A 115,343-nucleotide genomic window follows, 5' to 3' on the forward strand; every position below is an offset into this window, starting at 1 on the left:
TACCGCCCGCGACCATCGGGGGTCGCCAACTCACTCGTTAGCGGATACCCCAGTTCGCCTTCTACTCCACCGAGTTCGTTGCACCTGTCACGAATTCGGCCCTTCACAGACGCAATAGTCCATAGTGGTGAGCGATATACATCGGCATGCTGGAAGACCTGCTTCGCGCCTTGTCCATCACGGACACCGAACTCATCGGTTGTGGGATACCCCATCCAGCCAGCTTCCCAACCCTGCCGTTTCCAATATTCAGCGGTATAGGTTGAGACAGTGTGCGCACCTGCTTGGGGGTGCCAGTAGATAAAACCATTTTGGAACCGCTGCCGAAAGCCTTGCCCGTCAGGGTTTTGAGCCATAGGCTCTACCGGCCAAAGATATTGACTAACGGGCCCTCCAACCTCTTTGTACTTCTGAAGGATCGCACCACAGACCTCAATGTTGGTTGGTAGAAATCGCTCACAGTGAGTACTGCGCTTCGAGCGGCGACTGGTTTTCTTGGCCTCACTGACAAGCTGCTCCTTCGAATACAGCTGAGCCATCTCCTCCTGCGCCTGTTCAACCTCCTGGCGACTCATCCCACCCGATCCATCAACCTCCGGGAAGAAGTCAGGATCATATTGTTCTGACTCTGCTTTTTCACCAGCAAGAGCTGAGTCCACCACCGGGATTTGTGCGGCCGAAGGCTCCTCAGCCACAGCATGAGCAAAGGACAACTGCCCCGCGACTAGCAACGACGCCGCCACAACGGACAGTCCTGATCGCAGCTGTTTCTCATCTTCGCAATCCGTTCTTCTGGCACCAAGGCACCTTGCTGTCAGGCGCTCATATCACCAAGAATACTTGACTGCCAGGCTCGCGACAGAGTTTTTGGATGATTCTTTCAGCAGTATTGAAGGTTAGAACACTCCGAAGTGTTCGTCTGGCGGGTACTCCATCTTTGTCATGTACCATGCACCATCCTCGCCTTGCTCCATGAGCGCCCGCATGGGGAACGGCGCCATCCCAATGCTGGTGCCGGATTTGGTGACAACGAACTGACGCACGGTGCAGTCCACCTATGCTTGGGTTTTGCTGAGCTGCTCTACTTTGTCGTCACACTCGGAGGTGCCGAGGATGTGCTCACCGCTTCGTGCCCATGCCTGCCAGCGTTCGGAGGGAATCTGCCCTCGCCATCCCTCACCGGGGTTGACGAGGTTTTCTTTTAACTCTCCTTCCATGTAGCGGGAGGCAACGCGCACATTGGCATCGTGGCGTGTCGCATCGATGGATGGCTGGAAGTCCCACAGTGCCGCAGTGGCCTGCTGTGCCGCAGGAATAAGCTCTGTGCTCGGTGCGAGTGGGTCTTCATCGCCGTGAAGGTGGTCACGGTCGTGTTCATGGTCGTGAGTGTGCCCCGCATGGTCAGCATGAGCATCACGATACGACTGCACACGCCACGTCACGCCACCAGCTAGCACCAGTGCGGCCAGCACCGCCACTAGAACCTTCAGAGCTTTCGTGGTCGTTGTCTCCATGCCCTTCTCCTTACTTTTCTTTTCGTTACCAGGTTATTTCACTGCTTGTTGGTACTTTTCCAGGTTGCCGCTGATGATGCGCACGTAGTCCTGTGCCTCCTGGATATTCGGCATTCCTCCCGCCCCGAGCACGTTGCCAGGGCCACTGTTGTATGCCGCGAGAATGACCTCTTGGATACTGTTGAACCCCGTCAGTCGTCCTGCCTCGTACGGCTCACGCAGCTGGTCAGCCAGGGCACACATGAAGTACGCCTGTGCCATGACCGCATCACCGGGATTATTCGGGTCACCCGCCCCTTCAGACCCCGTGGGGTTGCCGTCGTCATCGACGGGATAACCCCACGATGCCCATGTGCCCGGCATGAACTGGGCGTAGCCTAGAGCACCTGCGCCGCTGACAGCGCCCTTCTGGAAGCCCGACTCCTGTTGTGAGCAGCTAGCAGCGGCGCGTCCACGTCAGCACAGACCTGTGCACCGAGCTGGAACCAGCGCACAAACTCCTCTGGCACGCTGCCGGGTTCTAGCTCATGGTCGTGGTGAGTTCCGCCGTGGGTGCCGCAACCATTGCCCCGAACGGTGTACCCAGTGCTGTCTCCGGCATCGTCTTCAACCATGTAGACCGGCTCGTCCCCGTTAGCAAAGGGCGACTCGTGGAAGGTGATGTGCACGTGGTTGAAGTGATTTTCGTTCGGGTTTCCTCGATCAGCCATCTTGTTGGCTTCACCCTCGGCAGGAATATAGGTCTGCTGCCAGATCATGTATTTGATGTTTAGCTCATGGCGGTGTGCGAAGAACCAATCTTTAATTTCGGTTCCGTGCGCCTGACCTCCGTCGGTCTCGAAGTGGTCGATCATGATGTCAATGGCGAAGCCCCCGGGGTGATCGGGATAGTACGGGTCTTCCCGGACTCCACCGATGCCGTAGCCTGCCGCTTTATTGATGTAGTGGTGGAACTTTGCAGCGGCAATGCGCATACCGCGCTTTGTGTCGATGCGAAGACCACCTTCTCCAGCAGGTACGCCAAACTCGCGCGGATGAGGTAGCTCATCTCCAGGCCCAATCGCTGGCACGTTGCCGTCAAATCCTTGGACTCCAGAGGGAGTCTCCACCCAGTTCTCGTCGTCGATTTCCGCGACAGCGCTGCCATCACCGGGGTCGATGCTGACATGCTCACGGTCACTATCATGCTGGGACTGATTGCTGGCCTCCCCGCCCTTAGCTTTTTCAAGCCATGCGGTCGGGTCGATGCCGCCAGTCGAGGAAGTCCAGGTGCCGGGGTGCACCTCGAAGTGGAGGTGCGGGCCAGAAGAAATACCGGAGTTTCCCTCATCTGCGATGTGATCGCCAGCGCGGACTTATTGACCAGGTGCCACATAGACGTGACCAGGGTCGATGTGGCCGTAGACGGTGGAGAACTGATGGCCGTCTTTGCTGTGGTCGATGACCACCCAGCCCCCAAATCCCTGCACACCGGTGTCCTAAGCATATTTCACTACTCCGTCGGCGTACGCGTAGATCGGCGTGCCATGCGGGCCAGCCAAGTCCACACCGTAGTGAAAACCACCATCACGGGGGCCATACCCGGAAGACATCGGCGTTGCCGGGTCAATCGGATATGCCAGACCATCGGCGTTAACCGAGGCAGATGCCGCCGACCCGCGTGAACGCGAGCCTGCAGGCTTTTCGCACTTGTCCTCACCACTACCGAGCACCACGACAAAGATCACCAAAAACAGCACCAGGGCCAGCAGGAAGACCCAGAGTTTCTTCCGTGAACCACTAAAAAACGGCATAGGATTTACTTCTGCCCTTCTGCGAGCTGTGTTTCGAGCATCTGAACCTGTTTGCGCAGTCGTTTGTTCTCCAATGCCAAATCACCCACCCGAGCCGCAGGCCACTGGCCTCGTTCACGCAGTTCAGCAAAAAGGGTTGCCCGACTCATGCCGTGAGAGGCAGCGATTTCACCGCACGCAACCGTCACAGAGCGGTAGTCCTGCCAGGTGTCGACAAACTCGGTGACCGCGCGGTTCTTCACGCGCGGGTCGATGATCTTCCCGCCGCTCATACCGCTGTCTCCTCACCCAGATTGAAGAAGTCATCAAAGTGCATATTCGTGTCGTGTAGGCGGTATTCAATTTCCGTTGGGGTCAGGATCGTGCGACCTGGAATGCCTGGTGAGCCGTCTTTGGAGGGTTTAATCATGAACTGTCCTCGACCCACCGGCACCGCGCGTGAGCCTTTGGTGCGCGCACGCTTGGGGTGCGCGCACCGCGACCAGCCGACCACCATGGCTGCCTCAGCGGGTGAAAACTCCAATTTGTCCGACAGAATCGACAGCTCCGAGGCAGGCAGGCCACCACAAATGACCATGCCTGCACGCTCAATAAAGCCCATGGCGGTCTTCTGGTCCTCAATGCTCGGCAGCGCCTCCAAGTCCTTGAAGGTGTGCGTAATCATGTTCAGCACCGTGGCGTCCGAGCGGTTCAGACGGGTCAATGCGTCAACCTGGGCGACCATGCCGGGTGCTGCTGCCAGCACCTGCCACAACTCGTCCAAGGTGGCTGAAAAGTACTTCTGCGGGGCAAGGCCAGCGTCTGCGAGCATGTGCGCTGCCTCAATCGCACCGAACGCTGCCGACCAGCATGCCATCATCACAGCTGCTTTTCATGGCCTTATCGCCACGGTCGATGGCGGAGACATCAATGCACACTGCGGTGGCATCAACGCGAATCGGTGTGGAGGTCTGTCCTGCGAAAATACGTCCAGTAGGGCCATCCAACAGGGAGTTCAGGCTGAGCATCAGGTCATCGATACGCAAATCCCACTCGTGCTTGTCGCGGGCACGCCCCTTATCCATCAGCTGCTCAGAGCCTGCCTGGAGGTAGTCAATCAGTTCTGCCAACACTGGGGGGTTATCCCAGTCGATGGTCTCGGACTCGTAAATTTCGGGCAGTGCGACCGAGACGAGCATGGATTCCCAGTCGCGGATCGGCTCACCGCGCCCCAGGGAGACCACGTTGACCTGGCGGCCATGAACGTGCTCGCGAGCACGTTCAAGCAAGGCCTCCATCTCCTCGCACTTGTCCGTATCGCCGTCTGCCCGGAGCTGAGTGACTTTGGCTTCCAGCTGTGGGATAACACGCCCCAGTGCGCCCACGTCCAATGGGTTGAGTGTGCCTGCGCCGTGGCCGATGGTAACGACCTGGCCACCAACCTGGTGAACGAAGCCGACATATTCAGCCTTGATGTCTCCAGCGATGATCGGGATGTGGCCTTGAGCGACATCACCCATGAGCATTTTGCGAATCAGAGTGGATTTACCAAGGCCGGGCAGTGACAGTACGAAGCAGAAGGGGTTGGCGATGATGCCTTCGCGAAACCACGACAGGGGATCGCAGGCGATTTCAGCACCGGTGATGACGTGCTCGCCCAAGGGGTGCCAATCACTGGTGCCGGAGCGCCGACCACGTTGGGGTTAAAACCGCCAGAGAGGTTGGTGGTGGTCTGCCATTCTTTGGGGCCTGAGACCACAGCGGCCTCGCCTGACCATTTGCCGGTGTAGCCACGCGGCTTGGGGTTCGAGAAAACATTTTCGTGAGCGGTGGGTTGGACACCATCAGCGATGGAGGCCATGCGCTCGACGCGGGCGATTTCGCGGGTGTTTTCTTTCACCCACTTGCGGTAGTTGCGTCCCTGTTTGGTGTACCAGGCGGGTGCCTCGGCGTTGCCCGCGGTGATGTCTTGGTGCATCTGGTGCATGGCGGCGACATCGACAGTGCTAAAAGCGGTGCTCATACTGTAACTCCTGCTTTGGTGGTTCGGGTAAAGGTCTTTTGGCTCTGCCAGCCGTAGACCGGCAGACACGATGCCTGCAGAAGCCCTAGGTGCTGGCGACCAGTCAGCCGCACCAGCCGCAGGCGTGCGCGGGGGCTGAGGACGGCCAGGATTTGGCTGATGATTCCGTCAACGATGGCCAGGTCGTCGCCGGTGACGACCAGTAGGGAGCTGGTGCACGATGGAGCGACATCAGGGTGGACTTGCCGGTATTGGGCGTGGGTAGGGCGTGCGGTGCGAATGAGGCGCAATGCCTCTGGCATCTCCGATGCGCACAGCACATCCTTGTGAGAGTGGTTGGGGGTTAGTCGGCATCTGCCGAGGTTTGATTGCGGCGTTCCCGCACGGCGGCGAAGATCTCCTCCCCTACGCGGGCTACCTGGGCTGGGACTTGTTCGTCTAGTCCCAGCTTTTTTGCTCTTCGGGAGGTGTCGATGGCATCGCCTGGCCGCCAGCAGGCCAGCTGTTCTTCGTCGACAAGCCGAAGTTTCGGCAGGTAGTCGATGCGCCAGACGGGCAGTTGCTCGTCGAACATGCGCAGCTTGTGGGCGAGGTCTTTGGGCAGTTTGCCCGGCACATCTGCCACGACCACTAGGCCGATAATCTCGGCACTGCCGGTGTCATTGAGAATGGTTTGAGCTGCTGCTTCCAGTCCGGCTTTGGTAGAGCGAGCTACGACCACACAGGCGGTTGAGTCCTCATCTTGGGGCCACATCCGTGATGCGTCTGCAGCAGGTTGCCAGAACTTCTCCAGGGTGCTCACCCCTGCACCGCCGTGTGCTGCAACGAGCCAAAAGGCGGGGGCAAACGTTGCCGGCAGGTCGTCTTTGGACTCACCTGCAAACAATGGCTTTGTTGCGTGCGGTAGCTTGTAGCGGTCACGCACGCGGGTGATTCGTGGTGTGGTCATCGGGTTGGTCTTTCTCCTGGTTGTCAGTTGTTGACAAAGCTTCCGGCCTATAAGACACTTCACGCCCGAACAGCTCGGACGTGAAGGGTGTCCACCTGCTAGGCCTTCAGGAAGGCATTGAGGGTGTTTTGGACGTTTTCGGCGTTGAACACGCCCGGAGGAACCTGGGGCAGGTTGTTCTGAGCAAGCACGGTGTTGAGCATCTGCCCACCGTCGCGGCCAATGACATCTGCTGCTTGAGCAGTCAGCCACTGCTTGGCATAGCCCTCAAAGGTGGTGTTCGATTCGCCTACCCGCGTTGAGCGGTAGCCCTGGGTAGCCTGCTGGCGAGTTGTGGCAGAGGCCAAAGCTGCTTGGACAACATCGGTATTTTCCAACCTGGCAGCCTCGGCCTCCTGCACGAGCCTGCGCTGTGCGGTGTTGAGCGTCTCAGGGTTGAACGCACTCAACACCTCGTTACTCAGGTTCGGTACGAAGACGGCCAAAGCGGCAGCGCCTGCGCCCTGCGGGCCAGCTGCTTGGAAGGCGGCACCGACAGTGGCAATGGCCTGCGGGGTCACTGACTTCGCCACAGCGGTACCCACGACGTTGAGTGCCATGCCGCCAACAGTCTGGGCGGCAGCCATGAGGCGATCCTGGAACTCGCAGTCAGAGACGTTGCGCTCGGTGTTGCTGACAATCCGCCCAATCAGGGTGGAGTCAACGTTTTTTGCTGCCTTGACCGAAAAACCACGTGGACCGTAGTTGATGTCCTGCGCCAGCGTCTCCATCGTGCCCAGCAGCACCGCGGGGCCGAGTGTGTCGGTGATGTGCTGCAGCGATCCCAACGGGTCGTCCAGGAAGTTAACCTTCCTCTCAGTTGCTGCTGCCAGGCGCACCAGCAGTGCATCCTTTTTGGTGGCGCAGCGAGCATCACCCTCAGCACACAAGCTCACTGTCCGACCAGCCAGCTTGCCGTAGGAGCGGTGTGGCCCTGCCGCCTCAGCGGCAACTGCGATACCGCCGCCAGCGGCTCCTGCAGGATTGACCGCAGAGATTTGCTGCATTGCGGCACCAGAGGTGCCAGGCACTGCCTGCGGTCGATCCGCGCGGGAGGCAACAAAACCCTCACCCTCTGCACGTGCGGTGTTAGCGAAGGTGGCCACACCAGAGACCAAGTCTGCCGGGAAGTTGCTTTCACCGTTGCCGATGTTGCGCGCAACTTCCGAGACCACGGCAGCGCCGTCTGCCTCACCAATCAGTGCGACACGAGTGTTAGCGCATTTGGTGTGGATGTCCTCCAAGGTCGCAGAGACGTGGTCGACCCCGCCTTGGATGACTTGCCTCCAGTCAGGAACGGTCTCGGAGTGAACTCCAGGAATGAACGCGCCTGCACGACCGGTGGCAATGTTGACGTAAGTGCGCCCCACCTTTGCAGGCCCGTCAGCCTTTTTCACCGGCGTGGCTGTGGAAGTGGCTTGTGTGGAGGGCTTAGTGCCCCACACGTCCGGCTTCCAGGAGTCTTTCTTTGTCTCAAGTCCGGTTTCGTTCGTGCTGGGCTTTGCACCCCACACGTCCGGCTTCCAGGACTTATTGCCTTGTTCAGCGGCTACCTTGGTTGCGGTATCGACATCACCGAACTTCGCCGCCGGTGCTGCACTAAAACCTGCGGTCGGGTCTTTCACCGCCCCGTCGTTGGCGGCAGTCACCACGGGTGCGACGATGCCGCCAAGAAAGCCGGAGTCAGCATTATCTAGGCCGCTTGCTTCTGCTTGGGAGCGGACAACGACGATCTGCACCTGCGGGCAGGTGTTTGAGGCTGTTTGGTCTTGCGCTATGGCGACAGGTGTCACCACGCTGGCCAGGCACGCAGCAGCCACTGGTAATACCAGCAGCCTGCGTGGAGTGCGTGTCATGGTGTTCAACGCCCTTTCATCTAGGTATTTTGGTTGTCTTTTCGTCTCGGGTTGGTAAAGCAACCGCTAGGAGAAGTCCTTGAGCTTGTACTTGCCATCGATTTCGCTCGCCGTCACCGTCTGCTCGTAAGTCGATGCCTGCCCAGAGGGGTCAGTCACCGTCACAGAAGCATCCACGTGGTCACCATCGACTGGCTGCATCCGCAGACACCACTGGGTGCCATCCACCACGGTTTTGTCCAGCACCTGCTGCCAATCACGGCTAGCAAGCGGTGTGGACACATCGAAGGCCGCTTTCACGGCATCTGCATCGCGGTCGAAGTAGGCCCGCTCAAACGCAGCCAGCGCACCGCGCAGGGTGGTGTCTGTTTCTGTCACCTTGGTCTCCCCAGCACCGGGTACACAGTGGGAGCCAGCCACGGCGACCTTTGCATCGTCGTCGATGGCTTCCACCCCAGGCTGTGGGCCTGCCTTGGGCACAGTGGTCGACGGCACCGCGATGTTGCTTGCCACCAGCAGCTTGCTGGAGGTATCTCCTTCGGTCATTTTCATCACCGCTGCACCGCTCATGGCGGCCAAAGCCAGCGCCGCTGTTACCCCCATGACGGAGGTCAGTTTGCGCGAGTGACGAGGTGCCGAAGGCTCGGATTCCTCGACAACCGCAGCTTCGACCGGCTCAGCAGCAGCCACCGGTTGATCGGCTGCCTTCTTCACTCGGTGCGGCAAGCGCAGTCCACGGCGCGGATTTGCGGCAGCAGGTTGTGCGTGGTCGGCCTGTTCGGTGGCTTCAGGGGCTTCTGCAGGCTCAATCAGCTCGCTAAGACTGTCGTCTGCTGCTCGTTGTTGGGCATCTGCCCAGTCGAACCAGTTAGTTGCCATGTTGTCCGCCTGTTCGTTGTCGAAAAAGTGCTTGGGGCTTAAACCCAGGCTCTAGGCCTGCTTCAGCTCTCCAGCGATGTCCACCCCTCCAACGCGCAGAGCGTGACGACCGTAGGGCTGGACAAACGGATTCATTCCTGCAGCCTCGGCCTTTGCACCGAGGTCTTCTGCAATCTGCCCGTAGCCAGCAGGAACAGTCAGATTGACGACCTCGTGGCCGTTACGCTGCACATTCCAGGTGGTATGAGTGGCCTGGGAAACCCAGGTGTCCGTGGTGGTCGCTCCGCCGCGGGTGTGCGTGGTGACTACCTCCACTCGCCCGTGGTTGTTATCGATGGCATTGGCCGCAGCAACGCCACCGGGGTAGGTGATCGTCACAGTTGCCCGCTTGCCGCCTTCTACAGGAGCTTGCAGCTCAGGGATCTCTGCCTGTGCTACCGGAGCAGCCGGGGCGGTCGGGTTAGCTGCTTCATGCTCGGACTTCATCTCAACGAAGCTGCCGGATTCGGTCGTGCGCGTTTGTGCGGTGTGTGCCTGTCACTGAGGCTGGTTGACCTTTACAGCCGACTCCTGCGGAGCAGCCACAGACTCCTCAACAGCAGCGGTGGTGGTCGTGGTCGCTGTAGGTGCGGGCTGGGTTGCCACAGCGTTGACCAAGCGAGGGGACACAGCGGCAGCATGGACGTTGGACACGGGCTGTCCTTCAGCCGGAGCCGCAGGTGCCGGAGCAGGTTCTGGCGTGGTTGTGGTGGTCTCCTGCACCGACTGCGCACCACCGGTCGTCGTGGTGGCAGCAGTCCCTGCCTCCGGGGCGCTTTCCCACTGCGGGCCGCGCACCACGCGTGTAGGCTTGGCACGCTCTGGGTTCTCCTGCGGCAGAACGACGACCTCAATGTGCTCCACAGAATCGACAGCCGGCGACGTGCGATCCGTGACGGTCACGCTTGCCTCGTCTTCCCACTGGGGACCACGAACAACCCGTTCGGCTGCCCCCGCTTGAGGAGAGACCACTGCAGCAACAGCAACGCTAGACAGCGTCGCTAGTGCAAGTGCGGAGAGATTTTTCATATTCAAGCCCTTTCGACTTCTTTGACTTCTCCCGCAGCTGCTCGGCGGTACGTTGTGCGCGAACACCTGCGGGCTATGTGTGGATTGTTGTCGGTTGCCAGATCCTCGCAAGACCCTGCACACCCAGGTAGAAACCCCAAGGTGTTGCAAGCGTTATGCGGGTGACTAGGATTGGCGGTCGGGTTGGCTTTGTCCGCCGCCTTGCAAGGCCGGGGCACTCACATTTCGTGGGTGTCCCGGTGTTCGTTTTCCGGCGATGCGGAGGCCGAAACAGCTTCCCGCCCCAAATGCCCGAGGCATCGGATCACCCTCGGCAATCTGCAAGCAGCGGGCGGCAATCGGGCACATGGCGCACACCTCACGAGCAAGCTCGTAACGTTCCTCCGCTAGTGCCCTAGACTCGTCAGGCCCCTGCCAGTCCCACAGCTCACTGGGGATTTCCGGGTCAGCGCACAACGCGCCACGCATAGGCGGAATTGGGGCCAGCGGCAGCCGGTTAAGGATCGGCGAGCCAGCCGCGTCCTGGCCAGTACGTGCAGCGGTCATTTGCCACCCCCAGCCTTGCTACCGCCCAACTTGATGCCGAACTCAGCCAGCATCTCGCGCCGACGGCGTGCAGCCTCCTCGCGCTCTTGGTCGGACAACTCGACAGAAGCTTTGACAGGCTGGGGTCAATTGTTGAATTGGGAGAGTTCCGCATCTCGCTTGGCAAGCCGACGCTTGCGCAGCTCGTCCCGGCTTGGAGGTGCCCCATCGACCGGAACATCATCACGCAAACGCGCAATGACCAGGCCAGTCATGTTCCCGACTTTGTCGGGCAGTGCGCGACGGTCGAGGATGGCGCGGATACGACCTGGCTGCCATCCTGCGTTGATTCGCTCAGCGAGATAGCTGGCAATTTGCGGGATTTTTGCTGGAGGTAGCTCCTCGGACATGCGGGACGGCAGGCACGCAAACACTCGATCCCACTCGTCCTCGGTTGCCGCGGTGCGCAAAGCTCCGCGGATGGCAGGCGAAGCCTTGCCGGAGGCGGTGGAGGGAGAATCCTCTGCCGGGGCGACAGCCCCGCCTGAGCCTGGCTCCTGTTCCTGTGCCGATGTCTCAAGTGGCTCACCGTTCGATGAGCTGGCCTCAGGTACAGGTACAGGAATGGTTAGTTCTTTATGACAGGTTCTACGACTGACACCGTTGCCACCCTGGGATTGCACAGTCTGACACCCTGGGATTTCCCAGACTGTCAGATTGACACCCTGGATGAACCTCCAGCTTTTCATCCAACTCGGATTCCAGGGTGACAGTTTGACACCCTGGGCTTGAGCTGGTCTTTTCTCGCTTTGGGCGGGAATCGAAACTACCTGCCAACATGCCCGCGAGGTTCAGGTGATAGACGTTCGAGGCCTGGCGCGTGTCACCGTTGGCTGTGCGGTAGGGGCTCTGCTGCAAAGTCAACAGACCCATGTCTTTCAGGGTTGCGATGTGGCGCAACACGGTGCGCTCCGACTGGCAAGTGCGGTGAGCGATCTCGCCGATAGACGGCCAACAGACCCCTGCCGCATCTGCACGGTCAGCCAGAGCCATGAGAATCATCTTCTGAGCAGGTTGCAGCTCAACATTGTTGAGCACGATGCCCATCTCCACGAAGCCCATCAGCTTCCCCCCGTCCTCAGTGTTGCAAAGTGCGTTCAATGCACCTAAGCTCAGAGCCATCATTGGAGTGCTCTTGTAGCGTTTGCTACCCGTCCCTGTTCCAGCAGGGGCGGGTTTTTTCATGCGCTCAGTCATTTGCTGGTCCCCCTTCACCACGAAGGATCGCCTCGAGAGGGATGCGCCACTGGCCATTGGGGAGCTTCATTGCCCCTGGCAGGACGCCAGCCTTCACCCAGTTCTGGACTGAACGCTTGCTAGTTCTGGCAGAAGTTCCGCAGCTTCCGAAACCGTTAGCCACGTAACTTGTTGCGTGTCACGTAATTCCATGGGTGTGACCATGCCGGCCACTAAAGATTACGTCAAGCGTTACTCGCGCAACCTATTGCGTAAGGTGCGCAACTCGTGCAGGTTACGAAACATGAGCAACATCCAACAGATCACGAAAGCGCCGCAACTCTCTCGGCGCAGCTATAGCGCAAATGAATGTGTGGGCATCAAGGTTCACGAGCTTCTCTTCCTAACTCGCCGCACAAAGCGAGAGCTAGCGGAAGCGCTAGGTGTCACGCCCGCGACCGCCGGGCGCAAAGTTCGAGGGGAGATCACATGGTCTCTGGACGACCTATATGTGGTCGCCGACTTCTTCAAAATCCCCCTGGAAGACCTTCTCCCCCGACGCGTTCAGCTCCCCGACTCTGAAAATGCGAAAACCCCCTCTCCGGAGAGAGGGGGTTTCTGTACGTGGTAGCGGGGGCAGGATTTGAACCTACGACCTCTGGGTTATGAGCCCAGCGAGCTACCGAGCTGCTCCACCCCGCGTCGGGTGCTACGTACTGACACCGTGCCGGGAAACTTTCTTTCGTCTGCTCCCTGGCAACGTTGAGTTACTTTACATAGCTTCCCCGTGAACGTCCAATCGGGGCGGTGAACTGCGAAAATGAGAGATGCGGCGAACCCAGTTAGCCGGATTCGTCGCTTCTCTCAGCCGTCAGGCGTCGGCGGACTCCCCTGCGGGAGCTTCCGCGTCGCCGGCACCGTTCTGCAGCCGTTGGTACTCGGCGACCGCACGGTCGAGCCGGTCGAGGGCTCGGCCGTACTGCTCGTGGGACGCGTTCTTGGCGTCGTTTAGGCCCTTCAGCGCCTCGGAGACGCGGTCCATGGCCTCGTTGAGGTCCGCTGCCGGGACGCCCCCGACGGTCGGCGGTGTGGCTTCCCCGCCGCCACCGGAGTCGCCGCCGGTCGGCGTCTTGTCCACGCTGTCCGGCAGATCCGTCGCTTCCTCGACGTCCGCCGCGGAGCGTGGGTCAATGCCGACCTGGCTCAGCGCCTCGGCGATGGTCGGGGCGTAGCCGACCTGGCCGTTGTAGTTCACGAGCACACGCAGCAGCTTCGGGAAGGCGGAGTCCTGGTCCTTGCGCTGGGTGTAGATCGGTTCGACATAGAGGATCTCTCCCCCGCCGACCGGCAGGGTCAGGAGGTTGCCGTTCTTGATGTCGTTCGTACCCTCCCACAGCGACCGGTCGCGGGCGACCTGGTCGGAGGACATCATCGTGTCCTGCGCCTGGGCCGGGCCGAGTGTCTGGGTCTGGGTGGGCAGGACCCGCACGGTGATCTTGCCGAAGTTGTCCGGGTCGGAGGACACGGACATGTGTGCGGCGAGGAACTGGCGCTCGAGGCCACGGAACGGGGTGATCAGCTGGAAACCGGCGTCCCGTGTCTCGGGGTCGGCGGCGACGACGTAGTACGGGGGCTGGTTGACTCCCGCGACCCCCTTCGAGGCGTTCGGGTCGCTGGGCACGGACCAGAAGTCATCGGAGGTGAAGAACACCCGGGCATCATCGACGTGGTACTTGGCGATGATCTCGCGCTGCGCCTTGAACAGGTCCTCCGGATAGCGGAGATGCTCCCGGAGTGCGTCGGAGATCTCGCTCTTCGGTTTCACCGTACCGGGGAACACCCCTTCCCAGGCCTTGAGTACCGGATCCTCTTCGTCGAACTCGTAGAGTTCGACGGATCCGTCGTACGCATCGACGACGGCCTTCACCGAGTTGCGGATATAGCCAACCTGATCGGTGAGCAGGCGCTGGTTGGTGCCGCTGGCGTTCAGCGAATCGCGGGTGACCTCGGTCAGCGTGGTGCGCTGCGCGTAGGGCAGGCTGGCCAGGGTGGTGTATCCGTCGACGATCCACTTGATCTTTCCGTCGATGACGGTGGGGTACGTCGCGGAGTCGGTGGTCAGCCAGGGCGCGACCTTCTCCACCCGGGAGCGGGGGTCGCGTTCGAAGATGATCTTGGAGTTGCCGTCGATCCGGTCACTCAGGAGCATGTTGATCTCCTGGTAGCGCAGGGCGAAGGCGGTGCGGTTGATGATATTGCCGATGGAGACGCCGCCGGAACCTGAGTAGGTGTAGCTCGATCCATCGGTGTCATACTCGAGGGCCTTGCCGTCGAGGGTTCCGCCAACGATGGCGTAGTCACTGTTGGCGGGGCCGGAGGCGATGACGGGGCCGAAGTAGACGCGGGGCTCATCCACCTCGATACCGAGTTTCTCGGCCTCCTCATTCTCCGCGCGGCGCTGCAGGGTCTGCAGGTCACTCACGGTGTAGACGGGGTAGCCACCACGGGTGGATCCAACGTCACGGGCGACCTCGTCGACCTGGTTGGCGGGCGCGGCCACGAGGCCGTTGCCGTGGGTGTAGACGGTGTGCCGGTTGATCCAGTCCCGCTGGTTGTCACGCAGGGCGTTGGGGTCGATCTCACGCGCGGCGACGACGTAGTCGCGCAGCTCGCCGTCGACGGTGTACCGGTCGATGTTGAGCTTGTCCGGGAAACCGTAGAAGTTCTTGAGCTGCTGCTGCTGGGTGAACGTGTCGGAGAGAATCTGCGGGTCGAGCAGGCGGATGTTCGACAGTGTCGCCACGTCATCGGCGACGGACTCCTCCGACGCGCCTTCCGCACCCCAGTTGGAGATGTAGGTGACCTCGTCGTCCGTCACCCCGTAGGCGTACCGGGTGGCCTCGATGTTGCGGGCGATGTACTTCGACTCCTTCTCCGCGCGGTTCGGGGCAACGGAGAACTGCTCGATGGCCAGCGGCCAGGCGGTCCCGATCACCACGGCCGAAAGCACCATGAGTCCGGTCGCCAGGGCGGGGATGCGGAGATCCCGGAGGACCACCGCGGAGAAGAACGCCGCGGCGACGACGACGGCGATGACCATGAGGAGGATTTTGGCGGGGAGGACGGCGTTGATGTCGGTGTACGAGCCACCGTAGAAGGAACTGCCCTGTCCGCCTCCGTGCTGTGCACTCAGCAGGTCATAGCGGTCGAGCCAGTAGCTGACGACGCGCAGCAGCATCCAGAGCCCGGCGGTGACCGCGAGCTGGATGCGCGCGGGGTTGGACATTGCCCCCTTCTCCGCGAACCCGTTGGCCCCCACCCGGATTCCGCCGAGCAGGTAGTGTCCCACGAGTGCCACGAGGAAGGCGACGATGAGCAGCGACGAGAGGGATCCCACGACGAGGCGGATCAACGGGAGGGTGAAGGCGTAGAAGCCGTAGTCTCGGTCGAACTGGGGATCGGAGACCCCGAAGTCGGATCCGTTGAGGAACAGGGAGACGGTGGTCCAGTTCGCCTGTCCGACGATGCCCGCGAGGATGCCGATGAAGATCGGGACGCCGAGCATGACGCGCTTGAGGGACTGCTCGATCGCGGCGCGGTACGCGCGGATCGGGTTGTCCGGTTCAAAACCGAAGACGTCGTCCATGTCCTCCGGGCGGTACCTGAACGCCAGGTACCCGGCGAGCCACACGATGGCGGCCGCGATCACCCCGAACACCAGGAACAGGACGATCCGGGTTACCAGGACGCGGGTGAACACACCTCGGAAGTCCACCTCGGAGAACCACAGCCAGTCGGTGTAGTAGCCGACGAGGATCGGTCCCACAAAGATGACGAGGGCGATGAGGAATATGATTCCGGTGACCACCTGTGGGGGTCGTTTGAACGGCTTCTGGGGGCTAAGGCCGCTAGACAAGCCAACTCCTTTAATTAACGTGCACGTGACGGATAGAATTCAACAGTACTTTCTTTTTCCGTATCCGAGACAACCGGGAGCATCCATCCCCATGCCAGCAACGCCGGAGTCCCCCCGCACCCAGCAGGCTCTCAACCGGGCCATGATGGAGGCCGTCGAACACGTCCACGCCGGAGGTTGGGACTCCTCCCCCGCCCTTTTCGCCCTCGTCGAGACATCGATGCTTGTCGATACAACGGGCGCCGCGGACCTCATCGAGGACGATTCTCCGTTGACCCTCGTGCAGCAGGATGACCTGCCGCCGCACATCGAGGGTGGCTCCGATGAACTGGGGGATTTCATCTCCCGCCTGGCGTGGCCGGAGCAGGTCTGCGGGGTCATCCTCGCACAGGAGATCCTCTTCCGCGACACAGCCGGAACTGAACTGGACGAGGTGGGTGACGGTGAGGTCAACGGACTCGAGGCGAAGCCCGCCCGGTTGTTCTCGGGTGTGCTGCGCAGCGGCGAGGAGCTGACGCTTCTGCAGCTCCGCCCCACCGAGGAGGAACTCGCCGAAGCCGGCCCCTTCGCGGAGGATGAGATCAGCCTCCGGGGCGGACCCGGTGTCGCTCCCGGCGTCATCGCCGCACTTCACTACACTCTTGAGCAGCCGGCAGTCGACTGACAGCCCCGAAAGACTCCCTCCCCCGCGTCCGACATCCGCCATCGATGAGGAGCTGACTGATTCCCGTGTCCGACCCCCATTCCCAGCGCTCCTCGTGTCTCTTCCGGATCGCGACGGCCCTGACTGCCGCCGTTCTCCTCACCGGGTGTGGCTCAGACGCTGACCCGCAAACCGATCCGGGGTCAGTCCCCACGACCCTGACCGAAGGCACCTCAACCACGATCGAGTTCTCCACCGCGGATGACACCACCGGCCACCCCCGGTCCGCATCTACGACGACGTCCGAAACGACGGGCGCGACGGGCACCACAGGTAAGAGCCCCAGGCTTCCGCGGAGCGTGCAGGACGCCTACGAGCGTTTCGGTACCCTGGCGCCGCGATCACTATTCGAAAAGTTCGAGTCCTGCATGCCCAACGGGGTCGCGGATTCCTCCGCATGCTCGGGCGAGGAGGTCGGCCAGTTCCAGTTCTTCGCCAACGAAGCCAAGGCCGCATCGACCACCCAGTTGTTGACCGAGTTGCGCAGCGCCCGGATCGTGCAGGATGACGGGGACGTCATCGTGGGCTGGTCGAACGTCGGGACCGTGGCGATCATCACCGTCGTCGACAATGCGAACGGGGTCGTCCTGCAGCAGATGATCTCCACCGATGAACAGGACCCACGGGAACGGATCATGGAGCTAGGCCTGGCCCGGCGCGCGGCGACGGGCTCTCCGCGCACGGTCACCGCCAGCACCTCATCGTCCCCGGCATCGCCGACAAGACAGTCCACCGGAACGACGACCAGCCGCGCAACAAACTAGTTGGAGAGGTATTCCTCGCAGGTCACGGCGCTACCGGGACGGGAATCGTAGGCGGACATCTGGTCGATCGCCTCAGTGAGCGTGTCCACCTTCAGCACGGACATCTCCCCGTGGTCCCGACTCACCGCCTCGGCACAGTTCGCGCTCGGGGCGAGGAATACCTCAGCGCCTGCATCGCGTGCGGCGCGGACCTTGTGCGCGATACCTCCAATGGGGCCAACCTCCCCGGTGGCGTCGATGGTTCCGGTTCCAGCCACGAAGCGTCCGCCGTTCAGGGGTCCCTCGCTGAGCTTGTCCACAACCGCGAGACTGAACATCATGCCCGCGCTCGGGCCGCCGATGTCCTCGAGGTTGTAGCTGACGGTGATACCGTCCGCCGGAACCACGTCCATCAGGACACCGAGTAGCGCCACGTCGGGATGGTCAACGTGGCTGCCGAGGGTGACGTCGAAGGCCTGATTCGTGCCTTCCCGGTCCACGTCCAGTCGGATCCGGTCGCCTGGCTTCTTCGCTCGTACGGCCTCCTGGACCTCGATCGGGAGAGTCACTCCGGTGCCGTCGACGGAGCGGATGATGTCCCCCTCACGCAGCACTCCCTCCGAGGCGGAGTCCTCGGCGGTCCCCACGACCCTGACCTCCACCGGTCGCTGGAGGTAGCTCATGGCGGCGATCGTGGCGGCGGATTCCGAGGAGGTGAACAGGGCTTCGTTTCGTTGAGAGACGTCCTTGAGGGTCTCCCCCGGACGGATGAAATGGTCGATGGGTACGAGAGTGTCCTCGGAGAGCCACCTGCGTACCGCCTGCGCGAGGGTCATGCCCGTGCGGACCTCGACAGTCGTCATATTGAGGTTGCCCTCGGTCTCGTCGATGTCCGCACCGCTGATGTCCACGACGTTCTCGCCCCGGTATGTGCCGAGGGTGTCGAAGGTCGGTCCTGGCCCCTCCGCGGCGTAGGGCACCGTCAGATCGATCCCCGTTCCGGGGATGTGGTCGGCCATTGCGAGGAAGGTAAGCGCGACCACGGGAAGCGCTCCGGCCAGCACAGTGCTTGTTCGACGATTCACGCCTACCAACGATACAGTCCCGACGCGCGTATCCCGCTCCCGATCCGACCAGCCTGTGATCGCGGCGACCGTGCCCCGCCCCACAATGTTCGCTGAGAGCGTTGTCCCTGTGATGGCGAAGCTCTCACAGCCGCCGGTAGGTTGGAGCCATGAACAACCATGTTTTTGGCTTCCGACCCGGCAACGATGATGACGATGACCGCAACGACGGTCAGAACAACTTCGGTTTCTTCAGCTTCGGTCCGGGCATGGGCGGAGGCAACATGGGCGGCGGAGGTTTGGGCGACATGCTCAACCAGTTCGGCCAGATGCTGTCCGGCATGGGATCCTCCATGAATTCCCCCGACGGCCAGGGCGCTGTGAATTACGCCCTCGCGGAACGGATCGCCCGCCAGCAGATCGGCCGGGTCCAACCGGTGCCCGCGAATCAGGTCACCGCCGTCACAGATGCTGTGCGTCTCGCTGAGCTCTGGCTCGATGACGCCACTGAACTGCCTATTTCCGCGGGTCGGGTCGAGGCCTGGAACGCGGAAACCTGGTTGGAGCAAACACTTCCGGTGTGGAAAAGAATGGTCACCCCGGTCGCGGAGCGGATGAATGAGGCCCAGCTGGAGTCCCTGCCCGAGGAAGCTCGGCAAATGATCGGACCCATGCTCCAGATGATGAATCAAATGTCGGGGATGAACTTCGGCATGCAGCTCGGCAACGCCCTGGGGGATCTCGCCCGCCAGGCACTGACGGGCTCCGATTTCGGTCTTCCGGTCGCCCCGGCGGGCGTCACCGCGGTCCTCCCGGTCCATCTGCAGGAGATGTCGAAGGGCCTTGACGTTCCGGGCCAGGAGGCACTCGTCTACCTCTGCGTCCGGGAAGCCGCGCGCCAACGCCTGTTCAAGCATGTTCCGTGGCTGGTCGAGCGCCTGGTTTCCTCCGTCGAGGAGTATGCCGCGGGCCTCGTGATCGACACCTCACACATCGAGGAAGCCGCCCGGGAACTCAACCTGGAGAGCGGCGATCCGGCGCAGATCCAGGACGCGATGCAGCGCCTGCAGGGCATGGACCTCTCGCCGAAGATCTCCTCCCGCAACGCGGCAGCCGCGTCCCGGCTGGAGACGATGCTCGCACTCGTCGAGGGCTGGGTCGAACTCGTGGTCACCGAGGCCATTGGCGACCGCATCCCTTCCACGGGTGCGATGAATGAGGCCTGGCGTCGGCGTCGTGCCACCGGCGGTTCTGCGGAGCAGGCATTCTCCAAGGTCGTCGGCATCGAGTTCGCCGCCCCCAAGGTCGCCGAAGCCATGGAGCTGTGGCGCCGCGTGGAAGTCGCCGTGGGCGTCAAGCGCCGCGACGCCGTCTGGGACCACCCGGATTTCCTGCCGGTGGCCTCTGATCTGGAGAACTCTGCGGAGTTCATTGACGGTTTGCTCGACGAGGGTGGTGTTGAGGACTTCGATCCCATCGCGGAGATTGACGCCCTGGAGAAGATGCTCGCCGAAGAGGCGGGCAAGGAGGATTCATCGGACGACACGGATCCCGGCGATGATTCCGGGAACGATTCCCCCGACGCCGGAGATTCAGACGGCGACGGGAACAGGAGGCGGAACTCCTGATCTTCCTTCCGTCAGTGATCTCGTGGCGCCCCACGCTGCGAGATCATTTTTTGCTAACCCCGAAACGCTGGTAGGCCTCGAGATAGCCCTTCGCCCGCTCGGCGTGCGGTGCGCGGTCCGCCCATTCCCGGAAGGATGCGTCATGTCCCGAATGGATGAAGGTATGTGTGAGTTCATGCACGAGCACGGCGTCGAGCACATACCCGGGAACCTCGCGCAGCCGGTCGGTAATGCGGATCTCCCCGGTGTCTGGACTGTAGGAACCCCATCTCCGGGTTTGGTTACCCACCCACCGCACCGAGCTGAAGGCGGCCCGCCCCTCGAGGAGCCGACGGTTGAGTGCCCGCGCGCGGGTCTCGAGCTCCGTATCCCCGGTGTACACCGATGTGGACCGCCGCCGCACTTTCGCGACGATGTCCGCGACTGCCTCCGCTTCCTGTGCCGCGGTGAGACGCGCGGGGATCCGCACGACGATCTTCCCGTCGACGATCCGGCCGGAAACCGTCCTGATCCGGCGGGTGGATCGGATCACCTGGATCTCAAGGTCTGGGAACTGGGCCATGACAGATGAGTCTATCTGTGGTGCAATAGCTGCACCGTCACTGCTGCTGGGGCCTGTGAACATCCGAGACACGAGGTATCTCCATGCCCGAAACAGAACGTCTGGTCCGCCTTACCCCTACAGTCAGCCTGCACATCCGCCGCGACGGGGCTCTCCAGTTCGGCATCGATTCAACCTGGGCCGGCATCATCGACACACTTCCTCCGGACACAACGGAGCGGGTGCGGAGCATACTTGCCGCCGCCCGGACACCGGTCACTGTCGATGCACTCACCGCCGGACTCGTCAACGCCGATGTGGCACCGGCAGCGACAGCCACCCTGATCGACGAGCTCCTCGACTACGGGATCCTCATGCCTGCCAGTTCCGGGACTCCGCGCATCGGGGTACTGGGCGAGGACCGGGTCGCGGACGGCATCCGGGAGCTGATCGCCTCGCACGAAGCCGAGGTGTCGGGTCGGCTTCCCGGTGAACGTCCCGGAGGTTTCCTGCGGACCTTCAGTCCGGGGTCCCCGGTCGTGATCACCGGCGCCCCCGATGAGCTGCACGATTTGTCCGGGCTGATTCTCCAGCGCGGTGGGGACGTCCTCCCCGTCACCGTCATCGACGGTCGGGTGGTCCTGGGGCCAATCCGTCGACAGGGTGAGGGGCCGTGCCCGTTGTGTGCGCGTCTGCACCGTTTCGACGCGGACCCGGATTCCCCCCGGGAGGCCCCACAGTTTGGGGACGGAAGCTGGTTGCCCCCTGATCCGGTCGTGTTCCACACCGCGGTCACGGCAGCGTCGGCACTAGCTCTCCGGTTAGCGGGCGTGACCGCCCCGCCGCCGGGCCCGGGGCGAGACCTTCCGCCCGCGGGAACGGTGATCACCGTCGATCCGCACCGGCTCACCACCACCGGCACCCGGTTCGGGGTCCACCCGCACTGTCCGGACTGCTGGGCAGCCGCCCAGGGGTGAGCCGATCCAGTAGCAGCGTCACTGAGGGGTGCCGGAGGTCAGTCGAGGGTGCCGTTAATGATGGCCAGCACCTGGCCGCCGTACTTGTCCACCTTCACCGGGCCGACGCCGCTGACCCCTAGGAGCTCCCGCTCGTCGGCGGGCATCGCCTCGGCGATGGCCATGAGGGTCGCGTCGGAGAACACGATGTACGCGGGAACCTGATCCTCCCGTGCGGTCTCCGCCCGCCAGGCGCGCAACTGCTCGAAGAGTTCGTCATCGGCGCCGCCGGGGCAGTCGATACAGCGACGCAGGACCTTCTCCTGCGGGCTTTCCAGTGGGGAGCCGCACACCCGGCACCGCTTCGGGCGGTTGCGGGAGGATCCCCGCTCCACCGGCTCCGGGTCGGTGACGATCCCGTCGAGGAACCGGGTCCGTTTCCGCGACTTCCTGCCGCCTTCCTGGCGGGCCAGTGCCCAGGAGCAGAAGAGATGGGTCCGGGCGCGGGTGACGCCGACGTAAAACAGCCGGCGTTCCTCCTCGATCTGGGGGTCCCCGGCCTTGATCGCGTGGCTGATGGGCAAGGTGTTTTCGACGAGGCCAACGAGGAACACGGCGTCCCACTCCAGCCCTTTCGCGGCGTGCAGCGACGCGAGGGTCACCCCCTGCACCGTCGGCGGATGCTTGGCCTCAGCCCGGTTCTTCAGCTGCACGAGCAGCCCCGTCATGTCCAGATCCGGGGTCGCGAGGCCGAGCTCGTGGACGAGTTCGACGAGGGCGTTGAGGGACTGCCACCGCTCCCGGGCCTGGGCGCCCTCCGGTTCCTCCGGGGTGAGGCCGAGGGGCGCGAGGACAGCGCGCGCGACGACGCGGAGCCCGGGGCCGATGGCCTCGGCGGGGAGATCGTCGCGCTGCGCGGCGCGAACGAGTTCGGTGATGGCCTTGCGGATCTCGGTCCGGTTGAAGAAGCCCTCGCCGCCGCGGACCTGGTAGACGATCCCGGCATCGGAAAGTGCCTGCTCGAACACGGCGGACTGGGCGTTGATGCGATAGAGCACGGCGATCTCCGCGGGCGGCATCCCGGTGTCGATGAGCTCCGCGATCTTCTTCGCCACTGCGGCGGCTTCCGCTGGTTCGTCGTCGTGGATGGAGAACTCCGGTTCCGGTCCCGGATCCCGCATACCGGTGAGTTCGAGTCGGGTACCCGCCACCCGGCCCTTCGCCCGGCCGATCACCGCATTCGCCAGCCGGGTGACCTGCGGCGTGGAGCGGTAGTCCCGCTCGAGCCTCGTCAAGGTGGCGTTGGGGTATTTCCGAGTGAAGTTGAGCAGGAAGTCCGGGGTGGCGCCGGTGAACGAGTAGATGGTCTGGTTCGCGTCTCCGACGACGGTGAGGTCGTCGCGGTCCCCGAGCCACGCGTCGAGCACCCGCTGCTGCAGCGGGGTGACGTCCTGGTACTCGTCGACGACGAAGCTGCGGTACTGCTCGTGGAATTCCTCCGCGACGGCGGGGGCGTTCTCCAGGGCGGCGGCGGTGTGCAGGAGGAGATCGTCGAAGTCGAGGAGCATCCCCTCCTCTGAGGTCTTCGCCTGTTCATAGCGGCGGTAGACCTCAGCGACCTTCTCCGCCTCCACGGGCGGGGTGCGGTGTGTTCCGGCGATCGCCTGCGCGTAGGCGTCCGGGGTGATCAGCGAGGCTTTGGCCCACTCGATCTCGCCGAGGATGTCGCGCACGGTCTCCGTGCCGGAGTCCACGCCAACGCTGCGGGTGGCCCGCCCGACGAGCGGAAACTTGTTGTCCAGCAGCCGCCAGGGCAGGTCGCCGGCGACCTGCGGCCAGAAGTAGCGGAGCTGTCTCCGGGCGGCAGCGTGGAAGGTGCGCGCCTGCACACCGCCGATGCCCATGCGGGCGAGCCGGTGCCGCATCTCGCCAGCGGCCCGGGCGGTGAAGGTCACCGCGAGCACCCGGTTCGGGCCGACGAAGCCCTGGTCGATGAGGTGCGCGATGCGGTAGGTGATCGTGCGGGTCTTGCCGGTCCCGGCGCCGGCGAGGATGCAGACCGGGCCGCGGGGCGCGGTCGCGGCCACGCGCTGGTCCGGGTCGAGTTCGTCCAGGTTGATCGCCAAGGGGTGCCTCCGGGGTCAGTGTTCGGTGTTCGTCGTGGCCGCGGTCGCCCGCGCCCGGGCCCACCCAAGGATCAGGCGGTGCGCGATGGAACCGGGTGGGGCGATGGGCACCACCCCGTCGAGGATGTCGGCGGGTCCGGCCCAAATAATCTCGGCGAGTTCCCCGTCGGTGCCCCACCGGGCATCGGCGTCGTCGGTGACGGCGGTGAATCCGATCATCACAGAGTCCGATATCGGCCACGGTTGGCTTCCGGCGTAGCGGATGTCCCGGCAGGTGCGCCCGGTCTCCTCCGCGACCTCGCGGGCGAAGGCGTGTTCCAGGCTCTCCCCCGGCTCCACGTATCCGGCCACCAGCGAGAAGAAGTCTCGTCGGGCGTCGCGGGCGAGGAGCACCCGGTCGGTTCCGGCGAGTTCGATCAGGCCGATGACGGCAGGGTTGATGCGCGGGAAGTAGTCCGCACCGGCGCCGTTGACGGCCCTGCTCCCGGTGTCGTTCCAGGTCAGCACCGATCCGTCGCGGGGGTCGAAGCGTGTTCTCTCGGTGGTGCGCAGGACCGCGACCGCCCGGTTCACGGTCCGGGACCAGGCCCGGCGTTCGAGGTCCCGCGGGGCGACCGCGCGGGTGGCCGAGGTCCGCGACATGATGGTCGCGGCCGCGTCGTCGTCGACGCGCAGGGCATAGTCACGGTCGACGGTTCCCCGGGTGGTACCGACCTCGAGCAGCACCCGCCCGTCAGTGGGTACGCCGAGGGCGGCGAGCTGAGCGGTCGTGAGGTAGACGGCCGTGAGGTCGTCGGCCATCAACGCCATGTCGCGCGTGGTGACGCAGAGGTGGTTCTCGTGGACGACGGGGACCGCCGTCACCCCGGGGGCGGTGATCGTCGTTGTTCCCGGTTCGTGGATCGTCACTGACCGGACACGTCCTCCCGGAACACGCGGCGCACGAACAGCAGCCGGTCCCCCGGTTCCACTGTCTCGGCCTCCGGTGAGTCGATGCGGTACAGCTCACCCGAGCGCACCACACCGAGCACGATGTCCGCGAGATGACGCGGGTTCGCGCCGACCTCATCCTCCCCGACCAGCCGCTCGGCGATGGAGAAGCCCTCATCCGGGGACAGCAGATCCTCCATCATCTCCACAACGGACGGGGTGACGGTGGCCAGACCGAGCATCCGGCCGGCGGTCTCGGAGGAGATCACCACCGAGTCCGCGCCCGATTGCTTCAGCAAGTGCAGGTTCTCGGACTCGCGCACACTGGCGACGATCGTCGCGGCCGGGGCGATCTCCCGCACGCTCAGGGTCACGAGGACGGCAGTGTCGTCCATGTTGGGGGCGACGACGACGGCCCGGGCCCGGGTCACCCCCGCGAGTTTGAGGACGTCGGCCTTCGTCGCGGAACCGTGCACGGTGACCAGGCCCTGACTGGAGGCCATGTCGAGGGAGTGCCGGTCGGTGTCGACGACGACGATCTGGCTGGGCGGGGTGCCGTCGGCCATGAGAGCGGCGACGGCGGAGCGCCCCTTGGTGCCGTAACCGACGACGACGGTGTGGTTGCGCATGCGCTTCCTCCAACGCTGGATCTGCAGTGCCCGGCGGGTTTCCTCGGTGAGCACGGACAGGGTGGTACCGACCAGGAGGATCAGGAAGGCGATCCGGATCGGGGTAATGATGATGATGTTGATCAGGCGGGCGTTCTGGGTCACCGGGGTGATGTCCCCGTAACCGGTCGTGGACAGCGACACCGCCGAATAGTAGACCGCATCAATGAACGTGAGATCCTCGGAGTATCCGTCTTTGTCCGCATAGACCATCATGGCGACGAGCGCGAGCAGGATCAGTGCGTACACCACCCGGCGCGCGATCAGCGTCCACGGGGAGAAGTAGCGTTGCCCGGGGATGCGGATGATGTTGAGCAGCGCATGATCGGGAAGATCGTCGAGTTCGGTGTCGCTGCGGAATCGCTCGCGGAAGCTCTTGCGCATCTCGTCTCCGTGTCCTGTTCGTCTCGCGGTGCCGGTGGACGGTGGTGCGGGAGGTACCCACCCGACGGTGAGGCACCCTACAGCAACAGCGCCAGTTCCCCGGCGTCTGGTAGCTTACCTGGCTCGAGCGTGTGGTCGGGGCCGATGTAGTGGAATGCCGCCCTGATCTCCACCGGGGCGATGCTGCGCCCCAGTCGTTTGGACAGCACCTGGGCCCATGCCAGACGGTAGACCGCCAACTGGACCACGGCTGCGTCGAGGTCGCGACCGGTCGGTGGCTGACCGGTTTTCCAATCAACGACCATCCATCCCCGTGCGGGGTCGTCTCCCTCGTGGAACACCGCGTCCATCCGGCCGCGGACGACGCGCCCGCCGATGATGATCTCGAAAGGCTGCTCCACGTACGCGGGGGTCCGCTGCGCCCAACGGCTCGCGAGGAACGCCTCCTTGAGTCGTGCCAGTTCGGGCCCGCGGATGTCCTCCTCCCCCAGTCCCGGCAGCTCGTCGTCATCCAGTAGTCCCGTGGCCCCGTAGCGGTCCTCGATCCACTGGTGCAGGGCTGTTCCTCGCTTGGCGTAGGTGTTGGGCTTGAAGGGCACCGGCCTGCGGAGCCTGCGGGCGAAGGCGGTGGCATCACGGGCGACGGCCACCAGGTCGGAGGCGGTGAGTTCGCGCCCGATCTCCACGTCGACGACGGGGGTGTCCAGGCGCCGTTGTTCCTCGATCAGGGCCGTGACCTCCTGTTCCCAGAGTTCCTCGATGTCACCGTCGCGGCCCGGCGCGGGCGGCTCGACGGTGGCGGCCCGGACGAGTTCGGCGCCGCGACGTACGGCGTTGACACGCACGCCGAGGTACTCGGGCGGGAACACGGCGTCCGGAGCACCCGCATCCCCGTCCGTCGATCGTTCGGGACCGGTGGAGGTGCCGGGGTCCTGTGCCTCCGGTTCGTGCCAGTGCGCGACGGTGTCGGGCTGATCGCGGCGGATGGCGTCGAGGTGGACGTAGGGGGCGGCGGTCGTTCCGGTGTCGCTCACCCCGGAACCGGTGACGTAGAGCAGTCGCTCGGAGCGGGTCAGGGCGACGTAGAACAGGCGGGTGTTCTCCTCCTCGAGCGCGGTGCGGAACTGTGCGCGGTGCTCCTCCATCGCGGTCTCCAGGTCCTTCCGGTTCTCCACGTCGACGGTGTCTAGGACGGGGCTGCCGACGCTGTCGGCGCCGTCCTCGCGGGCGTCCCCCCGCAGGGTTGCCGGGACCTTCGTGATGTCGGTGAGCCAGGTCTCGACGGTGACCCGGGGCGATGAGGCGTCGGTGTAGGTGCGGTTGTCGGCGTGGAGGACGGCGACGGTGTCCCACTCGAGGCCCTTCGCCTTGTGCACGGTGAGGATCTGAACGCGGTCGGCATTCACGCGCACCTCGCCGGGTTCGAGCCCCTCCTCCTGTTCGCGGGCGAGGGCGAGGTGGTCGAGGAGGCTGCGCAGAGTCGCCCCGGGGATCTGGGCGAAGGAGGCGACGTGCTCGTGGAAGCGGTCGAGGTGCACGGTTCCGGCGGCGCCGTCGGCGTGTGGGTCGGTCCGGGAGAGGACCTCGGTGCGGATACCGGTGATCCGTTCGATGTCGCCGAAGATCTCGGGCAGATCGTGTCCGAGCGAACGGGTACGCAGGTAGCGGAGGTGGGAGGCCAGCCTGCGGAGCCGGGCGAGTCCCTCCGCACTGTAGCGCTCGGGTTCGCCGAGGTCGGCGACGGCGTCGGTGAGCCCGGCGGTGGTGGTGTCGTCCCCGGTGGGCAGGGCTTCGGCGATGATGTCACGGAGCCGGGCGAGTGCCGGGTCGTCGAGGGTGTCCTCCCCCTCCTCCGGAATGTGGTTCCGATCATCGCCACGCCCGCTGTCGGAGCCGCCGGTCGCGCGGCCCGTGAGATTCGCCGCACGGCCCGCGAGAGCGAGGACGTCAGCGGCTCCCAGACCGACGTAGGGGCCGGTGAGGATGCGGAGTGCCGCCCGGTTGTCCCCGGGTCGGACCAGCATCGTCGCGAAGGCCACGAGATCGGCGACCTCGGGGATATCGAGGAGCCCGCCGAGCCCGACGATCTCGACGGGGACACCGCGTTCCCCGAGTGCGGCGGCGATGGCCGCCGAGTGTTTCCGTTTGCGCACGAGGACGGCGCCGGTGAACGTCTCTCCCCCGGCGCGACGGTCCGCGTAGTCGGCGGCGAGCCGGTCCGCGAGCCACCGGATCTCGGAGGCACTGTCGGCGAACCAGCCCAGCCGCAGGGCACCTGCGGGTGATCCGGGGCGGGGCCGGAGCGGCTGGACGGCCCGGTCGGGGTTGTTCGCCGGGCCGAGGACGCTGCGGGACACCGCGTTCGCCGCGGTGAGGATCTCGGGTGGGTTGCGCCAGCTGGTGACCAGCTCCATCTTCGGGGCCGGTTGTGGCGGGGCGGTAGGATCGTGGCGGTCGATGCGGGGGAAGTCGGTGACGAAGCGCGTGAGGTTGGCCGCGGTCGCACCACGCCAGCCGTAGATCGACTGCATGGGGTCGCCGACGGCGGTGACTGTGAGGGAGGGGTCGGTGTCGCCGAAGAGACTGGACAGCAGCACCCGCTGGGCGTGCGAGGTGTCCTGGTACTCGTCGAGCATGACGACGCGGAAGCGGCGGCGTTGACTGTAGCCGACCTCCGGGTGTGTGGCGGCGAGCCGGGCCGCGAGCGACATCTGTTCCCCGAAGGTGATCACGGTGCGGCGGGTGAGTTCAGCGCGCAATTGTTCGACGAGCGGGAGGAGCGAGAGTCGCAGGAGCTGCCGGTCACGGATGTTCGCGGTCTTCTGCGCGAGTTTCTCCTTCTGCCGTGGCCCAGGCGGGAGCTCATCGAAGAGACTGACGAAGGGGTCGGTCTCCTCGATAATGCCGGCGGCGTCGACCATGTGGTTGTCCATGTCCGCAGACAAGGCGAGCAGCGTGTCGACGACGTGGGCACGTCCCGTTTCCATGGGCAGGTCACCGCGGTAGGAACCGACGAGATCCCACGCAATCTGGAAGAGCTCGGTTCGGGTGATCAGGCGGGCGGAGGGCTCCACGGGGAGCAGTAGCCCGTATTCTCCGATGAGCCGACCCGCGTAGGAATCATAGGTGGACACGGTCGGGGTGATGGCCCGGAGGTTGTGTTCCAGGGCCCCGGTGGGGTCGAGATCCCGGAGCCGGGGAATCCCGGCGAGGGTGGCTAACCGCGCGCGGATGCGCTGGGAGAGCTGCTGTGCGGCCTTCCGGGTGAATGTGAGTCCGAGGACCTGGTCGGGGGCGGCGAGACCGGAGGCGACGAGCCACACCACACGCGCGGCCATGGTCTCGGTCTTGCCCGCACCGGCCCCGGCGACGACGAGCAACGGCCCAGGATCGGCACTGATGATGGCGGCCTGCTGCTCCGTTGGGGCGTGCTCCTGCCCGAGCCACCGGGACAGGAGCACCGGGGATAGTTTTTCAGCGGGCATCGGTGAGCACCCGCCCTTCCTCCTGCGCGGGACACATGCGGCGCAGTGAGCACCGTTCGCAGGAATCGTTGATCCGTGCAGCGAGCCGGGGTCCGGTCACCGAGGCGGCGAGCCGGGGCAGGGTGGCGGCGAGATCCGCGAGCTCCTCCGGGGTCTTGGCGGCTTGATCGCGGGTGGTGATCTTCGCGGTCGTGGTACCCGGGTAGACGAGGACGCCACCGCCGACGGATTCGGCGGCGCCGCGGGTGTCGGCGTCGGTGACCCGGACCCGCCCGGGCCCGCCACCGGCGGTGGTGTCGGGGACGACCTTCCCCCTCGACAGGGCAAGCTGATAGGCGGCGAGCTGCGCGTGCTCACCCATCGACTTCTGGGTGGGGGGGTGGGCACCGGTCTTCAGGTCGACGACGACGAGGTCGCCGTCCGCGGTGCGCTCCAACCGGTCCATCCGGCCGGTGATGACCAGGTCTCGACCGTCCCCGGTGGTGCCCACCGTGACGGACACCGGGACCTCCACCCCAACCGCGGTGAACACCGAGCGGGAGATCGTGATCCAGTCGGCGGTGCGCTCGATGAGGCGGTCCCAGGCGGCGAGGTCGATCGGCGTCCTCCAGTCCGGGGTTCCGTTGAATTCGAGGACCCGGGTGTATGCGTCGCGCACCATCCGCGCGGCCTTCTCCCGCTCGGCGCCGTCGCCGACCGCCTCGGCGAAGCCATGGGCGAGGATTCCGGCGATCAGGTGCAGCGGAATCTCCTCGTCGGTGTCCACCCGCCCGAGGACGGCACGCAGCGGACACGCCGCGATCTGCTCAATCTGCGACGGTGACAGGGTCACGGTGTCCCGGCGCGGGCGGACCGGCTGGTCGGTGGACGGTCCGGCGAGCCCCCACCACTGGTCCGGGTCGGCACCGGGTACCCCGGCCTCCGCGAGTCGGGCCAGCTGGCGGGCGGCCTGGCACCGGCGACTGTCGAGTTCACCGGGGTCGCAGACGGCGCGGCGGAGTTCTCCGACCAGGGCGGGGACCGACAGCAGTCGGGTACCGACGGGGATTCCGTCGACCGTGTCGGTGGTGGGCTCCTCTCCCCCGGCATCCCGGGGTCCGCCGCTGATCCGGTGGATCTCCACGCCGAGTTCTTCCAGGAAGCGGGACGGCTCGAGGACCTCGTTTCCCTCCGGGGTGTCGAGGGCCGTGACCAGCAGGGTGTCTGTGGCGCGGGTGCATGCCAGGTGGAACAGGCGCCGTTCCTCGGCGAGCCGTTCCACGGCGCGGGAGATGTGGACGTCTGGGTCGATGCCGTCGTCGAGGAGGTCCACCAATTCCTCCTGGCCGAACAGGGTCCCCGTCTCCGAGGTGGTGGGCCAGGTGCCCTCCTGGACTCCCGCAACGACGACGGTGTGCCACTCCCTGCCGCCTGCGGCGTGCGCGGTAAGCAGGTGGACGGCGTCCGGTTCGACTCCGCGCCGGTCGCGGGCACCGGTCGGGAGCTGCTGGTCGGTGATATGCCGGACGAAGGCGCCGGTGCCCGCGGTGGGGCGCCGTTCGACGAAGTCGCCGGCGGCGTCGAACAGGGCCATCATCGCGTCGAGGTCGCGGTCGGCCTGGGACCCGGCGGTGCCTCCGCGCAGGGATCCGGCGGCAAGCCGGTCCGCCAGCCCGGTGGCGTTCCACAGTTCCCACAGGACGAGCTCCACCGATCCTCCGGTGCGCTGCGCCTCCGTGCCCGCGGTGAGGACGGAGCGGACCCGGTCGAGAATGCCGGTCTCCCGGTCGGTGAGGAAATCGGTGGCACTGACTCCACCATCGGCGGGAGCGTGGGCCGGGTTCTCCGCGACGGAGCCGTGCGGGAGGACCAGCTCGGCGAGGACGTCGATGGCCCGGCGTCGCCCACCACGCCGGAGTTCAGCCTGGCGCAGGCCGCGCAGCAGGCGGCGGAGTGTGACGGGGTCGGCGCCGCCGACGGGGCCGAGCACCAGTTCCTCCACCTCGGAACGCTCCAGCGGGCCGTCTAGGGCCCGGGCGGCCAGCAGGATCGCGGAGACGATCCTCTGCTCGGCCAGGACGGTGTCGGTGGGGTCGAGCTGCACGGGCACCCCGGCGGCGAGCAGCGCCCGCCGGATGACCCCCAGCGCACCGGTTGAGCGGACGATCACCGCCATTCTCGGCCACGGGACCCCGTCCATGAGGTGGGCACGGCGGAGGGTGTCCGCCACGGCACCAGCCTGGACCGCGGCGCTGTCGCAGATCACCGCCCCACGGTGAGCCGGTGTCCGGTGCGGGGTGTCCAGGACGAGTTCGTCGGTGCACGGATACTTCGTGAGGAAGTCGGGGTTGGCGCCGCGGAAGCGGAACACCGCCTGCCCGGGATCACCGGCGATGACGGTCAGCCGGGTCGAGGGGATGAATAGTGTCAGGAGTTCGGCGGTGCGCGGATCAAGGTTCTGTGCGTCATCGATGAGGAGGGTGTGCAGAGCGGTGCGCTGCTGTTCCAGCAGTCCGTCGTCGAGGGCGAGGGACTCGATGGCGACGGTGACGAGTTCGGAGGCGTTGTAGCTGTGCACTCCCCCGAGTGCCGTCGTCTGTTCGTACTCGCGGAGGAAGTCCCCCGCCGCCCGCCACGTGGGGCGCCCGTGTTCCCGCCCGAGGCGCACGAGATCCTCCGGCCCCAGGCCACGCTCGACGGCGCGGAGCAGGAAGTCGCGGAGCTGGCGGGCGAAGCCGACCATGGTCAGGGCGGGCCGGAGTTCCGCGGGCCAGCTGCCGAGCCCGTCCTCGGCGTGGCCGGCGAGGAGTTCCCGGATCACGGCGTCCTGTTCCGCACCGGTGATGAGCCGGGGTGCTTGATCGCCGGCGCGGGTGGCCGCCGCACTGAGCAGCGCGAAGGCGAATGACGGTGCAGAGCGGACGAGGGGCGCGGAACCGGCGAAGTCGGGGATCTCGCTCAATCGGTCGGCGAGCTGCCCGCGTAGCCTGCCTGCCGCCTCCTTCGACGGGGTGACGATGAGCAGTCCGTCTGGGTCGGAGCCCTCACGCAGCCGGGCGAGGGCGGTGTCGACCAGGAGCGAGCTGACGCCGTGTCCGGCGGCGCCGGTGACCCGCCAGACGCCGACCCCGTCAGCAATCAGACGCCGTGCCTCCGGCCCCCATGTCCGTGCCGGAGGCTGCGGCTGCGCTGTGGAACGACGCAGCCTGACGGTCAGGTTCGGGGGCAGCGCGAGGTGGTTGCGCGCATCGCCACCAGTGGTGGAGCGGTCTTCAGGCATGAGTCACAGTGTGTCCGAGCCCCCGGACAGGATGAGTTCCACAACCCGGGCGAGTTTCGCACTGGCGTTCGGATCAGCGTCCTCGAGCAGGGCGTGGAGGTAGAGCCGGTAGAGCAGGGCGCGGCGCATCAACTGACCGATATCGGGCAGGTGGGAATAGCGCGCGATGATGCGATCATCGACGGCCCCCGCGATGAGCGCATCGACGATGACCTGCGCGGCGGTGTACCCGTGCGGGTGCGCGACCCCGACGATGTCGGTCACCACCGGGGGAAGATTCCCGGAGAACAGGGTCGTGGCGAACATGTCCGCATGCCCGACCTGTCGGGCACCGCCCACGGGCTCGAGAGTCCTGGTGACCAGTGCGGCCATGGTCATCCCGGCCCGTTGGGTCTCACTGGCCGTGGCATCGAGTCCGAGTGCCGGGGCGAGGACCGATGCCGGATCGGCGGACCAGGCCGCGCGGTCCGCGACTGCGAACAGGTCGGTCATTCCGTCCGGGGTACCCACCGGTGCGGTGAGATGCTCGGGGACGGGCAGTGGCGCGAGGGCGTCGGCTAGCCGCAGTGCCGCGGCCACCGTCTCATCGGTTCTCGCGAGTGGTTCCCCCTCGAGGAAGGTCGACGCCCGCCAGCCGGACACCACGTAGCGGCCATCGGTAGACCGCACCGGACGAGCCGGTCGGACGCCGTCGGGGCGTAGCTGTTCACGGACTTTGGCGGACCAGCTCGCGGCGACGGGGTCAAGGACCCGGCTGATCACCGTCTGCCCCACCCGCCAACCGTTATCCCAGACGGGGCCAAGCGGCTGCGGGGTCCGGTCGGAGGCGCGGAAGATGCCGCACACGTAGTCCGGCAGCTCAGGAGGAGTGTTGTCCATGTCCGCCACGTTACCGCCCGGCCCCGGGCACACGGGAAGAGGCGTACCGGTCACCGACGGAGCCACCAGGCGTTGATGCCGCCGGACAGGGACACGACGTCCCTGAATCCCGCTTCACCGAGCAGGAGCGCCGCCGCTCGGGAGCGCACACCCGCCGCACAGTAGACGGCCAACGGTGTTTCCCGGGACACGTGTTCGAGGACCCCGAGGTCACCGGTCTTCAGTGTGCTCAGCGGCAGGCGAAGCGGATCGCCGAGGACTCCACCAGCCCATTCGTGGGGTTCCCGCACATCGACGAGCCGGACGCCCTCCCCGGCGAGTTCCGGCCAGTGGGACACGGGGGTCTCGAGGATTCCGTCCGGAGTGAGAGCCGGAGCAGGGGTGCAGACCACACCGTCGTCGGGCGGGGTGGTATGCCGCAGCGCCGCCGAGCCCGGCTGAGGCTCGAAACGGACGGTGCGCATGGTCGCGTCCGCCCCATCCCAGAGCGCGAGCCGACCGACCAGCGGGGTTCCCGTCCCGGTGACGAGCTTGATCACCTCGGTGGCCATGATCGTGCCGATCACTCCGGGCAGCACCCCAAAGACACCGCCCTCGGCGCAGGTGGGCACCGTGCCCGGCGCGGGCGGTTCCGGGTAGAGGTCGCGGAGCGTGTGGCCGTCGTCGAAGACAGACACCTGGCCGGAGAACCGGCTGATCGACCCCCAGACCAACGGGATGGCCCGGTCGGCACACGTGTCGGCCACGAGGTAGCGGGTGGCGAAGTTGTCGGAACCATCGACGACGATGTGCGGAGCCAGCCCGTCGAGGATCTCCCCGATCGTGTCCCGGGTGAGCCTGGTGTCGAAGGTTCGTACGGCGACCAGCGGGTTGAGGTTCGCGATGAACTCGGCGGCTGAGTGCACCTTGGGGGTTCCGACGGCGGTGACGGGATGGATGATCTGGCGTTGCAGGTTACTCAGGTCGACGACGTCATCGTCGACGATCCCGAGAGTTCCGACTCCAGCGGCGGCCAGGTACTGGAGCACCGGAGAACCCAGTCCACCGGCACCAATGCACAGAACCCTGGTGCCGGCGAGTCGCTGCTGGCCGACGAGCCCGATACCAGGGAGGCTCAGGTGGCGGGCGTAGCGGGCCACCGCCCCGGCGGGCAGGTCGACCGGCAGTACGGGGAGCGTGGTATCAGGCATACGGGTATGGCCAGGGGTTGTAGCGACATACCGCACCGTCATCCGGGTAGACCTCGGTCGGGCTGATTCCGGCGAGGACGGAGTTCGCCAGCGATAGAGTCTGCTGCATCATCACCGGGGCGAGCTCACCGTCACCGCCGCAGGGTTCGTGCGCCGCAAAACCGATGCCGTGGCCGACCTCGTGGTTGATGAGGTACTGGCGGTAGGAGCCGAGATCCCCGTCGAAGGGCAGCGCTCCACGGATCCACCGGGATTCATTCAATAGGACGCGATTACCGTCGGAATAGAAGCAGCTCGTCTCCATCTCCAGGGAGTGTCCGCACAGTTCGTGGGTGGTGCCGACGGAAGTCAGTTGGATCCGAAGATCCGGGGTGCGCGGGTCGTTGGCGTCGATGTGCTGGAACGCGAAACGGGGATCGGTACTCCACCCACGGGGATCGAAAAGGGTTGCGTCGACCATCGCCGCGACGGCGTCATCTCCGCCGTAGACGGCCGCGTCCACCCCGTTCTCGATCTCCACGACATAGGTGAAGGTCTTCTCCCCCCTACCAACGGGTGGTCCGGAGTAGCCGACGGCGCGGAACTCGCCGGTTCCTTTCTCCGTGTAGGGGGCACCGGGAGGGAGTTCACCGTTCGGCAGCACTGGCCGCTGGGCGTTGGCGGGGTTCGGACCACCGCCGAGTCCGGGGTCGGCCGGGAGCGCGGCACCGCCGGGCGTGGTCGGGGTGACCGGCGCCGAACTTTCGCTGGTCGCGGAGCCGGTGCGTAAGGTGCCCGGTTCCTGCGCATCGGTGGTGAATATGCTGACCAGGACCCAGACGGTGATCACGATGAGCACCGGGATCGCGTAGGCGCGCCAGCCGTATTCCCGGGCGAAGCGTACAAGCATCGGTTCCACGTCTCTTCAGGTCTCTCCAGTTGCGGTGGGTGGCCGTGACCGGTGGCACCGACCGGCCCGGTGTCAGGCGGTCAGTGCAGGAATCCGACGGGACGTGACGTCGTGGTTCCGACCTCGACGTAGGCGATACGACTGTTCCGGGCGAGGACGACGCGTCCCTTGTCGTCAGTGAGCCGGAGCACACCCCCGTCATCAGCCAGGGCTGCGGTGACCTGCTCGACGACGGTGTCCTGATCCTCGTCGCTGCTAACCACCACTTCGCGGGCGGTGTCGGAAAAACCGATCTTGATGTCCACGTCGTGTCTCCTCGGGTTTCGTTCGGATTCATCGTGCCCGTGGGCCTGCCGGTCTGTCCGGACATGATCTGACGGGAGGGCACGAAAGTGAAGGTTTTCACCGGGGAGCCTACGCGTACCACGGTGCGGGTGCACACGCGGGCCTGCCTTCGATACGACGAAACCGCGGGAGCTCGGCAGGCTGCAGACCCCAGGTAAGGCCCCGGCCAGGTCCGGACTGAGGGGTTGGGGTGCTGTGGGTACCGGGGTGTCTACCGGGGACCGACGTGGATACTATGAAGGGGTGTCTGAACAGAAGCTGAAGCCAACGTTCGCCGAACTCGGCGTCGCCAAGGAGATCACCGATGCGCTGGCGTCCGTCGGCATGGTCCGGACCTTCGCCATCCAGGAGCTGACTCTGCCGCTCGCACTCGCCGGAAAAGACCTGATCGGACAGGCGCGGACCGGAATGGGCAAGACGATGGGTTTCGGTGTCCCCCTCCTCGACAGGGTCTTCGATGACGCGGGTGTGGAGGAACTCGACGGGACCCCGCGGGCACTCGTCGTCACACCCACCCGGGAACTCGCTGTGCAGGTCGGTGAGGATCTCCGGAGTGCCTCCACAAATCTCCCCGTGCGGATCCTGACGATCTATGGTGGCCGCCCCTACGACGAACAGATCGAGGCGCTCGAGGACGGCATCGACGTGGTCGTGGGCACCCCCGGTCGACTGATCGACCTATACAACCGTGGCTGCCTGAAGCTCGACCACGTCGCGGTCCTCGTGCTCGACGAAGCCGACGAGATGCTGGACCTCGGTTTCCTCCCCGACATCGAGAAGCTGCTGAAGGCGCTGACCCACAAGCATCAGACGATGTTGTTCTCGGCGACGATGCCGGGACCGATCATTGCGCTGGCCCGCACTTTCATGGACCGCCCGGTACACATCCGGGCAGAGGAAGTCGGGGCCGCCGCGACCCACGCAAGTACGCGCCAGGTGGTGTTCCAGGCGCACCGGATGGACAAGACAGCAGTGCTCTCCCGGGTGCTCCAGAGCCGGGGCCGGGGACGCACGATCATCTTCGCCCGCACAAAGCGCAGCTGCGCCACCATCGCGGAAGATCTCGCCGCAAGGGGTTTCGCCGTCGGCGCGGTACACGGGGACATGGGTCAGCCGGCCCGGGAGAAGTCCCTCAACGCGTTCCGTGAGGGAACCGTCGAGATCCTCGTCGCCACGGATGTCGCGGCACGCGGGATAGACATCGACGACGTGACCCACGTGATCAACTATCAGACCCCGGATGACGAGATGACCTACGTACACCGGATCGGTCGCACGGGCCGGGCAGGACACACCGGGATCGCGATCACACTCGTCGGATACGACGAGCTGGTGAAGTGGGAACTGATCAACAAGGAGCTCGATCTCGGCCAGCCGGAGCCTCCCGCATGGTTCTCCACCTCCCCGGAGCTGTACGAGGCACTCGACATCCCCGAGGGCGCGGGTGAAAGCGTCGGGCCCGCCCGCAAGGTGTTCGGTGGCCCCTCCGTGACCCGGCCAGCCGGCGCCCGATCGACCGGCCGCAGACCGCCTCGTGACCGCCCATCCGGCGGTGGTGGTTCCCGCCACCACCGGGACAGTGGCTCTCATGGTGGACGGGTTGGCAAACGATGAACAGAACTTCCACGGGGCCCGAAGAGAAGGGCACCGTCGTGCTGCAGCGTAGCCGAAACGACCTCATCGCGGCCGCAGTGATCACCACGGTGGCGCTCCTCAGCGTCGGCACTGTGTGGCTGACCTCGGAGAACCGGGCGGCGGATCTGCAGACCGCCGCGGAACCCCACGTGGCGGCTTCGGCCCCCTCCGCAGCGCCCGAACAGGTGCACGAGGCGTGGCGCGCCCCGGACTCCGCCGTACCCGGGCAACCGCAGGTCCAGTCCGCGGCGGGGCTCGTGTTCACCGCAGAGGGCGGCACTTTGACCGCCACCGCCCCGGCGACCGGTGACACCGTCTGGTCATACCACCGCGACAACCACGAGATCTGCTCCGTGAGTACCGCCTTCGACCGGGTCTACGTCACGTACCGGACGGGTGTTGGGTGCGGAGACGTCGTCGGGCTCGACGCCGCCAGCGGCGAGTACCGGGCGGCGCGATCCGCCGTCGCCTCGGATGAGACCGTGCCGGTCCGCTCGAACGACGCGGTGGGCATCGTCTCCACCGAGCGTGTGGAACTCTGGCGCAACGATCTCGTGCGCACCGTCGAGTACGGTGACGTTGAGGCGAAGCAGGAACCGAACATGCAGCCGAACGAGGACTGCACCATCAGTTCTGCGCTGACCCGCAAGGACCTGCTCTCCGTGGTCGAGTACTGCCCCCCGAGCGAGGGCCAGGCTGCGGGGTACTGGCTGCGGATGCAGGATCGGGTCCCGGATGACTCCCGAAAGCCGGAGATCAAGACCCAGGTGTTCCTCGGTGGGGCGAGGTCCCAGGTTGTCGCGGCTGGACAGGAGGGGGCCGTGGTCTACCGTGACGCGGTGGGTGGTGAGCAGCCACGAATGACGGGCTTCAACCTCGACGGAAACGAGACCGGGGTCGCGGTGGTTCCGGCGGCGCCCCTGGTGGATTCGTCCGGGAATCTGTTTTCACCCGTGGTCGCTGATCTGCCACACCACCTGACGTGGTTCGACGGGGAGAGGCTCTACCTGTTCAAACCCGATTCGCTGGTCCTCGACCACTACTTCCACGATGCACTGGGCACGGGCGTCGCCGTCGGGGACCGCCTGCTCTTCCCCACGGCAGCGGGAATCGCCGTGGCCAACTGGGACACTGAGGAGATCGATCGAGTCATCCCGGTGGACCGGGGTGGCTATACGGGACAGGTGACCCTGTCACTCGTCGGTGATGTGCTCGTGGAGAAGCGTGGGGACGGCGGCGAGGTAGTGGCGCTCGTCAGCTGAAGACGCCGGCCGCCCAGCTGAGCGATCTGCCGTTGAACGTGAGGTAGAGGCCAAGCAGGGCGCACACCGCAACGATGACCGCGGGGACGATCAGGCCCGCAGACGCGATGTACCAGGAGACGGGCAGCAGCAGCATCTGGAGGATGACCACGGGTCCCCGCCCCCAGCGGCGGCCCCGCCGGAGCGCGAAGCCTGCCGCGGCCACCGTTCCGAACACCGCGATGAAGAACGCAGCGGTTCCGTAGCCGACGAAGGCATTCTCACTGCCGTCCGAGGTGACGGTCCCGTAGTCATGTTGACCAGTGATCTCCCGGAAGATGAGGAACACCGCGTACGCGAGCCCGACGAGGGACTCACAGATACCGAGTACCCCAGCTCGCCGGATGTCCGCCGGCGGCTTCTGAGATTCTGTCTGGTCACCGGTTTCCGGGGACACAGACGAGGAACTGGGCACGTCGCGGTAGGAATCAGTCACATCCCAAGCCTACCGCGTGGGTGCGCGCCTTCCATGTGCGCGGGGTTACACTCGACGCCATGCGTGCCTTGATGCTCTCCAACCCCAACTCGACGGCCCTGACGCCCCAGATCACCCGCCAGGTGGTGACCCCACTTCTGAAAGCTACCGAACTGACCTCGGTATTCACCCAGTACGCCGGGCACGCGGAGGACATCTGCACAGGCCTGACGCGCGCAGACGTCGACGTCGTGGTCGTCGTGGGTGGGGACGGTACGGTGAATGAGGTGATCAACGGACTCGTGGGGCGCGATCCGGAGAGCCGGCCCGGGCCCGGCGAATTACCGAAGGTCGCGGTGGTACCGACGGGATCCGCCAACGTGTTCGCCCGCGCCCTGGGACTACCCAATGATCCCGCGGTGGCCGCCAGACAGTTGCGCGACCTCATTCTCTCGGATACCTACCGGCGCCTTCCGCTCGGGCACATCGAGGACCGCTGGTTCTGCGTGAATGCGGGATTCGGTCTGGATGCGAATGCCATCGCTCTCATGGAGGATCTGCGGGACGCAGGCAAGGCGGCGACGCCGTGGAGGTACGCGATGGTGACGGCGACCGCCTGGCAGCGCCTCCGGCGCCGCCCTCCGGCCATCACCTACTCGGCGCACTCAGCTGAGGGGCTCCGCACGGGCAGCGAGGTCCCCTTCCTCATCGTGTCTAATACGAACCCCTGGACGTACGCGGGCCCGATGGCTGTGGTGACCAATCCGGAGCAGAAGCTCGACGCGGGATTGTCTCTCTATGCCCTGCGAGACATCGAGGGACCCGGTGGACTGGTGGCATTGCTGCACGCCACCGGGATCGGGAACAAGATCTGGCGACCACTCCGGGTGGACCTACGGGAGATTCGAGTTGACGATATTAGTAAGCTCACACTCACTTCCCCACGACCATTGAAATGGCAGGTAGACGGTGAATCAGCGGGCAAAACAAAGAAGCTGCGACTGAGTTCCCACGTCGACGTCATCGATGTTGTGTCGCCTGCAGATAACGGCTAGGTGTGATCTTAGCCACTTTTATAGGTCGAACCCTAGCGGGCGCCTATGTGTACGTGTCATTATCTTGCAGTAGCACAGACACCCGGCGTTAAGCCCGGGTTCATTTTGTGGCATGATGCCGGGACCATGACCGGAGTGGACGACCACTCCCGGCCGGCCCGGTGGACCAGCACGGGAACCGCCCCAGGCGGCTCACCGCCCGGCTTCCCGACACCCCGAGACACCAACCGTCGGAAAGGGTTCCGCCATGCCGAATGTCTGACAAAAGACACGTATTTTCTGAAGGAGATTCACCCATGGATTGGCGTCATAAGGCAGTCTGCCGCGACGAAGACCCCGAGCTTTTCTTCCCCGTCGGCAACTCCGGGCCCGCTCTGGCCCAGATCGCGACCGCGAAGGTCGTCTGCAACCGGTGCCCCGTCACCTCCGAGTGCCTCACCTGGGCCCTCGAGTCCGGCCAGGACGCCGGCGTCTGGGGCGGCATGAGCGAGGACGAGCGCCGTGCACTCAAGCGCCGCCGCAATCGTGGACGCACCCGCACCCGCGCAGCCGTCAAGTAACACCCAGTAGCACCCGAAACATCCGGTACCCGCGCCTCACCGGGCGTCCGAGGTACCGGATATTTCGTGTCACCGGCCCCACTGCGTATAATCAACGACATTTGTCACTCCGGACAGGGACCGATCCTTCGGTCCCTGTCCGGTGACGATCATGAACACCACACGGCAGGATCCCCTGACCGTCATGCTACGGTCCCGCCGTGGCATACCCCGATACCTTCCTGGAGGAACACCATGAGCAAGCGTGGACGCAAGCGTAAGGACCGTCGCAAGAACAAGGCCAACCACGGCAAGCGGCCCAATTCCTGATCGGACCCTGACCCGAAAGCCCCCTGCACAGTGTGCAGGGGGCTTTTCCGTCGACAGATGATCGAGCTCTGCGGTAGCGTCCGCAGGAGATGGTTCAACCGCGGTAACGCTCGACCCTAAGCCGGAGGATGATCTTCTGCCGCAACGTCACGGGCGCATGTGCACAGCAGCAACGCCGCATGAGCTCCCGAATCTCCTCCTCGATACCGAGTTGCGTGAAGCACCCCGGACAGGCCTCGATGTGGGCACGCAGAACCGCACGCCGCTCAGGCGTGGCTTCACCGTCAAGAAGTTCGAACAGGGACTCGTAGACGTCTCCGCAGTCAGCCATGTCCGGCATGTGGCCGCCATTCTCATTCTGCTGCGTCATTTGTCCGTTCCCTTCCGTGCCTTCTCCACGTCCGCGTCTCCCGACGCGGCTCCACGCTCACCTACGAGATCAGGATGGTTCAGTCCGATACCCTGCTCGCGGGCCACATCCTTCAACAATCCGCGGAGCTGTTTTCTTCCCCGGTGCAACCGGCTCATCACGGTCCCGATGGGGGTGTCCATGATCCCGGCAATCTCCTTGTACGCCAGCCCCTCCACATCGGCGTAGAACACCACCATGCGGTAATCCTCGGGAAGCTGGTTCAACGCGTCGGTGATCTGCGCATCGGGCAGCTTCTTCAGCGCCTCGACCTCCGCCGACGCCAGGCCCGCCGAGGTGTGCGAGGACGTCTCGACCAGCTGATGGTCGGTGATCTCCTCCGTCGGCAACTGAGAGGGTTGCCGCTGCGCCTTCCGGTAGGAGTTGATGTAGGTGTTGGTCATGATGCGGTACAGCCAGGCCTTGAGGTTTGTCCCCGGGGTGAAGGAACTGAACTTCTGGAAGGCCTTCATGTAGGTCTCCTGGACCAGGTCCTCAGCGTCCGCGGGGTTTCGGGTCATCCGCAGGGCACCGCCGTAGAGCTGGTCGAGCAGGGGCAGTGCCTCCTTCTCGAATCTGGCCGCTTGCTCGGCGGCACCGGTCATCGTCTCCGGCATTGACGTTGCGTCCCTTCCCTCTGCTTGTCGACCCCTCCCACCCGCGGGTACGGGGCGGGTTTCGGCGTCCGGCAGGCGCGTCTCCCAACGACGCGCACATCCCCTCCATTGTAGAAAAACACTGTTCCCCCGCGTACAACTGGCGGTATGTCGAAGCGTAAGTCGAAGTCACCCGGAGCAGGAACCGCCGCCCTCGTCGTGCTGAACGAGGCGGGCGTGAACCACACGGTGCACACCTTCGAGTCCGGTCACGACCATTTCGGGGCGCAGGCCGCGGCCGAGCTGTGCGGCCCCCTCGGGATAGACGAGGGGCAGCTGTTCAAGACCCTGGTGGTGGACCTGACCGCCGGGTCGGGGCCGAAACGGAAGCTCGGGGTGGTGTGCGTCCCGGTGACCGGCCACGTCAATCTCAAGGCCGCCGCGCGGGCGTTCGGCGTGTCGAAGATCTGCATGGCCGAGCCGCGCGACGCCGAACGGTCCTCCGGCTACGTCACCGGCGGGATCTCCCCCATCGGCCAGAAGAATGCCCTGCCCACCGTCATCGATTCCTCCGCGCTGGAGTTCGGCGAGGTCCTGGTCTCCGGTGGGCGCCGGGGCCTGGACGTCCAGCTCACCCCGGGTGATCTCGCGGCGGTGACCGGCGCACGGTTCGCCACGGTCGCGGCACCGGGAGCACACTGACTATCCCGACTCCACCGGGCCCGGGACCCGGGACCCCCGGTCGGAGGGGGATGAAAGGAACCACCATGAATCCCGCTGAACAGCTCGTCTCCGGACCTCGGGGCCGGGACCTGCTGCTGAATCTGGAGGGCGACACGGGCCTGTCAGGCCCTTTGAACCTGTTTCACAGGGCGGCGGCGACTCTCGACGTCGAATCCGGGGCGGGGACCATCTACTTCCCCTCTTCCTTCCCGTCGCCGGGGAATCCGGTTTCCCACGACTGCAGTGCCGGTGGCCGCCTCCCTGACGTCGTTGATGTCGGGGATATCGCCGCCGCATTCCGGGATGTGGAACTCGCGGAGATCACGTGGCCCGTGCTGCGCGACGCACTGGCCTGCTCCGTCGACAACGCCGCCTACTGGCAGGAACCGTACGGTGCCCAGATCCTCGCGGCAGCCCCGGAGATGCGCGGACCACTGCTCCGGATCGCCGGGGAACTCACCGACTCCCCACTGATGGACGTCCTCACGGCCCCGTTCGATCCGGAGCGGCAGTGGACGCTGTCGGTGCGGGGCTCCACCGCTCTGACATCGGGGGTCGGGAAACGCCTCACCGCGGAACGTGACGGACTGATCGCCCGGGAAGCCGCTGCGGCGGCGACATTCGATCCGGAGAAAGAAGTGTCGGGGATCTGGTGGTCTGCTCCGATGGGGGCACCGGCCACCACGGCCCCGCTCCCGGACGGTGCTCCCTCCGCTCTCTGGTTCGAGGAGGACACCTTCGACCTCGGGCCCCGGGAGACGCGCCGGATCGTCGTCCCGGGAGACGCCAGGATCCTCGAGATCACCGGTGCCGACTCGTGGGCGGATCTCTGCAGGCGGTTCCCGGTCGAGGTCACCCGGCAGCGCTACCACGACTGGCACCGCACCACGGGGCGTCGGGGACGGTGGGTGATCCCGGACTGGGCCGCCGTCGCGGAGCACCACGACGCTGTGCACCTGACCCATCTCGGATATCTGGCGGCCGCCGGTAGAGCCATCGACGTGGACGCCGGGACAGCGTCCGTGGTCGCCGGCTGGAACCCCGGCGAGACCTACTGGCTGACCGATGTGGCGGTCGGTGACCCGGTGCGCTGGTCGTGGGACGAGGAGGGGAGGATCTGGGCCCGGGGCTGAGACCGCCCTCAGTCCGGTGCTCCGCCGTACCGGAGGTGCGGAGCGGATCCGAGGGGACCGAAGACGGTGATGATCTCCGCACCCGAGGCCCCGTCGCCACCGAACCAGTGCGGGGTCGTCGTGTCGAACTCGGCGCACTCGCCCCGTTCGAGAACGACGTCATCCTCACCGACGATCAGGCGCAGCCGCCCGGAGAGCACGTACATCCACGCACGGCCCGGGTGGGTGCGTAGCTCAGGTACGGATTCGTCGGGCCGGACGATGATCTTCCAGGTGTGGGCACCCGCCGTCCGTCCGGTCAGCGGGACGACCACCCGGCTCCGGATCACTCTGGGCCGCATCCGGATGCGGTGCTCCCCGGTTCCCGGCACACCGACGAGGGCGTCAAGGTCGACCCGGTAGACGAGGGCCAGGGGCAGGAGCAGGTCGAGGCTCGGGCGGCGCCGCCCGTTCTCCAACCGGGAGAGGGTGCTCGTCGATACTCCCGTTTTCCGGGCGACAGCGTCCAGCGTCAGGCCGCGCTGTTCCCGGGTGCTCCGCAACCGCGGGCCGAGTTCCTCCAGGATGCGTGCGGTTCCGGCTGCGGTCGACGTCATTCACCCAGCACAGCAGGATTTCCCGGTTTCGGCAACACCCGTTGTCCGGTACGGCTCGGGGCAACCAGTGTGGAAGCATGTTCACGGATTCCCACACCGTCCGGTCGCTGCGGCTCATGGCCCTGGCCTGGTGCGCGACCACCGCCCAGATCGGTGTGAGCGCGGTACCCGTGGTCCTGCCCGCCGTCGCCGCGTGGTCCGGTGACGATCCGGGGACCGCGCGGTGGATCGTCACCGCTTTCCTACTGGGAATGACGGCCGTGGGGCCGGTGGTCGGGTATCTGGGTGATCTTCTCGGTCGGGATCGCGTGCTGCTCGGGGCGGCGATCCTGTTCACCGTCACAGCTGCACTGTGTGCTCTGGCCCCCTCGCCCGGCGTTCTCCTCGCCGTGAGAGCGATCCAGGGCACCGCGGGCGCGGCGCTCGCGGCGCTCTCGGTCGCCGCCGTTCGGGATCTGCTCACGGCACGACGATCCGGTTCCGGGCTGGGACTGCTCGGTTCGGCAACTGCTATGGGAACCGCCGCCGGTCCGGTCCTGGGTGGTGTCCTTGTGGATGCGATCGGTTGGCGGGCCGTCTTCTGGATGCTGGCGTGTCTGTCGCTGTCCACCGCCGTGCTGCTCCGCGCGACGAGTGCCGGTACCGGTGAGACGCATCCGGTCCGGCGGCGGCCGGATGTCGTGGGAGCGGCATTGCTCATGGTCGCGGTACTCGCGTACGCCACGGCGTGTAGCGGAGCTGGGGGCTCCCCGGCGCGAACGGTCGGCCTGCTCGCGGTGGCCGTGGGCGCGGTCTCTGTGTTGTCCCGGGTGGAGAAACGGAGCCGGCAGCCTTTCCTACCGGGGTGGTTGCTCGGATCTGTGACTGTACGGCGCGCAGTGATCCTCATGGTTGTCGTGGGTGCGGTGATGATGAGCACCCTGGTCATCGGCCCGTTCTATCTCTCCGCTGCACACGATCTCGCACCACGAGACATCGGTTTGCTCATGGCACTCGGTCCCCTGACGTCTGTGTTCGCGGGCGTGATAACCGGACGGTTTGTCACCGGGGACACAGCCCCGGGGTTGACGGTGATGGGGCTGGCGTGGATGGGGGTCGCCGTGGTGGTTCTCGCGGTCAGCGGACCGTGGCTCGGGGTTCCCGGTTACGTCGCGGGCACGGTTCTCCTCGCTCCGGGCTACCAACTGTTCATGGCGGCGAACAACATGACGTTGTTGGAGTCCGTCCATAAAAACCGCAGGGGCACTGCCGCCGGGATCCTCGGTTTAGCGCGCAACATCGGTCTCATCACGGGCTCAGCGGCCCTCGGTTTCGTTTTCCTCCGGATCACCAGAGCCGCGGATTCCGGGACAGCGCTCGCCCTGACCTACGGGGCGGTGTCTGCGGTGCTGGTGGTCGCAGTACTCGCCTGCGCGGGGACCTGCCACCGGTCTCGATGAGCGGTAGCGTCCGTCAACCGGGGATCCGTCCGATGTCATCGGTCAACTGCGACCCCTCATTGCGCGCATTTCCCATCGCGCGGTCGACCTCCCGCAGCGACAGCATCTCACGTTTTAGTAGTGATGATCGTAGCGAAGACAAGTACCGTTTCCAGTGTCTCCAAGAGCAGCGGCCCAATCGCCGCCTGTTCGACAGGGGGGTGACATAGTAGGACAATTTCTCCAACCACTCTTACCAGCATTAAGCGGTCACACACACCACCTGTGCGTGGATGCACTCTAGAACGAGTTTATCTGTGCGGGCAGAAAAGAGTAGCGGCCCATCGCCCTTATTCCAAGAAGGAAAAACACAGAGTGGGAGTGTGATGTTTTTATAGTTATCTTTTGGACACTTTTTTTCATAAATTAACTCTAGAAATTTAAAAATAGAGCCAATCCACTACCCACACCCCCAACTCTCTGCCCTTACCCCTCATCCACTTAAGGTTGCAGTAGAGCTGAGCAACATCCGAGAGCGCTAGCCCACCGGAGCCGGAGAATGTGACCGTGATTAACCCCCAACCGAGAGAATCCGCACCTGTGCGGCATGTTCGACGGCTATGCCGCGCAGCTGGCTCAAAGGTCAGACTGCGCCCGGCCTTATCCTTGCGTTCCGGCAGGGCAACCAATTTCACGTCCGATAAACTCACGGCACGCCGATTAACGGACACCAGGTGCTCGAGATTGACGGGGTGACGGTGGTGGGGCCGGTGGCAACGCGGCCGCAGGATCCTCATGCAGTCTGATGAAAACATTTGTCAATCACGGTCAGTTAATGAATGAACGGTTGCACACCGCGATCGGAGCCTGGATCGAACCGGCCCACCATCGTAGACAGGAGAACAGAGTCAGATGGTTGACCTCTGGCCGATCATTAACAAGCAGTCGTTCGGGGTTTAGAAAATACAGTCATCCATCACTGGAGAACTCTTTTTTTCATTGTTAGATATTTCTTAATTATTCTAACCCGTTTGCCTAAATACATAGATCTATCCAAACCTCTACGCCCCGAAAATACAAAAGCACTAACATACGAAAAAAACAATAGAGCCGATAGCAGAACAACCGTCCAACACATCACAATCTGAATAACCGTAGCAATCCAAGTAGTTTCAACATTTTCCACATGCCGATAAAACTCAAAAAAGAACATAGAGTTCTCGAAGTTGCACAGCCAAATGAGCCAAATGAATGATATCCACATTTCTAAAGTCGCAGGAACACTCACCTTTTCAAAAATCTCAGAAAAAAGGTGCCCAAACCCCACTAAAGCCCAATTAATTTGCTCCCATGCAAGAACAAATAAGGAACAGAGTAGCGTTTGCGCTAATAATGCTATCCGATATGGAAAAATAATCCTGTCATAAATTACCGATTGTTTTCTTGAAGACCAGACGATCCCTAATGTAAAAATGAGAACAGCTATAAAAAGTTCGGAAGAAACGTCATTACCGCCAAGACCACCTTTCACAACAAAGGTCTGACGAAATGCCTGGTAAAGCTGAGAAACCAGCAGGAGCGCGGAAACCAATATAGCCGGTCCAAGAAAATGTCGACGTCGAGGAGTTATACCGAGTGACCAAACATACTGCGACTCCCCCCCATTCGCCCCATTACTACGGTAGCCACCTTTCTGATAATAAATTCCCCATGAACCATCCCCCTCAATCTCAGGGGAAATAGGCTCCACAGAATTTCCATTATCATCCCGCGCGGTGTGTTCAAAAAGAGCTATTTCCTGTAATCTGAGATCATCCGGGACAACAACTTTAACCGCGTCAAAAGGAACAGTAAAAGCACTCACCTCCAATAGGGGATTCCCCCAGAAAGAAGGCGATCCAGTACTGAGAAAAAACCGTTCCCATAATTTAATTATTGAGAAATCAACCCCTTTAGGAACTCGAACAATTTGCGAATGCATCTCACACAAATGGTCGAACAAAATCACCGGAGCGGCACACTCATCCCCCTTTTGCTCTCGGAGCTGGCCGATCCCTGACACCTCGCTCCCACCGCCAGATGATTCGCGAATTTCGGCTACCACATCTTCCGGTAGCACGATTTCATTCCTCGGAGAAGCGCCACCAACTTCCGGGGACCAGGAGCAGTGAGAAAGTTCTTCCACGTACCCCAGCCCACACCTCCGATTCCACTGATTCCTCTCAACCTGGTCACGGAAGTACTCAACTGAAAAATCACTGTTAAACGACCTGCTCATTATCCGGAGGCGTCTACCATCCGCAGTGCAGGTATCGACAGCGAGATAAGGTTTAGCTTTTGTGCGCCATGAGAGCGGAACATATACATGGTCGTCGGATGAAGAGTCATTTTTATCTGAACCGGAAGTCTCCCCCCACGCTTTGCAGAAAGCGCCGACATCAATGTCAAATGTCTGTTTCAGCACCCACGTAGACATGCCTTCGCTAAGGTCAATGACAGCAATATGACGACGAAGCCATTTCGTTCGTTGCACATAGGTCTCCACGATACGACGGGAAACAGCTCGCCCACTAGGATCATCATAGCCATCCATGTCCCTGATCATAGCAGTGCTGATACAACGGAGACGTCCGAAGCTAACACGCTATGCGGATCTAAAGTACCCGGATCGTTGAGTTCCGTTGAGGAGATCATTTGCTCCCCGCTTCCGGAAGTACGCCCGCACCCGGGCGCTGTCCTCCGGAGTTAGCTTCCCACCTTCATTATTGGAAACTATTTCTATTAATTCCCCAAAAGTGGGCACGCGGACGTTCTCAGATAGCCCTCTATCCACCATTCTCTCCTACTTCTCTCATACCCGCCTTCAGCCTGGGATTGATGCGGCAGGTTCTCTGCATCACCGTAAAACTGCCAGGGGTGGCATGCCTGGATACTCCAGGTTTTCGCGATAGTTAACAATTATGTGATCTCTCGCACATAATTTTCCTTCTGCCTGAAATCTACTCTTTCAGACGCCCCCCACGCTAGAGGACACGTCACAAGAGGTTTCAAACGCCCCCCTGTTTCAGCAGTTCTGGCCCTCGTTGCGCGCATTTCCCACCGCGCGGTCGACCTCCCGAAGTGACAGCATCGACACCATCTCCGGGCGGGCCGGGCGGAGCAGATCCCGGGCCTGCTCCGCAGCACCACCGATCCACATCGCCACCTCCTCGGGGGCGAGAATCCGGGGCATGCGGTCATGCAGCCGGGTCAACTGTTCCCCGACCGGTGTGGTCGTGATGATCGTGGCGGAGACGGTGTCCAGGCCGGTGTCCCAGAGCCCGGCGACCCACATCACCGGATCCCCCTCCGCCGGGTGCACGTAGTACGGCCGCTTCTCCCGCCACTCGTACCAGCCGTTGAGCGGAATCGCGCACCTCCTGTGGTCGAACGCATCCCGGAAAGAGGGTTTGTCCGGCGCGCTCTCGGCGCGAGCGTTGAACAGCACCGGACCGCCGTCGTCTTTTTTCCAGTGCGGCAGCAGCCCCCAGCGCGCGGGTGAGATCTCGACGTCGATCGCCTCCGGAACGCGCCCCGCCGGGCGCAGGATCGGAACGATCTGTGTGGGGGCGATGTTGTACCGCGGCGGGGGTGTTCCCAGGGGTGCGGCGACCGAACGGACCCCGGGCAGCGCGGTCGCCGCACCGGTGAGAGCTTCGGATGTGGTGAACAGGACGAAACGGCCGCACATATTCCCTATCATGGAGGAGTGAATTCACTGAAGCACTCTGATCCACCCCTGTGGTCCGCCCCCGTCGCATCCGCGCCCGTCGATTGCGAGGTCACGGTCCCTGGTTCGAAGTCCATCACGAACCGGGCGCTGGTGCTCGCGGCACTGGCTGACGGCCCCTCCACGATCCGTGGGGCACTCCGTTCCCGGGACACGGAACTGATGATGAACGCGCTGCGTGGCATGGGCATCACCATCACCCCGTCCAACGACGATGGCACCGCGCTGACGGTCGATCCGGGCCAGCTCGGCGGCGGCGAGGTCGACTGCGGTCTGGCAGGAACGGTCATGCGTTTCGTGCCCCCGGTCGCGGCACTGGCGGGAGCCCCGGTGCACTTCGACGGCGACCCACAGGCCCGCAAACGCCCCATGTCCACCATCCTCAATGCCCTGCGTGATCTCGGTGTTGAGGTCACCGGTGACCGGCTCCCGTTCACCGTCGACGCCTCCGACACCCCGCGCGGCGGCACCGTGGACATCGACGCATCGGCATCGAGCCAGTTCGTCTCCGGGCTGCTGCTGGCGGGGGCCCGGTTCAGCGACGGCATCACCGTCCGACACACCGGAGACAGGCTCCCGAGTCAACCCCACATCGAGATGACCGTCGCCATGCTGCGCGAAGCCGGGGTGAGTGTCGACTGCTCGGCTGCCAACCGGTGGACGGTCCGACCGGGCCCCGTCGGTGCCCGGGCCTGGCTCGTCGAACCAGACCTGTCAAACGCCACCCCGTTCCTCGCCGCCGCCGCAGTAACAGGCGGGCGGGTCCGTATCCACGACTGGCCCACCCACACCACCCAGGCCGGCGATGCCATCCGGGGGATTCTCACCGAGATGGGCTGCGCGGTGGAGCTCTCCACTGACCCGAGGACCGGACGCCGGTCGCTCGCCGTCACCGGTCCGGCCGACGGCGTACTACGCGGTGTCTCCCGTGATCTCGGGGACATCGGCGAGCTCACGCCGACGGTCGCGGCGCTGGCCGCCCTGGCCGATTCCCCTTCCGAGCTCACCGGCATCGCGCACCTGCGCGGCCACGAGACGGACCGGTTGAAGGCGTTGTCCGAAGGTCTCAACTCCCTCGGCGGCGACTGCACCGAGCTTCCCGATGGTCTGCACATCCGCCCCACAGGCGGATCCGCGCTGCACGGCGGGGTGTGGGAGTCGCACCACGACCACCGCATGGCCACTGCGGGCGCGATCTTGGGGCTCGCGGTTCCCGGTGTCGAGGTTGTCGACATCGAGACCACCGGCAAGACCCTCCCCGGATTCGAGCGGATGTGGGCGGAGATGCTCGCACCAGACGATGAGGCGTCCGAGCGTGGGTAGAGCACGCCGCGACTGGGACGAATCCGACGTCCGCGTGCGTCCACCCCGCCGGGGGACGCGCCCCAGGACGAAGGAACGCCCCACCCACGACGACGCCGAGTTCGGCATGGTCGTCAGCAAGGACCGCGGCCGGTGGGGAGTCATCCTAGATGGCACAGATCCACACTCCGATCCCCTGGTGTGCATGCGGGCCCGGGAACTCGGCCGGACCGCCATCGTGGTTGGTGACCGCGTCGGGGTCGTCGGGGACACCTCCGGCGAACCCGGGACGCTCGCCCGGATAGTGCGCCTCGAGGACCGCACCAGCGTGCTGCGCCGGACGGCCGACGACACCGACCCATACGAACGCATCGTGGTGGGTAACGCCCGGCAGCTGCTCATCGTCTCCGCCGTCGCCGATCCACCGCCGCGCTCCGGATTCGTCGAACGTGCCCTCGTCGCCGCATTCGTCGGGGGGCTGAAACCCATCCTGTGCCTCACCAAATCGGACCTCGCGGACCCATCCGAGTTCGCCGCCGAGTTCCATGACCTGAACGTCCCCGTCGTGGTCTGCGGCATTGATGATCCCCTGGATCCCATCCAGGAGATCGTCGACCACTCGGTGACCGCACTGATCGGGCATTCGGGGGTCGGTAAATCGACGCTGGTGAACCGCCTCGTACCCGACGCCGACCGGGCGACCGGTGTGGTGTCCGGGGTGGGCAAGGGACGACACACCTCGACCCAGTCGATAGCGCTCCCCCTACCCCACGGTGGCTGGATCGTCGACACACCGGGTATCCGTTCCTTCGGCCTCGCACACGTTGACGCGGATCAGGTCGTGGGCGTCTTCGAGGATCTCGCGGCCGCCGTCGCCGACTGCCCGCGGGGGTGCACGCACGCGGGTCCGCCCGCAGACCCGGAATGCGCGCTCGATACCCTCGAAGGGGCGAGTGCGCGCCGTGCCACCGCGGTCCGCCGCCTTCTTGAGGCACTTCGCAGCAACGACGACTGGGACCGGCAGGGGTAGGACATGGGCTGGTGGGTAGGTAGCGGGCACTCCCGCGAACAGGACAAGCAGGGAAATCCGTTGACCGAGCGCCAGCTCACCGACGCCCACCACGACCGGGATACCCACCACAACGAGCCGACCGGTGGAGCGAACCCCGTGGCCCGGCCTCCAATGACCGTGACGCCGCTGAATCGTCTCGCGGTCCTGGCGATCGTCGCCGGAGCACTCACCGGGTTGCTCGTCGCTTTGGGTAACCGGCTCATCGTGGCCACCGAGCAGTGGGTCTACGGTGCCCATCACCTCATCGTCCTGGATCCGGGCAGCAACGTGTCCCCTGAGCGCCTAGCCGTGACCCTGATCTGCGTCGGAGTCATCACCTCCTGGATCTGGTATCTCCTCGAACGCTTCGGCCGGCCCGCGGTCTCGGTCCCCGGTGCGATGCACGGCACTCCGATGCCCCTGTTTGAAACAGCGCTCTCCGCATTCACCCAGGTCGTCTCGGTTGCCGCCGGTGCTCCCGTCGGCCGGGAGAACGCCCCGCGACTGATGGGCGGCATGGTCGCATCCCGGCTCGCAACAGCGTTGTCCATCGACGCCGGTGCCCGTCGGATCCTCGTGGCGTCAGCCGCCGGTGCGGGCCTGGCGGCGAGCTTCCACCTCCCCCTCGCAGGCGCGCTGTTCGCACTGGAGCTGCTACTGGTCGAGATGTCGACCCGCACGGTGGTGTCCACGATGCTCGCGTCCGCAACCGCTGTAGCGACGACGGGCATCTTCGTCGCCCCGCACCCGATCTACCACTCGGTACCGCTCAACGAACATCCGGACATGCTGCTCGCCGCGATACTCGTCGGCATCGTCTCCGGGATCTCCGGGCACTGGTTCGGCATCCTCGCCCGCAAGGCCGCAGCCTCCCGTCCCAGGGACGCGAACATCCTCTGGGAGATGCCCTTCGTATTCACCCTGTGCGCGATCGCCGCCTATTTCCTGCCCGGTGTGTCGGCGAACGGGCGCTGGGCCGCGGAGACCATGTTCACCACCGGACTGCCCATCGGTGTCCTGCTTCTCCTCGGTATCGCCCGTGGCGCCATGATTCTCGCGTGTTTCCGGGCCGGGACCGTCGGCGGTACCCTCACCCCGGCCTTCGCACTCGGAGCGCTGACTGGTGGTGTCATCGGGATTCTCTGCCAACCGTTCTTCCCCGGTGTGCCCGTCGCGGCGTTCGCTCTCCTCGGGGCGGGGGCGTTCCTGTCGACGACGATGGCGGCACCGATGTTCGGCATGATCGCCGCTGTCGAGTTCACCGACCTCGCCGCCCAGGGCTACCTGGCGATGTTCATCGCCGTCATCACGGCGGCCCTCGCAGTCCGGGTGTGGGGAGTCATCGTCGACAAGGACCAGCGCCAACGCCCCTTCACCTACGCCGCCTGGACCACCGAGGCCGAGATCAAACCCTGACCGGAAAACGCCACGCCCGTCCCTCCGCTGATCGCGGGCGGGACGGGCGTGGCGGGCGCCGCTGGTGGGGTGGTCAGTGGCGGGTCGTCTCCACAGGGGTGTGATAGGGACTGCGACCGGTGAGGCCTCTGATGCCCTCGACCACCGTGGGCCGGAGCTTCTCCAGCATCTTCAGGCCCGTCCGCAACCCTTTGCGGACACCATCGGCAGCGGCGCCGACATGCAGCTTCTCCTCGACCTCGGGATACTTCGTGAATGCCGCATTGGACCGTACCTCCGGCGCATTGTCCGGGTCGGCCGCAAGATACTTGTTCGGTAGCGACAACTTCAACAACGTCCGTTGCACCTTGAGAAGCTGCATCGGGAAGGAATCGGTGTTGTAGGGCAACTCGAATTCGCGCGCGATCTCCTCGACCCGCTTCCCGACCTCCGCAAGCCGATTCGAGGGCATATCCGGGAACAGGTGGTGCTCGATCTGGTAGTTCAGGTTGCCGGAGAGAATCGTCAGCAGCTTTCCACCCTTGAAGTTCGCCGAGCCGAGCATCTGCCGCAAATACCACTCGTTGTGGTCCTCCGTGGCGTACTGCTCCTTCGTAAACGTCTCCGTCTCGTCGGGGAAGTGTCCACAGAAAATCACCAGGTACGCCCACACGCTGCGGATCCAGTTGGCGAAAGCGTTCGCGGTGACGGTGTGCACATAGTTCGGCCCGGAGAGCGCGGGGAACATGACATAGTCCTTGACCACCTGCCGCTTTGACTTGTGCACCGCCTCCCAGAAACGGACCTTCGTCTCGTCCCAACCCTGCTTGCCCGCGAAATAGCGGCCGAGCTCCACATCATAGAACGCGATCGCCCACTGGAACAGCGATGCCAAAACCACGTTGGTCACCGGCTGGAACGCGTGCTGCGGGGTCCACTTGCGGTCGCGGGTGACCCGCAGGATGCCGTATCCCACGTCGTTGTCCATGCCGATGATGTTGGTGTACTTGTGGTGAACATAATTGTGGGAGTGCATCCACTGGGAGGACGGGCAGGTCATGTCCCATTCCCAGGTGGTCGAATGGATCTCCGGATCATTCATCCAGTCCCACTGCCCATGGATGACGTTGTGCCCGATCTCCATGTTCTCCAGGATCTTGGAGACCGCGAGCATTCCGCTACCCGCCCACCAGAGCGGTTTCTTGTGGCTGAACAGCAGCGTCGCCCGCCCAGCGATCTCGAGTGAGCGTTGGAACCGGATGAGTCCCTTGATGTACCGGACGTCGTCCTCGCCCAAGTCCGCCTCGATCTCGGCCTTGATGGCGTCGAGACGACGCCCGATCTCGGCGATGTCCTCGTCGGTCAGGTGGGAATAGGCCCGGATGTTGTCGATGGCCATGTCGGTGTCCTTAGGGTTTTCGTTCGGTGGGTGTTGGGGATGGGGCTATAGGTCAGACATCGACGGAGACGTCCCCCGCGGCGACGCACACGCAGGTGCGGATCCGCTCCCCCGGCCCGTGCACGTCGCCGGTCCGTAGGTCGTGGACATATCCGTCGGTCAGCGGCCGCACACAGGTCTGGCAGATACCCATGCGGCATCCGAAGGTGAGCTGGATACCCGCGCTCTCCGCGGCTTCAAGCAGTGTCGTCGCACCGTCAGCGTGACAGCTCCCCCGGTGCCCGAAGGTGATCTCGCCACCGGTCGCCGCACTGCTGCGGTCAAGGGTGAACCGCTCGGTGCGGAGTTCCTCATCAGTGTCGAGCTCCGACCACCAGGCTTCCAGGGCATCGAGCATCTCGTTCGGTCCACAGGCGTAAGCGGTGCGCTCGGTAACATCCGGAACGATCTCGCCGACCGTCTCCGGTGTCAGGCGCCCCTCCTGGCTCGTGATGCGCACGATCGCGGTGAAACCCGGGTGTTCCCGGCGGAGCTTCTCGATGACATCCGAGAACAGCAGGTCCTCTTCGGTTCTCACCGAATGGATCAGGGTCACGTCGCCGAACTGGTCCCGGTCGGCGAGGGTCCGCAGCATGCTGATCACCGGGGTGATGCCCGTTCCAGCTGTGATGAACAGCAGTTTCCCGGGGATCGGGTCGGTCAGGTGGAAATCCCCCGCCGGCGCCCCGATCCGCACCGTCATTCCGGGGTGTGCACTCCCGACCAGGTGGTTGGAGAGTTTTCCCCGTTCAACCGCGCGGACCGTGATGGACAACAGATCACCTGCGGGACGGGGGCTGCAGGTCAGCGAGTAGGAGCGCCACACGTAGCGTCCGTCGATCTGAACGCCGATCCCAATGTACTGGCCGGCCTCGAAATCGACGGGTACCCCCCATCCGGGACGGATCACCAGGTTGACGGTGCCCTCCGTCGCCCTGGAGACGCTGACTATCTGGCCCCGGAGCTCCCGCACGGACCACAGCGGATTGACCAGCTGCGTGTAATCATCGGGGAGGAGGGGGGTAGTGAAACGTCGCAGTACATGACGCAAGGCACCGAGCCCGTCCCGCGCCCTGGCGGCTTTGGTGACCACAGGTGATTCACTGTCCTTACACTTTTCCGGATGTTGGTACGAGACCGTAGCTTACGGCAACGTAGGTTACGTGTCCAAGCGGGACACGACATCCGGTTTCATACGCGGGGAATCCGCGGCCTGCACCGGAACGCCCGACACCTCCCCTGGCCCTCCAACCGGGCTGTACCCCTGTCCTCCCCGAAAACTCCCCCGCTCAGAGGAGCTGCACCAACGCGTCCAACTCCTGCACCTCGTACCAGGCCATGAAGTTGTCCAGGGCGTCACCGACCGTCAGCTCAGCGTCCTCGTCCCCGAGATCCGCGGCATCCACGACCTCGACGGCGGCAGCGGTCGCGGCCTCGCTGCCTGCGATGTCGACGTGGAAGCACACGATGTCAGCCAGATCGACCCGCGGCGGATCCAGCCGCACCACAGACTCACCCGACTCGGGGGACACCTCGACGGAACCGTCATCGATGTCCGCGGAGATCACCACTCTCCGGTGCGGGAACCGGTCTTGTTCTCCCGTCGCCAGCAGGCGGAGCGAGGCCCGCGCTGCATCCTGGAACGCCAGGTGCGCGATCTCCTCCTCATCCCCCGAGGTATAGAACTCGAGCAGAGCGGGGGTGACCGCGAAACCCCAGCCGCCTCTCGCCGGGACGGAACGCTCCTCGGCGAGTGCGGACAGCATGTCGAAGGTCGCCGGAATATAAACGCGCACCGCTCAGAACTCCCCTTCGATACCGAACAAGCCCGTAATCTCGACGACGGCACGGTCGAACTGCTGGTAATAGACACCGACCAGGCCCGCACGCACGGCCGCGTGCACGTTGATGATGGAGTCATCGACCATGACGCAGTCCTGGCGCTTCAGCTCGATGGCGTCGGCGGCGGCCTGGAAAGCCCCCTCCTCGGGTTTCTCAACGCCGACCTCACCCGAGAGCACCACGGCGTCGACGATGCCGCGGTATTCCAGCTCGCGGATCGGTTCGGCACCGGGGCCTCCGGGGTCATTGGAAAGCACGGCCGTGGCCACGCCGTTCTTCTTGGCAGCCGTCAGCAGGTTCCGCCACCGACGTTGGTCCTCCTCTGTCCCGTCCAGGACACCACAGTAATCGACGATCAGTCCACGCACTTTTGTTCTCTCCGCTCCTCGGACACGTTTTACCGGCGTTCGACCTCCCGGCCGACGCGTGCCGACGGATCGGACGTCATCGGACGCCCGCAACCCCGGCACCACCAAGGTAGTCGGTCACCAGCCCCGCTGTCGCGCCGGGTAGCCCACGACCCGGCCCGACAGGCTCTTCGTCGCCGCACATCGACCCCTCTGTGGCGAACCCGTCGCACGGGTCCGGAACCGGGTGCGGGCACACGGGGTCCATAGAAGCAGGACACCTCGCCAGACTCATCCCCATTCAGGAGCGAACCATGCTGACCACAGTTCCCGGACACGTTCACGTGAAGACCATCCGCCGACAGGAACACCGTTCCGCCGAACCTCCCACACGGGCCCACCCCCGTGGGTCCTACGGCCCGTCGACCACGGCATCTCCGGAAGCCAGACGGGCGAGTCACCGTCTGATCGTCGTCTGTCTCGAGGCCGCATTTGCTGTACGACCCCCCACCCAACTGCGCATGGCCGAGTACTCGGTGCAGGTGCGGCAGCTCGTGCAGATCCGCCACCGGCAGATTCTCCGTGGAAGATCGGGGAAAGCAGGCCGTGTCACCCTGACCTCACTGCACATCCGGAGGGAGGATACCGTCCCCGACGACACGGGGACCGCCGGGAAGATGCTTCTCGAGGTCTGCGGATCCGCCCGTGCGGCGGGGCGACGCTGGGCATTCGCGGCCAGGATCGAGCGAGACACCGAGACCCGCCCCTGGCGGATGACGGCCCTCCGCCTGTTCTGAGCCCCGAGCCTCCGGGCACTGCAAAGCGGGCGCACCCACCGCCGCTGCCGGCTGGTGTGCACACCCGCTTCTGTCTATCACCACAACCCACCGGGGGCCACGGCGTGACTCAGTCGATCAGGGCTCCTGTGGACCGGAGGTCGGCAGGGAGTCCGGGGAGGGACGCCGGGAGCTGGGGTCTTCGAAGTCCCTGCCGTCGAGCTTGCCATCGTGGTTGAGGTCGGTGGACCCCTCCTCCTCGATCTTCGGCAGAACCTGCTTACGCAGGATGAAGAGCTGACGGACAGTCTCTTCCTTGATCCCGTCCTTCATGGCGTTGAACATGTCCCCACCTTCTTTCTGGTACTCGACCAGGGGGTCACGCTGCGCCATCGCGCGGAGACCGATCCCCTCCTTGAGATAGTCCATCTCGTAGAGGTGCTCACGCCACTTGCGGTCGACCACATTCAAGATAACGCTGCGCTCGAGGGACCGCATCTGATCCTCGGAGCCCTGCGTGGTGATCACGTCCTCCATCTCGCTGTACTGGGAGTGCACGTCCTTGAGGACGGCGTCCAGGAGTTGCTCAGCCGTGAGTTCACCGGGCTGACCGTACTCGGCCCCCTCGACGAGGCTCCGCCAGGTCGTCGACGGGCCGTAGAGACTCTCCAGGGCGTTCCAGAGCCGGTCGAGATCCCAGTCCTCGACGTACCCGTTGGCGGTCTCACCGGCGATGTAGGCCGCGACGGTGTCGTCGATCATCGACTGAACCTGGGGACCGACATCCCGACCCTCAAGGATCTGACGGCGCTCACGGTAGATCACCTTGCGCTGCTCGTTCATCACCTCGTCGTACTTGAGGACATTCTTACGCATCTCGAAGTTCTGGTTCTCGACCTGGGTCTGTGCTCCCTTGATCGAGTTCGAGACCATCTTCGCATCGATGGGCATGTCATCCGGCACGTTGAGCCGGTTCATCATGTTTTCCATCGTCGCGCCGACGAAACGGACCATGAGATCATCGCGCATGGAGAGGTAGAAGCGGGTCAGACCCGGATCGCCCTGGCGACCGGACCGACCGCGGAGCTGGTTGTCGATGCGGCGGGATTCGTGCCGTTCGGTGCCGAGAACGTAGAGCCCACCGGCCTCGCGGACCTCCTCGGCGAACTTCTCGGACTTCGCCTTCATCCGGGTGATCTCATCGTCCCACGCCTCCTCGTACGCCTCTGGGTTCTCGACGGGGTCGAGACCCCGTTCACGCAGGTTGATGTCCGCGAGGATGTCGGGGTTGCCACCAAGTACGATATCGGTACCGCGACCGGCCATGTTGGTAGCGACGGTGACGGCGCCGGGCAGGCCTGCACGTGCCACGATCTCCGCCTCCTGCTCGTGATGCTTGGCATTCAGCACATGGTGCCGGATACCGCGCTTCTGCAGCAGACCCGAGAGGTACTCACTGCGCTCGACGGAGGTGGTACCAACGAGGACCGGCTGCCCCTTCTCCACGCGCTCGGCGATGTCATCGACGACGGCCGCGAACTTCGCCTCCTGGGTCTTGTAGACGAGGTCGGTGAGGTCTTCGCGCTGGTTCGGTCGGTTGGTGGGGATCGACACGACGTTGAGCTTGTAGATCTGGTGCAGCTCCGCAGCCTCGGTCTCGGCGGTACCGGTCATTCCGGCGAGCTTGTCGTACAGGCGGAAGTAGTTCTGCAGCGTGATCGTGGCGAGGGTCTGGTTCTCGCTCTTGATCTCCACGCCCTCCTTCGCCTCAATCGCCTGGTGCATACCCTCGTTGTAGCGGCGACCAGGCAGCACGCGGCCGGTGAACTCGTCGACGATCATGACCTCACCGTTGCGCACGATGTAGTCCTTGTCACGAGTGAACAACTCCTGCGCCTTGATGGCGTTGTTCAGATAGCTCACAAGCTGGGAGTGCTCCGGGGCGTACAGGTTGTCGATGCCGAGTTGGTCCTCGACGAACTCGACGCCCTCCTCACGGACGCCGATCGTCTTCTTCCGGTGGTCGACCTCGTAGTGCACGTCGAGGCGCATCTTCGGGACGATCGTGGAGAACGCCGAGTACCACTCGCTGGAACCGTCCGCCGGACCCGAAATGATCAACGGGGTACGTGCCTCGTCGATGAGGATCGAGTCGACCTCGTCGACGATGGCATAGTTGTGCGGTCGTTGCACCAGCGCATCGACACTCTGGGCCATGTTGTCCCGGAGGTAGTCGAAGCCGAGCTCGTTGTTGGTGCCGTAGGTGATGTCGGCATTGTAGGCACGGCGCCGCTCGTCCGGGCGCATGTTAGAGAGGATGACATCGGTCTCCAGGCCGAGGAAACGGTGCACCCGACCCATCCACTCCGAGTCACGTTTCGCCAGGTAGTCGTTCACCGTGACCACGTGGACACCCTTGCCCTCCAGGGCGTTGAGGTAGGCGGGCAGAACACAGGTCAGGGTCTTGCCCTCACCGGTACGCATCTCGGCGACATTGCCGAAGTGCAGGGCCGCGCCACCCATGATCTGGACCGGGTAGTGCTTCTGCCCCAGCACCCGCCACGAGGCCTCCCGGGCAACCGCGAACGCCTCCAGCAAGATGTCGTCGATGTTCTCCTTACCGGCCAGGCGCTCCCGGAACGTGTCCGTCATTGCCTTGAGCTCATCATCACTCATTTCGGCATACTTCGGCTCGAGGGCGATGACCTCGTCGGAGATCTTCTTCAGGCGCTTCACGGCGCGCCCCTCACCGACTCGGAGGATCCGGGACAGTCCAAACACGGGCAATCGTCCTTTGTCTTTTGTGGGTTCAAGCGGATGGATTCCCGATCATTCTACGCGCCCACCGGACATGGGAAGCACCCGCCACCTCACATCCGGTGTGGGTGACGGGTGCTCAGGTCCCGGATTACATAGATCCGGAGCGGTGCCGACAACTCCCGCCTCAGCGAAAGTGCTGCACAGGCGACCGTATCCGATCAGTGGTCGGGCTCCGTCAGTGTGATCAGGCCATAGTCGAAGGCACGGCGCCGGTAGACGACGGACGGGCTACCGTTCTCCTCATTGACGAAGAGGTAGAAGTCGTGGCCGACCAGCTCCATCTCCGACAGGGCGTCATCGACGCTCATCGGGACAGCCGGGTGTTCCTTGGTACGGACGATCTGGCCGGGGACGATGTCCTGGACGCTGTCCGCGTAAGGATCCACGTCGAACTCGCCCTTGCTTTCCTGCTGCGGGGCGTTAACCTCTGCGGTGAGTTCAGCGGCAATCTCCCCGGTCGACAGCGGCGCACGGTGTCCCGAACGGCTGATCTTCCGACGTGCCTTCACCTTGCGCAGCGACCGTTCCATCCTGCTGAGGGCGGTCTCCAGGGCAGCATAGAAGCTGTCTTCCTTCGCCTCGGCACGGGCGATGTGGCCCTTGCCGGTCGCGGTGATCTGGATCTTGTCGCTCTGATCACTGCGTCGCGGATTCGGCTCGTGCTGGAGCTCGACGTGGAAGAAGGTCAACGTCGGGTCCAGTCGCTCAATCTTGGCGAGCTTCGAATTCACGCGTTCCGCGAAGTGCTCCGGAACCTCCACGTTACGGCCCGTGATGCTCACCTGAGTCTCAGGACGCAGGCCGTCTTTGTTGTCAGCAGGCGTGGTCATTGCTCTTACCTCCCGGTATCGGCCACCGCACAGAAGTGGGTGGGATTACCCACGACGTCCACGGTGACGGGGACTACTGCAACCTCAAGTTTACCTTCCGGTCATAACCATCGGGCGAGGCACCCCCGACAGCTAAGCAGCGGCAAGTGCGACCACCCCCGTGACCAGTATTCCGGCAACTGACAGACACTCGACTGTGGCAGCTGCGGTTGCCCCCGTCGTCACTACATCATCGATAACCACCACCCTCTTCGGCCACCCCTCAACCCGCCGGTACATCCGGACCGAACCCACCAGGTTCTTCCGACGGGATACAGCATCAAGGCCCGCCGAATCCCGGACCGAGGCGGCGAGATAGACCAGGGGAACCACATCGAAACCGCTCGCCTGACAAATCGCAGCGACAGTGTCCCCGCCGCGCAACCGGGCCACTCTGCGACGGGTAGGCGCAGGTGAGAGGACTATGCCGGGGGATGCGGGCAGATCACCCCGGGCCGCGAGATACCTGATCGCGGCACCGAGAACCGCCCCGATCTCCGGAATGGCATCCCTTCTGCCACGCTCCTTGATCCCGATCACCGTGGACCGGTGTACCCCGCCCCACGGCCCCAACGCGAACACCGGGACGCGGGGATCCACCCGGGGGTCAACGCGAAACGGGGGATTCCTCCATTCGTGCCTGCAGAGTTCACACAACGTCACCCCTGCAATTCCGCATCCCACGCATCTCCTCGGAAGCAGAAGCTCCAGCATTAGGACCTCCCCTTGAACCGTGGACCTAGTCCGCAACCACGGGCACGGACCGGGTGCCCTGGAACGCCGGCACTTCCCGCCAGAAGGCCGCGGAGTTCGTCGACGCCGGTAGCTGGAGCATCGCGCGGGCATCAGTCGCATACAGAGTGGTGGAGGATGAGGCGACCGCGACGATCGGGGCCGTGAGGTTGCCAGTGGGCAACGACGTCACCGCCGAACCATCCACCTCGACACGCCACACCGGCGTGTCCGGGGAGGACGTACCCACCAGCAGAGAGCCATCCTGCTGCCACGACAACGCCAACGCGGTGTCACCGATCGCCGGCGCGATCTCCACGGGCCGCACGATCTTCCGTTCCCCCGGCGCTGGGCGAGAGATGGTCCCCACCCACACTCGTCCATTTCGGATCATGGCGACCCGTACGCCATCTGGGGAGAGCCGGAGCACGGAGATGAGTTGATCGTCGCCACCATTGTCCGGTTCATCCAGGGAACTCGCGTCAACCTCGACCTGGGAGAGTTCACCCGTCGAGGTTGAACGCGCCACCCGGGCGACGGTGCGTCCATCCAGGACCGTCCACAACGCGGTCGCCTCGTATTCGAAGCTGGGTCGGGTCAGCGTTCCGGCAGTGAGTACCTCGGCGGTCTGCCCACCGACCGGGCCAAGCAGCAACCGGGATCGCCCCCGCCTGGTGCTCGAGGGTGCCTCCTGCCCAGCGGCCCTGCTACCGGCGGAGTTCTCCACCACGGCGACCACTCCCCCGGATGAGGAGATCTCCGCGGATTCGATGTTTCCGGCAGTCCCGAGAGGCCCCGCGACGGGGCGGGCATCCGTGCCGTCGACGAGCATCAGCGATCCGTCATTCAACGCATAGAGCGGGCTGATCGCACCAGCGAAGGCGTTTGGGTTAAACTCCGCCACGTCCTCCACAGTCAACGCCTCGTGGGCGGGATCGACCGGGGTTCCGTCGAGTTCGACGCGGTACGGGCCGCGGGTGCCTGCATGCGCCAGAGTCCACACCACCTGCGCCGCGAACCGATGTCGCTGGTCTATGTCGAGGTCACCGAAACCCGTGAAGTGGTAAACACCCCCTTCCGCACCGGTGAACACCGCATCGGGCGGGATTTCGTCGACCAGGCCCGGGGCTAGATCCGTCTGGGGCCCCTCCATAAGGAGAGAGAGCAACGCCGTGTCCAGGGACGGTTGGCCGTTGTAGACCCACCTCCGGTCCCGGACCAGGAACTTACCGGTCGGTGCGAAGAAGAACAGTTCATACGGACTGAACTTGTTTCGGAGTTCCGTGCGTTCGAGGACGACTCCCGGCGGCAGCGCCGAGATCCGCCACTCCCCGTTGATCCGGTTCAGCTGCATCGTCGCCTCGTACTCACCGTTCTCCGGGGTGTACACACCTCCGGTCGCGAGGGTGCCGACGACGGTTCCGCGGACCTTGTAGGAGATCGAGTCCTCGGTTGCTCCTGGTTCGGCGTTGAGGTCGATCCGGTCGAGCACGAGGGTCGCAGCGGAATCGTCCCAGTTGGAGGCCGTGGAGTCGGTGAGAAACGCCCGCGCAGCCTGGTGTTTCTGTGCCGGGTTGCCTGCCGCCGTGAAGAATCCGCGGAGCAGGAGATCGGGTTCCTGGCCAGGGATGGGGGCGAGTTCATCCTCCGTCGAGTGTGTCCGCTCGAAGGGCCGGATCGCCTGTGGGGCGGAATCCCCGGGAAGACTCGTGCACCCCATCACCAGCGCAGGGACCAGGATCAGTGCCCCGAGGAAACGGAAACGTCGTGCCTCCATCAGCTTCGCTCACCTTCCTCGTCGATGATTGTGGGTGGCGCCGGGACTCCGGGACCCGGTTGTGCAGCCGCGGCCGGAGAAACGGGTTGATCGGGTTCCGGGTCACCCGGATCGATGGCCAATGGCAGTGGGGATTCACCGTTCCACGTCGTCCCCGGGGTAAAGGGGAGCGTCAACCGGAAACAGGAGCCGACGCCGACTTCACCGACGGCCTCCAGGGCACCCCCGTGTAGTACCGCATCCTCGTGGGAGATCGCCAGCCCGAGGCCGGTGCCACCGGAGTGCCGCACTCGTGAGGGGTCGGCCCGCCAGAATCGGTTGAACACCAGCGCCTCCTGGCCCGGTTTCAACCCGACGCCGTGATCGGTCACGGTCACGGCAACAACATCATCTCCGGTCGCCACTCGTACCATCACGGGTCTTCCCTCGGAGTGATCCACCGCGTTCGCCAGGAGGTTCCGAAGAATCCGCTCTATCCGGCGGGCATCTCCCACGACGGTCACCGGGTCAGCGGGTTGATCGAACGTGACGTCGACCCCGAGTTCGTCGGCAAGATGCTTCACCTGCTGCCATGCCGCCGCGACACAGGTGCGCAAATCGATTCTCTCCTCAGACAGATCCGCGACACCCGCGTCGTGCCGGGAGATCTCCAACAGGTCCGCCAGCAGGGACTCAAACCTGTCGAGCTCCCGGACCATCAGTTCCGCTGCCCGGCGTGTGTACGGGTCGAGTTCGTCGGCGCGGTCGGCGATCATGTCGGCGGCCATACGGACCGTGGTCAACGGGGTCCGGAGTTCATGGGAGACGTCAGACGTGAACTGCCGTTGCAGGTTTCCGTACTCCTCCAGCTGGTGAATCTGTTTCGACAGTGATTCCGCCATGGCGTTGAAGCTGATGGCCAGCCGCGCCATCTCATCTTCGCCGTCGATCCGCATACGCTCCCGCAGGTGGCCGGCTGCGAAGCGTTGGGCAATCCGCGAGGCTGAGCGGACCGGGGCGGTGACCTGCTGTGTCAGCAGCCATGCGATGCCGACGAGGAGGACAATGAGGACCACGCCGCCAAAGGACAGAAGTCCACGCATGAGGGCGAGCGTCGCCTCCTCATTCTCCAGGGGAAGGACGAGGTACAGCTGGAGACCGGGGATGTCCGATTCCGTCGGAGTCCCGATGATCAGCGCCTTATAGATCGACCCGTCGGCCCGGTCGATGGTGGAGTACTGGTACGAGATCTGTCCCTGGGACACGAAAGCCCGGAGCCGGTCCGGGATCCGGTACGCCTCCGGGGACGTGGCGAGGATATTTCCGTTGTCAGCGACAACAAGGACGGGTTCGAAGACCGCCACCGAATCGGCAGCTCCCCCGGTCCCCCGGTTGGTCAGGGCCGCCCGGGCGGAATTGATACGCACCTGGGTCGAGTTCGAGGTGTCCGTCGCAGATACCTGCTGCTCGACGATGGCGCGGGCCCGGTCGATCTCAGAAGTAGCGATGGACAACTTCGCATCGACGAGGCGCTGCGCGACGATACTCACCATGGCGAGCCCGAGGATCAGGACCACCGCAGCGGACGCAGCGAGAATCGAGCCGATGACCCGTACCTGGAGAGAGGTGCGCCACGACTCCGTGAGGCGTTGCCGCACGCCCATCAGTTGACTGTTGAAAACTGTCCTGCTCCCTCATGTTCCCGATCCGGTGGCACCGGACCCGGCGCCGTTACTCGCCCGATCCCGTCTTGTATCCGACACCTCGGACGGTCAGGACGATCTGGGGGTTCTCAGGGTCCTTCTCGATCTTCGCCCGCAGCCTCTGCACGTGGACGTTCACGAGCCGCGTGTCCGATGCGTGACGGTAGCCCCAGACCTTCTCGAGAAGTTCCTCTCGGGTGAATACCTGTCGAGGGCGGCGGGCCATCTGGAGGAGAAGATCGAACTCCAGCGGAGTGAGCTGGATCTCCGTATCCCCCCGTTTGACCATGTGCCCCGGAACATCGATGGTCAGATCGCCAACCTCGAGCTTCTCGTTCGGTTCGTCGTCGGTCCGGCGCAGCCGTGCACGGATACGGGCGACCAGTTCCTTCGGCTTGAACGGTTTGTTGACGTAGTCGTCCGCACCGGATTCGAGGCCGAGGACAACGTCCACGGTGTCGGTCTTGGCCGTGAGCATCACGATCGGAACGGTCGACTTCTTACGGATGATCCGGCAGATGTCGATACCGTTCATGCCGGGAAGCATGAGGTCCAGCAGAATCAGATCAGGCTGCTCACGTTCAGCGACCGCCACCGCCTGCGCGCCGTCCATGACGGCGACGGTATCGAAACCCTCGGCCTGAAGAACGATGGTGAGCATCTCGGAGATGGCGGGGTCATCGTCGACCACCAGAATCTTGGCGTTCATCTGTCCTACTTCGCGTGGTTGTCCGGGATTGGCCTGCGGCGGACCCGGTGTCCGGTTATCAGCCACCGATGCGAGGGCCGCACGACTATTCCCCCCGATACTACCCAGGGTTAGGGGTCAGGTCCGGTTACCGGAGTTCCGGCGCGTGATCGTCATCTCGCGCAGCTCCCGGAGACGAGTGTGGACCGACACGGCGGCTTCGGTTGTGCCTCGCGGGTCCACGATCAACCACGAACCGTGCCACGACTGCTCCGCGAGCCGACGATAGACCGATGACGTACGCTCCTGCAGGCCACGATCGGACTCATACCGGTCCCGCACTCGGGACCGGTCCGCCGCCTCCCGGTCCGCCGCTCTCGAGGCGGCGAGATCCACCGGAGTGTCCAGGAGAATCTGCAAGTCAGGCACGGGGAGACCGAGCTCCCCGAACTCGAGATCCGCGACCCAGTCGCACAACGAAAGGTCATCCGCGCGGGCAGCCGAGTAGGCGGCGTTGCTCGCCACGTACCGATCGAGCAGAAGCAGGTCCGGGCTACCCCGAAACCGGTCCAGGGTGTCCAGTGCCCCGTACCGGTCGAGCGCGAACAGGGTGGCCATACCGTGGATGCTGTCGGTAAGGTCCCCCATCTCACCGTGCAGTGCCCGCGCGGCCAACCGGGCTGGCAGGGAAGATTCGTAGCGGGGGAAACACAGCACCTCCGCTCCGGTGCGGTTCCTGAGTTCGGTGACGAGGGTGTTCTTTCCCGCTCCGTCGATGCCTTCGATGGTAACGATCATGGATCCTGTCCTGGGGGTCGGGTCCGGAGGGAAGACCGGGAATCAGGCGACGACGCCGAGCGCCTCGATGTAGGGCTCGGTATCGTAGTCCTCATCGATCTCCTCGAGGATCGACGAGGCGTCGTCGTACAGCGATTCATCTCCGCGCCCGATGAGTTCACGAATGAACGGATATTCCTCGACGACATCCCCCGCAGAATACGGAGCCCCGGCCCAGATTGCGGCGATCGTCGCCGCGCACTGTCCGTTGGACCTGTCGTCGTCGGTCACATGCGGGTCGCCCAGCAGAAGTTTGCAGGCATCCGCGACGGCCTCGACGATCTCGTCGTTGTCGAGGGCAGCCAGCTCATCCAGAAAATCCGTGTTGACCGGATCGTTGAGGATCTTGTTATCCCATGCGCCCATGTGGAACTCTCCTGCTCTCTCGAGGGTAACAACGCCCTTGACCGGGCTTCCCCGGTCCGGGCACCATGCTAGTGTTTCTACTGTCACAGAGCCGCCACCTGCGGTTTCGCCCGGTAACGAACCCGTGGGGAACCGGCTGTGTACTGGCGGTGGAACACGGATAACCGAGAAACACCGAGTACCACAGACCCATCTGTGGCGTTCTGAGGAGGGATGATGAAACGAGAAACGAGAATAGTCCTCGTTTTCATCGTCATCGGGTGCCTCCTCGCCAGCGGAATCGGCGTCGGAGTCTGGCGGTCAACTGCTCCAGTCCCCACCTTAGCCACAACGGCACGAGATTCGGTAACACCGGGACCGGTGAGTTCCGCACCACCCGCTCCGACCATTGATTCCACCGCAACCGCACCAGCGGTGTCCACCACCGTGACGGACCCTCGGGAGGGACCTGTCGAGGCGCGTCCGCCGGCCACTGGCCGGGTCACGGTGGACCAGTCCGATCCTCTGCTCCCCCCGAATGCCCACATTCCGGCCCCCGGAACAGTCAGGCCCACCACTGCATTCCGGCCTTCGATGCAACCGGACCCCACCAATGCCGGTTCCCGTCCGGTGTCGCCGGACATATCGACGCCTTCCGATTCCCCCCGTCCGCGCACGCCAACGAGCACGGTACCCGCAACGCCGACCACCGAGATAGAGCCCTCGTCTTCCCCCACGACGACCGCAGGGACCACAGAACCCTCATCCACCGTGCCTTCCGAACGTCCCGCAGAAACGACAGAGCCCACCACTACACCGGAGTCTGATCCGGATGACGATGTTCCACCGTCAACCATCGAACCACCTGAGCCCCCTCTAGTCCCGACCGAGAACAAACCCGAAGTCCCCGGGGAGGTGGTCCCGTCCGGGGTCGAGAGTCCTGAAGTCGGGGCCAGGCCGTCGGGGGGTACAGCGTCCCAGGCGCGGGTGTCCCCGCTTCCTGCTCCTGCTGGCACACCGGAATCGCCGGTTGCCGGGTAGGTTTCCGCTACGCCTTCGCCACGAACAACTCGGTGCCGTCCGACGTCGAGACGGTGACGGCGCTGTCCGAGGCGGGAATCCAGAGCGCGGAGCCTGGTGTCAACACGAGGGGTTCGTCGTCGATACCGTGACCCGCCACCGCCTCGCCGGCGGTGCACAACACGATGACGGGGCCGTCGTGCTCCACCACGGTGGATGAGCCAGGCCGCAGGTTGTACCGGGTCAGGTCGAATTCCTCGGTCGGGACCGGGTAACGGGTGGCTTCCCCGGTGACCTCGCTTTCAACGAGGGGATCCTGCAGCGCCCGGAAGGTGAGCACTCGTACGAGCTCAGGGACGTCAACGTGTTTGGAGGTGAGGCCACCGCGCAGCACATTATCCGAATTCGCCATGATCTCCACGCCCATACCCGAGACGTACGCGTGCAACTGACCGGCGTCGAGGAAGACGGCCTCTCCCGGATTCAGGTTGATTTTGTTGAGGAGCAGGGCCCCGAGCACCCCGACGTCCCCCGGGTAACGCTCGTCCAGCGCCAGGATGTTCCGGAGCACATCGACAATCCAGGGTTCGGTGTCCTCGCGTTGGATCGCCTCCCTGATGCACCCGGTGACCTTCTCGATCAGGGAGACCCGGGTCGCCGCCGGGATCGTGATCCAGGTGGTAAACAATGCACGAAGGTTCGTCTCCTCGTGCTCGGGATCACTGTCGAGCATGGTGAGGTACCGCGCAAGCTCGGGACACGAGATAGCGTCGAACAGCCGGATCGTCTCCGACAGGGGCCGGAATCCGGCCAACGCCTCGAAGTCCGTGAGCGCGACGATCAGCTCGGGCTTGTGATTGTCGTCGCGGTAGTTGCGGTTGTTCGCGTTGCGGGGGATACCCGCCGCGTCCTCTCGGGCGCATCCTTCGCGGGCCTGTTCGAGGGAGGGGTGCGCCTGAAGCGACAGCGGCTCAGCCGCCGCGAGGATCTTCAGCAGGAACGGGAGACGTCCGTCGTACTGCGCGCAGACCCGGCTCCCCAGTGCGGATTCCGGGTCAGCCGCGATGATATCGACCAACGGGGTGTCCCCGACCGTCGACGAGCCACCGGGATGTGATCCGAACCAGAGTTCCGCTTCGGGCCGGGGAGACGGGGTGTGCAGACCCCGGAGTTCCGCGATAGCTGTCCGGGACCCCCACGGATATGTACGGACCGTACCTGTCAGCAGGTGCATGTTTCTGAAGTCACGTCCTCATTCGGTGGCGCGGTAGATGGAAGCGGCCCAGCCGCGTGTGGTCAGGCGCAGTGCGCCCGCGAGTCGGCCCGGCGCTGGTTCACCCCAGCCCTGGGCGGTCGCCTCGGGCAGCCTGGTGTCCTCGACGGCCCAAATGACGATCCTCAAGGATAGCACCGTGGGTCCCTCATCGAGATAGGGGTCATGGAACACGTCCCCGCTCCGCGGACGGAGCACAGGCAGAGCTATTCCCAGTTCAGGCTGGGGGATCACGGATCCCGGCAGGCCCGCGGAGTTCCAGATGGCGGTGACCACGCCCGCCACCGCCGTACCCACCGGGTCCTCCGCCGAGTGGATGATCCGGCGTCCCTCCACGCTCGCGCGAAGTCTGCGAGCAGGATTCACCAGTTCATCCCGCTCCGGTCTCAACGTCACCAACTCCGCATCGATCTCGTCCGCGACCCGTTTCAACGAATCGACGACGAGATCGCGGTCCTGCTCAAGCAGATCCAGAACTGCATCGACAGTGGCCGTGATGCGTGCGGGGGAGCTCGTCTGGACGGTCGGAGGTTCCGGAACGATCACCACACGGGACGGCGCGTCATCAACGAGCGGTCCGCGGGACGGCGCGATGAGCACGGTCGGACACCCACGCCCCACCGCCGCGGAGAGGGCTCGCGCTCGCTCAGGGTCGTGGGCGTGTCCAGAGGCGACGATCACCACATCCAGCGGTCCGGTATAGGAGGGCAGGACATCCGTCACGATCATGGGCTGTCGCAGCGGTGACCGGAGCGCGACGGCGAGTTGCGCAGCGCGGGCCGAGAGCAGGTCTCCGGCAACGATGATTACGCTCCGCGGACGGGTCGCGGTGAGATCGTCGAGTGCGCCGGTCTCGATGAGTCCGGCGACGCACCTCACCTGGGCCCCTTCATGTGCGACATCGAAGAACCTGACGGCGTCGCGGTCGTACCGCGATCCGTCCGACCAGTCGTACTCGTTCGTTGTGCTGTCCATGACCCGGGATCCTTCCTCCATACGCATCACCACTCCCGGCCCGCGGTGTCGAACCGCGGCTTGGCGTCCCGGGATCCTTCCTCCATACGCATCACCACTCCCGGAGGACCCGCCATCCAGCAGGCCCGGCTGTGTTCAACACGTTACCCACGTGCGCCAGCGCACATCGGAGCGGTCGAACCCCCAGGGTAGCGCGGAAAGCGACTCAGGCGCCGTCCCCGGGCGACCGGGTACGCTACGCTCGGATGATCCCCAGGATCTCCTCAACCAAGGCATCAACCTCCGCGCTGGTGGGTGCCTCGACGTTCAGGCGGAGCAGCGGCTCGGTATTCGACGCACGCAGATTGAACCAGGTGGGTGTGCCCGCGAGATTCACAGTGACTCCGTCGAGATGATCCACTGACTCGGTCCGGTTGGCGAACGCGGCGACGACTGCCTCGGTCCGCTCGACCTGAGCGGCGGCACTCTCGAGGCGCGAATTCAGTTCTCCGGATGCCGCGTAACGGTCGTACCGCTCCATCATCTCGCTCATCGGCGCGTTCTGATGCCCCAGTGCAGCGAGTACGTGCATCGCAGCGAGCAGGCCGGAGTCCGCATTGAAGAACTCGGTGAAGTAGTAGTGCGCGGAGTGCTCTCCACCGAATACCGCGTTCTCTTCGGCCATCGTCGCCTTGATGAAGGAGTGCCCGACCCGGGTACGGACCGCACGGCCGCCGTTCTCCGCGATGATCTCTGGGACCGCCCGCGAGGTGATGAGGTTGTGGATGATGGCCGCACCGGGGTGCTCAGACAGGTAGCGTTCGGCGACTATCGCGCACACGGCGGACGGGGTGACGGGCTGCCCCTTCTCGTCGATGACAAAGCACCGGTCAGCGTCGCCGTCGAGAGCTAGCCCGATGTCGGCCCCCGTATCGCGGACGAACTGCTGGAGATCCCGGAGATTCGCCGGTTCGAGGGGGTTCGCCTCGTGATTGGGGAACGTACCGTCGAGCTCGAAGTAGAGCGGGCGGATGTCGATGGGGAGCCCCTCGAACACCGCCGGTACCGTGAGCCCACCCATGCCGTTACCCGCATCAACCGCGACGGTCAGCGGACGAATGCCGGTGAGGTCGACGAGAGACCGGAGGAACGCACCGTAGTCGGCGAGCACATCACTCTCGGTAATCGAGCCAGGACGCCCCTCGTAGTCCGGAACCCCGGCGACCAGGTCATCCGCAATGGTACCGAGCCCCGAGGCCTGCCCAACGGGGCGGGCACCCGCCCGGCAGAGTTTGATGCCGTTGTACTTAGCGGGATTATGGCTCGCGGTGAACATCGCGCCGGGGCAGTTTCTGGAACCCGAGACATAGTACAGCTCGTCGGTGGAGGTAAGTCCGAGCATGGTGACGTCGAGCCCCTGTTCGGCGGCTCCGCCAGCGAAAGCCGCGGCGAGTTCGGGCGACGAGTCGCGCATGTCGTACCCGACTGCCACCACCGTGGCTCCCTCCGCCCGCATGAGTCGGGCGAAAGCTGCTCCGGTGTCGTGGACGAAGTCGGTGTCGATTCCGTCTCCGACTACTCCCCGGATGTCGTATGCCTTGATAACAGCGTCAACAGAGTCGCGGGTGCGCATGTACTGGTTCTCCTTCAAGGTGGGCATGGAATTCGGGAAACACCGGGGTGGCCGATCGGTTGTTCCCGGACTTCTTGACCGGTCTCGTTTTTGTTTTCGCCCGATCATACCCGCGACCCCACCACGGTCCGGTGCGCAGACAGGCTCGCGTGAGCGGTTTCACGACCGGACTTCGGCTAGAACCCGATCCGAACGACGCCCGCCCGTACCCGGTTGCTTCCGGAGTCAGGGACTAATGGAAAGACGTGTCACCGGTCGATCTGTTCCACAGCTCCAGAGTGCCCCTCGTCGGGATCTGGGACGACATGGAGGTGGGATCGACGGCGTTGTCGGGCGGCCTGAATGCGGGGCATCCGACGAGCGGGATGCCGGGAGTCATCGCCCGGCTGCGTCGGGCCCGGGACTTCCGGAACGAGACCGGAGGTGGGCCTGCCTGCCTCCCGGACGGCCTCCGCCAGCGCAGTGAGATCGTCGTCTTCACCGAATTCTGGATGAATGTGGTTGAACCGCAGCAGCTCCCACCCGAGAGGTGCTGTGATCGAGACTGCGTGATGGTCGCACAGGTCCCAGCTGTGCGGCTCGCTGTTCGGCGCCAGGGGCCCGATCACCGCCGTTGACTCGGCGTAGGCATACGTCAAGGTGGCCACGGCGGGTTTGCCGCAGCCCGGGCGGGAACAGCGTCGGAATTGGCTCACAGAGACGAAGTCTAGACCCTTGGTTGAGGTTTAGGTAGCCCCTCCCCCGGCGCGCCCCTCAGACGAATCAGTGAGCGCCGTTACGATTGACCCATGTCCATACCGTCACCCCGCAACCGGCGGGGCCGAGGTCCCCGCGGTCCGCTCCTTCCGCCTGGGACTCCCCGCCACCGAAGCGTCAGCCAACGCTTCGACGCCGCGGTCGTCGATGCCTACACGCAGTTGCTGGACGCCTACCCCGACCAACTCCGGAACCTGGATGTCGCGGTGGACACTGTTCCCCGCATGCGCCTCCGCCCCGACATGACCGTGTTCCCCGAGGAAATCGCCGCGGACGGTCCCGTCCCGCTCGGCCGCGTGATTCCGGCAGGCGTCAATTCCCGGGGCCTGCCGACCCGCGCCAGAATCGTGATCTTCAGAAAGCCGGTTGAACAACGTTGCGTCGGCGTCGGCGAGCGTACGGAGCTACTCCGTCACATTCTCACCCAACTTGTTGCGGCACATCTCAACATGGACCCGGCCGACATCGACCCTCGTTTCCACGATTGACCGCACGGATAACCGGAAAATGGAGGATGAACCTCCCACAATCGAGAGACAACACCTCCGGGAAACTATCGCCTACCCGAGCTGTTTCTTCAATCTGCGCCGCTCGCGCTCAGAGAGTCCACCCCAGATACCGAAGCGTTCGTCATTCTCCAGCGCATACTCGAGACATTCATCCCGGACACCGCACGCCTGACAGATGCGTTTCGCCTCACGGGTGGAACCGCCCTTATCCGGGAAGAATGCCTCGGGATCTGTCTCAGCACAGAGCGCCTGCTCCTGCCATTCCTGTTCCACAGCGCCAAACAGTGCATCGAGAGGCATATCCACCCCACGGAGTGTCGGGCCGTCGACAGACGCCCCATCATCGCCATGGTCACTCTGCACGCTACGGAGTGGCGCGTCGGACACGTAATCCTCCATGGACGCTCCCTTCTCCTGATTAGCGATGGACAATGTACAGAGCTGGCCGATACCCGGACGCCGGACCTCCGCCCCCAAATCCGGAGCGATGACTGATGGGATAGGGGAACAGTCGACCGGACAGCCAGTTACATAAGTGTGATTACACACGGGCCCCTAGATATCGTCAACCCGCGGAGGGGCTATTTTTCGCCGCGTGCACGTTTGCCCAGGAAGCAAATCACATTAGTCACAGCAGTCACACGGCAGGTATATCGGGGGTAAACCAAGGGTGTCCCACATATAGTGGCTTCACGGTCGTCAGGTCGCAACTGGTCGAACTCACTGCGTGTCGCAACCAGGATCGAGACCCCAAGAGTGTTAGCACTCCCCGGGCCTCCATTCAGCGGAACACCTCGGACAATCAGGCGTCCGACGAGAACCTTATTCCACCGTCCGGGATGGTGACGCCCGGCCACACGCGCATGCCGTTCCGCAACTCGCAACGAGCCCCGATCTGGGCACCCTCCCCGATCACCGCGTCGAAGATCCGGGCATTCGGCCCGATGTGAACACCCGATGCGATGATGGAATTCTGGATGATCGCACCCGGTTCGATGGTCACGCCGTCGAACACGACCGTATCGTCCAAGCGGCACCCGGCGCCGATCTCGGTTCCCCGGCCTACGGACGTGCCACCGAGCAACAGAACCCCGTCCTTGACACCTGCGGACTCATGAACGAGGGACTCCCCCGTCTTTCCCTCGAGCAGCGGTGACGGAGCGATTCCCCGCACCAGGTCACTGGATCCACGGACGAAGTCATGGGGGGTTCCCATGTCCCGCCAGTAGGCGTTGTCGACATGCCCGTACACCCGGCAGCCGTCTTCGAGGAGGCGCGGGAATGTCTCCCGCTCGACGGAGATATTCCGGCCCGCGGGAATCTCCTCGATGAGTTCGCGCCGGAAAACGTAGCACCCCGCGTTAATCTGGTCGGTCGGCGGGTCTTCGGTCTTCTCCAGGAAGTTTTGCACCCGCCCCTCACCGTCGGTGGTAACGCACCCGTAGGCACGCGGGTCAGCGACGCGGACGAGATGCATCGTCAGGTCGGCGTTCTTCTCGGTGTGAGTGTGGAGAATCGCACCGAGGTCGGTTCCCCCGAGCACATCACCGTTGAACACCATTACCGTGTCGTTTCGGAGACGATCATAGACGTTCCGGATTGCACCACCGGTACCCCTGGCCGTCTCCTCCACCACGTACTCAATCTCCAGATCCATATCGGAACCGTCACCGAAGTACTCCTCGAACACCTCCGCCCGGAAGGAGGTACCCATGACCACATGAGTGATTCCCGCGGCACGGATCCGGCCGAGCAGATGGGTAAGAAACGGCACGTTGGCTGTGGGAAGCATGGGCTTCGGCGTGGAAACGGTGAGCGGCCGCAGCCGGGTTCCCTTTCCTCCGACGAGAATGACGGCGTCGGTGGCCTGAGCTAGCTGATGGGTGTCAGTCATCTGTTTTCTTTCTTCCAATCGGTTTTCCGGGTGACAGTACCGCATCTGCAGACTGTTCGGTGGGGACGGTCAGCGGCGTCGTGGAAACAGCCGGGATACCGCCAGGGACACCGCGGCCCGGGTTTTCAGCCCCAGCCAGAGCACGATCCGCAGCGGCGCCATCCACGATGCGGCGTGCCGGTCGGCCTGAAAACGGTAGGCGCTGTCGTGGTGCGCGGGGAGCATGAGCTCGAGGTGCACGTTGGCGGAGTGTCCCTGATCGTGTTCGATCAAGGACGCAGGACAGTAGATGTTGTCCCAGCCCGCGCGGCCGAGCCGGTCACCGAGGTCGACGTCCTCGAGATACATGAAGTAGCGTTCATCGAAACCTCCGATGGCGTCGAAAGCCGCCCACCGGAGAAGAAGACATGATCCGGAAAGCCACCCGGCCGCGTGCTCAGTGTCCATGTCCGTGTCCGCCCGGTACGCAGCGGTCCAGGGGTTCGATGGCCAGATCCCGGAGAACAACGCGTGCCCAACCCCGTTCCTCAGCGTGGGTACCGCCCGTGCTGAGGGATAGGTGCCACCGTCCGTCTGGCGGATCCGGGGCCCGACGGCTCCGGCGAGCCGATGTCTGCGGGCGCACGCGAGCAGCTCATCGATACTGCCGGGACCGAAGGTGACGTCAGGGTTGACGACGATGAAGAAGTCCGGGTCGATCTCACCCCGGTCACGCCGGGTCCGCAACATCCGGGCGGCGACGTTGATCGCGCTACCGTATCCGAGGTTGCCCCCGGTGCGCAGCAGTTCGACGTTCTCCCGCGCCCCGGCGGCCTTCTCTGGAACACCGTCGGTGGAGCCGTTGTCCGCCAAAATGACCTGCACCTCCCGTGCGCTGGCCGCAGGCAGGGAACAGAGGAAACTGTCGAGATGCCGGCCTGGCGAATAAGTCACGGTAACAACGGGTAGAGGGAGGGTCACGGGGTCAGAGTCTAGCGCCTACCGCCCGCGCGACGCCGGAGCGCCACTCCGGCAGTTCACCGTATCCGAGAGCGCGCCACGCTCCCGTGTCGAGGACCGACCACGCCGGTCTGGGCGCCAGCCGCGGAAACTCCGCGCTGGAGCAGGGCTCGACCCGTTCTGGATCTGCACCCGCCTCAGCGAATACCTGTCGGGCCAGACCGAACCAATTCGTGTACCCCGACCCGACGGCGTGCAGGACACCCGTCGGCGCCGACCGATCTGACACTAACCGCCATAGTCCACGGGCGAGATCAACGGCATACGTCGGGTTCCCGATCTGGTCGTCGACGACGCGGACCGGGCCGTTCCCTGCAGCGAGCCGCAGCATCGTGCCCACGAAATCGCGGTGCTCCGGCAGCAGGGCACCGGAATAAACCCAAGCGGTCCGCACCACCGTGGCCCGGATCCCCATGGTTTCCGCGATGGTGGCGACGGCACACTCCCCGGCACGTTTGGTTGTCCCGTAGACGCTGTCGGGTTCCGTCGGCGCATCCACCGGCAACGGCACACCCGCGGCGTCCCCCGTGGCGCCAAACACGTAGTCGGTGCTGAGGTGTATAAACCGGGCTCCGGTTTCCGCACACCGCGCGGCCAGGAGTTCCGGAGCACGGGTGTTTAGCGCGTCCACCTCCGGTCGACGCTCCGGATCCTCAGCGGCGTCGACGTCCGTGAACGCCGCCGTGTTGACCACGACATCCGCGCTCTCGAGCGCCCCGCATGCGGCGACGGACTCCCTGGACGTCACATCGAGCGCCTCTCGATCCAACCAAGTGACCTTGATACCGTCGGGCACCGTGAGCTTCAGGGCGGACGCAACCTGCCCGTTGCTTCCGGTGACTGCGACCTCCATGGCATAGACTCCTTGTCTGACAGAGACGTGTATTCCACGTCATGAGGCGGTCCCGGGTTGTCCGGGGATGTCCCCCGCCACCTTAGAACCCTTTTCGTCGACGCAGTTGGAGCTTGCCCGTGTCCGATCACCACCGCCCGGTACGCGACATCCAGCCACCACCGTCCCCGGTACCGGAGCTCCGGCAGGCCGGGCCGAAGCCCCTGCGGATCCTGCTCGCCCTGATGTCCATCGCGGTGCTCGTGGTCTCCGGCATGGGCTACTTCACCGTCGGCCGACTCGGAGACACCGTAGCCGGCGCGAGCAACCTGGATCTCGGCGGCGGCACCAAGGTCAGGAAGGGTGAACAGCTCGACGGCGCCACCGACATCCTGCTCGTCGGTTCAGACTCCCGCTCGGATGCCCAGGGCAATCCCCTCACCCCGGAGGAGGTCGCCATGCTCCGTGCGGGCGACGAGGCGAACGACAACACCGACACCATCATGGTCATCCGGGTCCCCAACGACGGTTCCTCCGCGACAGCGATCTCCATCCCGCGGGACACTTACATCCACGACGACGGGATGGGGAACACCAAGATCAACGGTGTCTATGGCACATACAAGGCGCAGCGTAAGGAGGAACTCGTCGAGAAGGGGATCACCGACGAGAACAAACTAGAGGAACAGTCCAAGGACTCCGGTCGTAAGGCACTGATCAATGCGGTCGCGGACCTCACCGGCATCACGGTCGACCACTACGCCGAGGTCGGTCTTCTCGGATTCGTCCTCCTCACCGATGCTGTCGGTGGCGTGGAGGTCTGCCTCAATGACGCCGTCTACGATGAATTCTCCGGAGCGGATTTTCCCGCAGGCCGACAGAAGCTCTCCGGCCCCGACGCGCTGTCGTTCGTCCGACAGCGGCACGGATTGCCCCGTGGCGATCTGGACCGCATCGTCCGCCAGCAGTCCTACATGGCCTCACTCGTCAACCACGTCCTGAGCAGCAGGACCCTGTCCAATCCGAGGACACTCACCCAACTGGGTGAGGCGGTGAGCCGCTCCGTCATCATCGACGAGGATTGGGACGTGATGAGTTTCGCCAACCAGCTACAGAACCTCGCCGGGGGCCGGGTCAAGTTCACCACCATCCCGGTGACGTCCATCGATGGAGTCGGCGACTACGGTGAGTCCGTCGTCACGGTCAACGTCGATTCCGTCCACCGCTTCTTCGACACCCTTCTGGGGGATGAGAGCGACCGGGAAGGCGCCTCGTCCTCCGTCGTCCAGGACGGGGACCGGACCCCAGTGCCAGAACTGGATGTCCACGTCCTCAACGCGACGACGATCTCGGGCAAGGCGGGCAGGGTCGCGGGTGCGGTCAAGGAACTCGGTTACCGGATCGGCGAGGTCAGCAACGCGCCCGACGGTCTTTATCCCGAGAGCGTGATCGTCGCCGCGGACCCCACAGATCCAGCGGTCAGACTCCTCTCTGAGCAGTTGGGCGGACTTGAGATCACCAAGTCACCCAGCCTCGTCGACGGTGAGGCGGTTGTGGTAGTTGCCTCGGACTGGTCGGGGCCCGTGGGCTCCGAACCCGTCGACGATTCCGACACTTCGTCCAGTACCGACGGCGACGCGGTCGGACAGCCCGGACCGGACCCCGCCCCCACGGCACCGGTTATTGATGCCGGTGGTGACGGACCGAGGTGCGTCAACTAGGACCACTGGCACCGGTTTCACCTAACCTTGGGGCATGGACCTGCTCCGAGATCTGCTGACCGCCGACCCTGGTGTGCCCCGACTGACCGTCTACAACGAAACCACCGGTGCCCGTCTCGATTTCTCCGCGCAGACCCTCGACAACTGGGCGTCGAAGGTGGGGAACATGCTCTACGAGGAATTTGATCTCCAGCCGGGGTCCCGGATCGCGGTGAATCTACCCGCCGGTTGGCAGGCCGTCGCGGTGGTGCTCGGCGCACTCGCCGCCGGTATCGACTACACGATCGGCGCCGACCCCTCCGCCGAGGTTCTGTTCACCTCGCCTGACCGGGTGGACGCATCGTTCACCGGCGACATCGCGGTGGTCACCGACGACCCCTTCGGGCGGGGCGTCGAGGAATGCGGTGGAACCGTCCCGGACGGTGTGGTCGACTTTGGTCCCGTGGTCAGATTCTACGGTGACCAGTTCCCATATCCGACGAAGACGCTGCACCAACTCGTGGGCGACGACGCCGGATTGCCCCCGGCCGGGGCTCGTACCCTGATCACGGGGTGGACCGATGGTGCGGGCTTCACCTCCGGGGTGCTCGCACCACTGGCTGCCGGAGGCTCGGTGGTGGTGGTGAACGGCCCGGTTGACTCAACCCGACTCGAGGCGATCGCCACCACCGAACGGGTGACCCACCGGTGAGAGGTCCGCTCCGCTGCTAGATTTTCCACATGGCTACCGTTCGCTTCGATAACGTCACCGTCCGCTACCCCGGTGCTGAACGCCCCTCCGTCGATACCTTCGACCTTGAGATCGGGGACGGCGAGTTCCTGGTACTCGTGGGCCCCTCAGGCTGTGGAAAGTCCACAACCCTCCGCGCTCTGGCAGGTCTGGAGGAGGTCGAGAACGGGAGCATCACCATCGACGGTCACGATGTAACCCGGGCTGAACCCGCCGAACGGGACATCGCGATGGTCTTCCAGAACTACGCCCTCTACCCCCACATGAGCGTCGCCGAGAACATGGGCTTCTCCCTCAAACTGGCGAAACTGCCCAAGAAGGAAATCGAGGCTAAAGTCCACGAAGCCGCGGAACTGTTGGGCCTCACCCCGTTCCTCGACCGGAAACCGAAGGACCTCTCGGGTGGTCAGCGGCAGCGCGTCGCGATGGGCCGCGCGATCGTCCGGAATCCCAGTGTGTTCCTGATGGATGAACCCCTGTCGAACCTGGATGCGAAACTCCGCGTACAGACCCGTACCGAACTCGCGGCCCTGCAACGCCGACTGGGAACCACGACGGTGTACGTCACCCACGACCAGGTTGAGGCAATGACCATGGGTGACCGCGTCGCGGTGCTCAAGGACGGCATCCTCCAGCAGGTCGCACCGCCACGGGAACTGTATGAACGTCCGATCAACGCGTTCGTCGCCGGATTCATCGGGTCCCCCTCGATGAATTTGATCGCCGCGGATGATCCCGAGCGTGGCCGGGTGACCCTGGGTATCCGCCCGGAGCACGTCCGTCCCCTCGCTGATGGAGAGGCGCAGATCACCGGGACGGTCATCGACGCAGAGGTCGATCTCGTGGAGGAGCTGGGGTCGGAATCGTACCTGTACTCGCACCGGATCGACGCACCGGATGTGACCGTGGTCGCCCGGTTGCGGGACATCCGGACGCCCGCTCGTGGGGATCGCGTCCGGCTGGCCCTCGACATGGACCGGGCACACTGGTTCGACGTGGAGACCGGCGACCGACTGCGGTGAGCACCCCTGGGAGTATCGGGTGAGCATTGTTCCCGCGTGCAGCGACCAAGGGCCCAGACACGGCCCTTCAGCTGCGGAATCCTGGCGATCACTCCCCCGGGGACGGGGCGTGACTCCCCCCACATCCGACATGTGACGGCACCATCCCGTCCGTTTTGAACGGTATCGAAGGTATAGTCGATCACAACCACCCCGGCATGTGTCACACTTCATCGCCCGTACTCAGGGCTATGCGGGAACACACCAGGGAACTCCGAACGAGAGGTAGTCACCTTATGACGATCAGATTCAACCGCAGGACCGTCACCGCCGTCGCAGCCACCGCTTTTCTCGCGGTCGGCGCGCTGACCGCCTGTTCCTCCGACTCCGACGAGGCCACTGAGAAGGCCGGCGACGCGGTCGCCTCCGGAAGCTCCGCGGCCTCGTCCGCCGCGAAGGAAGCGACCTCCGACAAGGAGGGCCGCGGCCCGATCACCTTCGCGATGGGTAAGAACGACACCGACAAGCTCAAGCCCGTCATCGAGAAGTGGAACGCCGAACACCCGGACGAGAAGGTGACCCTCAAGGAGCTCGCCGGCGAAGCCGACGAGCAGGCCGATACCCTGAAGCAGGCGCTGCAGGCCAAGAGCACCGACTACGACGTCATGGCACTCGACGTCATCTGGACCGCCGAATTCGCCGCGAACCAGTGGCTGGAGCCCCTCGAGGGTGACATGGCCGTGGACACCTCCGGACTCCTGCAGTCCACCGTCGATTCCGCGACCTACGTGAACAAACTGTATGCGGTTCCGCAGAACACCAACGGTCAGCTGCTCTTCCGCAACACGGCTCTCGCGCCGGAGGCCCCGGAGAACTTCGAGGAGCTCGCCGAGGCCTGCAAGAAGGTCTCCGAGCAGGACAAGGACTGCCTGACCCTGCAGCTGAAGAAGTACGAGGGCCTGACCGTGAATACGGTCGGATTCATCGAGGGCTGGGGTGGTCACGTCATCGACGCCGATGAGAAGCCGGTCGTTGATTCCGACGACTCCAAGGCGGGACTGAAGGCTCTCGTCGAGGCATACGACGATGGAGTCATCGCCGGGGACTCCATCTCCGCGACCGAGGAGGAGACCAACTTGGCCTTCACCGAGGGACGCACCGCCTTCGCCATCAACTGGCCCTACATGTACGGGAACGCGGAAAAGGACAATTCCGCGGTCAAGGGTGAGTTCGAGGTGCAACCGCTGGTCGCCAAGGACGGTGTCGGTGTCTCCACGCTTGGTGGCTACAATAACGCCATCTCGGTGTACTCCGAGCACAAGGTCACCGCGCGTGACTTCATCGAATTCATCATCTCCAAGGACAACCAGATGAGTTTCGCCGAGGCCTCCTTCCCGCCGGTGCTCGCGTCGATCTACGACGATGAGGATCTCATCAAAGAATTCCCCTACATGCCAGCGCTGAAGGTGTCCCTCGAGAACGCCGTACCGCGTCCGGTGAGCCCCTTCTACCCGGCGATCTCCAAGGCGATCCAGGACAACTCCTACGCCGCGCTGACCGGCGAGAAGAGCGTCGACGACGCAGCGTCCGACATGCAGGCAGCCATGGAGCAGTCCACCCGCTAGTCGGTGTCGGATGAACGGTAATACCGTTCGCCCGAATTCACCATCATGGTGGGAGCGCCCCGGTGGTCGGCACGTCGTCGACCACCGGGGCGCTCCCGTGCGGGCTGTGCATCGTCCGACGTACTCCGCCCCCGCCCCACCCCCGGGTATCCGAGGAGGATGCCCCACCACCACCGACCGACGGGTAGATGTAGTAGACGGATAACCCCACCGGGCCCGGTATGTACCGCCGGCCCCACCACCACCGGACCGAGGAGTTCCATGTCCAGGTTGAAGCAGACCCGCTCGGCGGCCATGCTCATCGCACCGACGATGATCGTGCTCGCCATCGTCATCGGGTATCCCATCGTCCGGGCCATCTGGTTGTCGTTCCAGGCGGACAAGGGCCTTGATCCCACAACGGGCTTCTTCGTGGAGGGGGGCTTCGCGGGACTCCGGCATTACCTGTACTGGCTCACCCAGAGCTGCCGCGCGGGCGGCGGAGAGTACTCCACCTGTCCCCCCGGTGTGTTGTCCACTGACTTCTGGCCGGCATTGCGGATCACCCTCTTCTTCGCGGTGGTGACCGTGAGCCTGGAAACCATCCTCGGCATGTGGATGGCGACGGTGATGAACCGGGAGTTCTTCGGCCGTGGTCTGCTCCGTGCCGCGGTGCTGATCCCGTGGGCGATCCCGACCGCGGTCACGGCAAAACTGTGGCAGTTCATCTTCGCCGATCAAGGCGTGGTGAACGCCGTCCTCGGACTGGATGTACGGTGGACGACCGATCCGTGGGCTGCGCGGACCGCGGTCATCCTCGCCGATGTGTGGAAGACGACGCCGTTCATGGCATTGCTCATCCTGGCGGGGCTGCAGATGATCCCGAAGGACGTCTACGAGGCCGCACGCGTCGACGGTGCCTCCCGGTGGCAGATCTTCACCAGGATCACGCTCCCCCTGGTGCGCCCGGCACTGATGGTGGCGGTCCTGTTCCGTACCCTCGACGCACTGCGCATGTACGACCTCCCGGTCATTATGATCTCCGGGGCATCCAGTTCCCCGACCGCGACGATCTCGCAGCTCGTGGTGGAGGACATGCGACAGAACCACTTCAATTCCGCATCCGCGTTGTCCACCTTGATCTTCCTGCTCATCTTCGCAGTGGCGTTCGTGATGATCCGGTTCCTCGGCGCGGACATCCGCGGCAGTTCCCGGACGGCGAAGGGAATCGCTCCCGCGCCCGTCGGTGAGGCTCCCGCAGCACACAATCCGCTCGTCCTTACCGCTTCTGGTGTCCGTGCCGGAGACACCTCGACCCCCCGCCCGAACCACACCGAAGGAGATGCAGAATGATGAGGAACATCCGCAACTACATCGGTGTGGTGGCGATCCTCGTCTGGGGCCTCGCGCCCTTCTACTGGATGCTGGTCACCGCGCTCCGCGATTCGGACTGGACCTTCGACACGACCCCCTGGCCCACGCATGTCACCCTCGACAACTTCCGGAACGCCCTGGCGACCGATGCGGGCAATAATTTCCTCGCGGCGATCGGGAACTCCCTGATCATCGGCCTGATCACCACCGCTGCCAGCGTCCTCGTCGGCGTCTTCGCCGCGTACGCGCTGGCCCGACTGGATTTCCGGGGCAAGGGCATCGTCACCGGCATCGTCCTGGCGGCCAGCATGTTCCCGGGCATTGCCCTGGTGACCCCCCTGTTCCAGCTCTTCGGTGATCTGGGGTGGATCGGCACCTACCGGGCGCTGATCATCCCGAACATCTCCTTCGCACTGCCGCTGACCATTTACACGCTGGTGAGCTTCTTCCAGCAGCTCCCGTGGGAGCTCGAGGAAGCCGCCCGTGTAGACGGTGCGTCCCGGGGCCAGGCATTCCGACTCGTCCTACTCCCGCTGGCAGCGCCCGCGCTGTTCACGACCGCAATCCTCGCATTCATCGCGGCCTGGAATGAGTTCATGCTCGCCAAGCAGCTCTCCACGACCGCGACGGAACCGGTGACGGTAGCGATCGCGCGCTTCTCCGGCCCCTCGGCGTTCGAGTACCCGTACACCTCCATCATGGCCGCCGGCGCACTGGTGACGGTGCCGCTCGTCATCATGGTGCTGGTGTTCCAGCGCCGCATCGTCGCCGGATTGACCGCGGGCGGCGTGAAGGCCTGATCGACACGTCACCGAACCCGCACCACAGGGAGGATCATCCTTGGCCACGTCCCACCCCGACCGCGACCCGTCGGAGGCCCGCCGCCGGAAACTGCAGCGCGACACTCTCACGGGGTTCGTGTCCTTCTTCGCGGCGGTCGCGCTACTTCAAGCGGTGATCAACGTGACCCGCCCCGAACCGGAGGTGTGGCCCGCGGTCCTCGCCCTGATCCTCGTGCTGACCGCCGTCTGGTTGTGGCGTTCCGGCAGGAGGCGCTGACCGGTCCCGCGGGAACAGTCGTTCAGGCGCGGATGCGCCGCCAGATGATGCGGAGCGCCGAGTGGAGCAGCGCGAAGACCTCGCGGGTCCACAGGTGGGGGATCCTGACGAGCGGGGTCCTCGCGGCGACCATCCGCACGCGGTACCCGTGGTGCCACGCCCAGAGCTTCACCCGGGGGGTGTGGAACTCATTGGTAACCACGATCCACTCCGGCCAGTCGGCGAGTAGTTCGCGGGTGTTCTCAAGGTTCTCGTTGGTGGAGGTCGCACGATCTTCCATGATGATCCGGTCTGCGTCGACCCCGTTGTAGACGAGCCAGTCGCGCATCGCGATGGCCTCCCCGCATCCGGTCACTACGACTGGTGCACCCGGTTGCTGGCGGACCGCGGGAAGTGCCGCGACGAGGCGCTGCTCGAGGGCACGTCCGGGGCGCCCATCGCGGAGCCTGCAGCCGAGGATGACGACCGGAAGTCGGGAACCGTCGGCGACGGGTGGGGTCACTGTCCCAGCAACCGCTCACGCAGTGCCGCATCCTTGGTGAGCACCGCGTCACGCATCTCGTTCTGGTACGCAACCATCCGCTCGACGAGGGCTGGGTCGCCGACGCCGAGGATACGGGCGGCAAGGAGCCCGGCGTTCTTCGCTCCGCCGATGCTCACGGTGGCCACGGGGACACCGGCGGGCATCTGGACGATCGACAGCAGGGAGTCCATGCCGTCGAGGGTCTCGAGTGCCCGGGGGATCCCGATGACCGGCAGCGGGGTCGCCGCGGCGACCATACCAGGCAGGTGCGCCGCACCACCGGCGCAGGCGATGATGCAGGACAGGCCGCGGGTGTGGGCGGAGCGGGCGTAGTCGAGCATGCGCTCGGGGGTCCGGTGCGCGGACACGACACCGACCTCGAAGGGGATGCCGAACTCCGCGAGCATCTCGGCTGCGGGTTCCACGGTGGGCCAGTCGGAGTCGGATCCCATGATCAGGCCGACGAGTGGGCCGGCGGGTCGTTCGGAGGCGCTGCTTTCGGTGGTGTCCATGACCGTCCTTCCGGTGGGCTGGTGGGGGTGCGGGACGAGGGCGTGGGTCAGTCGGAGATCCAGCCGTCCGCCCAGGTCGCGTGGACGAGGTAGTGGGCCGCGAGACGCGCCCGCCTGCGCAGTTCGGGGACATCATCGTCGTGTCCGGGGCCGGCGACCAGGTTGACGTGTCCGATCTTACGTCCTGGGTGCCAGTCCTTGCCGTACATGTGGATCTTCGCGTCGGGGAAGCGGTTCCACACCTCGATCATCCGGTCGTGCATGCTCTGCCCTGGGTCTTCGTCAGCTCCGAGAACGTTGGCCATGACTGTCGTGCCACCGACGGGATCCGGGGAGCCGAGCGGGAGATCGAGGACGGCACGGATGTGCTGCTCGAACTGGCTGGTTCGGGCCCCGTCCTGGGTCCAGTGTCCGGTGTTGTGCGGGCGCATGGCCAGCTCGTTGACCAGTATCCGGGCCTCACCGTCTCCGTCCGCGTGGGTGAGGAAGAGTTCGACGGCGAGGACACCGGTGACATCCAGTTCGTCGGCGATCTCCACCGCGAGTTTCTCGGCCTGTTCCGCGAGTATCGCGGGGAGATCGGGAGCGGGGGCGACGGCCTCGGTGCAGACACCGGAGGTCTGGACCGACTCGACGACCGGCCACGTGGCGCAGCGTCCGGAGGGGGTCCGGGCGACCATCGCCGACAATTCGCGGTCGAGGCGGACCTTCTTCTCCGCCATGAGCGGGATCCCGCGGCCGAGCAGTTCGGTGACCAGCCGGATCAATTCCTCGCGGGTTCCGGGGAACCAGACGCCCTTGCCGTCGTACCCTCCGCAGCGTGCCTTCAGGCAGACCTGGGTGTCAACATCATCGAAGAAGTCGATGGCGTCGTCGACCGACCCGATCGCGGCGAAGGGGGGAACCGGGGCACCGAGAGCACGCAGCCGTTCCCTCATGACGAGCTTGTCCTGCGCATGGACCAGCGCATCGGGGCCGGGTTGGACGTTGACCCCGGCGGCGATCAGCGAACGCAGGTGCGCAACGGGAACGTGCTCGTGGTCGAAGGTGACGACGTTCGCGCCCTCGGCGGCCATCTGGAGTGCCGCGAGATCGGTGTAATCACCGATGACGACATCGGCGGCGACCTGGGCGGCTGATGCGGCGGGGGATCCGGCGAGAAGTCTGACGGACTGCCCCATCTCGATCGCGGCGGTCTGCATCATCCGAGCGAGTTGGCCGTCACCGACGACGGCTACGACAGGCATGCCCGCGGCATGCGCCTCCGGGTTTCCACCGGCTGGGAGGGGATCACGGGGATGGTTACTCACAACGCATAACTATAGCCGTGCAGCTGTTCGGCTCAGGCCAGAGGATCATTGATCATCCGGGCGATCTTCCGAACCTTCGGCAGGCCGCGGTAGTACACGGGGAGATCGCTGTCCTGCAGATACACGGCGAGCAGTCCACGTTCCTTCTCCGCCCAGGTCACCGCGGACATGGCGAGGGAGCGGGGACGTGCACGGAAGCCGTCGGCCCGGAAGATGATGCGCCGGTCGGTGACGATCATCCGGCGACGACGCTTCCGCAGGAGTGGGATCACGAAGCGCCAGAGGACCAGCACCCCCCAAAGGAACACGAAGCCGTTGCGCCACTCCGGCGGCAGGCGCAGCGGCCCCACCCCGTATCTCCCGGCATCCGCGGCATCGAACCAACCGATGACGATCCACAGCACACCGGTGATCACGATCGTCTCCAGAAACGGGAAGATCATCTCCCGGAGCGGCGCTCGCACATCAACGAGGATATGTTCATCAGGTTCTGGAGACATCCGACCACTCATACGGACCTCAGGTGAGTGACGTCTCCGGCCGCCAGTTCGTGGTGAGTTCCGTCCTCGTCGCAGAACAGCAGTCGCCCGTCGTCGGCGACCCCGGTGACGGTGCCGTAGATGGTCCGCTCCCCCTCCGCAGCAGGCACGACCACTTTGGCGCGGGCACCGATCGAGGAGCAGACGCGGCGGTAGTCGACGAGGAAACCGGGTTCGCCGGCCGCCCACTGCGTCAATCGGTGGTGGAGGGCGAGCAGCACATCCCCTGTCAGGAGGGTGCGGTCGAAGGTGTGCTCCGGATCAGCGAGATCCAGGGAGATGGCGTGCGGGACGGGCAGCTCATCTTCCGTGAGGGACACGTTGATGCCGAGCCCCACCACCACCGCGGGGGCATTCGAGAGATTCGCGGCCTCGGCGAGGATTCCGCAGAGTTTCCGCCCTCCGAGCAGCACGTCATTCGGCCATTTCAGCACCGGTTCCAGGGCACCGGGGCAACCGGAGCCCGCGGTGGCGCGTTCGGCGGCGGCTGTGACGGCGTCGATAACCGCGAGTCCTGCCGCCAGCGGCAAGGTTCCGAGACGCCCGAGGCTCGACCGTGGTGGACGGATAAGGACACTGACGATGACCTGGCTACCCGCGGGAGCCGTCCAAACTCTTCCATGACGCCCTCGACCGGCGGACTGGTCCTCGGTGATGGCGGCGGTCCACTCCGGCGCCCCCAGCCCCGACGCAGCGACTAGGTCTGCATTCGTGGATCCGGTCCGCACGGTGTGATCGATGCGATTGTAGGGGCCACCGTCCACACAGCGGCGACGCAGTGCGTCGGTATCGACCGGTTTACGTGGGCTCCGCGAGATCATGCCTGTCACGATAGCGCGTACGCGGCCAGCCGGGCGACACGCCAGAAACCATCGTGGTCGCCAGAAATAACCTTTCACCAGCACGTTCCCTAACATGTGATGTAGATCACCATGTTTTTACTTTGCAAACTAAAACTGCTGCTTTAGACTCCCAAAACATGACGATTTCCTCACCTTTGATCGACGTTTCCTCGATGACCGGCCCCATGACCACCGCAGACAAGATCGCGGATCTCAAGGCGCGCCGTGCCGAGGCCACATTCCCCATGGGCCTCGCTCCGGTGGAGAAGGTCCACGCGGCCGGACGCCTCACCGCCCGCGAACGACTGGATTTCCTCCTCGACGAAGGTTCCTTCATCGAGACCGATCAGCTCGCCCGCCACCGCACCACCGCCTTCGGCATGGGAGGTCGCCGCCCCGCCACTGACGGAATCGTTACCGGATGGGGCACCATCGACGGCCGTGAGGTCTGTATCTTCTCCCAGGACGGCACCGTCTTCGGCGGCGCCCTCGGTGAGGTCTACGGCGAAAAGATGATCAAGATCATGGAATTGGCCATCGAGACGGGTCGCCCCCTCATCGGCCTCTACGAGGGTGCAGGCGCACGAATCCAGGACGGCGCCGTATCCCTCGATCTCATCGCGCAGACCTTCTACCAGAACATCAACGCCTCCGGTGTCGTGCCGCAAATCTCCGTCATCATGGGGGCCTGCGCCGGTGGCAACGCCTACTCCCCCGCGCTGACTGACTTCGTCGTGATGGTCGACCAGACCTCGAAGATGTTCGTGACCGGACCCGACGTTATCAAGACTGTCACCGGCGAGCTGATCACACAAGAAGAGCTGGGCGGCGCAAGCACCCACATGGAGACTGCAGGTAACAGTCACTACACGGCCGCCACCGACGAAGACGCCCTCGAATGGGTCCAGGAGCTCGTCAGCTACCTCCCGTCAAACAATCGCAGTTTTGCCCCGCTTGAAGAGTTTGATCGAGAAGAAGGATCAATCAGCGACAACCTGAACGCTGACGATCTCAAGCTTGACGGAATCATCCCTGATTCACCGACCACGCCCTATGACGTCCGTGAGGTCATCGAGTGCCTGACCGATGACGGCGACTACTTGGAAATCCAGGAGGATCGCGCCGCGAACGTCGTGATCGCATTCGGTCGCATCGAGGGTCAGTCCGTCGGCTTCGTCGCCAACCAGCCGACCCAGTTCGCCGGCTGCCTCGACATCGACGCCAGCGAGAAGGCTGCCCGCTTCATCCGTACCTGCGACGCCTTCAACATCCCCATCGTCATGCTCGTCGACGTCCCCGGCTTCCTGCCAGGAGCGGGCCAGGAGTACGAGGGAATCCTGCGCCGCGGCGCGAAGCTGCTCTACGCCTACGGCGAGGCCACCGTCCCGAAGATCACGGTGACGATGCGCAAGGCCTACGGCGGAGCGTACTGCGTGATGGGCTCGAAGGGACTCGGCGCGGATCTCAACCTGGCGTGGCCCACCGCTCAGATCGCGGTCATGGGAGCCAAGGGCGCGGTCGGCTTCATCTACCGCAAGCAGTTGAAGGACGCGGCCGATCGTGGTCTCGACGTTGCGGAGTTCGCTGCCTCCTTCGAGCGCGAGTACGAGGATTACATGCTGACCCCGTACCTCGCAGCGGAACGCGGCCTGATCGACGCCGTCATCCTTCCGAGCGAAACCCGCGGACAGATTGCCCGCAACCTGCGCCTCTTCGCAGGCAAGAACGTTCAGCGGCCCGCACGTAAGCACGGAAACATCCCCCTGTAAACACGAAAACCGGGCTCACCGACCGGCTACCGCCCACACCATGGCCCCCTGCCCGGGGGTGGTCAACAGGAAAACCCAGGCGCCTCCCCCGTCCCGCGACGGAACCGGGGAGGTGCCTTCTCTTCCCGATGTTCCAGGGGCAAAAGTGCTGTACAGCTCACACCCACGGATCCTTCGGCAGGTACGCCGGCCCCTGCTAGAGTGTCCCCGTCCACGGGACTTCCCAGCCAGAGACACACCCCAACAGAAGAACGCCGGACGGTTTTTGCTCCTTCAGCCGGTGCCACCCCTATAAACTTGGTAGACATGACGACCGAAAACTCCACACCCGACCTGACCACCACGGCCGGTAAACTGGCCGACCTCCGCGCGCGCCTGACGGAGACCGTCGCCCCCATGGGCGAAGCTTCCGTAGAACGTGTCCACAAGGCGGGCAAGAAGACCGCCCGCGAACGCATTGAGTACCTCCTCGACGATGGCTCCTTCGTTGAGGTGGATGCGCTCGCACGCCACCGGTCAAAGAACTTTGGTCTCGACGCAAAACGCCCCGTCACCGACGGTGTCGTCACCGGGTACGGCACGATCGACGGCCGGAAGGTCTGCGTGTTCTCACAGGACGGCGCCGTGTTCGGCGGAGCACTCGGGGAGGTCTACGGCGAGAAGATCGTCAAGATCATGGATCTCGCCATCAAGACCGGAGTTCCTCTCATCGGCATCAACGAGGGCGCCGGCGCACGTATCCAGGAGGGTGTCGTCTCGCTCGGCCTCTATTCCCAGATCTTCTACCGCAACACCATGGCGTCCGGTGTCATCCCGCAGATCTCCATGATCATGGGCGCCTGCGCCGGCGGCCACGTCTACTCCCCCGCCCTGACGGATTTCATCGTCATGGTGGACAAGACCTCCAAGATGTTCATCACCGGACCCGACGTCATCAAGACCGTCACTGGCGAGGAGGTCACCCAGGAGGAACTGGGCGGTGCTGACACCCACATGTCCATGTCGGGTACTTCGCACTACACGGGATCCGACGACGCTGACGCCCTCGATTGGGTCCGTGAACTCATCACCTACCTGCCGCAGAACAACCGCGCGGAGACACCGCGTCAGGAAGCCGAGATCATGGAAGGCTCCATCGCGGACAACATCACCGACGCTGACCGCGAACTCGACACGATCATCCCGGATTCCCCGAACCAGCCGTACGACATGAAAGACGTCATCACCCGGGTCGTCGACGACGGGGAGTTCCTGGAGGTGCAGGAGGGCTACGCGGAGAATATCCTCATCGGATTCGGCCGCATCGAGGGTCGGAGCGTCGGTTTCGTCGCGAACCAGCCGATGCAGTTCGCCGGCTGCCTGGACATCAAGGCGAGCGAAAAGGCTGCCCGGTTCATCCGTACCTGCGACGCCTTCAACATCCCCATCGTCGAGTTCGTCGACGTCCCCGGCTTCCTGCCCGGCACGAACCAGGAGTATGACGGCATCATCCGTCGCGGCGCGAAGCTGCTCTTCGCCTACGCGGAGGCGACGGTCGGCAAGATCACCGTCATCACCCGCAAGGCCTACGGTGGAGCGTACTGCGTCATGGGATCCAAGGACATGGGCGCGGACATCTGCCTCGCATGGCCGACCGCCCAGATCGCCGTCATGGGCGCATCGGGGGCCGTCGGCTTCATCTTCCGCAAGGAGCTGAAGGCCGCCGCCGCAGAAGGCAAGGACGTTGCCGCCGTGATGAAGGAGTACGAGAAGGAGTACGAGGAGACCCTGTGCACCCCGTACATGGCGGCCGAGCGTGGCTACGTGGACGCCGTCATACCGCCGTCCGAGACCCGCGGACAGCTGATCGAGGGCCTGCGGCTGCTCGACCGCAAAGTCGTCAACGTTCCCGCCAAGAAGCACGGCAACATCCCGCTATAGGGGATACCCCCTTCCCACAGCACCGTCACAGAGACACCAACCGGAGGATCCATGTCCGACACCACCACCGCACCGACGCAGACCGACGCCGTTGAATCCGCTGCACCGGCGAAGCCGGTCCTGCAGATCGTCAACGGCAATCCGGATGACGCCGAGACGGCCGCGCTGACGGTGATTTTCGCAGGCCTCGCGGCCCAGGCCGCCGCCGAGGCGGAACAGACCGAGCGCAACCGGAACATGTGGGGAAACCTGGAGGAGCGGCTGCGCCGCCCGGTCACCCACAACCCGACCGCGTTCCAGAACGTCAGCTTCTACTGATCCCCGCGTAAGACGCAGTCGACCCCCGCCCAGACATCTGTGATGGTCAAAGCGGGGGTCTTCGCGCGTCAGTCACCGGGGACACCGGCACGACCGTAGCCGGCGAGTACGCGAACCACCCCCTCACGAACCAACCGAAGAAACAGGGCTTCAGGATCGACACCGGATCCAACGAAGTGACCGAACAGTTCGAAGCTGATCATTCCGTAGCTCTGTGCCCAGAATCCAATCGTCTCCTCCGTCAGATCGGCTAGCTTCAGGCGGGGTCCTTCCGGACGTAAGGCACGGCTGAGACTATCGATGATGAGTTCACCGACCCCGCTGGCCGGGGCGATGGTGTCCGCAGGTGCGGTGTATCCGGGGACCGGGGAACCGTAGATCAGCGCGTAGCGGTGGGGGTTCGCCACAGCCCACCGGCGTGCCGCAGCCAGCATGGTGACTATCTCTTCGACCGCGCGTTCGGTCGCGGATGCGCCCGCAGGTACCGACACCTCTTCCAGTCCGGACCGAACTTCGGCGGCCTGGTCCCGGTAAGCCCTGATGATGAGCGTGGTGAGTAGGGCGTCGATACCGTCAAAGTAGCGGTAGATCGCGGACGGCGCCATTCCGATGTCCCGGGCGATTGAGCGCAGACCCAGTCCGGTGGCTCCGTCCTGCGCCAGCCGGTGCTCTGCCGTAACGAGAATCGTCTCTTCCATCTCTGCACGATGTTCAGCCCGGTTCCTTCGTGGCGGCGACTGTCTCGAACCCATGCTCAGGAGTATCCCACCCCCACGAATTCGAGGAAAGCGAGAACAGTGTTCTTGTATTTTTCCCACGGCCCCCACTTCACTTCGAGAACACCGTTCACACTCACACGCAAGGGAAGCGACCATGAACAGGTACCTCATACTCGGCGCAGGTCCGATCGGGCGGGCGGCCGCCACCGCGCTGCTGTCTTCGGGAGAACAGGTGACGGTCGGCACGCGGTCCGGGAGCCACGTCCCCGACTGCGCCACCACGGCCCTCGACGCCACCGACCCCGAACGGATGATCCGCGTCGCCGGGAACCACTCCGGCATCATCGTCTGCACGAATCCCCCCTACCACCGTTGGCCGACCGACTGGCCGCCTCTCATCGAGTCGGTCATCGCCGCCGCACGCACCGGCTGCCGCGTGGTGCTCATGGGCAATCTCTACCCCTACGGGGATCCCGGCGGAGTACGCATGCGCCCCGACTCCCCCGAACTCACCACCGAAGCCAAGGGCAGGACACGCGCGGAGATCTCCCGCCGTCTGCTCGCCGCGGGGTCCGAACACGGATTCGTCGCCACGGAGCTCCGGGCAAGCGACTACTTCGGAGCCGACGCACATTCCGGCGCGATCCTCGGGGAGAGCTTCTTCCGGCGACTGCTCACCGGCCGCACCTGTTGGATCCCCGGCGACGCCGATGCCGTCCATAGTTGGTCCTACCTCCCCGATATCGGCACCACGCTGGCCGCCTTGGCCACAACCGAACACGACGTATCGGGCCGAATCTGGACGGGACCGAGCTCCGGTGACGCAAGCATCCGGGAGATAGCGGAGATGTGTCGGAGCACCAGCAGAATCAACAGGGTCCCGGCACCGGCGATTCGGGCGGCGGGTTTCGTGAACCCACTGGCGCGTGAGGTGCACGCGGTACTCCACCAGCACACTTCTCGGTATGTGCTGGATGATTCCGCGCTACGCGGAGAACTGGGGATCGTACCGACTCCGCTCCGCGAGGCTCTGGCTGAGACAACTGCCACGATGGTGTCCACGTAGTGAGGGTCCTGCATAGGAGCAGCCCGATGGTGACGAGATAATGCTCCAGGCACACCGACGGCGGTGTAAGCGATGGCATGGCACACCTAGATCCGCTGACTGGCCGGAGAATGCGTCGCGTTTCGTGAATCGACTGCCCAGCCGCTCAGGACACTCACCTCTTCGCCATCTGAAGGATGAATCGCTCGCGGCACCCGATTCCCGTTGCCCCTCCGGATGAGCGAACAATAGAGTCGGGGCATGAATATCGTTCTCGCCTCCACGTCGCCCTCCCGCCGGTCCATCCTCAATTCGGCGGGGGTAGAGCCAGTCATCCATCCCGCCGACATCGACGAGGACGCACTGATCGCCGGGATGCCGGAAGCCGAACCCGACGAGGTGGTCGCCGCCCTGGCGGAGGCGAAGGCCCGGAAGGTGGCCCCAGATCACCCGGACGACATCGTCATCGGTTGTGACTCGATGTTGCTCCTCGACGGTGAGTTGCAGGGCAAGCCGCGCACCGCGGCCGCCACGGTGGAACGCTGGCGACGGCAACGTGGACGGACCGCTGAGCTCATCACCGGTCATTGTGTGGTCGGCACCAGAGGTGCCTGCAGGGTCACGGTCTCCCGCACGTCGGTCGTGTTCGCGGACGTGTCGGACGCGGACATCGAGGCGTACGCCGCGACGGGTGAACCTTGGCAGTGTGCGGGCGCCTTCACCCTGGAGGCACTGGGCGGGTGGTTCATTGACCGGATCGAAGGAGATCCCTCCAACGTCATCGGTCTGAGTCTCCCAGTCGTCCGACGCGCGATCTACGAGCTCGGCCACGATGTGAGCGGGTTCTGGAACCTGACGGCCAGGCCTGTCGCCCGGTAGCCGCGGCGGGACGGTTCACCCGCCCGGACCCCGGCGGCTAAACTCCGGTTATGAACAACACCAGGACAGCTCTATCCGGTCTTCTCGCCGCCACGGCGCTCCTCGCCGCGGCCTGCGGCTCGTCGAACGACACCGAGGACTCCACGACCACCGGCAGTGCGACGCAACCGGAGACGACGGCCGCTGCGGAATCGTGTGAGTACACGGCCTCCCGCGCAGCGGCGAAGGACGTCGATCTGCCCCCGTCGGAGCCGGAACGCGGCACCGTTTCCATGACGCTGGACACCAGCGCCGGTGAGATTCCGGTGAGCCTCGACGGTGATCGCGCCCCGTGTACGGTCAACGCGATCACCCATCTCGCCCGGGCGGGCTACTACGACGACACCGTCTGCCACAGGATCACCACGTCGGGTATCTACGTGTTGCAGTGCGGGGATCCCACCGGAACGGGAACCGGTGGACCGGGATTCACCTACGCCGACGAGTATCCGGTCGGTTCGGGCGAATCGCCCCTGTACGCGGCAGGGGTTCTGGCGATGGCGAACGCCGGACCGGGGACCAACGGATCCCAGTTCTTCATGAATTACGCCGACTCCCCGCTACCGCCGAGCTACACGATGTTCGGCACAGTCGAGCCGGACGGGATGAAGATCCTGGAGGAGATCGCGGAGAAGGGTGCCGCCGGCGGCTCCGCGGACGGTGCCCCCGCCGAGGAAGTCCGCATCAACCACGTCACGGTGAACTGACGGTCGAGCCGGAACGGGGTGGGTCTCGACATGTTCGGTGCAGCGTACCGCCCGTATTGTTAGGCTCGGACCCATGCAGCAGTTCCTGGCTCTACTCGGCGCACTCGGTACGGTGCTGACGCTCATCGCCCAGCTCCTCACCGGATCACCCTCCGCCGGGAACGGGGAGATACCCGCCCCATTCCCGGGTACCCCGGTCATCGTCGTCACGGACGGCCTCGGGGACATCCACGTCAACGGCATCACCGTGGGGCAGTCCGTTGCCCAGATCCGGGCATTGAACGGTAGCTTCCCTGTGTCCGGCAACCCCGTCTTCCTCGAGACCGGTTCAGCCAGGGTGCGCTACGTCTTTGAGGGCGCAGAGTATTACGCCGCCGACGGCGTGGTCACCCGTATCGGGATGCCGCATACCCCAGAGGGCATCAGAAAAGGATCAAGCCTCGCGGAGGCGACCGCCGCATACGGACGTCCCGTCCACGGTTACAGTTCCTCAAACGGGGGCAGGTACGCCGTCTACGTCGCCGCGGAGCAGCTGAATCTGGCGTGGATCTTCGAGTACCGCGGTCGCACCGTGCAGAAGGTCTATCTGGACGATTCCCTCGAGCAGATGCGGAGGGACGCCGCGGCCGCGCCCCGGGCGATGCTCCGCCATCAGGGATCCAGCTAAACCGGCGATGCTCCGGGTGGTCGGCCCTTCCTGCCCCAACCACGTAGGGTTGGCGACATGAACCAGTTCAAGGACATGCTCGCCCCACCGCCCGTCACCCTCCCCATTGACCCGGCGGCCACCGCGGTCGCCGACGCCCCAGACGATATCTCATTCCTCGCCATCAAGGCACGGGAATATCCCGAGTCCCCGCTCGTCTGGGCCATCCTCGCGGAGCACGCGCTCGCGTCGGCAGCAGCCGACACGGCCTCCGACACCGACGCGATCACCGCCTATGCGCTCTCCCGCACGGGCTACCACAGGGGGCTTGACCGTCTCCGGGGAAACGGCTGGAAGGGTTTCGGCCCCGTCCCCTACTCACACGAACCGAACCGGGGCGTGCTCCGTGCCATCGCGGCACTCGCTCGCGCTGCACGCCTGATCGGGGAGGACAACGAGTATGACCGGTGCCGTGCCCTGCTCTCCGACTGTGATCCGGAGAGTGTCGCGGATCTTCTCGATTCCTGACCTGTGACGAGGAACCGCCCACCCGGTGCGTGTACATCGTGGTGAGCGGTTCGTCCGTTGCCGGGGATCAGGCGCGGTTCTTCTCCTCGACGCGCTTGATAGCCTCTTCAGCGACGAGCTCCTGGATCCCCATGTCCAACTCGGAGGTGAATCCGACGCAGGAGCAGTTGATCTCGCCCAGGACGTAATCATCGCCGCCGTCGGCACCGTCGGCGAGCATGAAGTCGGCGGTCCAGATCAACGGGATGTTGTCACCACCGAGCTTCTCGGCGATGACCGGGCGGGCCGCGGCGAACTGGTCGATGAGCTCCTGCCACGCCTCCGGCTTATCGTAGGTGTACTTCGCACCGGAGAACAGGGTGGCAGAGAAGTTGTCGCCGCCGGCGGCGGGCTTCTTGTGCACGACGAAGACGGGGTGGGGGCCGACCAGGAGGATACGGATCTCCCCCTCGACGATGCGCGGCATGAAGCGCATGTCCACGAGCATGCCGTTGTCTCCGATGATGTACTGGTCGCAGAAGTCCATGAACTCGCCGAGTTCGCGGACCTCGGTGTGGTTGTCCACGGCCTCAGTGCACTTGAGCTTGGTGTCGAGGGGTAGGGACGTTCCGGGTTCGACGGAGGCAGCAAGTTCCTTGTCGACGAGCTGCACACGCCAGATCCCGGATCCGGTGGAGCCACGGTTCTGCTTGAGTACGCGCTCACCGTAGGACAGGGATGAGGGGAACGTCTCGTGGAAGTTCTCGACGTCGTAGTATGCGTAGGTGTCCTCGGGGACGAGATCGGTGTCGGCGAGCTTCACCAGCGCGTCCTTTGCGCCGTAGGACATCATCTCGTCGGGCCGGGACATTCCGACAAGACCGGCCTCATCGGACAGCCGGGTCAACAGGTCGAAGTAACCCCGCTCGCCACCGGGGATGTTACCGGGGTTGACGCGGGAGATGTAGGCGTCGAAGTTGCTCGACACGTAGTCGAAGAGGGCATCGGCCCACTCCGGGCGGTAGAATACGACCTCCGCGTTCCATCCCTTCTCACGGATGGCTCGGACGATGGGCATGGTGTCCTTGCGGTGGCCGTCAATGAACTTGTCGGAGCCGCCTTCGACCTCGAAAACGACAATGCTCTTGTGCACGTAAATTCTCCTTTTTCGGGCGCTTCAGTTGGTGCGGGATAGCGTGTCCGCGGCCGACCGTATTCCAGTACCCCGGAACCCGGTCCGACACTCCACCGGACATCTCAAGGCTATGTCAGATCCGCGGACCGGATCGGAGTTGCGGAAACAACGTAACTAAGCCCACACCAGCTCCACCCGGATGCCGTGAGCTGCACGACATAATATGCTTGGATCACGTGTGCGCCACACGGCGCTCCACATCCGGCGACCTCCGCCGTTTGTCGCATCCGAGAGCCACGAAGAAGAGGAACCGATGTCCGCAGTATCCGGTCAGAACCCGCCAACCGCCATCCCCGGGTCACAGGAGAAGCAGGGCTACGCCCACCCGGACCGCCTCGTCGAAGCCGCGTGGCTGAGTGCCCGTCTGGGCGGCAAAGGGCTCAAGGTCGTCGAATCCGATGAGGATCTGCTCCTCTACGACATCGGACACATTCCTGGTGCGATCCGGATCGACTGGCGGCGGGAACTCAATGATCCAGTCCAGCGAGATTTCATCAGCCCGGAGGTCTTCGCCGAGTTGATGCGGTCAAAGGGCATATCCAGGGACGACACGGTGGTCATCTACGGAGACCGCTCCAACTGGTGGGCGAGTTTCACGCTGTGGGTGTTTGAGCTCTACGGGCACCCCGATGTCCGTCTTCTCAACGGTGGACGTGACGCCTGGATGGCCGAGGAACGGGAGACCTCGTACGTGGTCCCAGAGTATCCCCGGACGGACTACCCGGTGCCTGAACGCAACGAAGCGGAGCTCCGCGCCTTCGTTGATGACGCTTTCGCACAGATCGGAAACGGCCCCCTGGTCGATGTCCGATCCCCTGCCGAGTACGCCGGTGATCCTGCACCTGCCACCTCCGATCCTTGGGAGTTCGTCATGCGCGGCGGTCACATCCCCACCGCGGTGAATGTCGAATGGAACCGATCCGTCCACCCAAACAGCCGCTTTCGGTCCCGAGAGGAGCTGGAGGAGATCTACTCGGGTCTCGATCCGAAAGAACCGACGATCGTGTACTGCCGTGTCGGCGACCGCAGTGCCCACACCTGGTTCGTGCTGAAACACCTGCTCGGTTTCGAGGCAGTGCGCAACTACGACGGATCCTGGATCGAGTGGGGGAACATGGTGCGGATGCCGATTGCCGTGGGGCCGGAGCCGGGGAAAGCCCCGAATGCCACCCCCAGCGCCCCCACCCACAAATGAACAATGTTCAACTCCGCAGTTCACACGACAATCACCACCCCCTCTTACCCCCGTAGCGGCAGAGAAGCTGCCCCAGATACAGTATTCCCGCCCAAACCAGCCCCCACGTTGTGCAAGAATGTGGGGTATTCCGCAGTTCGGCTCTGACGTGTCTGCGACTCGTCAGAGCCGAACTCCACGGTAAAAATGTCAGGCCCGCCCACGTCCGCCCCCGTCGGGGTGCGCTCGTCGGTGGCGCAGCAATCTATCAGGAGTGTTTTCAGTGACCGTCGAGACGAAGAAGATCACCAAGGTTCTGGTGGCCAACCGCGGTGAGATCGCCATCCGCGTTTTCCGGGCCGCCCGGGACGCAGGCATCACCAGCGTCGCCGTCTACGCTGAGCCGGACGCGGACGCGCCGTTCGTGACCATGGCAGACGAGGCCTTCGCCCTCGGTGGACAGAACTCCGCCGAGTCCTACCTCGTCTTCGACAAGATCCTGGACGCCGCCAAGAAGTCCGGTGCGAACGCGATCCACCCGGGCTACGGCTTCCTCTCCGAGAACGGTGAGTTCGCGCAGGCGGTCATCGATGCCGGACTCATCTGGATCGGCCCCTCCCCGCAGTCCATCCGTGACCTCGGCGATAAGGTCACGGCACGCCATATCGCGCTGAAGGCCAACGCCCCAATGGCGCCGGGGACCAAGGAACCGGTCAAGAACGCCGAGGAATGCGTCGCCTTCGCCGAGGAACACGGCCTGCCCATCGCTATCAAGGCTGCCTTCGGCGGCGGCGGTCGCGGAATGAAGGTCGCCTACGAGATGGAGGAGGTCGCCGACCTCTTCGACTCCGCAACCCGAGAGGCCACCGCCGCGTTCGGTCGCGGTGAGTGCTTCGTGGAGCGCTACCTGGACAAAGCCCGCCATGTGGAGTGCCAGGTCCTCGCCGACCAGCACGGTAACGTCATCGTCGCTGGCACCCGTGACTGCTCCCTCCAGCGCCGTTTCCAGAAGGTCATCGAGGAGGCCCCCGCCCCCTTCCTGACCGACGATCAGCGCAGCCGTCTGCACGAATCCGCGAAGGCCATCTGCCGCGAGGCCGGCTACTACGGTGCGGGTACCGTCGAGTACCTCGTCGGCGCCGACGGCCTGATCTCATTCCTTGAGGTCAACACCCGCCTCCAGGTCGAGCACCCAGTCACCGAGGCCACCACCGGCCTGGATCTGGTACGCGAGCAGTTCCGCATCGCCGAAGGCGCTGAGCTGCATCTCAAGGAAGACCCGAAGCCGCGTGGCCACGCCTTCGAGTTCCGTATCAACGGCGAGGATGCCGGCAACAACTTCATGCCTGCTCCCGGCAAGGTCACGAAGTACGTCGAGCCCTCGGGCCCGGGCGTCCGGATGGACTCCGGTATCGTCGAGGGCTCGGTCATCGGCGGCCAGTTCGACTCCATGCTCGCCAAGCTCATCGTCTTCGGTGAGACCCGCACTGAGGCACTCGAGCGCTCGCGTCGTGCACTGGCCGAATACGTCATTGAAGGTCTTCCCACCGCACTCCCCTTCCACCGCCACATGGTCGAGCATCCCGCCTTCGTCGGCGATGACGAGGGCTTCGACATCTACACCAAGTGGATCGAGGAGGAGTGGGAGAACACCATCGAGCCGTTCGTCGATCCCGCCGATGCGGAGGACGAGGACGAGTCGGTTCCCGCCAAGAAGGTCGTCGTCGAGATCAACGGCCGTCGCGTCGAAGTTGCGCTGCCCGGCGACCTCGCCCTCGGCGGAGGTGCGGCCAAGAAGAAGACCAAGAAGCGCCGCGCCGGTGGTGCGAAGAAGGCCGTATCCGGAGACGCGGTCGCAGCCCCCATGCAGGGCACCGTGATCAAGGTGAATGTCGAGGAGGGCCAGGAGGTCAACGAGGGGGACACCGTCGTCGTTCTCGAAGCCATGAAGATGGAGAATCCCGTCAAGGCCCACAAGTCGGGCACCGTGACCGGCCTCGACTGCGAGGCCGGCGCCGGCGTCAACAAGGGCGCGGTCCTGATGGAGATCAAGTAGTACGTTCCACTTCGCCGAAACGCTCCCTCCCGACTTCCGGGGGGGAGCGTTTCCCATTCACACCCTCCCCTCGGCTCTACACTGGAACCATGAAGCCCGACACCTCCCGACATCTCCCTGCCACAGGCCCCGCGCTCCCGGCGCGAGAGACACGAATCGGTGATACCGACCGTACCCGGGCCCTGGATCTGCTCGCCGGTTACCTCGAAACGGGGCATCTCACGATCTCCGATTTCGAGGAACGGTCTGCGGCGGTACCCGGTTGCCGGACGGCTGGTGATCTGGAGGTCATCCTCGCGGATCTCCCCGCGCGCGGAGACGCTCCACGCTCCACCGAGTCCGTCAACACGCGTCCGGTGTCTGGCCGCACGTCTGGACTCCGCACCCGGATAGGTATTTTCCTGGGCATAGGTGTGGTCTGCATGACCACCACCGCCGCGACCGCGAGCGTGTTGCCGTTGGCCGTCTGGGCACTCGCCGCTATCGCGCTGTTCATCCTCAACGTCGGTCCCGACAGCTGGTACGCGCCTTCATTGCGGCAGCTCGAACGCCGCAACCGCCGCCCCGGCCGGAATAACTGAGAATAGGACCTTCCATTCCTCGAGAATCACCTTCTCCCGGATCAGTAGTTCCGTAAACTGGGCTGCATGGAACCGATGGAGATCAACGGCGGCAGGTTCTACGCCCGCCCCCTGCACGACGACGACCGGATCGACGACCGCCCGGCACTCGGCGAGGTATTCGGAAGGCCCGTGGAACCGGATTTCGTCGATAGGGCGCGCGCCGACTGGACGGCTGACAATGCCTACACCTGGGCGATCTGCGAGCAGACCTCGGTGTTCATGCTCGCCCTCGCCACCCTCACCATCCACGGAGACGGTGAGGCGAGCCTGGAAGTGGTGCCCGCCGGCGACCCAGACAGAATGCTGCCCAACGACCCGACCCTCCCCCCGAAATCCGTGGGTGACGGTGTCATCGAGGGCACCGGCACCGTCGAACGCTGGGCCCGGGGCTTCTGCGGACTGACTCTCCGATGAGTTCCGGCCGTGGCGCCATGAGCGAGGTCAGCGAGATGGTCGGCAGGGTCACCGGCCGGAGTCACCGGAAGCGGAACCGCGACCGGAGGGACGCAGCAATCATCGCCGCGCTTGACCACGGCACGACGTCGACACGCTGCATCCTCTTCGACGCCCAGGGCACCACGCTCGCGACGTCACAGCTCGAGCACCGACAGATCTTCCCCCGGGCGGGCTGGGTCGAACACGACGCGACCGAGATCTGGGCGAACACCAGGCGTGTCCTCGCCGACTCGGTCGCCCGCTCGGATGTGAACCCCGGCGACATCGCGACCCTCGGCATCACCAACCAGCGGGAGACCGTCGTCGTCTGGGACGCGGCGACGGGCACACCGGTCCACAACGCAATCGTCTGGCAGGACACCCGCACCAAGCAGATTTGCGCCGGACTCGATCCCGACCTGTTCACCCGTACCGGCCTGCCGGTATCCACCTACTTCTCGGGGCCGAAGATCGCCTGGCTCTTGGACACCGTTCCCGGAGTGCGATCACGCGCGGAATCCGGTGAGCTGCTCGTCGGCACGATGGACACGTGGCTGGTGTGGAACCTGACCCGGGGCGAACGGCACATCACCGACGTCACCAACGCCTCCCGCACCATGCTGATGGATCTGGAGACGCAGACGTGGGACTCGGAGCTGTGCGCAGCACTCGGTATTCCAGAGTCGATGCTGCCGGAGATCGTCCCCTCCTCCGGTGACCTGGGGACGGTGACCCGGACAGGTGACTTCTACGGGGTACCGATCGGCGGGATCCTGGGAGACCAGCAGGCCGCCACCTTCGGCCAGGCGTGCCTGGAACCGGGCGAGGCGAAGAACACCTATGGCACAGGAAACTTCCTCCTGCTCAACACGGGGACGAAGGTCAAACGCTCGGAACACGGGCTGATCTCGACGATCTGCTACAAGATCGGCAATGAGCCCACCGTGTTTGCCCTGGAGGGCTCGATTGCGGTGACCGGTTCCCTGGTGCAGTGGCTGCGGGACAACCTCGGGATCATCCGCACCGCCCCCGAGGTGGAGCGGCTGGCGCGAACGGTCAACGACAACGGTGGCTGCTACATCGTCCCGGCCTTCTCCGGGCTGCTGGCCCCGCACTGGCGGGATGATGCACGTGGTGTGATCGCCGGACTGACCCGCTTCAACAACAAGGGCCACATCGCCCGCGCAGCGCTCGAGGCTGTGGCCTATCAGACCCGGGAGGTCGTGGAGGCCATGAACGCCGACTCCGGGGTTCCTCTGACTGCGCTACGGGTGGACGGCGGCATGGTGTCCAATGAACTGCTCATGCAGTTCCAGGCCGACCAGTTGGGCGTCCCGGTGACGGTGCCCGCGGTGCACGAAACGACCGCCCTGGGCGCGGCATACGCCGCCGGGCTCGCCGCCGGGATCTACTCCTCCACCGACGAAATCCGCACGATGTGGCGGGAGGAACACACCTACCAGCCGACCATGCTGGAAACCGAGCGGGAGAGCCTGTACGCGGGGTGGCACAAGGCGGTGGAACGGACACTGAACTGGGTGGACTAGTCGGCCAGCCGGCGTCCGATCCCCTCCGCGACGTCATCCATCAGTTCCAGGACGGCAGGCGCCCGCCAGGCCCGGCGTCGCTTCCCGATCTGGTATGCCACGACTATTCCCGCCTCCTCCAGAGACGACAGTGCCCGCCGTGCGGTGATCCCGGTGCAGCCGAGGTTGTCCGTCACCGTGGTGACGTCGACCACCGGTTGCGAGGTCAGGAGATCGCAGATCTTCCGGTCGGCGGCGTCCGCCCGTGAGGTGAGTAGCGGTTCCCACTCCATGTCACGCATGGAACGGAGTTCAACGGCGGTGTCCACACCGAGTTCAGCCGCCTGGCGTGCACACGTGGTGAACAACCGGATGACAGGTTCGGGATCGCCTGCACGATAGGCCGTCAGGGCGAAGAAGTAGTCCGCGACCCGCGTGAGCAGTCGCGCGGAGAGCGGTAGCGCCGCGGTCGCCGTCAGATCGGCATTGCGCAGCAGCACATGGACGAGCGCCCGCCCTGTCCTGCCGTTGCCGTCGGCGAACGGGTGAATCGTCTCGAACTGGGCGTGCGCCACCGCGATCTTCGCCAGCACCGGAAGATCCGTCCGCCGCATGAACGCACAGAGGTCGTCGATGAGGTCGGGGACTGCAGCACTATCAGGGGCGACGAATTCCGCGCCTGCGGGGCTGAGATCCGACCCACCGATCCACACGGGTTCACCACGGAACTGGCCCGCGATCTCCGGGTTGGTGCGCTCCATCAGTATGCGGTGCATCTCGAGGATGGTCCCGGGGCTCAATGGATCGACCGTCCCGGACGCCAGCTCCATGGCTCTGATATTGGCGACGATCTCGGGTGCGTTGCCCCGTGAGCCGGGTTGATCGGCGCCGAACATCTCTTCCTCGACCAGTTTCCGCGACGAGACGGTCAAGCGTTCTATCCGTGAGGAGGCGCTGGCTTCGCTACGAAGCAGCAGGGCGGTGAACGGCAACAGTGAGGTGTGCCGGGCGGCATCGAAGCGGACGATCTCCAGGGTCGCCGCCTCTATCTCGGCGAACAGATCCGTCGGAAGGCTAAGTGTCACACCTGAGATCTCCGGGACCACCGATTCCCGGTAGGTGGCGGGGAGCCGTGTGCGCCGACGTGGGGACAACAGATCGGTGTTGCGGGGCTGCCAGGGGCGTTCACGGATGCGGACACAGGGCCATCCCCGTTCAGTCACGTCCACCCCTCCTCCAGTCTCTTCCACTCCAGCGATGAACGAACAGTTATCCGGTCAAGTGTTCACGAGACTACCAACGGTGAACATTTAGGGCATCAACTGTTCACTTTCCTCCCTTCTGGGGACAGATCCGCCGGTTGATGGCCACGATCCGGTGCAGACGGGCGCCTTTGTCCCGACGGTGACCGTCGGGACAAAGGCGCCCGAGTTCCTGGATGCATCTACTCCGCCGGATCGATGACGACGAGCAGATCACCGCCCTCCACCTTGACCGAGGTTCCGAGAACAACGCGACTGATCCGGCCGGCCACGGGGGCGGTAATGGTGGCTTCCATCTTCATCGCCTCAATGATGGCGACTGGGTCTCCCGCGGCGACACTGTCACCGTCCTTCGCATTGACGGTGACGACTCCAGCGAACGGGGCCGCGACATGCCCCGGATTCGAGGTGTCCGCCTTCTCCGCTTCGGGAGTCTCGGACTTCACGGAACGGTTCCGGACCCGGATGGGCCGGATCTGGCCGTTGACCGTGCAGACGACGGTGCACATGCCCTTGGAGTCGGCCTCAGACACGGCGTCGAGGCGCACGGTGATCTCCTGTCCGGTGCGTAGCCGGACGGTGATTTCCTCGCCGTGATTGAGTCCGTAGAAGAACTGGTTGTCACCCAGCACTGTGGTATCGCCGTGCAGGCGCCGGTGCTCGGCGAGTTCCTTCGCAGGCGCCGGAAAAAGCAACCGGTCGAGTGTGGCACGTCGGACCATCGGGTCCTCGTCGATGAGCAACGCGGCATCATCCTCCGAGACGGGGGTCAAGGTGGAGGGCTTCTCCGCGCGCCCTTCGAGAGCGCGGGAACGCAACGGCTCGGGCCACCCGCCGGGCGGGGTACCGAGTTCACCACGCAGGAACGCGATCACCGAATCGGGGATGTCGTACTTCTGCGGGTCTGCGACGAAATCGGCCGGGTCGACACCGGCACCGACGAGATGCAGGGCGAGATCACCGACGACCTTGGAGCTCGGGGTGACCTTCGTCGGGCGACCCAGCATCTCGTTCACCGCGGCGTAGTTGTCCTCGATGAGCTCGAAGCGGTCGGCCAACCCCAGCGCCGTCGCCTGGGCACGGAGGTTCGACAACTGGCCGCCGGGAATCTCATGGTGGTAGACGCGACCGGTCGGCCCCGGGGTTCCGGATTCGAACGGTGCGTAGACGCGGCGGACGGCCTCCCAGTAGGGCTCAAGGTCGCAGACCGCGCGCATGTCCAGGCCGGTGTCGTGCTCGGTATTCTCGAATGCGGCAACGATCGCGGACAGAGACGGCTGGGACGTGGTGCCGGACAGCGGCGCCGAGGCACCGTCGATGGCGTCCGCCCCGGCGTTCACCGCAGCGATGTAGGTGGCCAACTGGCCACCTGCGGTGTCGTGGGTGTGCACGTGCACCGGGAGGTCGAACTCACTGCGCAGCGCAGAGACGAGATTCGTCGCCGCGATCGGACGCAGCAGACCCGCCATATCCTTGATCGCCAGCACGTGCGCCCCGGATTCGACGATCTGTTCCGCGAGCTTCAGGTAGTAGTCCAGCGTGTAGAGCTTTTCACTCGGACTGCTCATGTCACCCGAGTACGCCATGGCGACCTCCGCGACGGCGGTGCCGGTGGACAGGACTGCATCGATCGCGGGACGCATCTGGGAGACGTCGTTGAGCGCGTCGAAGATACGGAAGATGTCAACACCGCTCCGTGCGGCCTCCTCGACGAACGCGTTGCAGACGGTGTCCGGATAGGGCGTGTAGCCGACGGTGTTCCGACCACGCAGCAGCATCTGAATGTTCACGTTGGGCATCGCTCGGCGCAGTTCATCGAGCCGCTCCCACGGATCCTCGTAGAGGAAACGCATTGCGACGTCGTAGGTCGCTCCGCCCCACGCCTCGACGGACAGGAGATCGGGGGTGGAGTGGGCGACATGGCGTGCGGCGTCGACCAATGCACTGGAACGGACCCGCGTCGCGAGCAGCGACTGGTGAGCGTCGCGGAAGGTCGTCTCGGTGACCGCCACGGCGCGCTGAGCGCGCAGCTGCTCCGCGAACGCTTTCGGGCCGAGCTTCAGCAGCCGGTCGCGCGAGCCCTCGGGCAGCGGTGCGTCGGGATCCAGGGTGGGCAGCTTGTCCGACGGCAGCGGCGCCTCGGGACGGGGGCCATGGGGACGGTTAACCGTGGTATCCGCCAGGAAGCTCAGTACCCGGCCTGCCTCGTTGTCCGCGGGCGGGGCAGCGAGCAGCCACGGGTGTTCGTTGATGAAGGAGGTATCGATCCGCTTGTTCTGGAAGTCCGGCTCCCGCAGCAGCGCGCGGAGGAAACCAATGTTTGTCGCGACACCGGCGACGGTAAATTCGGCCAGAGCCCGCTGGGCGCGGGTGACCGCGGCGGTGAAGTCACCGCCACGACAGGTCATCTTGACGAGCATCGAGTCGAAGTGCGCCGTGATCTCTCCCCCGAGCTGTGCCGCGCCGTCGAGACGCACACCCGCACCACCCGGCGACCGGTAGGCGGTGACGATGCCGGTGTCCGGACGGAACCCGTTACCCGGATCCTCCGTGGTGATGCGGCACTGCAGGGCTGCTCCCTTCAGCTCGATCCGATCCTGAGTGAGGCCGAGTTCCTTTAGAGTCGCACCCGCGGCGAGCTGCAACTGGGCCCGCACGAGGTCGACGAGGGTGACCTCCTCGGTGACGGTGTGTTCGACCTGGATGCGGGGATTCATCTCGATGAAGACGTGGCGCCCCTGCTCATCGACCAGGAACTCGACGGTGCCGGCCCCGGTGTAGTTGATCGACCGGCAGAACTTCACCGCATCGGCGCAGATCGCCTCACGCTGTTCCTGGGTGATGTGCTGCGCAGGGGCGATCTCGACGACCTTCTGGTGGCGGCGCTGCACCGAGCAGTCACGTTCGAAGAGGTGCACGACCTCACCAGTGTGGTCCCCGAGGATCTGCACCTCGATATGCTGCGGTTTGATCACCGCTCGTTCCAGGTACACCCGTGAATCACCGAAGGCACTCATCGCCTCACGCGAGGCCTCGGCGGCGAGAGCCGCAAGTTTGTCGGGGGACTCGATGAAGCGCATGCCACGCCCACCGCCACCGGCAACAGCCTTGACGAACAGCGGATACTCCTGGCCCTCCGCCTGTCGGACGATCTCGTCGATGTCGTCGGTGGGCGGAGACTCGTTGAGGGTCGGTAGCCCGGCGCGGCGGGCCGCGGCGACGGCCTGTGACTTGTCTCCGGTGAGGTCAAGAACCTCGGGAGACGGTCCGATGAAGGTAATACCGTTCTCCGCGCATTCGCGCGCCAGCTGGGCGTTCTCGGAGAGGAAACCGTAACCCGGGTAGATCGCGTCCGCCCCGGAGAGTTTCGCCACCCGAATCATCTCGTCGATGTTGAGATAGGCCTTGACCGGAGAATCATCCTTGCCGATCAGATAGGCCTCGGTGGCGTGGCTCCGGTGGAAGGAATTGCGGTCCTCCTGCGGGTAGACCGCGACGGTGGTGGCACCGACCTCGTAGGCGGCGCGGAACGCACGGACGGCGATCTCTCCGCGGTTGGCTACCAGTATCTTCTTCAGCATCTCGTCTGCTTCCTTGGAACTAGAACTGTGGATCACGGTTGAACCGGTTCCCCTCGGGCAACGGGGTCGGTGGACCGGGTCGCGGGTCGCCGGAGGATTGACATCGATAAGAATGACGCGACGCCACCGCCGTAAGCGACAGTGGCGCAGGACACCTTATAATCTACCAAGTGGCGACCATCATCCGCAGGTGTTTGGGGCGCCCCCGCCACACCGGACGACCGAGAACGGGGTGACGGGGACGGGTCTGTGGGGTCAGGCGGCGTGACCGGAGGGAATCTCACGCTGGTCGGGGCCGTGGTAGGCCGACAGGGGACGGATCAGTCGGTTGTCCTCGCTCTGCTCGATGATGTGCGCGATCCAACCCGTGATCCGGGACATCACGAACAGCGGGGTGAAGAACTCGACCTCGAAACCGAGCAGGTAGTACGCGGGGCCGGAGGGGAAGTCGAGGTTGGGCTTCATTCCCTTGGCCTCATCGACGGTGGCCGCCATCCGGTCGTACATCTCGACCCATTTGGCACCGTCGTGGTTCTCGGCGAGTGCCTTGAAAGCGGCCTCCATCGTGGGGACCCGGGAGTCGCCCTTCTTGTAGACACGGTGGCCGAAGCCCATGATGAGCTGCTTCTTCGCCAGGGCGTCGGTGACCCACTGTTCGGCGTTAGCAGGATCCCCAATCTCGAGCATGGTCTCCATGACAGCCTCGTTGGCGCCGCCGTGCAGCGGCCCCTTGAGGGCTCCGATCGCGGCCGTGATGGCGGAGTAGCTGTCCGACATCGTCGAGGTGACCACACGGGAGGTGAACGTGGAGGCGTTGAAGGAGTGCTCGGCGTAGAGAATCATCGACACATCGAAGGCGTGGATGTCCTCCGGGTTCAGCGCCGGGGAGCCTTCCTCACGTCCGAAGGACATGGACAGGAAGTTCTCCGTGAAGCCCAGCTCCGGATCGGGGGCGATGAAGTCCAGCCCCTGACGACGACGCATGTCTAGCGCGACGATGGTCGGCAGCTTGGCCAGCAGATGCATGCCACTGTCCCGGATGTGCTCGGAATCGCGGCTGTAGGCATCCGGGTCCTGGGTGCCAATCCAGCTCACCGCGGTACGGAGCACGTCCATGGGGTGACAGGTGGTCGGAAGACCGCGGACCAGGTCCACCAGGCCCGGCTCGAGTTCACGGAGTGAGCGCTCTCGGTCAGAGAACTCCCTCAGCTGCTCCGGCGTGGGGAGCTCACCGTTCCAGAGGAGGTAGGCCACCTCTTCGAAGCTGCAGTTCGCGGCGAGATCCTGCACGGGGTAGCCGCAGTAGGTGAGCGAGTTGGTTTCGGGGACGACCTTGGACACGGCGGTGGAGTCGACGACGACGCCACCGAGGCCCTTGTGGATGGTCGGCTGGGTGTTTTCGGACATGACGGATACTCCTTAGAGGTGAGCTGGGGGGATGCGGAGGTTGCTGATCGACGTCCGCCTGGGTCGCGGCGTCGCTTCCGGATCGCTGGTGTCAGCGTTGTCCGGGGAAGTTTGTGGTGGGCCGGCCCCGAAATGTCAGGAACGGGACCGGCCCCGTCCACCTAGTCGCCCGGAGGTCGGCGGTAGGTGAACAGCTTCTGGTCGAAGACGTTGTACTCGGCGTAGCGCAGGAGCTCGTAGAGCCGGGAGCGGTGCTGCATCCGGTCGAGCCACCCGGTCTGGGTACCCGTCGCGGCGATGTCGGCGAGAGCATCCTCGACCTGTCCCATCGCGATACGGAGGGTGGTGACCGGGTAGATCACCGCGTTATAGCCGATATCTTCGAGCAGCTCGGCTCCGATCAACTCGGTTTTGCCGAACTCGGTCATATTGGCCAGGAGGGGGATGTCCACGGCGGCCCGGAACTTCTCGAAGTCCGCCGGGGTGCGGAGTGCCTCGGTGAAGATCATGTCCGCACCGGCGTCGGCGTAGGCCTTCGCCCGTGCGATGGCGGCGTCGATCCCCTCGGTTCCGGCGGCGTCGGTCCGGGCGCAGATGACGAAGCTGTCGTCGCGCCGGGCGGAGACCGCGGCACCGAGCCGACGCACCATCACGTCCGTCGGCACGACCTCCTTGCCGTCGAGGTGACCGCAGCGCTTGGGGTTGACCTGGTCCTCCAGGTGACAGCCCGCGAGGCCTGCGTCCTCGAGTTCGCTGACGGTGCGGGCCGCGGACATGGGCTCACCGAAGCCGGTGTCGGCGTCGACGAGGACGGGCAGTTCCGTGGCGCGGGCGATCTGCCGTGCACGTCCGGCGACCTCGGTGAGGGTGGTTAGTCCGATGTCAGGCAAGGCCAGGTCTGCAGCCACGACGGCGCCGGAGACGTAGACCCCCTCGAAACCCGCGTCGGCAATAGCCCGGGCCACCAGCGGGGAGAACGCTCCTGGCATGCGCTGGATACGGCCACTTGTGAGTCCCGCGCGGAAGGTCTCGCGACGTTCGGTGGGAGTGGTTGCGGCGGAGAACAGGTTGGTCATCTAGAACAGCCCCTCCGGGGTTTCGGGTGCACGGGCGAGCACGTCATCGGAGAGCTCGATGTTGAGCTGGTCGAGTTCTCCGGAGCCGAGGTCATCGAGGCGCTGGACGACGTCGAGGAAGCGGTTCTGTTCGGCGTCGGAGACGACGCCCTCGGCGAGGGTCCGGAACTTGGTGATGTACTGCTCGCGGGCGAAGGGGCGGGCGCCCAGCGGGTGGGCGTCGGCGATGGCGAGCTCATCGGTGATGACGGTGCCATCCTTCAAGGTGACCTCGGCGCGGCAACCGAAGGCCTTCTCATTCGGGTCCTCGGCGTGGTAGCGGCGCGTCCACTCCGGATCCTCCACGGTGGAGATCTTCCGCCACAGTTCGATGGTCTCCGGGCGGTGCGCCCGCTCGGGTGCATACGAGCGCTCGTGGTGCCAGTCACCGTCCTCAAGGGCAACGGCGAAGATGTACATGATTGAGTGGTCGAGGGTTTCGCGCGAGGCGTCGGGATCGAACTTCTGCGGGTCGTTGGACCCGGTGCCGATGACGTAGTGGGTGTGGTGGGAGGTGTGGAGTTCGATCTTCTCGACCTGAGCGAGGTCTCCGATCTGCTCCCGCATCCGGCGTGCCAGGTCGATGGGTGCCTGGGACTGGTACTCGGCGGAGTGCTCCTTGGTGAAGGTGTCGAGAATGGCCCGCTTTTCCTCGCCTGCGGCGGGCAGCGGGATAGTGTAGCTGGCCTCGGGTCCGCCGAGCATCCAGGCGATGACACCGTCCTCTCCCTCCCAGATCGGAGCCGGAGCACCCTCGCCGCGCATGGCCCGGTCGATGGATTCGATGGCCATCTTGCCGGCGAACGCCGGGGCAAAGGCCTTCCAGGACGAGATCAGGCCTTTCCGCGACTGGCGGGTCGCGGTCGTCGTGTGGAGTGCCTGCCCGATGGCCTGGTAGATCGTCTCGTCATCCAGGTGGAGGAGCGTTCCGAGACCTGCGGCGACGGAGGGGCCGAGATGGGCGACGTGGTCGATCTTGTGCTCGTGGAGGCACATGCCACGGACGAGGTCGACCTGGATCTCATATCCGGTGGCGATACCGCGGATCAGGTCATGGCCGGTTGCACCACGGTGCTGGGCAACCGCAACGATCGGTGGGATGTTGTCACCGGGGTGGGAGTATTCGGCGGCGAGGAAGGTGTCGTGGAAGTCGAGTTCACGCACGGCGGTGCCGTTGGCGAGGGCCGCCCATTCGGCGGAGTAGTTGCCTGGGGCACCGAAGACTTTGGCCCCACCTTGAGCGGTCGGATGCGCGGTGGCCTGCCGACGGGCGACGCTGACCGGGCGGCGGAGGACGGATGCAGCCGACACTGCGGCGTTGTCGATGATCCGGTTGATGATCATCTCCCGGGTATCGTCCGGGACCTCCACCGGATCGGTCGCCACGTTGGCGATCCGCTGGGCGAGATGTTCACTGCGGGGGAACTCCTCCGCGGAACGGCGGGTGCGGACTTCGATGTTCTCCATGGACTGTCCTATCGGGGTCGGGGCTGGCGCGTGGTCGCGTCACGGGCAATCAGTCTCCGACACACCCCCGTTCGGAGGTATGTAACGGATATCTTGTTGCCCGACTATACAGTGGTTCACAACCCCTCCAAGCTGCGGAAAGAGCATAATTCTGCGGTATCGAAACGGCCTTTCCGCAAAACTTGTGGAAACGTCAGGCCACAGCCGCTTTACCAGGAAGTGACACCCATGGAGAAGATGTACGCGGGGGCACGGATCCGGACGCTGCGCCGGGCGGAAGACCTCACCCAGACTGAGATGGCTAAGCGCATCGGCCTGTCCACCAGCTACCTCAACCAGCTGGAAAACGACGCGCGACCATTGACCATCACCGCACTGATGGCCTTCGTCCGCACATTCAACGTCGACGCCTCCTATTTCGCCCCGGACTCCAACTCGCGCATGGTCGCCGATCTGAAGGACATCCTGACGCTCGCCGGAACGTCCGGGGTCGACGACGCCGAGCTCGTCGAATTCACCGAGCGGCACCCGGAGATCGCCCGCGGGATACTTCGCCTGACCCACCGCCACTCCACGAATGCCACCACCGGAGCAGACACCCCCCACAACACCCCCGAGTCAGATATCCAGGTACACCACCTTCCACTTTCAGAGGGAAGGACATCGGCGTACGAGCACGTCCGCGACTACTTCTACGCGCACCGCAACCACATCCCGGAACTCGATGACCGGGCGGAGCAGTTCGCCGCTACGCTGGGTCGCCCGGGTCTCCGGCTCACCCGCCTGACCGCGCTGCTCGACGGCACCCATGGGGTGACGGTGCGGTTCAACGCACACGACCGCGGTCCACGCCGCATCTTCGACGACAACACCGGAACGGTCCGGCTCCGGGCGGATCTCACGGAGGCCCAGCAGACCTTCGAGCTGGCCCTCCAACTCGCGTTCTTGGTCCACGGGGACCTCCTGACACGCTTGGCGCACTCCCCGGAACTCCCCACCACCGAATCCCGGGAACTGGGCCGTTTCGGTCTCGCCCAGTACTTCGCCGCGGCTGTCGTCATGCCGTACACGGAGTTCCGGGAGGTCGCGCGGACGACCAACCACGACATTGACCGGATCGCCACCCACTTCGGGACCGGCTTCGAGACGACCGCCCACCGGCTGTCCACCCTCCAACGTCCGGGCAGCGAGGGGGTCCCTTTCTTCTTCGTCCGAACCGACCGGGCCGGGAACATCTCGAAGCGACAGTCGGCGACCGGCTTCCACTTCTCCCGCACGGGTGGCTCCTGCCCATTATGGGTCGTTCACCGGGCGTTCGAGAATCCGGGGCACATCGTCCGCCAGATTGCCTCCATGCCCGACGGCCGCACCTACCTGTGGGTGGCACGTACCGTCCGTAGTCAGTCCCGGGAGTACGGCGAAGTGCCGCGTGAATTCGCGATCGGTCTGGGCTGTGATCTGGATCAAGCACACAAGCTGGTCTACTCCCGGGGGCTGGAGCTCACCCCGGACGCGGCGACCCCCATCGGTTCCGGGTGCCGGACCTGCCCGCGGGGACACTGCCGGCAGCGGGCTTTCCCCGCGACGGGACTCACCCTCGACATCGACGAGCGTTACTCCCCCGACGAGCCCTACCGGGCCTTCAGCCCCTCATGCGAGAAACGCTGAGAGGGGGGGCGCCCGGCCCGGCGCCCCCCTCTCATAGGCCCGGTCAGCTCAGGTCGTCGTGGGCGACGAGCTGACGGGCGGCCTCGGTCACCGAACCCGATAGGGTCGGATACACGGAGAACGTGTTCGCCAGGTCATCGACGGTCAGACGGTTGGTCACGGCGACCGCTATCGGCAGGATCAGCTCGGAGGCGGTCGGCGCGACGACCACACCGCCAATGACGAGGCTGGAGTTCCTCCGGCAGAACAGCTTCACGAAACCATGCCGGAGGGAACGCATCTTGGCCCGCGGGTTCGTTGTCAGCGGCAGGACGATGGTCCGGGCGGTGACCTCACCGGACTCGATGTCATTCTGGGTGTGTCCCACAGCAGCAATCTCCGGGCGGGTGAACACGGCGGTGGCGACGGTCTTCAACCGGATCGGACTCACGCCCTCACCGAGCGCGTGGTACATCGCGACCCGGCCCTGCATCGCCGCGACGGACGCCAGCGGGAACAGATCAGAGCAGTCACCGGCGGCGTAGATACCGGCGACGGAGGTCCGGGAGACCCGGTCGACGATGATGTGGCCGGATGGGGCGGTCTCGACGCCGACGGTCTCCAGGCCGAGATTCTCCGTGTTGGGCACGGAACCGACGGTCATCAGGGCGTGGGAACCGAGGATCTCACGTCCGTCGGTTGTCCGGACACAGACCCCGCCGTCGTCGGTGCGGGTCACCGACTCCACACGGGCGTGCTTCTCCAGGGAGACACCACGTTCAGCGAGTACCGTCTCGAGGACGTCAGCAGCGTCGGCGTCGTCGTGCGGAAGGA

General features: G+C 64.7%; 105 protein-coding genes, 1 tRNA gene and 1 pseudogene (2 of these 107 cut by a window edge). 39 read left to right on the top strand and 68 right to left on the bottom strand.

Translation table 11 applies throughout. The features are described 5' to 3' along the window. The 16 genes and pseudogenes from JDV76_RS11645 to JDV76_RS13105 form a co-directional block, all read right to left on the bottom strand. On the bottom strand, window positions 1-743 hold the start of the coding sequence (locus JDV76_RS11645; RefSeq protein ID WP_198737072.1) for a phospholipase A2. It extends 754 nt beyond the left edge of the window; only the first 743 of its 1,497 coding nucleotides appear in the window; the start codon lies at window positions 741-743; its stop codon lies beyond the left edge, outside the window. A gap of 312 nt (window positions 744-1,055) precedes the next feature. Further along, window positions 1,056-1,514: a hypothetical protein gene (locus JDV76_RS11650; protein ID WP_198737073.1), complete on the bottom strand. Its 459-nt coding sequence runs from the start codon at window positions 1,512-1,514 to the stop codon at window positions 1,056-1,058. A gap of 33 nt (window positions 1,515-1,547) precedes the next feature. Continuing rightward, window positions 1,548-1,886 (bottom strand): annotated as a pseudogene (locus JDV76_RS11655) (lysozyme family protein); the annotation flags it as partial. A 5-nt stretch (window positions 1,887-1,891) separates the two neighbouring features. Then, window positions 1,892-2,797 (bottom strand): VldE C-terminal domain-containing protein, encoded by a 906-nt coding sequence (locus JDV76_RS11660; RefSeq protein ID WP_198737074.1) that lies wholly within the window; start codon window positions 2,795-2,797, stop codon window positions 1,892-1,894. Between the two features lie 195 nt (window positions 2,798-2,992). Further along, a complete protein-coding gene (locus JDV76_RS11665) occupies window positions 2,993-3,307 on the bottom strand; it encodes a M23 family metallopeptidase (RefSeq protein WP_198737075.1) in 315 nt (104 codons plus the stop codon). A 5-nt stretch (window positions 3,308-3,312) separates the two neighbouring features. After that, window positions 3,313-3,579, bottom strand: a complete 267-nt coding sequence (locus JDV76_RS11670) for a hypothetical protein (protein WP_198737076.1) — start codon at window positions 3,577-3,579, stop codon at window positions 3,313-3,315. Continuing rightward, window positions 3,576-4,118, bottom strand: coding sequence for a hypothetical protein (locus tag JDV76_RS12730; RefSeq protein WP_232959394.1), 543 nt, complete (start codon window positions 4,116-4,118; stop codon window positions 3,576-3,578). The genes JDV76_RS11670 and JDV76_RS12730 overlap by 4 nt, the downstream gene beginning before the upstream one ends. 10 nt (window positions 4,119-4,128) lie before the next feature. Then, window positions 4,129-4,947, bottom strand: a complete 819-nt coding sequence (locus JDV76_RS12735) for a hypothetical protein (RefSeq protein ID WP_232959395.1) — start codon at window positions 4,945-4,947, stop codon at window positions 4,129-4,131. Window positions 4,948-5,652: 705 nt separating this feature from the next. Continuing rightward, window positions 5,653-6,258 carry a DUF6668 family protein gene (locus JDV76_RS11680; protein ID WP_198737077.1) on the bottom strand — a complete coding sequence of 202 codons (606 nt, stop codon included), beginning with the start codon at window positions 6,256-6,258 and terminating at the stop codon, window positions 5,653-5,655. Between the two features lie 98 nt (window positions 6,259-6,356). Next, the gene (locus JDV76_RS11685; protein ID WP_232959396.1) at window positions 6,357-8,153 is read right to left on the bottom strand and encodes a cutinase family protein; all 1,797 of its coding nucleotides are present in this window, start codon (window positions 8,151-8,153) and stop codon (window positions 6,357-6,359) included. A gap of 66 nt (window positions 8,154-8,219) precedes the next feature. Further along, window positions 8,220-9,032 carry a DUF8176 domain-containing protein gene (locus JDV76_RS11690; RefSeq protein WP_198737079.1) on the bottom strand — a complete coding sequence of 271 codons (813 nt, stop codon included), beginning with the start codon at window positions 9,030-9,032 and terminating at the stop codon, window positions 8,220-8,222. A gap of 51 nt (window positions 9,033-9,083) precedes the next feature. Next, window positions 9,084-9,410, bottom strand: coding sequence for a hypothetical protein (locus JDV76_RS11695; protein WP_198737080.1), 327 nt, complete (start codon window positions 9,408-9,410; stop codon window positions 9,084-9,086). A 159-nt stretch (window positions 9,411-9,569) separates the two neighbouring features. Further along, window positions 9,570-9,974: a hypothetical protein gene (locus JDV76_RS11700; RefSeq protein ID WP_198737081.1), complete on the bottom strand. Its 405-nt coding sequence runs from the start codon at window positions 9,972-9,974 to the stop codon at window positions 9,570-9,572. A 797-nt stretch (window positions 9,975-10,771) separates the two neighbouring features. Beyond that, window positions 10,772-11,095, bottom strand: a complete 324-nt coding sequence (locus JDV76_RS11705) for a hypothetical protein (RefSeq protein ID WP_198737082.1) — start codon at window positions 11,093-11,095, stop codon at window positions 10,772-10,774. A 178-nt stretch (window positions 11,096-11,273) separates the two neighbouring features. Further along, the gene (locus JDV76_RS11710) at window positions 11,274-11,882 is read right to left on the bottom strand and encodes a helix-turn-helix domain-containing protein (RefSeq protein ID WP_198737083.1); all 609 of its coding nucleotides are present in this window, start codon (window positions 11,880-11,882) and stop codon (window positions 11,274-11,276) included. After that, entirely contained in the window at window positions 11,875-12,045 is a 171-nt protein-coding gene (locus tag JDV76_RS13105) for a helix-turn-helix domain-containing protein (protein WP_370914355.1), read from the bottom strand. The genes JDV76_RS11710 and JDV76_RS13105 overlap by 8 nt, the downstream gene beginning before the upstream one ends. A 120-nt stretch (window positions 12,046-12,165) precedes the next feature. Between JDV76_RS13105 and JDV76_RS13110 the strand changes: the two genes are divergently transcribed. Then, the gene (locus tag JDV76_RS13110; protein WP_376992956.1) at window positions 12,166-12,492 is read left to right on the top strand and encodes a helix-turn-helix transcriptional regulator; all 327 of its coding nucleotides are present in this window, start codon (window positions 12,166-12,168) and stop codon (window positions 12,490-12,492) included. Here JDV76_RS13110 and JDV76_RS11720 read toward each other — a convergent pair. Further along, window positions 12,487-12,563, bottom strand: a tRNA-Met gene (locus JDV76_RS11720). The two genes, JDV76_RS13110 and JDV76_RS11720, sit on opposite strands and share 6 nt — an antisense overlap. 169 nt (window positions 12,564-12,732) lie before the next feature. Beyond that, complete coding sequence (locus JDV76_RS11725; RefSeq protein WP_198737085.1) at window positions 12,733-15,777, bottom strand: UPF0182 family protein; 3,045 nt, start codon at window positions 15,775-15,777, stop codon at window positions 12,733-12,735. Between the two features lie 91 nt (window positions 15,778-15,868). On the opposite strand from JDV76_RS11725, the gene JDV76_RS11730 reads away from it, so the two are divergent. Both JDV76_RS11730 and JDV76_RS11735 read left to right on the top strand, forming a co-directional pair. After that, entirely contained in the window at window positions 15,869-16,441 is a 573-nt protein-coding gene (locus tag JDV76_RS11730; protein ID WP_198737086.1) for a PPA1309 family protein, read from the top strand. A gap of 65 nt (window positions 16,442-16,506) precedes the next feature. After that, window positions 16,507-17,244 carry a hypothetical protein gene (locus JDV76_RS11735; RefSeq protein ID WP_198737087.1) on the top strand — a complete coding sequence of 246 codons (738 nt, stop codon included), beginning with the start codon at window positions 16,507-16,509 and terminating at the stop codon, window positions 17,242-17,244. On the opposite strand, the gene JDV76_RS11740 is transcribed toward JDV76_RS11735, so the two are convergent. After that, on the bottom strand, window positions 17,241-18,308 hold the full coding sequence (locus JDV76_RS11740; protein WP_198737088.1) for a YlbL family protein: 1,068 nt from the start codon (window positions 18,306-18,308) through the stop codon (window positions 17,241-17,243). The genes JDV76_RS11735 and JDV76_RS11740 overlap by 4 nt on opposite strands. A gap of 149 nt (window positions 18,309-18,457) precedes the next feature. Between JDV76_RS11740 and JDV76_RS11745 the strand changes: the two genes are divergently transcribed. Next, on the top strand, window positions 18,458-19,915 hold the full coding sequence (locus tag JDV76_RS11745) for a zinc-dependent metalloprotease (protein ID WP_198737089.1): 1,458 nt from the start codon (window positions 18,458-18,460) through the stop codon (window positions 19,913-19,915). A gap of 43 nt (window positions 19,916-19,958) precedes the next feature. Here JDV76_RS11745 and JDV76_RS11750 read toward each other — a convergent pair whose 3' ends face one another. After that, window positions 19,959-20,477, bottom strand: coding sequence for a YgjP-like metallopeptidase domain-containing protein (locus JDV76_RS11750; RefSeq protein ID WP_198737090.1), 519 nt, complete (start codon window positions 20,475-20,477; stop codon window positions 19,959-19,961). Window positions 20,478-20,560: 83 nt separating this feature from the next. Between JDV76_RS11750 and JDV76_RS11755 the strand changes: the two genes are divergently transcribed. After that, window positions 20,561-21,433 carry a TOMM precursor leader peptide-binding protein gene (locus JDV76_RS11755; protein ID WP_198737091.1) on the top strand — a complete coding sequence of 291 codons (873 nt, stop codon included), beginning with the start codon at window positions 20,561-20,563 and terminating at the stop codon, window positions 21,431-21,433. A gap of 38 nt (window positions 21,434-21,471) precedes the next feature. Here the strand turns inward: JDV76_RS11755 and JDV76_RS11760 are convergent, their stop codons facing one another. The 9 genes from JDV76_RS11760 to JDV76_RS11800 form a co-directional block, all read right to left on the bottom strand. Next, window positions 21,472-23,538 carry an ATP-dependent DNA helicase UvrD2 gene (locus JDV76_RS11760; protein WP_198737092.1) on the bottom strand — a complete coding sequence of 689 codons (2,067 nt, stop codon included), beginning with the start codon at window positions 23,536-23,538 and terminating at the stop codon, window positions 21,472-21,474. A gap of 15 nt (window positions 23,539-23,553) precedes the next feature. Then, window positions 23,554-24,447: an NUDIX domain-containing protein gene (locus tag JDV76_RS11765; protein ID WP_198737093.1), complete on the bottom strand. Its 894-nt coding sequence runs from the start codon at window positions 24,445-24,447 to the stop codon at window positions 23,554-23,556. Further along, window positions 24,444-25,520, bottom strand: coding sequence for a potassium channel family protein (locus JDV76_RS11770; RefSeq protein ID WP_198737094.1), 1,077 nt, complete (start codon window positions 25,518-25,520; stop codon window positions 24,444-24,446). Before JDV76_RS11770 ends, JDV76_RS11765 begins: the two co-directional genes overlap by 4 nt. A 77-nt stretch (window positions 25,521-25,597) precedes the next feature. Continuing rightward, entirely contained in the window at window positions 25,598-29,005 is a 3,408-nt protein-coding gene (locus JDV76_RS11775; RefSeq protein WP_198737095.1) for a UvrD-helicase domain-containing protein, read from the bottom strand. Beyond that, a complete protein-coding gene (locus JDV76_RS11780; RefSeq protein ID WP_198737096.1) occupies window positions 28,995-32,264 on the bottom strand; it encodes an ATP-dependent DNA helicase in 3,270 nt (1,089 codons plus the stop codon). Before JDV76_RS11780 ends, JDV76_RS11775 begins: the two co-directional genes overlap by 11 nt. A gap of 3 nt (window positions 32,265-32,267) precedes the next feature. Continuing rightward, window positions 32,268-33,143, bottom strand: a complete 876-nt coding sequence (locus JDV76_RS11785; protein ID WP_198737097.1) for a TIGR02569 family protein — start codon at window positions 33,141-33,143, stop codon at window positions 32,268-32,270. Between the two features lie 50 nt (window positions 33,144-33,193). Then, window positions 33,194-34,333, bottom strand: a complete 1,140-nt coding sequence (locus tag JDV76_RS11790; protein WP_198737098.1) for a ThiF family adenylyltransferase — start codon at window positions 34,331-34,333, stop codon at window positions 33,194-33,196. Next, entirely contained in the window at window positions 34,326-35,222 is an 897-nt protein-coding gene (locus JDV76_RS11795) for a DUF3152 domain-containing protein (protein ID WP_198737099.1), read from the bottom strand. Before JDV76_RS11795 ends, JDV76_RS11790 begins: the two co-directional genes overlap by 8 nt. An 80-nt stretch (window positions 35,223-35,302) precedes the next feature. Continuing rightward, complete coding sequence (locus JDV76_RS11800) at window positions 35,303-35,527, bottom strand: DUF3107 family protein (protein ID WP_198737100.1); 225 nt, start codon at window positions 35,525-35,527, stop codon at window positions 35,303-35,305. Between the two features lie 283 nt (window positions 35,528-35,810). On the opposite strand from JDV76_RS11800, the gene JDV76_RS11805 reads away from it, so the two are divergent. After that, window positions 35,811-37,181 carry a DEAD/DEAH box helicase gene (locus JDV76_RS11805; RefSeq protein WP_198737101.1) on the top strand — a complete coding sequence of 457 codons (1,371 nt, stop codon included), beginning with the start codon at window positions 35,811-35,813 and terminating at the stop codon, window positions 37,179-37,181. After that, window positions 37,178-38,464, top strand: coding sequence for an Rv3212 family protein (locus JDV76_RS11810; RefSeq protein WP_198737102.1), 1,287 nt, complete (start codon window positions 37,178-37,180; stop codon window positions 38,462-38,464). The genes JDV76_RS11805 and JDV76_RS11810 overlap by 4 nt, the downstream gene beginning before the upstream one ends. Here JDV76_RS11810 and JDV76_RS11815 read toward each other — a convergent pair. Further along, window positions 38,457-38,939, bottom strand: a complete 483-nt coding sequence (locus JDV76_RS11815) for a hypothetical protein (protein ID WP_198737103.1) — start codon at window positions 38,937-38,939, stop codon at window positions 38,457-38,459. The two genes, JDV76_RS11810 and JDV76_RS11815, sit on opposite strands and share 8 nt — an antisense overlap. A 59-nt stretch (window positions 38,940-38,998) precedes the next feature. Between JDV76_RS11815 and JDV76_RS11820 the strand changes: the two genes are divergently transcribed. The 3 genes from JDV76_RS11820 to JDV76_RS13115 all read left to right on the top strand — a co-directional run bounded on the left by JDV76_RS11820 (window position 38,999) and on the right by JDV76_RS13115 (window position 40,842). Further along, window positions 38,999-39,973, top strand: a complete 975-nt coding sequence (locus JDV76_RS11820; protein WP_198737104.1) for a diacylglycerol/lipid kinase family protein — start codon at window positions 38,999-39,001, stop codon at window positions 39,971-39,973. Window positions 39,974-40,269: 296 nt separating this feature from the next. Continuing rightward, window positions 40,270-40,533, top strand: coding sequence for a WhiB family transcriptional regulator (locus JDV76_RS11825; protein ID WP_198737105.1), 264 nt, complete (start codon window positions 40,270-40,272; stop codon window positions 40,531-40,533). A gap of 234 nt (window positions 40,534-40,767) precedes the next feature. After that, window positions 40,768-40,842: a 50S ribosomal protein bL37 gene (locus tag JDV76_RS13115; RefSeq protein ID WP_014300525.1), complete on the top strand. Its 75-nt coding sequence runs from the start codon at window positions 40,768-40,770 to the stop codon at window positions 40,840-40,842. 94 nt (window positions 40,843-40,936) lie between these two features. Here JDV76_RS13115 and rsrA read toward each other — a convergent pair whose 3' ends face one another. Both rsrA and JDV76_RS11835 read right to left on the bottom strand, forming a co-directional pair. After that, on the bottom strand, window positions 40,937-41,212 hold the full coding sequence (gene rsrA / locus JDV76_RS11830) for a mycothiol system anti-sigma-R factor (RefSeq protein ID WP_232959398.1): 276 nt from the start codon (window positions 41,210-41,212) through the stop codon (window positions 40,937-40,939). Beyond that, entirely contained in the window at window positions 41,209-41,868 is a 660-nt protein-coding gene (locus JDV76_RS11835) for a sigma-70 family RNA polymerase sigma factor (protein WP_198737106.1), read from the bottom strand. Before JDV76_RS11835 ends, rsrA begins: the two co-directional genes overlap by 4 nt. A 147-nt stretch (window positions 41,869-42,015) precedes the next feature. Here JDV76_RS11835 and JDV76_RS11840 point away from each other — a divergent pair, with 147 nt between their 5' ends. Continuing rightward, entirely contained in the window at window positions 42,016-42,549 is a 534-nt protein-coding gene (locus JDV76_RS11840; protein ID WP_198737107.1) for an aminoacyl-tRNA deacylase, read from the top strand. Window positions 42,550-42,614: 65 nt separating this feature from the next. Continuing rightward, complete coding sequence (locus JDV76_RS11845) at window positions 42,615-43,703, top strand: hypothetical protein (protein WP_198737108.1); 1,089 nt, start codon at window positions 42,615-42,617, stop codon at window positions 43,701-43,703. An 8-nt stretch (window positions 43,704-43,711) separates the two neighbouring features. On the opposite strand, the gene JDV76_RS11850 is transcribed toward JDV76_RS11845, so the two are convergent. Continuing rightward, the gene (locus tag JDV76_RS11850) at window positions 43,712-44,299 is read right to left on the bottom strand and encodes a helix-turn-helix domain-containing protein (protein ID WP_198737109.1); all 588 of its coding nucleotides are present in this window, start codon (window positions 44,297-44,299) and stop codon (window positions 43,712-43,714) included. A 77-nt stretch (window positions 44,300-44,376) separates the two neighbouring features. Between JDV76_RS11850 and JDV76_RS11855 the strand changes: the two genes are divergently transcribed. Next, entirely contained in the window at window positions 44,377-45,738 is a 1,362-nt protein-coding gene (locus tag JDV76_RS11855; protein WP_198737110.1) for an MFS transporter, read from the top strand. Between the two features lie 955 nt (window positions 45,739-46,693). On the opposite strand, the gene JDV76_RS11860 is transcribed toward JDV76_RS11855, so the two are convergent. Continuing rightward, entirely contained in the window at window positions 46,694-48,310 is a 1,617-nt protein-coding gene (locus tag JDV76_RS11860) for a hypothetical protein (protein ID WP_198737111.1), read from the bottom strand. Window positions 48,311-48,781: 471 nt separating this feature from the next. Then, on the bottom strand, window positions 48,782-49,447 hold the full coding sequence (locus JDV76_RS11865) for an SOS response-associated peptidase (protein ID WP_198737112.1): 666 nt from the start codon (window positions 49,445-49,447) through the stop codon (window positions 48,782-48,784). 18 nt (window positions 49,448-49,465) lie between these two features. Here JDV76_RS11865 and aroA point away from each other — a divergent pair, with 18 nt between their 5' ends. The 3 genes from aroA (at window position 49,466) to JDV76_RS11880 (ending at window position 53,255) form a co-directional block, all read left to right on the top strand. Then, entirely contained in the window at window positions 49,466-50,809 is a 1,344-nt protein-coding gene (gene aroA, locus JDV76_RS11870; RefSeq protein WP_198737113.1) for a 3-phosphoshikimate 1-carboxyvinyltransferase, read from the top strand. Beyond that, a complete protein-coding gene (gene rsgA / locus JDV76_RS11875; protein WP_376992958.1) occupies window positions 50,802-51,818 on the top strand; it encodes a ribosome small subunit-dependent GTPase A in 1,017 nt (338 codons plus the stop codon). Before aroA ends, rsgA begins: the two co-directional genes overlap by 8 nt. A 153-nt stretch (window positions 51,819-51,971) precedes the next feature. Continuing rightward, entirely contained in the window at window positions 51,972-53,255 is a 1,284-nt protein-coding gene (locus JDV76_RS11880; protein WP_198737211.1) for a chloride channel protein, read from the top strand. A gap of 73 nt (window positions 53,256-53,328) precedes the next feature. Here the strand turns inward: JDV76_RS11880 and JDV76_RS11885 are convergent, their stop codons facing one another. From JDV76_RS11885 to JDV76_RS11900, 4 genes are all read right to left on the bottom strand, one after another. Then, on the bottom strand, window positions 53,329-54,633 hold the full coding sequence (locus tag JDV76_RS11885; protein ID WP_198737115.1) for a fatty acid desaturase family protein: 1,305 nt from the start codon (window positions 54,631-54,633) through the stop codon (window positions 53,329-53,331). Window positions 54,634-54,685: 52 nt separating this feature from the next. Beyond that, a complete protein-coding gene (locus tag JDV76_RS11890) occupies window positions 54,686-55,765 on the bottom strand; it encodes a ferredoxin reductase (protein ID WP_198737116.1) in 1,080 nt (359 codons plus the stop codon). A 196-nt stretch (window positions 55,766-55,961) separates the two neighbouring features. After that, complete coding sequence (locus JDV76_RS11895; protein WP_198737117.1) at window positions 55,962-56,468, bottom strand: DUF6912 family protein; 507 nt, start codon at window positions 56,466-56,468, stop codon at window positions 55,962-55,964. A 3-nt stretch (window positions 56,469-56,471) separates the two neighbouring features. Continuing rightward, the gene (locus tag JDV76_RS11900) at window positions 56,472-56,882 is read right to left on the bottom strand and encodes an HAD family hydrolase (RefSeq protein ID WP_198737118.1); all 411 of its coding nucleotides are present in this window, start codon (window positions 56,880-56,882) and stop codon (window positions 56,472-56,474) included. Window positions 56,883-57,175: 293 nt separating this feature from the next. On the opposite strand from JDV76_RS11900, the gene JDV76_RS11905 reads away from it, so the two are divergent. After that, window positions 57,176-57,658 carry an Rv3235 family protein gene (locus tag JDV76_RS11905; RefSeq protein WP_198737119.1) on the top strand — a complete coding sequence of 161 codons (483 nt, stop codon included), beginning with the start codon at window positions 57,176-57,178 and terminating at the stop codon, window positions 57,656-57,658. 117 nt (window positions 57,659-57,775) lie between these two features. Here the strand turns inward: JDV76_RS11905 and secA are convergent, their stop codons facing one another. The 12 genes from secA to JDV76_RS11965 form a co-directional block, all read right to left on the bottom strand. Further along, window positions 57,776-60,418, bottom strand: a complete 2,643-nt coding sequence (gene secA / locus JDV76_RS11910; RefSeq protein WP_198737120.1) for a preprotein translocase subunit SecA — start codon at window positions 60,416-60,418, stop codon at window positions 57,776-57,778. Window positions 60,419-60,615: 197 nt separating this feature from the next. Further along, entirely contained in the window at window positions 60,616-61,287 is a 672-nt protein-coding gene (gene hpf, locus JDV76_RS11915) for a ribosome hibernation-promoting factor, HPF/YfiA family (RefSeq protein WP_198737121.1), read from the bottom strand. 132 nt (window positions 61,288-61,419) lie between these two features. Beyond that, the gene (locus JDV76_RS11920; RefSeq protein ID WP_232959402.1) at window positions 61,420-61,866 is read right to left on the bottom strand and encodes a ComF family protein; all 447 of its coding nucleotides are present in this window, start codon (window positions 61,864-61,866) and stop codon (window positions 61,420-61,422) included. A 199-nt stretch (window positions 61,867-62,065) separates the two neighbouring features. Beyond that, on the bottom strand, window positions 62,066-63,835 hold the full coding sequence (gene lpqB / locus JDV76_RS11925; protein ID WP_198737123.1) for an MtrAB system accessory lipoprotein LpqB: 1,770 nt from the start codon (window positions 63,833-63,835) through the stop codon (window positions 62,066-62,068). After that, window positions 63,835-65,478, bottom strand: coding sequence for an MtrAB system histidine kinase MtrB (gene mtrB / locus JDV76_RS11930; protein WP_198737124.1), 1,644 nt, complete (start codon window positions 65,476-65,478; stop codon window positions 63,835-63,837). Before mtrB ends, lpqB begins: the two co-directional genes overlap by 1 nt. Window positions 65,479-65,545: 67 nt before the next feature. Then, complete coding sequence (mtrA, locus tag JDV76_RS11935; RefSeq protein ID WP_198737125.1) at window positions 65,546-66,226, bottom strand: MtrAB system response regulator MtrA; 681 nt, start codon at window positions 66,224-66,226, stop codon at window positions 65,546-65,548. A gap of 117 nt (window positions 66,227-66,343) precedes the next feature. Next, window positions 66,344-67,003 (bottom strand): dTMP kinase, encoded by a 660-nt coding sequence (locus JDV76_RS11940; RefSeq protein ID WP_198737126.1) that lies wholly within the window; start codon window positions 67,001-67,003, stop codon window positions 66,344-66,346. A gap of 42 nt (window positions 67,004-67,045) precedes the next feature. Beyond that, window positions 67,046-67,408: a hypothetical protein gene (locus JDV76_RS11945; RefSeq protein WP_198737127.1), complete on the bottom strand. Its 363-nt coding sequence runs from the start codon at window positions 67,406-67,408 to the stop codon at window positions 67,046-67,048. 1,027 nt (window positions 67,409-68,435) lie between these two features. Next, window positions 68,436-69,641 carry a mannose-6-phosphate isomerase, class I gene (manA, locus tag JDV76_RS11950; protein ID WP_198737128.1) on the bottom strand — a complete coding sequence of 402 codons (1,206 nt, stop codon included), beginning with the start codon at window positions 69,639-69,641 and terminating at the stop codon, window positions 68,436-68,438. Window positions 69,642-69,659: 18 nt separating this feature from the next. Further along, window positions 69,660-70,655: a hypothetical protein gene (locus JDV76_RS11955; protein ID WP_198737129.1), complete on the bottom strand. Its 996-nt coding sequence runs from the start codon at window positions 70,653-70,655 to the stop codon at window positions 69,660-69,662. 235 nt (window positions 70,656-70,890) lie between these two features. Beyond that, window positions 70,891-72,267 (bottom strand): phosphomannomutase/phosphoglucomutase, encoded by a 1,377-nt coding sequence (locus JDV76_RS11960; RefSeq protein ID WP_198737212.1) that lies wholly within the window; start codon window positions 72,265-72,267, stop codon window positions 70,891-70,893. Between the two features lie 248 nt (window positions 72,268-72,515). Then, complete coding sequence (locus JDV76_RS11965) at window positions 72,516-72,962, bottom strand: DUF3499 domain-containing protein (protein ID WP_198737130.1); 447 nt, start codon at window positions 72,960-72,962, stop codon at window positions 72,516-72,518. A gap of 93 nt (window positions 72,963-73,055) precedes the next feature. Here JDV76_RS11965 and JDV76_RS11970 point away from each other — a divergent pair, with 93 nt between their 5' ends. Beyond that, a complete protein-coding gene (locus JDV76_RS11970; protein ID WP_198737131.1) occupies window positions 73,056-73,511 on the top strand; it encodes a metallopeptidase family protein in 456 nt (151 codons plus the stop codon). Window positions 73,512-73,583: 72 nt separating this feature from the next. Here the strand turns inward: JDV76_RS11970 and JDV76_RS11975 are convergent, their stop codons facing one another. The 4 genes from JDV76_RS11975 to rfbD all read right to left on the bottom strand — a co-directional run bounded on the left by JDV76_RS11975 (window position 73,584) and on the right by rfbD (window position 77,278). Beyond that, the gene (locus JDV76_RS11975) at window positions 73,584-73,832 is read right to left on the bottom strand and encodes a WhiB family transcriptional regulator (protein WP_198737213.1); all 249 of its coding nucleotides are present in this window, start codon (window positions 73,830-73,832) and stop codon (window positions 73,584-73,586) included. Window positions 73,833-74,334: 502 nt separating this feature from the next. After that, the gene (manB, locus tag JDV76_RS11980) at window positions 74,335-75,426 is read right to left on the bottom strand and encodes a mannose-1-phosphate guanylyltransferase (protein ID WP_198737132.1); all 1,092 of its coding nucleotides are present in this window, start codon (window positions 75,424-75,426) and stop codon (window positions 74,335-74,337) included. A gap of 69 nt (window positions 75,427-75,495) precedes the next feature. Beyond that, entirely contained in the window at window positions 75,496-76,386 is an 891-nt protein-coding gene (locus JDV76_RS11985) for a glycosyltransferase family 2 protein (protein WP_198737133.1), read from the bottom strand. Between the two features lie 4 nt (window positions 76,387-76,390). Next, window positions 76,391-77,278 carry a dTDP-4-dehydrorhamnose reductase gene (gene rfbD, locus JDV76_RS11990; protein ID WP_198737134.1) on the bottom strand — a complete coding sequence of 296 codons (888 nt, stop codon included), beginning with the start codon at window positions 77,276-77,278 and terminating at the stop codon, window positions 76,391-76,393. Between the two features lie 119 nt (window positions 77,279-77,397). Here rfbD and JDV76_RS11995 point away from each other — a divergent pair, with 119 nt between their 5' ends. The 7 genes from JDV76_RS11995 (at window position 77,398) to JDV76_RS12025 (ending at window position 84,746) form a co-directional block, all read left to right on the top strand. Further along, window positions 77,398-78,978: an LCP family protein gene (locus JDV76_RS11995; protein ID WP_198737135.1), complete on the top strand. Its 1,581-nt coding sequence runs from the start codon at window positions 77,398-77,400 to the stop codon at window positions 78,976-78,978. A 34-nt stretch (window positions 78,979-79,012) separates the two neighbouring features. Further along, a complete protein-coding gene (locus tag JDV76_RS12000) occupies window positions 79,013-79,669 on the top strand; it encodes a TIGR03089 family protein (protein ID WP_198737136.1) in 657 nt (218 codons plus the stop codon). Window positions 79,670-79,698: 29 nt separating this feature from the next. Next, a complete protein-coding gene (locus JDV76_RS12005) occupies window positions 79,699-80,730 on the top strand; it encodes an ABC transporter ATP-binding protein (protein ID WP_198737137.1) in 1,032 nt (343 codons plus the stop codon). A 275-nt stretch (window positions 80,731-81,005) separates the two neighbouring features. Then, window positions 81,006-82,334, top strand: a complete 1,329-nt coding sequence (locus JDV76_RS12010) for an ABC transporter substrate-binding protein (protein WP_198737138.1) — start codon at window positions 81,006-81,008, stop codon at window positions 82,332-82,334. A gap of 261 nt (window positions 82,335-82,595) precedes the next feature. Further along, window positions 82,596-83,666 (top strand): carbohydrate ABC transporter permease, encoded by a 1,071-nt coding sequence (locus tag JDV76_RS12015; protein WP_198737139.1) that lies wholly within the window; start codon window positions 82,596-82,598, stop codon window positions 83,664-83,666. Beyond that, window positions 83,666-84,487: a carbohydrate ABC transporter permease gene (locus tag JDV76_RS12020; RefSeq protein ID WP_198737214.1), complete on the top strand. Its 822-nt coding sequence runs from the start codon at window positions 83,666-83,668 to the stop codon at window positions 84,485-84,487. Before JDV76_RS12015 ends, JDV76_RS12020 begins: the two co-directional genes overlap by 1 nt. Window positions 84,488-84,527: 40 nt before the next feature. Beyond that, on the top strand, window positions 84,528-84,746 hold the full coding sequence (locus JDV76_RS12025; protein ID WP_198737140.1) for a hypothetical protein: 219 nt from the start codon (window positions 84,528-84,530) through the stop codon (window positions 84,744-84,746). A 22-nt stretch (window positions 84,747-84,768) separates the two neighbouring features. Here JDV76_RS12025 and JDV76_RS12030 read toward each other — a convergent pair whose 3' ends face one another. The 5 genes from JDV76_RS12030 to JDV76_RS12050 are packed head-to-tail and all read right to left on the bottom strand — an operon-like array spanning window position 84,769 to window position 88,448. Then, window positions 84,769-85,248 (bottom strand): YdcF family protein, encoded by a 480-nt coding sequence (locus JDV76_RS12030; RefSeq protein WP_198737141.1) that lies wholly within the window; start codon window positions 85,246-85,248, stop codon window positions 84,769-84,771. Next, complete coding sequence (purE, locus tag JDV76_RS12035) at window positions 85,245-85,781, bottom strand: 5-(carboxyamino)imidazole ribonucleotide mutase (RefSeq protein ID WP_198737142.1); 537 nt, start codon at window positions 85,779-85,781, stop codon at window positions 85,245-85,247. The genes JDV76_RS12030 and purE overlap by 4 nt, the downstream gene beginning before the upstream one ends. Before the next feature lie 47 nt (window positions 85,782-85,828). Then, the gene (locus JDV76_RS12040) at window positions 85,829-87,091 is read right to left on the bottom strand and encodes a 5-(carboxyamino)imidazole ribonucleotide synthase (RefSeq protein ID WP_336244261.1); all 1,263 of its coding nucleotides are present in this window, start codon (window positions 87,089-87,091) and stop codon (window positions 85,829-85,831) included. 32 nt (window positions 87,092-87,123) lie between these two features. Further along, a complete protein-coding gene (locus JDV76_RS12045) occupies window positions 87,124-87,591 on the bottom strand; it encodes a hypothetical protein (protein WP_198737143.1) in 468 nt (155 codons plus the stop codon). Between the two features lie 8 nt (window positions 87,592-87,599). Further along, window positions 87,600-88,448, bottom strand: coding sequence for a biotin--[acetyl-CoA-carboxylase] ligase (locus JDV76_RS12050; protein ID WP_376992988.1), 849 nt, complete (start codon window positions 88,446-88,448; stop codon window positions 87,600-87,602). A 161-nt stretch (window positions 88,449-88,609) separates the two neighbouring features. Between JDV76_RS12050 and JDV76_RS12055 the strand changes: the two genes are divergently transcribed. From JDV76_RS12055 to JDV76_RS12065, 3 genes are all read left to right on the top strand, one after another. Next, window positions 88,610-90,241: an acyl-CoA carboxylase subunit beta gene (locus JDV76_RS12055; protein ID WP_198737145.1), complete on the top strand. Its 1,632-nt coding sequence runs from the start codon at window positions 88,610-88,612 to the stop codon at window positions 90,239-90,241. Window positions 90,242-90,547: 306 nt separating this feature from the next. Then, on the top strand, window positions 90,548-92,161 hold the full coding sequence (locus JDV76_RS12060) for an acyl-CoA carboxylase subunit beta (protein ID WP_198737146.1): 1,614 nt from the start codon (window positions 90,548-90,550) through the stop codon (window positions 92,159-92,161). Between the two features lie 51 nt (window positions 92,162-92,212). Beyond that, window positions 92,213-92,479, top strand: coding sequence for an acyl-CoA carboxylase subunit epsilon (locus JDV76_RS12065; protein WP_198737147.1), 267 nt, complete (start codon window positions 92,213-92,215; stop codon window positions 92,477-92,479). Window positions 92,480-92,547: 68 nt separating this feature from the next. Here the strand turns inward: JDV76_RS12065 and JDV76_RS12070 are convergent, their stop codons facing one another. Further along, window positions 92,548-93,177, bottom strand: coding sequence for a TetR/AcrR family transcriptional regulator (locus JDV76_RS12070; RefSeq protein ID WP_198737148.1), 630 nt, complete (start codon window positions 93,175-93,177; stop codon window positions 92,548-92,550). A gap of 175 nt (window positions 93,178-93,352) precedes the next feature. Here JDV76_RS12070 and JDV76_RS12075 point away from each other — a divergent pair, with 175 nt between their 5' ends. The 5 genes from JDV76_RS12075 to JDV76_RS12095 all read left to right on the top strand — a co-directional run bounded on the left by JDV76_RS12075 (window position 93,353) and on the right by JDV76_RS12095 (window position 97,042). Then, window positions 93,353-94,264, top strand: coding sequence for an NAD-dependent epimerase/dehydratase family protein (locus tag JDV76_RS12075; RefSeq protein WP_198737149.1), 912 nt, complete (start codon window positions 93,353-93,355; stop codon window positions 94,262-94,264). Between the two features lie 240 nt (window positions 94,265-94,504). Continuing rightward, window positions 94,505-95,122, top strand: coding sequence for a Maf family protein (locus JDV76_RS12080; RefSeq protein ID WP_198737150.1), 618 nt, complete (start codon window positions 94,505-94,507; stop codon window positions 95,120-95,122). 50 nt (window positions 95,123-95,172) lie between these two features. Further along, window positions 95,173-95,868 carry a peptidylprolyl isomerase gene (locus JDV76_RS12085; protein WP_198737151.1) on the top strand — a complete coding sequence of 232 codons (696 nt, stop codon included), beginning with the start codon at window positions 95,173-95,175 and terminating at the stop codon, window positions 95,866-95,868. A 73-nt stretch (window positions 95,869-95,941) separates the two neighbouring features. Then, the gene (locus JDV76_RS12090) at window positions 95,942-96,535 is read left to right on the top strand and encodes a hypothetical protein (RefSeq protein WP_198737152.1); all 594 of its coding nucleotides are present in this window, start codon (window positions 95,942-95,944) and stop codon (window positions 96,533-96,535) included. Between the two features lie 57 nt (window positions 96,536-96,592). Then, window positions 96,593-97,042, top strand: a complete 450-nt coding sequence (locus tag JDV76_RS12095) for a DUF3151 domain-containing protein (RefSeq protein WP_198737153.1) — start codon at window positions 96,593-96,595, stop codon at window positions 97,040-97,042. A 67-nt stretch (window positions 97,043-97,109) separates the two neighbouring features. Here JDV76_RS12095 and JDV76_RS12100 read toward each other — a convergent pair whose 3' ends face one another. Continuing rightward, complete coding sequence (locus JDV76_RS12100; RefSeq protein WP_198737154.1) at window positions 97,110-98,174, bottom strand: Cj0069 family protein; 1,065 nt, start codon at window positions 98,172-98,174, stop codon at window positions 97,110-97,112. A gap of 295 nt (window positions 98,175-98,469) precedes the next feature. Here JDV76_RS12100 and JDV76_RS12105 point away from each other — a divergent pair, with 295 nt between their 5' ends. From JDV76_RS12105 to glpK, 5 genes are all read left to right on the top strand, one after another. Next, window positions 98,470-99,411, top strand: a complete 942-nt coding sequence (locus tag JDV76_RS12105) for a sulfurtransferase (RefSeq protein ID WP_198737155.1) — start codon at window positions 98,470-98,472, stop codon at window positions 99,409-99,411. A 262-nt stretch (window positions 99,412-99,673) separates the two neighbouring features. After that, window positions 99,674-101,446 carry an acetyl/propionyl/methylcrotonyl-CoA carboxylase subunit alpha gene (locus JDV76_RS12110; protein ID WP_198737156.1) on the top strand — a complete coding sequence of 591 codons (1,773 nt, stop codon included), beginning with the start codon at window positions 99,674-99,676 and terminating at the stop codon, window positions 101,444-101,446. Between the two features lie 89 nt (window positions 101,447-101,535). Further along, on the top strand, window positions 101,536-102,027 hold the full coding sequence (locus JDV76_RS12115) for a DUF1707 SHOCT-like domain-containing protein (protein ID WP_198737157.1): 492 nt from the start codon (window positions 101,536-101,538) through the stop codon (window positions 102,025-102,027). 66 nt (window positions 102,028-102,093) lie between these two features. Then, entirely contained in the window at window positions 102,094-102,483 is a 390-nt protein-coding gene (locus JDV76_RS12120) for a hypothetical protein (protein WP_198737158.1), read from the top strand. 35 nt (window positions 102,484-102,518) lie between these two features. Next, window positions 102,519-104,051: a glycerol kinase GlpK gene (gene glpK / locus JDV76_RS12125; RefSeq protein ID WP_198737216.1), complete on the top strand. Its 1,533-nt coding sequence runs from the start codon at window positions 102,519-102,521 to the stop codon at window positions 104,049-104,051. On the opposite strand, the gene JDV76_RS12740 is transcribed toward glpK, so the two are convergent. The 5 genes from JDV76_RS12740 to prpD form a co-directional block, all read right to left on the bottom strand. Beyond that, window positions 104,048-105,253, bottom strand: coding sequence for a Fic family protein (locus tag JDV76_RS12740; protein ID WP_198737159.1), 1,206 nt, complete (start codon window positions 105,251-105,253; stop codon window positions 104,048-104,050). The two genes, glpK and JDV76_RS12740, sit on opposite strands and share 4 nt — an antisense overlap. A gap of 221 nt (window positions 105,254-105,474) precedes the next feature. Next, entirely contained in the window at window positions 105,475-108,873 is a 3,399-nt protein-coding gene (locus JDV76_RS12135; protein WP_198737217.1) for a pyruvate carboxylase, read from the bottom strand. 255 nt (window positions 108,874-109,128) lie between these two features. Then, the gene (locus tag JDV76_RS12140; protein ID WP_198737160.1) at window positions 109,129-110,280 is read right to left on the bottom strand and encodes a bifunctional 2-methylcitrate synthase/citrate synthase; all 1,152 of its coding nucleotides are present in this window, start codon (window positions 110,278-110,280) and stop codon (window positions 109,129-109,131) included. 161 nt (window positions 110,281-110,441) lie between these two features. Next, window positions 110,442-111,356, bottom strand: coding sequence for a methylisocitrate lyase (gene prpB, locus JDV76_RS12145; RefSeq protein ID WP_198737161.1), 915 nt, complete (start codon window positions 111,354-111,356; stop codon window positions 110,442-110,444). Continuing rightward, a complete protein-coding gene (gene prpD, locus JDV76_RS12150) occupies window positions 111,357-112,862 on the bottom strand; it encodes a 2-methylcitrate dehydratase PrpD (protein ID WP_198737162.1) in 1,506 nt (501 codons plus the stop codon). It abuts the gene before it with no gap. Window positions 112,863-113,090: 228 nt separating this feature from the next. On the opposite strand from prpD, the gene JDV76_RS12155 reads away from it, so the two are divergent. Continuing rightward, window positions 113,091-114,530, top strand: a complete 1,440-nt coding sequence (locus JDV76_RS12155; protein WP_198737163.1) for a short-chain fatty acyl-CoA regulator family protein — start codon at window positions 113,091-113,093, stop codon at window positions 114,528-114,530. Between the two features lie 43 nt (window positions 114,531-114,573). Here JDV76_RS12155 and JDV76_RS12160 read toward each other — a convergent pair whose 3' ends face one another. Beyond that, on the bottom strand, window positions 114,574-115,343 hold the 3' portion of the coding sequence (locus JDV76_RS12160) for an NAD(P)H-quinone dehydrogenase (RefSeq protein WP_198737164.1). 643 nt of this gene lie beyond the right edge of the window; 770 of the gene's 1,413 nt are visible here — the last part of the coding sequence; the start codon falls outside the window, past its right edge; its stop codon occupies window positions 114,574-114,576.

It is taken from the genome of Corynebacterium marambiense (assembly GCF_016342275.1).
Lineage (GTDB): Bacteria > Actinomycetota > Actinomycetes > Mycobacteriales > Mycobacteriaceae > Corynebacterium > Corynebacterium marambiense.

Excerpts from the sequence above, each read along its gene's own strand:
- JDV76_RS11650 (WP_198737073.1), bottom strand. The coding sequence starts at position 1,514 with ATGGAGACAACGACCACGAAAGCTCTGAAGGTTCTAGTGGCGGTGCTG.
- JDV76_RS11665 (WP_198737075.1), bottom strand. The coding sequence starts at position 3,307 with ATGCCGTTTTTTAGTGGTTCACGGAAGAAACTCTGGGTCTTCCTGCTG.
- JDV76_RS11670 (WP_198737076.1), bottom strand. The coding sequence starts at position 3,579 with ATGAGCGGCGGGAAGATCATCGACCCGCGCGTGAAGAACCGCGCGGTC.
- JDV76_RS12730 (WP_232959394.1), bottom strand. The coding sequence starts at position 4,118 with ATGCTCGCAGACGCTGGCCTTGCCCCGCAGAAGTACTTTTCAGCCACC.
- JDV76_RS11680 (WP_198737077.1), bottom strand. The coding sequence starts at position 6,258 with ATGACCACACCACGAATCACCCGCGTGCGTGACCGCTACAAGCTACCG.
- JDV76_RS11685 (WP_232959396.1), bottom strand. The coding sequence starts at position 8,153 with ATGACACGCACTCCACGCAGGCTGCTGGTATTACCAGTGGCTGCTGCG.
- JDV76_RS11690 (WP_198737079.1), bottom strand. The coding sequence starts at position 9,032 with ATGGCAACTAACTGGTTCGACTGGGCAGATGCCCAACAACGAGCAGCA.
- JDV76_RS11710 (WP_198737083.1), bottom strand. The coding sequence starts at position 11,882 with ATGACTGAGCGCATGAAAAAACCCGCCCCTGCTGGAACAGGGACGGGT.
- JDV76_RS13110 (WP_376992956.1), top strand. The coding sequence starts at position 12,166 with ATGAGCAACATCCAACAGATCACGAAAGCGCCGCAACTCTCTCGGCGC.
- JDV76_RS11730 (WP_198737086.1), top strand. The coding sequence starts at position 15,869 with ATGCCAGCAACGCCGGAGTCCCCCCGCACCCAGCAGGCTCTCAACCGG.
- JDV76_RS11745 (WP_198737089.1), top strand. The coding sequence starts at position 18,458 with ATGAACAACCATGTTTTTGGCTTCCGACCCGGCAACGATGATGACGAT.
- JDV76_RS11750 (WP_198737090.1), bottom strand. The coding sequence starts at position 20,477 with ATGGCCCAGTTCCCAGACCTTGAGATCCAGGTGATCCGATCCACCCGC.
- JDV76_RS11755 (WP_198737091.1), top strand. The coding sequence starts at position 20,561 with ATGCCCGAAACAGAACGTCTGGTCCGCCTTACCCCTACAGTCAGCCTG.
- JDV76_RS11770 (WP_198737094.1), bottom strand. The coding sequence starts at position 25,520 with ATGCGCAAGAGCTTCCGCGAGCGATTCCGCAGCGACACCGAACTCGAC.
- JDV76_RS11775 (WP_198737095.1), bottom strand. The coding sequence starts at position 29,005 with ATGCCCGCTGAAAAACTATCCCCGGTGCTCCTGTCCCGGTGGCTCGGG.
- JDV76_RS11780 (WP_198737096.1), bottom strand. The coding sequence starts at position 32,264 with ATGCCTGAAGACCGCTCCACCACTGGTGGCGATGCGCGCAACCACCTC.
- JDV76_RS11785 (WP_198737097.1), bottom strand. The coding sequence starts at position 33,143 with ATGGACAACACTCCTCCTGAGCTGCCGGACTACGTGTGCGGCATCTTC.
- JDV76_RS11790 (WP_198737098.1), bottom strand. The coding sequence starts at position 34,333 with ATGCCTGATACCACGCTCCCCGTACTGCCGGTCGACCTGCCCGCCGGG.
- JDV76_RS11795 (WP_198737099.1), bottom strand. The coding sequence starts at position 35,222 with ATGCTTGTACGCTTCGCCCGGGAATACGGCTGGCGCGCCTACGCGATC.
- JDV76_RS11810 (WP_198737102.1), top strand. The coding sequence starts at position 37,178 with ATGAACAGAACTTCCACGGGGCCCGAAGAGAAGGGCACCGTCGTGCTG.
- JDV76_RS11820 (WP_198737104.1), top strand. The coding sequence starts at position 38,999 with ATGCGTGCCTTGATGCTCTCCAACCCCAACTCGACGGCCCTGACGCCC.
- JDV76_RS11825 (WP_198737105.1), top strand. The coding sequence starts at position 40,270 with ATGGATTGGCGTCATAAGGCAGTCTGCCGCGACGAAGACCCCGAGCTT.
- rsrA (WP_232959398.1), bottom strand. The coding sequence starts at position 41,212 with ATGACGCAGCAGAATGAGAATGGCGGCCACATGCCGGACATGGCTGAC.
- JDV76_RS11835 (WP_198737106.1), bottom strand. The coding sequence starts at position 41,868 with ATGCCGGAGACGATGACCGGTGCCGCCGAGCAAGCGGCCAGATTCGAG.
- JDV76_RS11840 (WP_198737107.1), top strand. The coding sequence starts at position 42,016 with ATGTCGAAGCGTAAGTCGAAGTCACCCGGAGCAGGAACCGCCGCCCTC.
- JDV76_RS11845 (WP_198737108.1), top strand. The coding sequence starts at position 42,615 with ATGAATCCCGCTGAACAGCTCGTCTCCGGACCTCGGGGCCGGGACCTG.
- JDV76_RS11850 (WP_198737109.1), bottom strand. The coding sequence starts at position 44,299 with ATGACGTCGACCGCAGCCGGAACCGCACGCATCCTGGAGGAACTCGGC.
- JDV76_RS11855 (WP_198737110.1), top strand. The coding sequence starts at position 44,377 with ATGTTCACGGATTCCCACACCGTCCGGTCGCTGCGGCTCATGGCCCTG.
- JDV76_RS11860 (WP_198737111.1), bottom strand. The coding sequence starts at position 48,310 with ATGGATGGCTATGATGATCCTAGTGGGCGAGCTGTTTCCCGTCGTATC.
- JDV76_RS11865 (WP_198737112.1), bottom strand. The coding sequence starts at position 49,447 with ATGTGCGGCCGTTTCGTCCTGTTCACCACATCCGAAGCTCTCACCGGT.
- JDV76_RS11880 (WP_198737211.1), top strand. The coding sequence starts at position 51,972 with ATGACCGTGACGCCGCTGAATCGTCTCGCGGTCCTGGCGATCGTCGCC.
- JDV76_RS11885 (WP_198737115.1), bottom strand. The coding sequence starts at position 54,633 with ATGGCCATCGACAACATCCGGGCCTATTCCCACCTGACCGACGAGGAC.
- JDV76_RS11905 (WP_198737119.1), top strand. The coding sequence starts at position 57,176 with ATGCTGACCACAGTTCCCGGACACGTTCACGTGAAGACCATCCGCCGA.
- hpf (WP_198737121.1), bottom strand. The coding sequence starts at position 61,287 with ATGACCACGCCTGCTGACAACAAAGACGGCCTGCGTCCTGAGACTCAG.
- lpqB (WP_198737123.1), bottom strand. The coding sequence starts at position 63,835 with ATGGAGGCACGACGTTTCCGTTTCCTCGGGGCACTGATCCTGGTCCCT.
- mtrB (WP_198737124.1), bottom strand. The coding sequence starts at position 65,478 with ATGGGCGTGCGGCAACGCCTCACGGAGTCGTGGCGCACCTCTCTCCAG.
- mtrA (WP_198737125.1), bottom strand. The coding sequence starts at position 66,226 with ATGAACGCCAAGATTCTGGTGGTCGACGATGACCCCGCCATCTCCGAG.
- JDV76_RS11940 (WP_198737126.1), bottom strand. The coding sequence starts at position 67,003 with ATGATCGTTACCATCGAAGGCATCGACGGAGCGGGAAAGAACACCCTC.
- JDV76_RS11945 (WP_198737127.1), bottom strand. The coding sequence starts at position 67,408 with ATGGGCGCATGGGATAACAAGATCCTCAACGATCCGGTCAACACGGAT.
- manA (WP_198737128.1), bottom strand. The coding sequence starts at position 69,641 with ATGCACCTGCTGACAGGTACGGTCCGTACATATCCGTGGGGGTCCCGG.
- JDV76_RS11955 (WP_198737129.1), bottom strand. The coding sequence starts at position 70,655 with ATGGACAGCACAACGAACGAGTACGACTGGTCGGACGGATCGCGGTAC.
- JDV76_RS11960 (WP_198737212.1), bottom strand. The coding sequence starts at position 72,267 with ATGCGCACCCGCGACTCTGTTGACGCTGTTATCAAGGCATACGACATC.
- JDV76_RS11970 (WP_198737131.1), top strand. The coding sequence starts at position 73,056 with ATGTCCATACCGTCACCCCGCAACCGGCGGGGCCGAGGTCCCCGCGGT.
- JDV76_RS11975 (WP_198737213.1), bottom strand. The coding sequence starts at position 73,832 with ATGCCTCTCGATGCACTGTTTGGCGCTGTGGAACAGGAATGGCAGGAG.
- manB (WP_198737132.1), bottom strand. The coding sequence starts at position 75,426 with ATGACTGACACCCATCAGCTAGCTCAGGCCACCGACGCCGTCATTCTC.
- rfbD (WP_198737134.1), bottom strand. The coding sequence starts at position 77,278 with ATGGAGGTCGCAGTCACCGGAAGCAACGGGCAGGTTGCGTCCGCCCTG.
- JDV76_RS12000 (WP_198737136.1), top strand. The coding sequence starts at position 79,013 with ATGGACCTGCTCCGAGATCTGCTGACCGCCGACCCTGGTGTGCCCCGA.
- JDV76_RS12005 (WP_198737137.1), top strand. The coding sequence starts at position 79,699 with ATGGCTACCGTTCGCTTCGATAACGTCACCGTCCGCTACCCCGGTGCT.
- JDV76_RS12010 (WP_198737138.1), top strand. The coding sequence starts at position 81,006 with ATGACGATCAGATTCAACCGCAGGACCGTCACCGCCGTCGCAGCCACC.
- JDV76_RS12015 (WP_198737139.1), top strand. The coding sequence starts at position 82,596 with ATGTCCAGGTTGAAGCAGACCCGCTCGGCGGCCATGCTCATCGCACCG.
- JDV76_RS12020 (WP_198737214.1), top strand. The coding sequence starts at position 83,666 with ATGAGGAACATCCGCAACTACATCGGTGTGGTGGCGATCCTCGTCTGG.
- purE (WP_198737142.1), bottom strand. The coding sequence starts at position 85,781 with ATGGACACCACCGAAAGCAGCGCCTCCGAACGACCCGCCGGCCCACTC.
- JDV76_RS12045 (WP_198737143.1), bottom strand. The coding sequence starts at position 87,591 with ATGTCTCCAGAACCTGATGAACATATCCTCGTTGATGTGCGAGCGCCG.
- JDV76_RS12055 (WP_198737145.1), top strand. The coding sequence starts at position 88,610 with ATGACGATTTCCTCACCTTTGATCGACGTTTCCTCGATGACCGGCCCC.
- JDV76_RS12060 (WP_198737146.1), top strand. The coding sequence starts at position 90,548 with ATGACGACCGAAAACTCCACACCCGACCTGACCACCACGGCCGGTAAA.
- JDV76_RS12065 (WP_198737147.1), top strand. The coding sequence starts at position 92,213 with ATGTCCGACACCACCACCGCACCGACGCAGACCGACGCCGTTGAATCC.
- JDV76_RS12070 (WP_198737148.1), bottom strand. The coding sequence starts at position 93,177 with ATGGAAGAGACGATTCTCGTTACGGCAGAGCACCGGCTGGCGCAGGAC.
- JDV76_RS12075 (WP_198737149.1), top strand. The coding sequence starts at position 93,353 with ATGAACAGGTACCTCATACTCGGCGCAGGTCCGATCGGGCGGGCGGCC.
- JDV76_RS12080 (WP_198737150.1), top strand. The coding sequence starts at position 94,505 with ATGAATATCGTTCTCGCCTCCACGTCGCCCTCCCGCCGGTCCATCCTC.
- JDV76_RS12085 (WP_198737151.1), top strand. The coding sequence starts at position 95,173 with ATGAACAACACCAGGACAGCTCTATCCGGTCTTCTCGCCGCCACGGCG.
- JDV76_RS12090 (WP_198737152.1), top strand. The coding sequence starts at position 95,942 with ATGCAGCAGTTCCTGGCTCTACTCGGCGCACTCGGTACGGTGCTGACG.
- JDV76_RS12095 (WP_198737153.1), top strand. The coding sequence starts at position 96,593 with ATGAACCAGTTCAAGGACATGCTCGCCCCACCGCCCGTCACCCTCCCC.
- JDV76_RS12105 (WP_198737155.1), top strand. The coding sequence starts at position 98,470 with ATGTCCGCAGTATCCGGTCAGAACCCGCCAACCGCCATCCCCGGGTCA.
- JDV76_RS12115 (WP_198737157.1), top strand. The coding sequence starts at position 101,536 with ATGAAGCCCGACACCTCCCGACATCTCCCTGCCACAGGCCCCGCGCTC.
- JDV76_RS12120 (WP_198737158.1), top strand. The coding sequence starts at position 102,094 with ATGGAACCGATGGAGATCAACGGCGGCAGGTTCTACGCCCGCCCCCTG.
- glpK (WP_198737216.1), top strand. The coding sequence starts at position 102,519 with ATGGTCGGCAGGGTCACCGGCCGGAGTCACCGGAAGCGGAACCGCGAC.
- JDV76_RS12135 (WP_198737217.1), bottom strand. The coding sequence starts at position 108,873 with ATGCTGAAGAAGATACTGGTAGCCAACCGCGGAGAGATCGCCGTCCGT.
- JDV76_RS12140 (WP_198737160.1), bottom strand. The coding sequence starts at position 110,280 with ATGTCCGAAAACACCCAGCCGACCATCCACAAGGGCCTCGGTGGCGTC.
- prpB (WP_198737161.1), bottom strand. The coding sequence starts at position 111,356 with ATGACCAACCTGTTCTCCGCCGCAACCACTCCCACCGAACGTCGCGAG.
- prpD (WP_198737162.1), bottom strand. The coding sequence starts at position 112,862 with ATGGAGAACATCGAAGTCCGCACCCGCCGTTCCGCGGAGGAGTTCCCC.
- JDV76_RS12155 (WP_198737163.1), top strand. The coding sequence starts at position 113,091 with ATGGAGAAGATGTACGCGGGGGCACGGATCCGGACGCTGCGCCGGGCG.